This is a genomic window from Roseomonas gilardii subsp. gilardii, assembly GCF_023078375.1.
Taxonomy (GTDB): domain Bacteria; phylum Pseudomonadota; class Alphaproteobacteria; order Acetobacterales; family Acetobacteraceae; genus Roseomonas; species Roseomonas gilardii.
On sequence record NZ_CP095554.1, the window covers coordinates 1,774,671 to 1,890,013 of the forward strand.

Consider the following 115,343-nt stretch of genomic DNA (forward strand, 5'->3'; position numbering starts at 1 on the left):
GCGCTATGCGAGCTGGAAGCCGCTGGAGCGCGCCGCGGCCTGATGGCAGGAACGGGGAGGGGCGAGCCCCTCCCTGCCGTCAGAACAGATCCTCCAGGCGGCAATTGACCAGCAGTTCCGCCACCACCGCCTCATCCGGCAGCAGCAGGCAGGTCTCGATCAGCCGGGCGAGATCGGCCGGCTGCGTCATCTTCTCCCTCGGCCAGCTCGTCACATGGCCGGTCATGTCGGTATTGACGAAGGAAGGGCAGACGGCGGTGGCGCGGATGCCTTGATCCCAGCCCTCGCGCCGTACCTCGTGGGTCAGCGCCACCACGGCGAACTTGCTCATCGCATAGCCGAGATTGGCGTTCTTCACCCGCTTGCCGGACAGCGAGGCCAGGTTCACCACCCGCCCATGCCCGGCGGCCACGAGATGCGGCCAAGCGAGGCGGATGAGCCGCACCGGCCCCTTCACATTCACCCGCCAGAGCGAGTCCAGCGCCGTCTCGTCGGCATCGTGCAGGCTGGCCATGGGGTTGATCCCCGCCGCGTTCACCAGCCCATCCAGCCGCCCGTGCCGGGCCATGGTCCCGGCCACCCAGGCTTCCGCGCTGGCCAGATCCTCCGCGTCATAGCGGTGGCGGCTGAGGCCCGGATGCTCCGGCAGCGCCTCGGGGTTCCGCACCCCGGCAGAAACGGTGAAGCCACTGTCCAACAGCCGTTCCACCACCGCCCGCCCGATGCCGCGCGAGGCACCGGACACCATCACCACGCGTCCCTGGGGTTCCAGCATCAGATCCGCCCTCCTCTCATGGCAGGCTCGCCCCATCCAGCGTGGCGGGCGAGTAGAAGGTAAGCGGCCCCGGAAGATTGGCGAAGCCCTGCAGGGCCCTGGTCATGGCATAGCCCTGGGAGCGGTAGCAGAGGGCCAGGGTCGGCACATCCTCCACCACCAGATCCTGCACCTTCGCATAGATGGCCTTGCGCTTCGGCACGTCGCTCTCGGCCCTGCCTTCGGCCAGCAACCGGTTCAGCCCGGGCGTCTCGAACCCCGTGCTGCGCGTGTAGGAAGGCGGCAGGCTGTTGTCGATGATCGGGCTCATCCCGTCCGGATCGGCGATCTCCACCGCCGTGCCGTTCACCGCCAGGTCGTACTGGCCGCGATTGCCCAACTGGACCCGCGTGGCCCAGTCCGGCAGGTTCAGCTGCACCTGGATGCCCACGGTGGCGAGGTTCTGCTGCACCACCTCCCCCGTGTCCTTGTGCATGCCGTATTGCGCGGTGGAGAGCAGGTTGCAGGAGAAGCCATCCGGCAGGCCGGCCTTGGCCAGCAGCGCCTTGGCCTGTGCCGGGTCGTGTCGGAAGGCCTTGCCCGCGGTCTCGGAGAAATATGGGCTGTCCGGCGAGAGCGGCGCGCCATGGATGGGCGATCCGCGCCCGAAGAAGGCGCTCCTGACGATGTCCTGGCGGTTGATCGCGAAGCCGATCGCCTGCCGCACCAGCGGGTTGGCCAGCGGCCCGCTGCGCCCGTTGAAGTTCAGGTACATGAAGGGGCCGTTCTGCGTGTCCAGGCGCAGCTTGGGCTCGGATTCGATCCGGGCCATGGATTGCCAGGGCACATAGTCGATCATGTCCACATCGCCCGCGATCAGCGCCGCGACCCGGGCGTTCTCGTCGGGATAGGCGACGATGCGGACGCCCTTCAGCTTCGGCAGGCCGGGCTTGTAGAAACCCGGGAAGGCCTCCAGGTCGATGGAGGTGCCGCGCTCCGACGCCTTCAGCACGAAAGGCCCGGCCCCCACGCCGCTGCCGCCGCGCTCGACCGAGTTCTGCGCCACGATCGGCATGAAATAGGTGGCGAGCCATTCCGGGATGGTGGTCATCGGCTGCTTCATCACCAGCCGCACGGTGCGCGCATCCGGCGTCTCGACCTGGGCCACGTTCTGGAACTGTGGCCGCATATAGGCGGTGGACTTCTCGCCGCCCACCTGCTCGATCGACCATTTCACATCGGCCGGGGTCAGCTTCTTCCCGTTGTGGAAGGTCACGTCGCGCAGGTGGAAGACCCAGTCCTTGCCATCCGCCTCCCAGCGCTCCGCGATCTCCCCCTGGAGCTTCCCCTGTGCATCGAAGGACAGCAGCCCGCGATGCATCAACGTCATCACCGTCCCCGTGGCGGAGCCGGCATTGATCCAGGGCGTCAGGTTGGGTGGGTAGGAGGAAAGGCCCAGGCGCAGCACCCCGGAGGAACCCGCCGCCCGGGCGGAAAGGCCGAGCAGGGGCAGGGCCATGCCTGCCCCGAGCAGAGAGCGACGGGCAAGGCGTGGAAACATGTTCGTCAGTCCTTCCCAGGGCCAGCAGGAGATGCATTCAGGCCACGCCGTAGACCCGGCGCGCGGTTTCGGGGTCGATGCGGCGTTCCGCCACGTCGCGGGCGACCGCCTCCGCGCCGCGGCCGGAGGGTAGGCCGTAACCACCGGCGCCGGGGGTGACGATCTCCACCACCTGTCCGGGCCTGAGCACGCCGGAGCCATGGTCGAAGGGCGCCACTCCCTCGCCATAGACGAAGCCGCCCTTGCCGCCCGGCAGGCCGCCGGCCAGCCCCCAGGGCGCGGAGCGCAGGCGGGAGCCGTCCACGCGCAGCCGGCACTCGGCCTCGGCGCGATAGACCCGGCGCAGCCCCATGCCGCCGCGATGCGTGCCGCAGCCGCCGGAACCGTCCACTAGTTCATAGCGCAGCAGGGTGAGCGGATATTCCAGCTCCAGCGCCTCGGCCGGGAGGTTGGAGGTGTTGGTCATATGGACATGCACGCCGTCCAGCCCGTCCTTGTCGTGACGGGCGCCGGAACCGCCGCCGATGGTTTCCAGATAGACCCAGATCTCCCCCGTGCCTGGCTGCGTACCGACGAAGGTGGCGGAGGCGACGGAGCCGTTGCAGGCGGCGATCACCCGTTCCGGCACCACCTGGGCCAGGGCCCCGTGGATCAGGTCCACCACGCGCTGGCAGGCGGCGATGCGCCCGTTCACCGCGGCCGGGGCGGTGCAGTTGACGATACTGCTCTCCCGCGCCGTGACCGTCAGCGGCCGGGCGAGGCCGGCATTGGGCAGGATGGTCGGGTCCACCACCGTCTTCACCGCGTAATAGACGGTGGAAAGCAGTGCCGTGTAGACCATGTTCAGCCCGGCGCGGACCTGGTCCGGCGCCTCGAAATGCAGCCGCATCTCGTCGCCCGCCACGGTGATCTCGCAGGCCATCGGCAGGTCCTGGTCGATCTCAGGATTGTCGAACAGATCCTCGAAGCGGTAGGTGCCGTCGGGGATGGTGGCGATGCCCGCGCGCATCTTGCGCTCGGCATAGTCCAGCAGCGCGTCGCCCGCCGCCAGCACCGTGTCCGTGCCGTACTTTGCGCAGAGCGCCTGCATCCGCTCCACGCCTAGCCGGTTGGCCGCCATCTGCGCCCGCAGGTCCGACAGGCGCTCGCGCGGCACCTGGCAGTTCAGCAGCAGAAGCTCCTGCACGTCCTTCTGCAACTCGCCGGCGCGGTAGAGGCGGATCGGCGGGATGCGGATGCCTTCCTGGAAGATATGCGCATGGCCGCGATCGGCGAAATCAGCATGGTGGGCCGTGTTCACCGCCCAGGCGACGATACGGCTCCGCCCGCCATCCTCGACGAAGATCGGCTCGGCCAGCACGATGTCCGGCAGGTGCGTGCCGCCGCCCTCATAGGCGTCGTTGCCCATGAAGACATCGCCCGGCCGCATCTCCGCAACCGGATGGCGCTTGAGGATATGCGGGATGATGCCGATGAAGCTGCCCAGATGCATCGGGATGTGCTCGGCCTGGCACAGCGTCTCCCCCGCCGTGTTGAACAGGGCCGTGGAGCAGTCCCGCCGCTCCTTGATGTTGGTGGAATAGGAGGCGCGCACCAGCGCCTCGCCCATCTCCTCGGTGATCGAGGACAGGGCGGAGGAGATCACCTCGACGGTGATGGGATCGACCGCGACGCGGTCCTGCGCGGCGGCGCTCATGCGGCCTCCAGGATCAGGTTCAGATAGGGTTCGACACGGGCGGCCATGGCGGGCAGCACCACGGTGGTGGTGTCCATCTGCTCGATGATGGCCGGGCCCTGAACGATGTTGCCGGGCCGCAGCTTCGCGCGGTCGTAGATGGGACAGGGGGTCCAGCCGCCGGCCTCGGGCATCCAGACCTCGCGCTCGCCGGTCCGCGCGGCGGAGGCGTCCGGCCCTTCCTCCGGCTGCGGCTGGAAGGCGGCCTTGCGCACCAGCCCTGTGGCCTCGACGCGATAGGTGACGAGCTGCACCGTCTCGCCCTCCGCCACGAAGCCATAGCGCTGCCGGTGCGCGGCGGCGAAGCCCTCGGCCAGGGCGTCGAGCGTCGCCTGTCCGATCTCCCCTTCGGGAAGCGGGATGCTCAGCTCGTAGTTCTGCCCGGCATAGCGCATGTCCACCGTGCGCTTCAGGCGCCGCGCCTCCGGTGCGATGCCCTCCGCTTCGAACCAGCTCCCGGCCTGGGTTTCCAGCCCGGCGAAGGCCCCGCGCATCAGCGGCAGGGAGGCCTCGTCCAGCACCGCCAGCCGCGTGGAGGCGAAATCCGCCCGCAGGTCGGTCAGCAGCAGCCCGGTGGCGCAGAGGATGCCCGGCGTCAGCGGCACCAGGATGCGGGAGATGTCGAGCTCCTTCGCCAGACGCGCCGCATGCAGCGGCCCGGCGCCGCCGAAGGCAACCAGGGTGTAGTCGCGCGGGTCGTGGCCGCGCTGCACGGAGATGACGCGGATGGCGCGCGCCATGTTGGCTGTCACCACGCTGATGATGCCCTGCGCCGTGGCCATCACGTCCAGCCCCAGCCTCTCCGCCAGACGCCCGATCGCCTCCTTCGCCAGGTCCTGCCGCACCGGCATGCGGCCGGCCAGCAGATGCGTCGGGTTCAGCGTCTGCAGCACCACATTCGCGTCGGTGGTGGAGGGCTCGGTGCTGCCCTGATCGTAGCAGACCGGCCCGGGGAAGGCGCCGCAGGAGCGCGGTCCGACCTTCAGCAGCCCGCCGCTGTCCACATAGGCGATGGAGCCGCCGCCCGCGCCCACGGTGTGGATGTCGAGCATCGGCGCCTTGATCGGATAGCCATGCACTTCGGCCTCCGCGGTCAGGCGGCACTGGCTGTCCTTCAGCAGTGCGACATCGGTGGAGGTGCCGCCCATGTCGAAGGTGATCAGGTCGGGGATGCCGACCATCCGCCCGATCTCCTGCGCCGCCACCACGCCGGTGGAGGGGCCGGACAGCACGGTCCGGACGGGCAGCCGCGCCGCCGCCTCGAAGCCGATGACGCCGCCATTGCTCTGCGTGAGCTGCGGCGTGACGGCGAGGCCGAGGTCGCGCAGCCGGGCGGAGAGACGGCGGATATAGCCCTCCATCACCGGGCCCAGATAGGCGTTCACCGCCGTGGTGGAGAGCCGTTCGAACTCGCGGAACTCGGGGGCTACCTCGTGGCTGGCGCAGACGAAGGCTTCGGGAAACTCCTCCTCCACGATGCGCTTCGCGGCGGCCTCGTGCTCCGGCCGGACGAAGCCGTAGAGGAAGGAGATGGCCACGGATTTCACATCCGCCGCCTTCAGCGCCCGGGCGGCCTCGCGCACCGCCTGCTCGTCCAGCGCGGTCTCCACCCGGCCGTCATGGTGGACACGCTCCGGCACCTCCAGCCGCAGGTCGCGCGAGACCAGGATCTCGGGCTTGTCGGCCTGCAGGTCGTAGAGGTCCGGCCGCTTCTGCCGTCCGATCTCCAGCAGGTCGCGGAACCCGTCCGTGGTGATCAGCCCGGTCTTCACGCCGCGGTGCTGGATCAGCGCGTTGGTTGCCACCGTGGTGCCATGGCCCAGGAAGCCCACCTCGCCGGCCGCGACGCCGACCTGGCCGATGCCTTCCTCGAAGCCCTGCGCGATGCCGCGCGAGGGATCGTCCGGCGTGGAGGGCACCTTCCACACCGCCATCCGCCCGCTCTCCTCCTCGAAGAGGCAGACATCGGTGAAGGTGCCGCCGGAATCCACCCCGATACGCCAGACCATCCGATCGATCCCCTCATCCACTTTCGCGCCGGTCGCGTGCCCGGTTCTGTTCGTCGCCCCGATCCCGCCCCTGCCGGCGGTCCTCTTCCGGCCCGCCCGGCCGCCGCGTCCGGCACTCTCCACCCGCAATGGGATGGTGTCTTCATGCGCTGCGGCAAACCATCCGTCAGGGGTGGCTGCCCCGGCCGGAAGCAAGAGGTGGGCCAGGAACGTCCCGCCCCGGCCCGGGCCACAGGGGGCGGGACAGGCATTCCGGTACACCCGGCCGGCGGGGCATCGGCGGGAAGGCTGCTGTCCGGCTCTCCTGTATGCTGTTGGGGCTGCCCATCCGGCACGACCGTTTCCGCCGGCTGCGGCCTGATGGACCTTGACCAGATCATATCAGATGAGACATATTTGCCCCTGAAGCATACTGGAACGCCGGAAAGGCGTCCGTGGAAGGGAGGATCAAGGGGTTGCAGGAAGCCGTCTCGCCATCCGTGCCAGGTTCCGCTTCCCTGGTCACGGCCCCGGTGACCGATTACCAGGCGCTGCGCTTCGGCTACCGCCGCTCCGCCGACCAGGACGCCGCCCAGCCGGTCCGTCATCCGGTGGTGGTGGTCGGCGCCGGCCCGGTCGGGCTGGCCACCGCCATCGACCTCGCGCAATCCGGCACATCGGTGGTGGTGCTGGATGATGATGACCGCCTCGCCGGCGGCTCGCGCGCCATCTGCTTTGCCAAGCGCACGCTGGAGATCTTCGACCGCCTCGGCTGCGGGCAGCGCATGGTCGAGAAGGGCGTGGTCTGGAATCGCGGCAAGGTCTTCTTCCGCGACGAGCCCGTCTACAGCTTCGACCTGCTGCCCGAGACGGGCCATGCCCGCCCCGCCTTCATCAATCTGCAGCAATACTATGTCGAAGGCTTCCTGCTGGACCGCGCGCGGGAACTGCCGAATCTGGAGATCCGCTGGAAGAACAGCCTCGCGGGCCTGCAGGACGGCCCAGATGGCGTGCGGCTGGAGGTGGAGACGCCGGACGGGCCCTACAGCCTCCTGGCCGACTGGCTGGTTGCCGCCGATGGCGGCCGCAGCCCGACCCGCCGCCTGATGGGGCTGGAAAGCAGGGGACAGGTCTTCCGCGACCGCTTCCTGATCGCCGACGTGCGGATGGAGGCGGCCTTTCCCTCCGAGCGCTGGTTCTGGTTCGACCCGCCCTTCCACCCCAGCCAGTCCGTACTGCTGCACCGACAGCCGGACCATGTCTGGCGCATCGACTTCCAGCTCGGCTGGGATGCCGATCCGGAGGCGGAAAAGCGTCCGGAGAACGTCATCCCCCGCGTCAGGGCGCTGCTGGGCGAGGACCGTGCCTTCACCCTGGAATGGGTCAGCGTCTACAGCTTCGTCTGCCGCCGCATGGACCGCTTCCGCCACGGCCGTGTGCTGTTCACTGGAGACGCCGCGCATGGCGTCTCCCCCTTCGGCGCGCGCGGCGCCAACAGCGGCGTGCAGGATGCCGAGAACCTCGCCTGGAAGCTCGGCCTCGTGCTCCGCGGCGCGGCGCCGGAAAGCCTGCTCGACAGCTATGACAGCGAGCGTGTCTTCGCCGCCGACGAGAACATCCGCCACTCGACGCGCAGCACCGATTTCATCACGCCGAAGAACGAGGTCAGCCGCGCCTTCCGCGATGCCGTGCTGGATCTGGCGCGCGACTGCAACTTCGCCCGGCGCATGGTCAACAGCGGCCGCCTTTCCGTGCCGGCAGTGCTGCGCGACTCGCCGCTGAACACGCCGGATGGCGAGTCCTTCGCCGGCGCCATGGTGCCCGGCGCGGCGGCGGCGGATGCGCCCGTGTACCGGGACGGAGCGGCGGAATGGCTGCTGCCGCATCTGGGCGGCGGCTTCACCGGCCTGCTCTTCGCCGGGGCGCCGCCATCGCCCGACCTGATGGCCGGCCTGCGCGCGCTCGGCTCCGGTGCCGTGCCGATGCGCCTCGTGATCCTGCGCCCCGCCGGCTCCACGCCCTTCGCCGTGGAGGGGGCCACGGTGCTGGAGGATGCCGAGGGCCTGGCGCGGGAGCGCTACGATGGCGGGGAGGGGGGCTTCTACCTCATCCGCCCCGACCAGCATGTCTGCGCCCGCTGGCGCGCCGCCGATCCCGCAAGGGTCCGCGCCGCGCTCGCCCGTGCCAGCGGCAATGCCTGAAGGGATGCCCGCCATGCCGCACCAGGCCACCCTGAACACCGAGCCCCATATCGAGGCGCCGGACGATTTCTACGCCGCGCTGGTCGATGCCCAGCGCGGCCTCACCCCGGCGCAGAGCCAGCAGGTGAATGCGCGGCTGATCCTGCTTCTCGCCAACCATATCGGCGATACCCGGGTGCTGGAACAGGCCCTGGCTCGCGCCCGGGCGGGCATTGTCCCCGCCGGAGCCGACGAGACCCTGCGTGCCACGCGATGAAGCGTGGCACGAACCGAAGAGAGAGGACGACGCCATGTCATTCGCCAGCACCAAGGATCTCGCCGAGAAGAAGGTCTCCTTCGAGGAGCTCGGCCCCGGCCTCTATGGCTACACCGCCGAGGGCGACCCCAATTCCGGCGTGGTGATCGGCGACGATTCCGTGCTGGTGGTGGATGCCCAGGCGACGCCGCGCATGGCGCAGGACGTGATCGCCCGCATCCGCACCGTGACCGACAAGCCGGTGAAGCATGTGGTGCTCTCGCACTACCACGCCGTGCGCGTGCTTGGCGCTTCGGGCTACGAGGGCGCGGAGATCATCGCTTCCGATGTCACGCGCGACATGATCGTGGAGCGCGGCCAGCAGGACATGGACAGCGAGATCGGCCGCTTCCCGCGCCTGTTCCGGGGCAAGGAAAGCATTCCCGGCCTCACCTGGCCCGACATCACCTTCCAGAAGAAGATGACGCTCTGGCTCGGCAAGCGGGAGGTGCAGATCATCCATATCGGCCGTTCCCACACGGCGGGCGACACGGTGGTCTGGCTGCCGAAGGAGCGTGTGCTCTTCGCCGGCGACACGGTGGAATTCGGCGCCACCCCCTATTGCGGCGACGCGCATTTCACCGACTGGCCCGGCACGCTGGCGGCGCTGAAGGCGCTGGGGCCCAAGGCGATGGTGCCGGGCCGCGGCCGCTCGCTGGTCACGGAGGCCGATATCGCGGAGGGCATCGAGGGCACCGCCTCCTTCACCACCGACCTCTTCGCCATCGCGAAGGAAGGCGTGGCGGCCGGCAAGGAACTCGGCGAGATCTACGCGATCGCCATGGAGCGGATGCGCCCGAAATACGGCCACTGGGTGATCTTCGAGCACTGCATGCCCTTCGACGTCAGCCGCGCCTATGACGAGGCGCGCGGGCTGGACCGGCCGCAGATCTGGACCGCCGAGCGGGACGTGGAGATGTGGCGCGCCCTGGAGGGCAGCCGCCCTGTGAAATCCGCCGAGCTGGACGGCTGATTTCCGCTCAGCCCGCCTCCTCATGCCCCGCTTCCTCGCCCAGCATCTCGCGCGCCCGCGTGCCGATCTTCGCGAGGATGCCGCCGAGCTGCCGCTGCTCGGCCTCGGTCAGCGCCGAGGCCAGCGCCGCCTGCAGCGTCAGGGCCAGCGGCACGATCTGGCGATAGGTTGCCAGCCCCTGCCGCGTCAGGCTCAGGATCTGCGCCCGCTGGTCGCGCGGATGGGCGCGGCGGTCCAGCAGCCCCTTGTCGGCGAGGCGGATCACGGCGCGGCTGACCCGCACCCGGTCCATGCCGGTGCGCTCGATCACCTCCTGCGTGGTGGGCGAGCCCTGTTCGCCCACCACCGCGACCACGCGCCATTCCGGGATGCTGAGGCCGAAGCGTTCCTGGTAGCGGGTGGCGAAGAGGCTGCTCACCGCCTCCGTCACCACCGACAGGCGATAGGGAAGGAATTCCCCCAGCACCAGCGGCCGGGGGGCATCCATCTCGGCTTCCGCCGCCTTGGCCACGGATCGGGGGGCGCGGGTCACATTTCGTGCTTTCGATATCATATGAGACGATATAAAATCCTTCACCGAACCATCATAACCGGCTCTGACCCGGATCGGGAGCAAGACGCATGAACCAGACCGTGAAACCCGCGCTGGCTGTGGCACCGTCCAGCGCGGTGAACCAGGTGGCCTATCTCTCCGGCTTCGGCAACGGCTTCGAGACGGAGGCCCTGCCGGGCGCCCTGCCGGTCGGGCGCAACTCGCCGCAGCGCTGCGCCTACGGGCTTTATGCCGAGCAGCTTTCGGGCTCGCCCTTCACCGCGCCGCGCGCCACCAACGAGCGCTCCTGGCTCTACCGCATCCGTCCGACCGTGGCGCATTGGGGGCAGTTCCGGAAGGCCGATGCCGGGCTCTGGCGCACGGCACCCTGCGTGGAGACCGAGATGGCCCCCGCGCCGCTGCGTTGGGACCCGGTCCCCCTGCCCGAAGGGAAGGGCACGGATTTCCTGGAAGGCATCCGCACCATCACCACGGCCGGCGACGCGGCGGCCCAGGCAGGCATGGGCAGCCATGTCTATCTCGTCACCCGCTCCATGCGCGACGAATACTTCTACAACGCCGATGGCGAGATGCTCTTCGTGCCGCAGCAGGGCGACCTGCGGCTCTGGACCGAGTTCGGCATCATCGACATCGAGCCGGGCGAGATCGCGGTGATCCCGCGCGGCGTGAAGATCCGTGTCGAACTGCATGACGAGCAGCCGGCGCGCGGCTATCTCTGCGAGAATTACGGCGGCGCCTTCACCCTGCCGGACCGCGGCCCGATCGGCGCCAACTGCCTCGCCAACCCGCGCGACTTCCTCACTCCTGTGGCGGCCTATGAGGACCGCGACACCCCCTCGACCCTCACCATCAAATGGGGCGGCAATCTGTGGCGCGCGGAAATCCCGCACTCGCCGCTCGACGTGGTTGCCTGGCACGGCAACTACGCCCCCTACAAATACGACCTGCGCCGCTACTCGCCGGTCGGGCCGATCCTCTTCGACCATGCCGACCCGTCGATCTTCACCGTACTGACCTCGCCCTCCGAGACGCCCGGCACGGCCAATATCGACTTCGTGATCTTCTCCGATCGCTGGCTGGTGGCCGAGAACACCTTCCGTCCGCCCTGGTACCACATGAACGTGATGAGCGAGTTCATGGGCCTGATCTACGGCGTCTATGACGCCAAGACCGGCGGCGGTTTCGCGCCGGGCGGCTTCTCGCTGCACAACACCATGCTGCCGCACGGGCCGGACCAGTCTTCCTTCGAGAAGGCCAGCAGCGTCGAACTGCAGCCGCACAAGCTGGAGGGCACGCTGGCCTTCATGTTCGAGACCCGCTTCCCGCAGCGCGTGACCCGCTTCGCCGCCGAGGCACCGCAACTGCAGTCCGACTATGCCGGCTACGGCCTGGGCCTGCACAAGAACTTCGACCCGAGCCACCCGTGAGCCGCGCGAGAGACACCATGACCCAGACCGCCCTCGACGCCACCCACGACCCCGCGCGCCGCTCCTGGGTGCCGGGGGCGGACGGGCATGCGGATTTCCCGATCCAGAACCTGCCCCTCGGCATCTTCTCCCCGCCGGGCCAGGGCCCGCGCGGCGGCGTGGCGATCGGCGGCCATGTGCTCGACCTCTCCGCGGCGCTGGCCGCCGGGCTCTTCGCCGGAGAGGCCGCCCGGGCGGCCGAGGCTGCCTCCGCCGGCACGCTGAACGGGTTCCTCGCCCTGGGTGCCGCGCCGCGCCGCGCCCTGCGCACCCGCCTGTCGGAGATCCTGTCCCTGGGCAGCGACGACCGCGCCCGCGCCGAACCCTGCCTGCTGCCCCTGGCGGATTGCACCCTGCACCTGCCGGCGCGTGTGGGCGACTACACGGATTTCTACGTGGGCATCCACCACGCCACCAATATCGGCAAGGTCTTCCGCCCCGACAATCCGCTGCTGCCGAACTACAAATACGTGCCCATCGGCTATCACGGCCGCGCCTCCTCGCTCCGCGTCTCGGGCACGGATGTGCGGCGGCCGAAGGGGCAGCTGAAACCGCCGGAGGCCGAGGCGCCGCGCTTCGCGCCCTGCGAGCGGCTGGACTACGAGCTGGAGCTCGGCATCTGGGTCGGCCCCGGCAACGAACTGGGCGAGCCCGTCCCGGTGGGCGAGGCCGCCGCGCATGTCGCGGGCTACTGCCTGCTCAACGACTGGTCGGCGCGCGATATCCAGGCCTGGGAATACCAGCCGCTCGGCCCCTTCCTGTCCAAGAACTTCGCCAGCACGCTCTCGCCCTGGGTGGTGACGCCGGAGGCCCTGGCGCCCTTCCGCATCGCCCAGCCAGCCCGGCCCGAGGGCGACCCAGCCCCGCTGCCCTATCTGCTGGACGAGGCCGACCAGCGTTCCGGCGCCCTCGACCTGGAGCTGGAGGTGCTGCTCTCCACGGCGCGGATGCGCGAACAGGGGTTGCCGCCGCACCGCCTGTCCCTGTCCAACACGAAGCACATGTACTGGACCGTGGCGCAGATGCTCGCGCATCACACCAGCAATGGCTGCAACCTGCAGCCGGGCGACCTGCTGGGCTCCGGCACCATTTCCGCACCCGATCCCACGGGCTTCGGCTCACTGCTGGAAACGACGCGCGGCGGCAAGGAGCCGGTGATGCTGCCCTCCGGCGAGAGCCGGCGCTTCCTGGAGGATGGCGACGAGGTGATCCTGCGGGCCCGGGCCCGCCGCGACGGGGCCGCCCCCATCGGCTTCGGCGAGTGCCGCGCCATCATCCTCCCGGCCCGCTGACACGGCGAAAGGCGAAACGATGCGCCTGCATGGCTATTTCCGCTCCTCCGCCGCCTGGCGCGTGCGGATCGCCCTGAACCTGAAGGGCCTCCGCCCCGACCAGGCCTTCCACCACCTGCGCCATGGCGGGCAGCGGGCGCCGGACTATCTCCGCCTGAACCCGCAGGGTCTGGTGCCCGCCCTGGAGACGGACGAGGGCACGGTCCTCACCCAGTCCCTGGCCATCTGCGAATGGCTGGAGGAAGGCTGGCCCGAGCCACCGCTGCTGCCCTCAGGGCGCAACGACCGCGCCCGGGTCCGCGCCTTCACCCAGGCCATCGCCTGCGACATCCATCCGGTGCAGAACCTCAAGGTCCTGGCCCGGCTGCGCGGCCTGGGCCTGCCCGAGGAGGAGGTCACGGCCTGGGCGCGCTGGGCGATCGGCGATGGCCTCGCCGCCTGCGAGGCGCTGGTCCACGACCAGCCGGGTCCCTTCTGCTTCGGCACGGCGCCGACCCTGGCCGACATCGCGCTGGTGCCGCAGCTCGGCAATGCCCGCCGCTTCGGCTGCGACCTCGCCGCCCTGCCGCGCCTTCTGGCGGCGGAAGCGGCCTGCAACGCCCTCCCGGCCTTCGCCGAGGCCGCCCCGGCCCGCCAGCCGGACGCGGAATAGGGCGAGCCCTGGCAGGCACGGACGTCTCCCCTGGCCACCCCCGGGGGAGAGGCGCCGCCTCTCCCCCGGAACCCCCTCACCGCCAGGACGCTGCGCGCCCTGGACCCCGGGAGTTGGCACCCACGGCCACCCTCGGCCCGCCGGTCCCATCCCGCAGGGCTGGCGGAAACAGCAGGCGCCCGAAGAATCAAGCACACCTGTCCGCGCGCGTGGCACCGGCCATCGCCGGAGAGCATCGCTCTCCGGCGTGATCCAGCCGCGGCAGGTGCCAGCGAAGGGGAGGTCCAGGACCCTCAGGGTCCTGGCGGATGGGGGTACGGGGGCAAGGCGGAGCCTTCCCCCGGGCCATGTGTCCCGCCGCACGGATCGGAGCACAGCCCGCTGACACGCCTTGCTTCCTCGCTGGCGGCGCGATATAGGAATATAATCAAGACCCATCCCGCGCCATTCCCTCCACGGCGCCAACTGCCCCGGACCGGAAGGGTCGGCTTCGCCCCAAGGATCGAAGCCCTGCATCCGCCGGGACAGATAAAGGGCTAAAATCCTAAAACGCTAAAACCCTAAAGTGTCATGGATGGCGGCATGCCCCGGCCCGGCGCCAGGCCGACGCGCGCCCCGAACGGCGCGCAGGGCCGCCACCCACCCCGGGCGCGGCCCCTTCTGGCCCGGCCCCGTGACCAAGCGGGCAAACCGTACCATATAACGCCCTGAACCCTGTTTCCCCGACTTCCGGAGGGCCTCCGCATGTCCGCCACGACCACCCAGGATGCCAAGCCGCAGGAGCGCGAGCCCGTTCCCGTGACCGTGCTCACCGGCTATCTCGGCGCCGGCAAGACCACCCTGCTGAACCGCATCCTCACCGAGAACCACGGCCAGAAATTCGCGGTCGTGATCAACGAGTTCGGGGAGCTCGGGGTGGACAACGACCTTGTCGTCGATGCCGACGAGGAGGTCTTCGAGATGAACAACGGCTGCATCTGCTGCACCGTGCGCGGCGACCTGATCCGCATCCTGGGCGGGCTGATGAAGCGCCGCGACCGGTTCGATGGCATCATCGTGGAGACCACCGGCCTCGCCAACCCGGCGCCGGTGGCCCAGACCTTCTTCGTGGACGAGGATGTGAAGAAGGCCACCCGCCTGGATGCCATCGTGACGGTGGTGGACGCCAAGCACCTGCTGGAGCGCCTGGGCGACAGCCCGGAGGCGGAGGAGCAGGTGGCCTTCGCCGACCTGATCGTGCTGAACAAGATGGACCTCGTGACGCCGGAACAGGCCGACGAGGTCGAGCGCCGCATCCGCGCCATCAACCCCACCGTCGAGATCCGCCGCGCCACCAAGTCCGACATCCCGGTGGAAAGCGTGATCGGCCGCGACGCCTTCAACCTGGAGCGCATCCTGGAGCGCGAGCCGGAATTCCTCTCCGGCGAGGATGAGCACAGCCATGACAGCGAGGTGCTGAGCGTCTCCTTCGAGGTGGACAAGCCGATCGACGAGGCGAAGTTCAACGCCTGGATCAGCGAGGTGTTGGCCACCCAGGGGCAGGACCTCCTCCGCACCAAGGGCATCCTCTACTACAAGGGCCAGGAAGGCCGCCGCTTCGCCTTCCAGGCCGTGCACATGATCGCCGACGGCGACTACATCCCGCTCGCCGCCGCCGATGCCGAGGGGCCGCGCAAGTCTCGCATCGTCTTCATCGGGCGCAACATCAACCGCCCCCGCCTGCGCCGCGGCTTCGAATCCACGGTCGCCAGCTGATGTCGGAAACGCTCGGCAACGTCGATTTCGTGCTGGAAAGCCGCGGCGCCTCGCGCGACCTCGGCGCCTGGGTCGTGGGCGCTGCCTTCGGCCATGACGGAGGCTCCGCCGCCTTCGCCCTGGGCGACGGCACCCTGCACCTGGCCGACCTGCGCGACCTGTCCGGCGAATGGCGCCGGGTCGAGGCGCATGACGGCGCGGCGCAGTCCCTGGTGCCGGATTGCGCCGACGGCTACCTCTCCGGCGGCGATGACGGCCGCCTGCTGCGCACCAGCCCGGCGGGCGAGGTCACGGAACTGGCCAGCTTCGGCATGATGAAATGGGTGGAACACCTCGCCACCCATCCCTCCGGCGTGCGCGTCGCGGCGGTGGGCAAGACGCTGCATGTCCTGGACGGCAAGGGAAAGACGCTCAAGACGCTCGCCACCCCCTCCACCGCCGGCGGCGTCGCCCTCGATGCCAAGGGCAAGCGGATCGCGGCCAGCCACTACAACGGCGCCTCGATCTGGTTCGTCGCGGCGAAGGAGGACAATCCGCGCAAGCTGGACTGGAAGGGCAGCCACCACGCCATCGCCTTCTCGCCCGACGGCACGCATGTCGTCACGGCGATGCAGGAGAACGCGCTGCATGGCTGGCGCCTGACGGACGGGCAGCACATGCGCATGTCGGGCTACCCGTCCAAGACGCGCTTCCTCTCCTTCACGCCCAAGGGCCGCTGGCTCTGCACCTCGGGCTCCGAGGCGGTGATCTGCTGGCCCTTCTTCGGCGGCGGCCCGATGGGCAAGGCACCGGAGGAGATCGCGGGCGGCGATGGCGTGCTCTGCACCGCGGTCGCCTGCCATCCGAGCCAGGAGGTCTTCGCCGCCGGCTTCTCCGACGGGCTGGTGCTGATGGCGGAGATCGCCTCCGGCAAGATCGTGCCGCTGGCGGCACCGGGCCGGGGCCCGGTCTCGGCGCTGAGCTGGAACAGCACCGGAACGCATCTCGCCTTCGGCAGCGAAACGGGCTTCGCGGCGTTGATCGACCTGGCGCGGCGGTAAGGGGCGCCAGCAAGGACGCCCAGGGCCTCGCCGGCTGGCGGCACCTCCGCCGCCAGCGCCGCGAAGCAGCCCCGGGGAGCCCCGCTTGATCGACGATCTCTGGTACAAGAACGCCGTCATCTACTGCCTGTCGGTCGGCACCTACATGGATGCCAATGGCGACGGCGTCGGGGATTTCGAGGGGCTGACCCGGCGCCTCGACTACCTCCACGGCCTGGGCATCACGACCATCTGGCTGATGCCCTTCCAGCCCTCGCCGGGCCGCGACAACGGCTACGACATCAAGGACTATTACGGCGTCGATCCCCGCTACGGCACGCTGGGCGACTTCGTGGAATTCACCCATGCCTGCCGGCAGCGCGGAATGCGGGTGATCATCGACCTCGTGGTCAACCACACCTCGGACGAGCATCCCTGGTTCCAGTCGGCCCGCAAGGACCCGGCTTCGCCCTATCGCGACTGGTATGTCTGGGCCGACCGGAAGCCCGCCCATGCCGACCAGGGCGTCGTCTTCCCCGGCGTGCAGGACAGCACCTGGAGCCGCGATCCCGTCGCGAAAGCCTGGTACTTCCACCGCTTCTACGACTTCCAGCCCGATCTCGACACCGCCAACCCGCATGTGCAGGCGGAAATCCTCAAGATCATGGGCTTCTGGCTGCAGCTCGGCGTATCCGGCTTCCGGATGGACGCCGTGCCCTTCGTCATCGCGAAGAAGGGCCCTGGCGTCACGAGGCCCGTCGAGCAGTACGACATGCTGCGCAGCTTCCGCGAGTTCCTGCAATGGCGGCGCGGCGACGCCATCATCCTCGCCGAGGCCAATGTGCTGCCGAAGGCCGACCTCCAGTATTTCGGCGACGATGGCGACCGCATGCACATGATCTTCAACTTCCAGGTCAACCAGGCCCTGTTCTACGCTCTGGCCAGCGGCGACAGCCGGCTGTTGGTGAAGGCCATGGAGAAGACCAAGCCACGCCCGGCCACAGGGCAGTGGGGCCTGTTCCTGCGCAACCATGACGAGCTCGATCTCGGTCGGCTGACGGAAAAGCAGCGCCAGACCGTCTTCGCGGCCTTCGGTCCCGATCCCTCGATGCAGCTCTACGGGCGCGGTATCCGCCGGCGGCTCGCCCCCATGCTGCAAGGCGACCGGCGCCGGATCGAGCTGGCCTACAGCCTGATGATGACCCTGCCGGGCACGCCCGTCCTCCGCTATGGCGACGAGATCGGCATGGGTGACGACCTGAGCCTGCCGGAGCGCGAATGCGCCCGCACGCCGATGCAGTGGTCGAACGAGCCGCAGGCCGGCTTCACCAAGAGCCCCAACCCGGCGAAAGCGCCGATCTCGGGCGGCGTCTATGGTTTCGAGCACGTCAACGTGGCCGATCAGCGGCGCGACCCGGAATCCCTGCTGAACTGGACCGAACGCATCATCCGCATGCGCAAGGAGGTGCCGGAGATCGGCTGGGGCGATTTCGAGCCTGTCTCCACTGGTACGCCGGAGGTGCTGGCGCTGCGCTACGACTGGCGGCGGAACTCGGTGCTGGTGATCCACAACCTGAGCGCCGAGGCGCGGGAGATCATGATCGACCCGGGCGCCGAGGGTTCGCATGACAGCTTGCTGGTGAACCTGCTGTCCGGCGATCACAGCCGCCCCGACAAGCATGGCCGTCACCGCATCCTGATGGAGGCCTATGGCTATCACTGGTACCGCGTCGGCGGGCTCGACTACCTGCTCCGCCGCAGCGAGGTCTGATCGGACGCTCCATGTCATGTGAGCAGATTCGTGAAGAATTGACATTGCCGTCCGGGACCCGCCGCGCTTTCCTTGCTGTGTAAAGGCGAACTGTGAAGAACTTCACTGTGAAGCCTGTAAATATGTAAGGTCTGTAAAGAATGTCCCGGACCCTGATCGGTCCCACGATCCGGCGGCTGCGCCAGGAGCGCGGCGTCACGCAGCAGGCTCTCTCCACGAGGCTGGGCATTTCCGCGAGCTACCTGAACCTGATCGAGCACGACCAGCGGGCCGTCACCGCCTCGCTCCTGCTCAAGCTGGCCGATGCCTTCGGCGTCGATCTCGCCGCCCTGTCCGGCCAGCGCGAGAAGCAGGTGGAAACGGGGCTGCGGGAGGTGCTGCGCGATCCGCTGCTGGGGCTGGAGGCCGTGCCGGAGACCGAGTTCGCCACGCTGGTCCGGGGCTCGCCCAGCGCGGCCCGTGCCATGCTCGCCCTTTACCGCGCCCTGCGCGTGGCGCGGGAGGATGCCGGCGGCATCGCGCTGCCCTCGGGCCGCCGGCTGATCCTGCCGACCGAGGAGGCACGGGATTTCTTCCAGGACCGCGCCAACCACTTCCCCCCGCTGGAGGAAGCCGCCGAGGCGATCGGCCGGGAGATCGCCGATGGCGGCACGGAATGGGGGCATGCGATCGGCGAGCGGCTGCGCACCCGCCATGGCGTCTCGATCTTCGTCGGCCCCACCGAGGGGAATCTGCGCCACTACGACCCCGCCACCCGCAGGCTCGACCTGTCGGAGGACCTGACGCGCGAGAGCCGGGCCTTCCACCTCGCCTTCCAGCTCATGCTGCTGGAGGCGCGGGACGCGGTGGAGGCCTGCCTCGCGCCGCAGCCGCCCTCGACGCCGGAGGCCGCGAACCTGATCCGCATCGGCCTGCTGAACTACGCTGCCGCGGCGTTGCTGATGCCCTACGAACCCTATCGCGCCGCCGCCGCCGAACTGCGCCACGATCTCGACCGCCTCGCCACCCGCTTCGGCGTCAGCTTCGAGCAGGCATGCCAGCGCCTGACGACCTTGCAGCGGGAGGAGGCACGTGGCCTGCCCTTCTTCTTCCTGCGCGTCGATCCGGCCGGGAATGTCGGCAAGCGCTTCTCCGCCGCCGGCTTCCCCTTCGCCCGCTTCGGCGGCTCCTGCCCGCGCTGGATCGTCCACAATGCCTTCGCCACGCCGGGACGGCTGCGGGTGCAGGCGGTGGAACTGCCCGATGGCGCCGCCTTCCTCTGCATCGCCCGCACCGTGGAAGGCCGCGCGGCGCGCTGGGGCGAGCCGGTGCCGGTGCATGTGGTGGCGCTGGGCTGCGAGATCTCCCGCGCCGAGGAGGTGCTCTACGCCGATGGGCTGGACCTCGACCGCGCCCGTGTCGGCATCGGCCTGTCCTGCCGCCTCTGCGACCGGCCGGATTGTCGCTCCCGCGCCTTTCCGCCCCTGGCGCACCGGCTTGCCATGGACCCCAGCACCACCGGTTCCACCCCCTTCCGCTTCCGGCAGGAGGCGGAGCCCGCCTGACGGTCCTGTGGCGCTACTCCCCGGTGTCGTGGCGGCTGGGTGGTACCGGCCAGACCAGTTCCGGCAGGCGCAGGATGGTGAGGCGCGCCAGGGAAAGCCTGCGATCCTGGAGGGTGAGGGGCAGCTCGATCTGAGGCGGCTCGCCCTCTGCGCTGGGCCGGGCGAGAAGGACCGCCATGCGGCTCGCCATCTCGGCGGTGCGGGCGTCGATCACCCCGTTGGCGCCCAGCATCGACAGCGCCTCCTGCGCACCCACCAGGCGCACCGTGCCGGCGCCCATCGGCTGCAGCGCCTCGTCCAGCGCCAGCGTCGCCGCGGCGGAGGCCGCCGCAGGGCCCCAGCGCAGGGTCACGTCGCGCAGCTCCAGCACGCCGCCTGCATCCCGCCAGATCTCGGCCCGCCGGGTCGGGACGCGGCCGACGGGCAGGGGGCCGGTCATGGAGGCGGTCAGCCCCGCCGATTCGATCCGCGGCCCCAGGGGCCAGCTCCGCCCCTGCGGCAGGCTGGGCAGGGTGATGCCCTGGGCCTGGGCCGAAAGGGCGATGGCGCTCTCGCCCTCCGTGGCGCTGCTGCGCGTGTCCAGCGTGACATCCAGCCGGCGGATCTCCAGCCCGCCATCCGCGGCAGTGCCGGGCAGGCCCAGGCGCAGGCGTTCGGCCCGGAACTCGCCGCCCCGCGGCAGGACATCCGCCTGCAACGGCAGCACCCCGGTCAGCCGGTCCGCCGCGAAGGGCAGTTCCAGTCCCCCCAGGCGAAGCCGCTGTGGCCCCCTGGGCTCGATCCGCAACTCGTCCAGCCGTGGCAGCACGATCCGCAGGTCCAGTGCCGGCACGCGCCAGTCGATCCCGCCCGGCAGCGTGGCCGCGCCGCCGCTCAGCCGGAAATCCGGCAGGCGCAACGTGGCGGAGAAGGGCCATCCCCCCCGTTGCGGCGTTCCGTACTCGACCCGCCAGCCCTGCGTACGGCGGCTCTGTGCCCAGGCGGTGAAGCCTTCCTCCAGCCGTCCGCCCATCCAGTGCCAGAGCATGGCATGGGCGGCGGCCAGCCCGGCCAGCAGCACGGTCAGCCCCAGCAGGAACGGGGCGGGCCGCAGCCAGCGGCGCCGGATGGGGCGGGGTGCCGGAGGCGCCTGGGCGACCCCTTGGGCGACCCCTTGGGCGATCCGGTCGCCGGTGCGGCCGTCCCTGTCCCCGTTCGCCGGGGCGGTGTCGTCGGGGCGGGTCCGGGGAGCCTGCCATGTGCCTGGCGCGGGGGCGCCGTTCTTCTCGCTATCCACGCCAACCGCTATAGCGCGCCCCCCGGCCGATCGCATGACCCCTGACATCCCCGCAGCCCCCGCAAACACCCGGCATTCCCCGGACACGGAAGCGCCCCCCGTCCTGGACGAGGCGCTGCTGGACGCGGATGGCTCGCTCTACGTCTTCGCCTATGGCTCGCTCATCTGGAAACCGGGCTTCGCGGCGGACGGAACGCATCCGGCCCTGCTGCGCGGCTATCACCGCCGCTTCTGCATCCGCTCCACGCGCTATCGCGGCACGCCGGAGCGCCCGGGCCTGGTGCTGGGCCTCGACCGCGGCGGCGCCTGCCGGGGCGTGGCGCTGCGCGTCGCCCGCAACCGGGCGGCGGAGGTCCTGGACTACCTGCACGAGCGGGAGATGTCCGGCGGCTCCTACCACCAGATGCGCCTGAAGGTCCGGTTGCTGGACGAAGGGCGCGAGGTGCGGGCAGTGGCCTATGTGGTGGACCGCCGGTCGGACACCTATTGCGGCGGGCTGGAACCAGACGAGGCGGCACGCACCATCGGCCTCGGGATCGGGGCGATGGGCAGCAACCGTGACTATCTGCTCAACACCGTGTCGCAGCTCCGGGCCCTGGGGGTCAGGGATGCGGCGCTGGAAAGGCTGGCCGATCTGCTGCCGCCGGATGCCGGGGGCGACCGGGCTGGGGAAAAGCCGGACCGGGGCAGCCAGGGCGGAAAAAACCGAGCTTCCCCGTAGCTTTCCGCAGAGTTGTCCACAGGCTTGCCGGAGTCGTCCCCAAGGCCGGGCTGGTTTGCGCACTATTTCCCACAGGCGGCTGGGGATAGCGCGCATGCGCGCGTAAACTGCTGAAATCAAATGAAGAAGAACAAAGGGCGGTCAACCGCCGATGCATCAAAACCGTGGTTTGGCAAGCCCTTGACGCGTGGTGATGGCGCCGCGTGGCAGGATCGCCCCGCAGCTCTTCCACCAAATTATCCACAGACGCTTGTTGACATCCCCGATCAGGGCCCTGGGGGTGGGAAACCCTGTAGCATCGCGGCGGAAGCACTTTCCACCTCATCCTCCAGCCGGCGCATCAGCTCGGCGCGGGGCAGGCCAGGCGGAAGGGCAGGGAGGATCGCCAGGGTGATGGTCCCCGGCCGCTTGGCGAAGGAACGGCGGCCCCAGAAACACCCGCTATCCGTGGCCGCCGGCACCACCGGCAGGCCGGTGGCGGAGGCGAGCGCCGCCACGCCCGGTTGCCATGGCACGCGCTCGCCCGGCGCGGTCCGGGTTCCTTCCGGGAAGATCACCAGTTGCGCCCCGTCCCGCTCGGCAAATTCGCGCGACTGTCGCACCATGGACTTCAGCGCCGTGGCGCCGCCGGCACGGTCCACCCCCACCGAGCCGAAGCGGCGCGCCAGCGCGCCCCAGCCCGGCAGGCGGAGCAGCTCCTGCTTCATGATGTAGACGGGGTGAGGCAGCAGGGTCAGCCAGACGAAGGTGTCGAAGGCCGACTGGTGCTTGGAGGCAACGATGCAGGGGCCGGACGGGATGTTCTCCAGCCCCGTCACCCTCACCCGCATGCCGCAGATCACCTCCATCCAGCGCAGCACCCAGCGCGTCCAGCCGCGTACGAAGGGCCGCGTCATGCGCCGGGGCAGCATCAGGCCGACCCAGGGGAAGACGGCCATCGAGAACAGGAAGAGCGCGTTGAACAGCGCGGAGCGCAAGGCGATCAAGGGTCCGGCTCCGAGCGGCCATAGGCGGAAAGGCCGGCGAGGGCACCGGCGAATTTCAGGTACTCCCGCAGCATGGCCGGGGGCCGGGCACGGGCGGGAGCCACGGGATAAGGGATCAACCGGGCATCCGGCAACTCCCGCCGCATCTCCAGCAGGGCGCGGGGCATGTGGAAACCCGCCGTGACCACCGCCAGCGTCCCGATCCCATGCCCTCGTGCCCAGGCGGCGATCTCCCTTGCATTGCCGCGCGTGCTGCGGGCCGCGTGCCCCAGGGTGATCCGGTCCAGATAGGGCCAGGGCTCCACGCTGACCTCATGCGCGAGGGCCGTGATATCCGTGTTCCGGCCGACGCCCGAAATGATCAGCGGCGCGCTCGGGTCGGCGGCTGCCAGACGCAGCCCGGTCTCCACCCTGTCGGGGCCGCCGGTCAGGACCGCGATCCCCGCCCCCTCCGGCAGCCGGGGCGGCGGCGGCGTGGAGGCGGCGTCCAGGAACCAGGCATAGCCCGCACCGGCACCCAGTGAGACGGCGAGCAGCAGGGCGAAGACGCCGCGCCTCAGCAGCCGGCGCCCGGTGAAGGCCCGGCGCAGGGGCGGCGCGAGAGCCTTCAGGCGCGACGCCAGCCTCACGGCGCCTTCCATCCGGCCGGAGCCGTTCGGGAGAAGACATTCTCCTGCCTCTGCCACGGCAGGAACCGGCCCGGCCCGGACGCCCTGGTCATGGCAGGCGGCGCAACCACCGGCGCACAGTGGCCTGGGCGGTCAGCCATCCGATCAGTGCGGCGGCGAAGGGCAGCATCAGCAGCCCGGTCCAGGGCAGGCTGCCCCAGGGAAGCTCCCCCCAGGCCGGAGTGGTCGCCGGGGAGAGCCCGCTACGCAGGCCGCCAACGCCACCGCCGCCCATGAAGGGGGCGGCGAGCCGGGCCAGCGCCATCAGGGCCGGGGCGGCGAGGAATGTCCCCAGCAACGCCCCGCTCGCCGCCAGCCCCGCCACCCGTGCCGCGAAGCGCCCCGCGATGGCACCATGCGTGGCGCCCAGGTCATGCAGGATGCCGATCGCCTCCCGCCGTGCCGCCAGGCCCGCCCGCGTCGCCACCGCCACCACCGCCGCCGAGACCCCCGCCACCAGCGCCAGTACCGCGAAGGCCATGCCCTCCACGCTGCGGGCCAGGGCGGCGAGGCGGGCGACCCAGATGCCGTGCGATTCCATCTCGGCCCGGGGTACCTTCTGCGCCAGCAGCCCGGCCAGGGCCTCGGGATCGCCATCCCCATCGCCCCAGGGGTCCCGCAGATGCACCTCGATCACCCCCGGCAGGGCCAGAGGGAAGGAGGCGGCGGAGGACTGCCCCAGCCAGGGCCGCAGCAGCGCCGCCATCCGCTCCGGATCCACCGTTTCCGCCGAGGCGACCTCGGGCGAGGCGCGGAGCACGGAAAGCGCCGCCGCCATGCGTTCCGGTGTCGGGTCCGGTACCTGCGCGGTGACGGCTGCCGCAGCCCCGTACTGCCAGCGCTCGGCCAGGGCCGCCGCGCCATGCGCACCGGCCAAGGCCAGGGCGGCGAGCAGCGCCATGGCCGCGACCAGCCCGGGCAGCAGCTTGCTCGACAGGGCCCGGCGCAGGCCGAGCGGGTCGCGGGAGCGACGGCGCTCAGCCATGCGGCGCCTCCTCATCCTCGTCGAACCCGTCTTCCCCGGCATCCGGCTCCGGCTGCTCGGTCCAGGCGTCGTAGGCATCCAGTTCGCCCTGGTCGTGCCCGGTGAAATGCACCAGCCGCCCGCGCGAGAGGGTCATGACCGGCGCCGGGAAAGCCTCCACCAGCTCCTGGGAATGGGTCGCCACCACCACGGTGGTGCCCAGGCGGTTCATCTCGTTCAGCAGGGCCAGGGTGCGGTGCGCCTGGCGCGGGTCGAGATTGCCCGTCGGCTCGTCCGCCACCAGCAGTTCCGGCCGTGCCACCACGGCGCGGGCGATGGCCACGCGCTGCTGCTCGCCGCCGGAGAGTTGCTCCGGCAGCGAATCCGTCCGGTGGCCGAGGCCAACCCAGCGCAGGATCTCCGTCACATCGGCCCGCAACGAGGATTCGGAACGCCCGGCCAGGCGCAGCGGCAGGGCCACGTTGTCGAAGGCGCTCAGATAGGGGAGCAGACGGTAATCCTGGAAGACCGAGCCGATTCGGCGCCGTAGGGCGGGCAGGGCGGTGCGGCGCGCACGTGAAAGGCGCACGCCGAGGATCTCGACCTCGCCCGAACTGGGACGCAGCCCGCACTGCATGAGCCGGAGAAGGGTGGTCTTCCCCGCCCCCGATTCGCCGGTCAGCCAGGTGAAGGAACCCGCGGGCAGGAAAAAACGCAGGCCGTGCAGGGCCTCCTTTCCGGTTCCTCCATTCGGGTCCGGATAGCGGAGGGTCGCATCACTGAAGCGCACCATGGGGGCAGGGTGTGCCACGCGTGCCCGCATGAGGCTAGGATCGCTCCGAGGGGAGTTCACATGCGTATCGTTTGTCCCGGCTGCGAGGCGGCCTATGAGGTGCCGGAGGCGATGCTGTCGCCTGGACGGGCTGTGCGCTGTGCCCGTTGCGGCCGGGACTGGGTCCCCTCGCCGGAGGAAGAGCGGCCCGCCGCCACGGAGGAGCCTTCGCCGGAAGGCCCGCCCCCGGGGGATGGCCGGGCCGGGAAGCTCCAGGCAGCGGGAGATCCGGATGAAGTTCCGGAAGGGGCCTCGGACGGCGCCGTTCCGGCCAGGCACTCCGGGGACGTCCCGCAAGTTCCCCTGGAGGCTCCCCCGAAAGACGGCGACGGCCCCGTGGAGGAGCCGGCCGACGATGGCCGGCAGCAGGCCGCGCCGCCGGAGCCGGCTCGGCCCACCATGGAACTGGCGGCCGGTCCCGCCACTCTCCTGGACGAGCCCTTGCCTCCCGCGGCCGCGCGGGAGCGTCCGCTGCGCGAGGAGATTGTGGTGCCGCCCCGTAGGCTTCCTCCCGTCGCGCAACCGGAACGCGGTCCCAGCCTGATCCTGGCCTGGACGCTCTCGATCCTTCTGCTGCTCGCCGTGGTGGCGGCTCTTCTGGTGTGGCAGGAGGAGATCGGCGCCGCCTGGCCGCCGTCGCAATGGCTCTACCGTGCCCTCGGCCTCACCTGACACGCACCCTTGCGGGAGGGAGGCCGCCCCGTCGCCGGAGAACCCCCGCCCCGTGTTCCGGCGGCTCCCAGACAGGATATGCCACAGCCGGAACGCTTCCAGCGGAACGCGAAATGCGGTTCCATGAGGCCGCTCAGCAGGCCGGCCGGAACCATGTCGACTGAAGTGTCCACCGAAGCGCCTCCGGCTGGGCAGGGCCCGCGGATATCGCGCACGGCAGGGCGCCGGCTCTATGGCATGCGCCACCACCTGCTTCTGATGGCTGCCTGCACGGTGCTGCCCTTTGCGCTCTATGCCGTCTGGGCGATGGCCAGCCTGCACAGCCGGGACATGCGGCGCACGGCCTCCGACCTGGTCACCAGCGTCTGCGCGCTGTCCGTGGTGCCCGATCAGGTCTTCGCGCTGTCCGAGGCACGCCTGCGCGAACTGCTGGCCACCGCCCCGGCGTCGTCCCCGCCCACCCTCCAGAATGCCGTGGCGGCCCTGCGTGCCACCGCACCGGCCCGGACCCTGGCACGCATGGGCAGCCTGCGCTTCTACAATGCCCGGGGGCGCGACGTGGAGGCGATGTCCCCGGTCATCCCGGCCGATCCTGTCCCGGAAAGCTGGCGCCAGGCGCTGACCCGCGTGGCGCGCGACGGACGGGCCGAGGTCACCGATCTGCTGGATGGGCGGGTGGGCGTCCTGGTCCCGGCCCCGTCGGGCCAGCCCTTCGCCGTCACGGCGCTCTGGCTGGCGCCCGAGACGCTGAGCAGCGCGCTGGGGCGGCGCCTGATGCGGAACGACTGGACCGCCACCCTGATGGACCGGCACGGGGTCGTGGTCGCCCGCACCCAGGGCGGCGACGCGATGATCGGCCGCCCGGCCCCGCCGGAGATCGTAGCCGGCCTCGCCCGGGCGCCGGAGGGTGTCCTGCCCTATGTCCGGAACCAGGAAGGCGTGATGGCCATCATGGCCTGGTCACACCTTTCCACCGAGGGCTATTCGCTCGTCCTATCGATGCCGCGGGCCTACTTCTACCAGGCGATGCTGTGGGACTACCTGCCCGCCGCCGGGGTGGCGCTCCTGCTGCTGGCCGGAAGCCTGCTGCTGACCCTGCGGATCACGCGCCGTATCCGCGATGCGCTGGGCCTGCTGGCCGATCAGGGACGGTCCGGCACCGTGCTGGCCCTGCCCACCGGGATCCGGGAGATCGCCGAGGTTTCGGCCGCGCTCAGCGTCGCGGCGGTGGAGCGCGAGGCGGTGACCGCTGCCCTGCGGGCCCAGGAAGCCCGCTACCGTGCCCTGGTGGAGGCCAGCAGCGAACTGGTCTGGATCGCCGATCCCTCGGGCCGGCTCCTGCCGGAAGGGGCCGGGGCCTGGGCGCGCCTCACCGGCCTGCCGGTGGAGCGGCTGCGGCGGAGCGGCTGGTTCGAGGCCCTGCATCCGGACGACCGCAGTGTGGCGGACGCGCTCTGGCATGCCTCGCTGGCCAGCCGGCGTTCCTATGGGGGCGAATGGCGCATCCGGCGCGCCCTGCCGGCGGGCGGCGGGGAGGCGGAGGGGGAGGCGCGGCTCTATGGCTGGTTCTCGGTGCGGGCGGTGCCGCTCATCGAGGCCGGCGGTCGGGTGCGGGAATGGGTGGGGCTGCTGGAGGACGTGACCGAGGCGCGCGCCGCCTCCCGCTCCCTGACCGAGAGCGAAACCCGGCTGCGCCTCGCGGTGGAGGGCGACGGGCTCGGCACCTGGGATCTCGACCTGCGCAAGCAGGCAGGCACGCTGTCGCCCGTGGCGGCCCAGTTGCTCGGCGTCGTCCCCCAGGGCGGCAGGATCCTCGCCGCCGACTGGATGGCCGCGACGCATCCGGAGGACCGGGACCGGATCGGCGTGGCCTGGCAGGGCCTGTCGCGGGAGGGCGACACCTTCGCCGTGGATTTCCGCCCGCTGCGCCCGGCCGCCGATGGGGGCGAGGCCTGGCTGGAAGGCCGGGCCCGCGTACTGCGCAACGAGGATGGGCGGGCGGTGCGGCTGGTCGGGGTCCTGCGCGACGTCACCGACCGCATCCGGGCGGCGGAGGCGCTGCGGGCGAGCGAGGCCCGGTTCCGCACCATGGCGGAGGCCATGCCGCAGATCATCTGGACCTGCCGCCCGGATGGTGTTCCCGACTACCTGAATGCCCGCTGGTACGAGTTCACGGGGCAGGAGCGTGGCCGGTCCGGCGACGAGAACTGGCATCGGCGCCTGCATCCCGAGGATCGCGAGCGCTGCATGACCCTGTGGCGGCGCTGCCTGGAGAGTGGAGAGGATTACAGCATCGAGATCCGCTTCCTGGGGCGGGACGGTGCCTATCACTGGTTCCTGGTCCGGGCCTTGCCGCAACGCGACGTCTCCGGCCGCATCCTGCGCTGGCTCGGCTCCAGCACCGGGATCGACGAGATCGTGGCGGCACGCGAGGACCGTGCACGGCAGGCGGCGCGCCTGGAGCAGCTGGTCGCGGAACGCACCGCCGCCCTCACGGAGAGCGAGCGCCGGCTGGCGCAGGCGCAGAAGATGGAGGCGCTGGGCCGCCTCGCCGGCGGTGTCGCGCATGACGTGAACAACGTGCTGCAGGCGGTGCTGGGCGGCGCGCGGCTGATGGCGCTGCGGGCCGAGGAGCCGGCGGACGTCCGGCGCCTGGCCCGTCTGGTAGCGGAACAGGCGGAACGGGGCGGCGCGGTGACCCGTCGCCTGCTGAGCTTCGCGCGGCAGGGCGAGTTGCGGGCGGAAGCACAGGATATCGGCCTCCTGATGACCGAGTTGCGGGAGGTGCTGCTGCACACGCTGGGCGGCCGCGTCTCGATCGACCTGATGGCCGACCCGGCCCTGCCGCTGGTTCTCGCCGACCGCGCGCAGCTGGAGACGGTGCTGCTCAACCTCGCCGCCAATGCCCGGGATGCCATGCCGGATGGCGGCATGATCCAGCTCTCGGCCGAGGCGCTGGAACTGCCGGGCGCGATCACGGCCCCGCCCGCGCTGAAGCCGGGGCGCTATCTGCGCCTCCGTGTTTCCGACCATGGCATGGGCATGGCGCCGGAGGTGCTGAACCGTGTCACCGAGCCCTTCTTCACCACCAAGCCGGTGGGAAAGGGGACCGGGCTGGGCCTGGCCATGGCGCGCGGCTTCGCGGAACAGTCCGGTGGAGCGCTGGAGATCGACAGCCGGCTCGGGCAGGGCACCGTGGTTTCCCTCTGGCTGCCACAGACGGGGAACGGGGCGGAGCGGGCCGCCGAGACGCAGCCGGCTCCGCAGGGCGCGCCGTGCCGCATCCTGCTCGTGGATGATGAGCCGATGGTGCGGGATGTGCTGGCCGAGACCCTGGCCGATGCCGGACACAGCCTCCTCTGCGCCGAAGGGCCCGCCGAGGCCCTGCGATACCTGCGGGAGGGAGAGCGGCCGGATCTCCTGGTCACGGACTTCGCCATGCCGGGCGGCATGACGGGGCTCGACCTCCTGCGGGCCGTCCGCGACATCCTGCCGGGCCTGCCGGCGCTGCTGGTCACCGGTTATGCGGAAGGCGATACCGTGGCTGGCGTAGCCCAGGCCATGGAAGGCGGGCCGCTGCTGCTGCTCCACAAGCCGGTGTCCGGGGCCATGCTGCTGGAGGCCGTGGCCAGGACCGTGAGCGGGCCATGCATGGCGAACCCGACAGGTGTGGAACCCATCAGGGATTAGGCGCGGGGCGAACACCGCTTTCTGCCGGGGCGGAACCACCATACAGGCATGAAAACCCGCCAGGATTTCCTTCTTTGCGATCCATCCCCGCCGGTCGCGTACCGGTTATCAAAGGGACATGGCGGGGCGGACTCACCGGGTGGTGTGACGAAGCCCATAAACAACCAGATGGGGCATCTGCCGCGAATGCTCACGAGCCAAAGTTGCTATGGGACGGTTATCCGCAGTCCTGATCCCCGCAGGCCGCTGCGCACGGAAAATTAAGCACGCCCAGGCAGAGACTTGTGGCCTTGCGCGTGTGACATTCGCCTCCGCGCGCCATGACGGCCGTGCACGAGGAAGCGTCGTCGAAGGGAATCACCCATCCATGCCTCTACGGCCGCATGCAGGATCTCCGCTCGCGCGTCAGGCGATGGCCTATGTCCTGGCGGGCGGGCGAGGAAGTCGGCTGATGGAACTGACCGACCGGCGCGCCAAGCCGGCCGTCTATTTCGGCGCCAAGTCGCGCATCATCGATTTCGCCCTGTCGAATGCCATCAACTCCGGCATCCGGCGGATCGGCGTGGCGACGCAGTACAAGGCACACAGCCTGATCCGCCATCTTCAGCGCGGCTGGAACTTCATGCGGCCGGAACGCAACGAGAGCTTCGACATCCTGCCCGCCAGCCAGCGCGTCTCGGAGAACGCCTGGTACGCCGGCACCGCGGATGCGGTGTACCAGAACCTGGACATCATCGAGAGCTACGGCACGCGCTACATCGTCCTGCTCGCCGGCGACCATGTCTACAAGATGGACTACGAGAAGATGCTGCGGCAGCACTGCGAAAGCGGCGCCGACGTCACCGTGGGCTGCATCGAGGTGCCGCGGCTGGAGGCCACGGGTTTCGGCGTGATGCATGTGGACGAGAACGACCGCATCATCTCCTTCCTGGAGAAGCCCAAGGACCCGCCCGCCATGCCGGATAATCCGGAGATGGCGCTGGCCAGCATGGGCATCTATGTCTTCGAGACCGCTTTCCTCGCCGACCAGTTGCGGCGCGACGCGGCGGACCCGAATTCGGAGCATGACTTCGGGAAGGACATCATCCCCTATCTGGTCGGGCAGGGCACCGCCGTGGCCCACCGCTTCGCCGAATCCTGCGTCCGTTCCAGCGATCAGGCCGAGGCCTACTGGCGCGATGTCGGCACGGTGGATGCCTACTGGCAGGCGAATGTGGATCTGACCGATGTGGTGCCGGCGCTCGACCTCTACGACCATGAATGGCCGATCTGGACCTACAGCGAGCTGACGCCGCCGGCGAAGTTCGTCCATGACGACGATGACCGGCGTGGCCAGGCGATGGATTCCCTGATCTCGGGCGGTTGCATCGTGTCCGGCACGCTGGTGCGCAAGTCGCTGATCTTCCCCAACGTGCATGTGCATTCCTATGGCGAGATCGAGAGTTCCGTGATCCTTCCCCGCTGTGACATCGGCCGCCATGCACGCCTGCGCAACGTCGTCATCGACAGCGAGGTCCGCATCCCCGAAGGGCTGGTGGTCGGCGAGGACCCGGAACTCGACGCGCAACGCTTCCGCCGGACCGACAAGGGCATTTGCCTGATCACCCAGCCGATGATCGACCGGCTGTCCGACTGATGCCTTCCGTCCTGTCGGTGGCTTCGGAGGCCTATCCGCTGATCAAGACCGGCGGGCTGGCCGATGTCGCGGGCGCGCTGCCGGCGGCCCTGGCGCGGGAGGGCTTCGCCGCCCGCACGCTGCTGCCCGGCTATCCCGCCGTGCTGCGTCGGCTGGAGAGCGGGGAGGTCGCGGCGGAACTGCCGGACCTCTTCGGTGGCCCGGCCCGGCTGCTCTCCGGACGGGCGGGGGCGCTGGAACTGCTGGTGATCGAGGCACCGCACCTCTACGCGCGTGAGGGTGGCCCCTATGCCGGGCCGGAAGGCGACTGGCCCGACAATGCCCAGCGCTTCGCCGCGCTGGGCCGTGTGGCCGACCGGCTGGCGCGGGGGCTGCTGCCCGCCTTCGCGCCCGATATCGTCCATGCGCATGACTGGCAGGCCGGCCTCGCCCCGGCCTATCTGCATTACGGCGAGGGGCGCCGCCCCGGGACCGTGATGACGGTGCACAACCTCGCCTTCCAGGGACAGTTCCCGCCGCACCTCCTGGCGGAGCTGGATCTGCCGCCGGAAGCCTGGTCGATCGACGGGGTGGAGTATTACGGGGCCATCGGCTTCCTGAAGGCCGGGCTCTACTTCGCTGACCGGATCACCACGGTCTCACCCAGCTATGCCGCCGAGATCCGCACACCCGAGGGCGGCATGGGGCTCGATGGCCTGCTGCGCTCGCGCGGGGCGGATGTCTCCGGCATCCTGAACGGCATCGACGAGACGGTCTGGGACCCCACCACGGACCCCCTGCTGGCCGAGCCTTACGACCGGGAGCATCTGGCGCAGCGGGCCGCGAACAAGGCGGCCCTGCAGGCGGCGATGGGGCTGGAGGTGGATGCCTCGGTGCCATTGCTGGGCGTGGTCAGCCGGCTGACCTGGCAGAAGGGCATGGACCTCGTTCTCGCCGCCCTGCCGGCGCTGACCGAGGGCGGCATGCAGCTCGCCCTGCTCGGCGCGGGCGAGAAGGCGCTGGAGGAAGGCTTCCTGTCCGCCGCCGGGGCCTGGCCCGGGCGGGTGGGGACCGTGCTCGGCTATGATGAGGCCCTGGCGCACCGTATCCAGGCCGGCTGCGATGCGCTGCTGGTGCCCTCGCGCTTCGAACCCTGTGGCCTCACGCAGCTCTGCGCGCTGCGCTATGGCGCCCTGCCGCTGGTCTCACGGGTCGGGGGGCTGGCCGATACGGTGATCGATGCCAACGAGGCGGCGCTGGCGGCGGGCGTGGCGACCGGCCTGCAATTCGCACCGACGACGCGGGAGGCGTTGGAACTGGCCTTCGCCCGCCTCGGCACCCTGTGGCGCGACCGTACCGCCTGGGCGCGGATGCAGGGCAATGCCATGGCAGCGGATGTGGGGTGGTCCCGCCCGGCCCGCCAATACGCGGCGCTGTACCGCGACATCATGCGATAGCCGGGCCGGAGCCCCGCCTCACCGTGGCGGGGTGTCCCAGATGTCCTCGGCATATTCGCGGATCGTACGGTCGGAGGAGAACCAGGCGACATGGGCGGTGTTCAGCACCGCGCTGCGCCACCAGGCCTCCGGCTCGCGCCAGCGCAGCGCGACCTCGTGCTGCGCGGCGTCGTAGCTGTCGAAATCCGCCGTCACGAGGAACCGGTCGTCGTTCAGCAGCCCGTCCACCAGCCCCGCATAGCGATCCGGTTCCTCCGGCGAGAAGACGCCGCCGCGGATGGCGTCGAGGACCTGTGACAGGGCGGGAGAGGCCGCCACCGCCTCGCGGGCATCGTAGTCGATCTTCTTCCGCGCGACCTGATCGGCGGTCAGGCCGAAGATGAAGATGTTGTCGGCCCCCACATGCTCGCGGATCTCGACATTGGCGCCGTCCAGCGTGCCGATGGTCAGCGCGCCGTTCAGCGCCAGCTTCATGTTGCCGGTGCCCGAGGCTTCCAGCCCGGCGGTGGAGATCTGCTCCGACAGGTCGGCCGCGGGGATGATCGCCTCGGCCAGGGAAACATTGTAGTTCGGCAGGAAGGCGATCTTGAGCATGCCGTTCAGGGTGGGGTCGCTGTTGACCACCCGCGCCACGTCATGCGCCAGCCGGATGATCAGCTTCGCCTGCCAGTAGCTGGCCGCCGCCTTGCCGCCGAAGATCTTCACCCGCGGCACCCAGTTGTTCATCGGCCGCGCCCGCATGGCGTTGTAGAGCGCCACGGCCTGAAGGATGTTCAGGAGCTGCCGCTTGTACTCGTGGATGCGCTTGATCTGCACGTCGAACAGGGCCTCGGGATCGACGGCGAGGCCGATCCTGTCGCGGATGAGGCGCGTCAGCTTTTCCTTGGCGACACGGCGCTGCGCGGCGAAGCGGCGGCGGAACTCCATCTCCTCCGCATGCGGCACCAGCCCGGCGAGCTTCTCCGGATGGTCAAGCACTTCTTCGCCCAGCGTGTCCACCAGGAGCCGGGTCAGGCCGGGATTGGCGCGCAGCAGCCAGCGGCGGAAGGTGATACCGTTGGTCTTGTTGGTGATGCGGTCGGGGCAGACGCGGTTCAGGTCGGCGAAGACCGTGTCCTTCATCAACTGCGTGTGCAGGGCCGAGACGCCGTTGATCCGGTGCGATCCGATGAAGGCGAGATGGCCCATGCGCACGCGGCGGCCATGGCCCTCGTCGATGATGGAGACGGAGGCGAGCAGGCGGTCGTCCTCGCCCTGCTCCTTCCGCACCGCGTCGAGGTGGCGCGCGTTGATCATGTAGATGATCTGCATGTTGCGCGGCAGCAGGCGCTCCAGCAGCGAGACGGGCCAGGTCTCCAGCGCCTCCGGCATCAGCGTGTGGTTGGTGTAGGAGGTGACGGCGCGGGTGATGTCCCAGGCCAGGTCCCATTCCATGCGATGGACATCGACCAGCAGCCGCATCAGCTCCGACACGCCGATCGCCGGATGCGTGTCGTTCAGTTGCACCGCGACCTTGTCGGCGAGGTTGTCCAGCCTGTCGAACTCCGCCATGTGCCGGCGCAGAACGTCCTGCAGCGAGGCCGAGGCGAAGAAGTATTCCTGCCGCAGGCGCAGCTCCTGCCCGGCCGGGGTCTCGTCGCCGGGATAGAGCACGCGGGAGATGGATTCCGCCCGGATCCGTTCCGCCTGCGCCCCCAGATGGTCGCCGTGGTTGAAGGCGGCGAGGTGCAGCGGGTCGCTGGCCCGGGCCGACCAGAGGCGCAGCGTGTTGACGCGCTTGCCGCGCCAGCCGGTGACGGGCGTGTCATAGGGGATGGCGCGCACCGTTTCGCCGGGGTGCCAGGTGAGCCGCCCGCCATCCACCGCCACATGCCCGCCGAAGCCGACCATGTAGCGCAGGTTGGCGCGCTCGAACTCCCAGGGATTGCCGAGCGAGAGCCAGTCCTCCGGCAATTCGTGCTGGGTGCCGTCGGCGGGGATCACCTGCCGGAACAGCCCGTGCTCGTAGCGGATGCCGTAGCCGAAGGCCGGGATGCCCAGGCTCGCCAGGCTTTCCATGAAGCAGGCCGCCAGCCGGCCCAGGCCACCATTGCCCAGGGCCGCATCCATCTCCTGCCCTGCGATGGTGTCGAGGTCCACGCCGAGGCCGGACAGGGCCTCCTGCGCCATCCCGGCGATCCGCAGGTTGCCCAGCGTGTCCGCCAGGAGCCGGCCAATCAGGAATTCCATCGACAGGTAGCAGACCCGCTTGTCGCCCCGGGCCAGGGTCTCGGCATTCGAGGCACGCCAGTGGTCCATCACGAGGTCGCGCGTCGCCAGGGCGGTGGCCAGGAACCAGTCCCGGTCGCTCGCCCGTTCCGGTGATCCGCCGACCTGATACGTCAGCCTGTCGAGGATCCTCTGGCGGAAGGTCTCCGGTGAGACAGTGCCTTCGGTCGCCTCGCCGGCGGGGGCGAGCAGGTCGGTGTTGTTCACGCGGGCAGGTCCTCCTGAAAGGGTGGGCTGAAAGGGCGGCAGCGGGGAAAGCAGGGTCCATCCTCTCGCGCTCGGCGAGCGGTTCCAAGTGTTCTCGCCATGGTTGTGCGGATGGCTGCCTGCGGCGTCCAGGGAAAAAGCCGGCCGACCCCGGGGCCTTCCGCGCTCAACCAAGGGAGAGCAGCGCGACCGGGAGGCGTGCGAGCAGGGTGGAGGCGGGCAGGGTGCCGTCCGGAGCCGCCACCTCCCCGGCGTTCAGCACGTCGGTGAGCGCCCCCGGCATGTCCGGGGGCAGGAGGATGGCGGTGTCTTCCCAGCTCGTGGCGGGGACCAGGGGCTGCACCACTTCGCCCAGCAGGGCGGCCGGCAGGCGCGTGACCACGGTGATGGCCGCTTGCCCTCCCCGACGCCGGGCGAAGGCAAGGAGATGCGCCGCCTTCGTGCCCTGGACTTCCAGGGGCAGGTAGTCGCCCTCCGCGAAGAGTTCCGGGCAGCGGGCGCGCAGGGCCAGGGCGCGGGCGATCACGGCCTGCTTCGCCCGTCCGTCCTTCCAGTGGGACAGGAGATCGGCCGGGGTCCCGCCGGCCTCCAGCGCTGCCCGCCGGGCGGCGAAGTCCACCGGGCGGCGGTTGTCCGGGTCCACCAGGGAGAAGTCCCAGAACTCCGTGCCCTGGTACAGGTCCGGGATGCCAGGGGAGGTGCAGCGGATCAGCGTCTGCGCCAGGCCGTTCACCGCCCCGGCCGGGGCGAGGCGCAGGGCGAAGCCGGCGATCTCCTCCCGCATATGGCTGGCCCGGTCGGCGGCCAGGATGTTGCGGAGGAAATCCTGGCAGGCAGCTTCGTAGGCCTCGTTCGGCACGGCCCATTCGGAGCGGCGCTTGCCTTCGCGCAGGGCCTTTTCCTGCCAGGCGGCGACCCGCTGGATGAGGTCCTGCACGCCCTGTTCGTCCGTGGGGTCGAGGTCCAGCGGCCAAGCGCCGACCAGGGTCTGGTAGAGCATCAGCTCGTCCACCACGTCCGGGGCCGGGGTGCCGTCCACCTCCCGCTTCAGGCTGTTGTTCAGGCGGGTCCAGCGGGTCAGCGCCGTGGCCCATTCCTCCGGCCGTTCGGAAATGACCGCGAGGCGGATGCGGTTGTCCTCGCCGCGCTTGTGGTCGTGAGTGGCGGTGGCCAGCATCTCGCGCGGGAAATGCCGCGCCCGTTCCCGGCACATGGCGTGGAAGGAGCCGGGGCTCTCGGTGAGGTGGCCCGGCTCGGAGCCGACCTCGTTGCGGGAGATCAGGCGGCCGTAGCGGTAGAAGGCGGTGTCCTCCACCGATTTGGCCGCGACGGGGGCGGAGAGCTGCTGGAAGCGCACCGCGGCGCGCAGGCGCTGCCGCCGCTCGGCGATGGGCAGGCTGCGCGGCACCTCCCCGCCGAGCCAGTCGTCCAGCAGCTCGAGCAGCGGCCGCTCGGTGGCCCGGACGGTGCGGCGGGCACCGGCCAGGGCCCATTCCAGCGTGCGCTCGTCCTCCTCGTTGCGGCCGGCCATGGAGACATAGGTGCGGTAGACGGGGAAATGCGCCAGGACCTCGGAGAGGGCGCGGCGGATCGCGGTGAGGGTGAAGTCGCGCGTGGCGAGGTCGGTCTGGGCGATGCGGTGCAGGGCGGTGGCCGTGCCGTTCAGCTCGGAGGCGAGGTTCTCCCGCAGGATCTGGCGGCGGGCCTCTCGGGCCTCGTCCTCGAAACGGGGGGAGCGGGCGGTGAGGTCGGTCCAGAGCCTCGTCAGGCGCTCCTCGCCCGCCGGGTCGTGGAGCAGGCCCGCGACCTCGTCCATGAAGTTGTAGCCGGTGGTGCCATCCACCATCCAGTCCTGGCGCAGGCGCTCATGCGGGGCGAGGATCTTCTCCACCAGCAGCAGCGGCTCCCCTTCGGCGCCGTGGCGGGGCGGTGGCGGCCGGCGGCGCGCAGGCGGCGGCGCAGCTTGCGGCAATAGGCGCGCGGGTCGGCGAGGCCGTCCACATGGTCCACGCGCACGCCGTCGATCGAGCCTTCGGCATAGAGCTTCAGGATCAGCTCGTGGGTGGCCTCGAAGACCTCGGGGACTTCCTGGCGCAGGCCGCCCAGGCTGGTGACGTCGAAGAAGCGGCGCCAGTTGATCTCGTCGGTCGCGGCGCGCCACCAGGCGAGGCGGTAGTTCTGCGCCTCCAGCAGCCGGTGCAGGCGGGCGCGGCTGCCGGGCTGCTTCGGGTCGAAGGCGGCGAGGACGGCGTCGATCCGCGCCCGGCCCCCCGGCGCCTTCGCGAAGCGGGCGAGGACGTCGAGCGCCACGCCGGCGGCGGCGCGCATGGCCTCCGCGCTCCCCGGCTGGCCGATGCCGGCGAAGACCTGCGCGATGCCCTCCAGCGAGGCGTCGCCGGCGGCGCGGAGGATCATCGCATAGGTGGCGGGGGCGATGGGGAAGCGGTGCTCGAAATACTCGGCGTAGATCTTGCCGCTTTCCGGCTCGAAATGCAGGGCGAGGTCGCCGGATTCCAGCACGGTGCCGTAGGGGCCACCGAGGAAGGGGGCGAGGAGCTTGTCCTTCAGCGTCGGGTCGGCGGGGTTCCAGTCGATGTCGAAGAAGCTGGCGAAGGGCGAGCGGGGCCCCCATTCCAGCACGTCCAGCCACCAGCCGTTGTCGGCGCCGCCGACACCCATGTGGTTGGGCACGATGTCGAGGATGAGGCCCATATCGGCCGCGTGCAGGGCCTCCACGAGGCGTTTCAGCGCCTCCTCGCCCCCGACCTCCGGGTTGATGCGGGTCGGGTCCACGATGTCGTAGCCATGGGTGGAGCCGGGGCGCGCCTTGAGCAGCGGCGAGGCGTAGAGGTGGCTGATGCCGAGCGCCTTGTAATAGGGCACCAGCGGCACCGCGTCGTCGAGCGTGAAGTCCTTGTGGAACTGCAGACGCGCCGTCGCACGCGGGGTTTCGGGGATCACTGTTTCGGCTCTCCGTGCTGGTGGCCACGCCGAGGGCGCAAGGCTCGCTGCCGCGCACAACGCGCGAAAGGGCGGGTGGTGGCAGGCGGCCCAGCCGGAAATCCTGACTTCTCCCGCAGGGGCCACTCAGCCGTCGTCGATCATGGCCTTGATGCGCGTCGCCAGCGCTTCCATGGCGAATGGCTTGGTGAGCACCTCCATGCCGGCTTCGAGCAGGCCGTTCCCGATCACCGCATTCTCCGCATAGCCGGTGATGAACAGCACGCGGAGACCAGGCCGCAGGACCCGGGCCGCATCGGCCAACTGGCGCCCGTTCATGCCGCCGGGCAGCCCGACATCGGTCACGAGCAGATCGATCTTGAGATCGGATTGCAGCACCCTCAGCCCGGATGCGCCGTCGGTCGCCTCGATCGCGGCATAGCCCAGGTCCTCCAGCACCTCGGTGACCAGCATGCGGACGGTCGCCTCATCATCGACGATCAGCACAGCCTCGCCCTTCTCCGCACGCGGCGCGTCGGCCAGATCGGGGAAGCTTTCCGCCGTATCGGCGTTGCCCTGGTAGCGGGGCAAATAGAGGCACATCGTGGTGCCCCGGCCCGGCTCGGAACAGGCCCGCACCTGCCCGCCGGACTGGCGGACGAAGCCATGGATCATGGACAGGCCCAGCCCCGTGCCCTGGCCCAGCGGCTTCGTGGTGAAGAAGGGATCAAAGGCACGGGCCATCACCTCGGGCGTCATGCCGGTGCCCGTGTCGGTGACGCAAAGGCTGATGTAAGGCCCCGTCGGCAGATCGCGCTCGCGCGCCGTGTGCACGTCCAGCCACTTGTTGGCCGTCTCGATCGTGATGCGGCCGCCATCCGGCATCGCGTCCCGTGCATTGATGCACAGGTTCAACAGGGCGCTTTCCAGTTGCGGCGGGTCCACCAGGGTCGGCCAGAGGCCGGCCGCCGCCACGACCTCGATGGTGACCCCGGGCCCCACCGTGCGGCGGATCAGGTCCTCCATCCCCGCGACGAGCCGGTTCACGTTCGTGTGCTTGGGGGCGAGCGTCTGGCGACGGGAGAAGGCGAGCAGGCGGTGGGTGAGGGCGGCGGCCCGCTTCGCCGCCCCCGGGCCGCGTTGATGTAGCGGTCCACATCCTTGATCCGCCCCTGCGACACCCGTGTCGCCAGCAGTTCCAGACTGCCCGTGATGCCGGTCAGCAGATTGTTGAAGTCGTGCGCGATGCCACCCGTGAGCTGGCCCACGGCCTCCATCTTCTGGCTCTGCCGCAGGGCTTCCTCCGCCTGCCGCAGCGCCTCGGCCGCCGCCCTCTGTTCAGTGACGTCCCGGCCCGTGCCGTAGGTCAGGTTGCCCGCCGGCGCCGCGACCCAGGAGATGTGTCGGATGCTGCCGTCCTTGTGGCGATAGCGGTTCTCGATCCGGGGCTTCCCGCCCTCGGCGGCGAGTTCGTAGGCGTCCGTCGTCTCACCGTGATCTTCCTGGACGACGAACTCGTTGACGTGATGGCCGATCAGCTCCTCCTCGGCGTAGCCCAGCAAGGTCGTCCAGGCGGGGTTCACGCGCCGCAAGACACCGTGGAAGTCGATGACCACCAGGAGGTCCGGCGAGATTTCCCACAGGCGGTCGCGCTCGGCGGTGCGTTCGGCGACCTGGGCCTCCAGCGTCTCGTTGAGTGCCCGCAACTCGTCCTGGCTATGCGCGAGCGCCCGGTCGGCCAGCACGCGGGCCGTCGTCTCGTTGGTGAAGACGAAGAGGCCGGCGATCTCCCCGTCGGCGTCGAGGATGCGCGAGTAGGAGAAGGTGAACCAGGTCTCCGCCGCGCCGCGGTCGGTCGCCAGCTTCCAGGGCAGGTCGGTGAAGCGCTGGCTTCGGCCTTCGAAGGCCTGGTCGATGATGGGCCGGGCCTGGGCCCAGGCATCGGCCCAGACCTCCCGGAACGGAGCGCCCATCGCCCAGGAGACCCGCGGCCCGAGCAGAGGGATGTAGGTCTCGTTGAAGAAGAAGGTCAGCTCGTCGCGCCCCCAGGCGAGGAGCATGGATTCGGGCGAGTTGAGGAGGGTGCTGAGGGTCGCCTTGAGCGCCTCCGGCCAGCCCGACGGCTCGCCCAGGAGGTGGGAGGACCAGTCGCGCTCCAGGATGAGGCGTGTCGCCCGGCCGCCGCCGGCCAGGAAGCGCAATCCATCTGGCAGCGACTTCGGGTCATTCAGGTCGTCGGTCATGGTGTGTTCGACCGGGGAGCCGGATCAGGGGCAGGAGATGCTGCCCCGCAACCGGCGGTTCGCGGCGGCCGCCGGCGGCAGGAAGGGCGCATGGCGGAAGGTGGCCCGTCCGTGTCGGCCGGCCGCTGTCCCTGGCGAGGCTTCAAGGGACGAAAGGCCGGGCTTCCGCGAGGGCGGCGAGGCGGCGGATGCAAGCGGGGTCGTCGAGCACGCGGTCCGCCGGGGCGGGCAGGCGGCGGCGCCAGTTGGGGTGCTGGTCGGTGGTGCCGGGGAGGTTGGGCTGTTCCGGCAGGGCCAGGGCATCCTCGACGGGCAGCAGGGCCAGGACGCAGGCGGAGCGGCCGATCTGGGCGGCGGCGGCCTCGGCGACCGGGGTGCCATCCTCCGGCGGTGGGGGATCGCCCTGGGCGGCGCCGCTGTCGCGCATGGCCTGCCAGAGCGCGGCGCGGTCGCGGTCGCGCTCGGCCCGCTGGGCGGAGCCGTCCTCGCCTTCTCCCAGCAGGCCGAGGCGGACGCGCCAGTCGATGTCCAGGCCGCGCCACCAGCCAACGGCGGTGGGCAGGTCGTGGGTCGTGGTCATGGCGGCGGCGTTGCGGGACCATTCGCGCGGGGGGATGAAGGGGCCGCCTCCCTCACCTTGCTCGAACCAGAGGACGCGCATGCCGAGCATGCCGATCCGGTCCAGGCGCTCGCGGAAGCCGTGCGGGACGGTGCCGAGGTCCTCGCCGACCACGATGGCGCGGTGGCGCTGCGATTCCAGCGCGACGAGGCGGAACATGTCGTCGGCGGGGAATTGCAGGTAGGCACCGTCGCGCGGGTCGGCGCCTTCGGGGATGACCCAGAGGCGGGCCAGGCCCATGGCGTGGTCGATGCGCACGCCACCGGCGTGGCGCATGGCGGCGCGCAGCATTTCCAGGAAGGCGCCGTAGCCGCCCTGTTTCAGGCCGAGGGGGGAGAAGGCGGTGATACCCCAGCCCTGGCCGAGCGGGGAGAAGATGTCGGGCGGCGCGCCGATGGTGAGGTGGCGCAGGGTCTCGCGCTGGCGGCTCCAGCCATGGCTGCCGCCGCCATCGGTGCCGACGGCGAGGTCGGCGACCAGGCCGATGCCGGCGCCGGCCTCCCGGGCGGCCTGCTGCGCCGCGCCGAGGCCGCGGTCGGCGATCCATTGCAGGAAGGCATGGTAGGCGACCTCGCGCTCATGAGCCTGGGCGAATGCGGCCACGGCGGGGCTGGTGGGGTCGCGGAATTCCGCGGGCCACTGGCGCCAGTTCCAGAGCGCCGGGTCGCGGGTGAAGAGATGGGCGTGCAGGGCCTCGAAGCGGGCATGGCTTTCCAGGGCCTCGCCCTGTTCGGCGCGGAAGCGGTCGAAGGCCGGGTCTCCCGGAAAGGCGTCGAAGAGGGCGCGGAAGACGGCAAGGCGGGCGCGGGCCACGGCGGGCCAGTCCACGAGATCCAGGGCTTCCAGCCGGTCGAATTCCCCCGCTAGGCCGGTGCGGTCCAGGGCGGCGCGCAGCGGGGCCTCGCCCAGCACGGCCGGGTCGGCGTGCAGGACGTTCAGGAAGAGGCGGGAGGACGGCGAATAGGGGGAGAAGCGGTTGGGGTCGGCCGAGAACTGGGCGTGGACGGGGCTGATGGCCACGGCCTGGGCACCCTTGCGGGCGGCCGAGGCGACGAATTGCGACAGGGCGGTGAAGTCGCCCACGCCGCCGCCGCCCAGGCCGTCCCGGCCAGGGCGGCGCAGGCCGTAGAGCTGGACCGTCAGGCCCCAGGGGAGGGTGCTGTGGAGGGTGCTGTGGAGGGTGTTGTGGAGGGCGTCCGTGCCGCCTTCCGCGAGCGCGTCCTCGGGGCGATGGCAGCGGGGCGGGGCGACGGCGAGGATGGTGTCCGCCCCGCCGATGCGGAGGCGGTGATAGCCGGGCGGGGGCGCGACGGGCAGGCGGCAGAGGCCGTGTTCCTGGTGGGAGCGGCCCTCCAGCACGGCCCCGTCCTCCAGCTCCAGCCGGTATTCCGGCTCGCCCGGCAGGCCCAGCAGCACGGGATGCCCGGCGGTGGCGGTGCAGAGCGGGGGCAGCGCGGCCTCGGTGGCCAGCTTCTCCCGCGCCTCCCGCATCTGTTCCGGCGAGCCGGTGGGCAGGTCCAGCGCCGCGAGGACGGCGCGGACCGCCTCGGGGGCCACGGTCTGGTCGTGGCCCTGGGCGTCACGCCATTCCGTGGCGATGCCGGCGGCCCGGGCGAGGGCCTGGAGTTCGTCCCGATGCCCGTCCGGGCTCCCGTTCCGGTTCATGGCCCCGAATTCTCCGGCAGGTCGAGCATCACCACGGCGCAATCGGGCGGAAGGCTGCCGGCGGCCAGGGAATCGGCGGCGCCCGGCACGCTTTCGTGCAGCACCATGGTGCCGCCGGCCGTGACCTGGGCCTCGGCCTCATCGAGGTTCAGGGCGATGGTCAGGCGGGTGCCGTCGCCCAGGCGCCAGCGGGCCAGCACCGCCTTGGGGCCCACCGCCTCGGCGCCGATCGCCTTCGCGCCGGGCAGGCGCGGGATGATCTCGGTATGGCGGGTGGCGAGCAGGGTTTTGTGCAGGGCCAGCATCTCCGCGTGGAAACCGTGCCCGCTTTCCGCCGGGTCGGGGATGGAATCGGTGAAGGTCTTCCCGGCATTCGGGTCGGGGATGCGCTCGCGCTTCGCCGGGTCCTGGAAGGCGGCGAACTTGGCGAACTCCTTGCGCCGGCCCTCGCGCACCGCATCCGCCAGATCCTGTTGCGGGAAGGCGGTGAAGAAGAGGAAGGGGGCGCTGGCGGCCCATTCCTCGCCCATGAAGAGCAGGGGGATCTGGGGCGAGAGCAGGAGGAGGGCGGTGGCGGCCTTCAGCGCCGTGGGTCGGGCGAGGGCGGGCAGGCGCTCGCCGAAGGCGCGGTTGCCGATCTGGTCGTGGTTCTGGAGGAAGAGGACGAAGGCGGTGGGCGGGAGATGGGCGCTGGGCTCGCCGCGCGCATGGCCGAGATGGGGCATGGTCTCGCCCTGGAAGAGGAAGCCTTCCGCCAGGACCCGGGCGAGCTTTTCCGCGCCGTTGTCGGCGAAGTCCTCGTAATAGGCTTCGCGCTCGCCGGTCAGGAGGGGGTGGAGGACGTTGTGGCCGTCGTCGTTCCACTGGGCGTCGAAGCCCGGTGCCCCGGCATTGTCGAGAAGGGGGCCGGCGCGGAGATGGCCGGCGCCGTTGCGCTCGTTCTCCAGCACGAGGTGGACGTGGCGGCCGGGGGTCTCGGCCTGGATCTCCCGGCGGATGCGGGCGGCAAGGTGGTCGAGCCAATCCTGCTCGGCAATGGCGTGGACGGCGTCGAAGCGGAGGCCATCGAAGCGGTATTCCCGCAGCCAGTGGAGGGCGTTGGATTCGAAGAAGTCGCGGACCGGGGCCTTTCTGAAGTCGATCGCGGCGCCCCAGGGCGTGTGCACGCCCTCGTCGAAGAAGTCCTTCGCATAGGCGTGGAGATAGGCGCCGTCCGGGCCGAAATGGTTATAGACGACGTCGAGGAACATCATCAGCCCGAGGCCGTGCGCCTCGTCGATCAGGGCCTTGAGCTCCTCCGGCGTGCCGTAGGAAGCCTCCGGGGCATAGGGCAGGACGCCGTCATAGCCCCAGTTGCGCGGGCCGGGGAATTCGGCGATCGGCATCAGCTCGATGGCCGTGACGCCCAGGGATTTCAGGCGCGGCAACATGGCGCGGATGCCGTTGTAGCCGCCGCAGGCGCCGGCATGCAGCTCGTAGAGGATGGTCTCGTGCCAGGGGCGGCCCTTCCAGCCGGGGTTGCGCCAGGCATAGGCGCGGGGATCGACCACCTGGCTGAAGCCATGCACGTCGTCCGGCTGGTAGCGCGAGGCGGGGTCGGGCACCGGGAGGTCGGAGCCGTCCTCCAGCCGCGTCCGGAAGCGGTAGCGCGTGCCGGCGGGGGCGGCGGCTTCCAGGGAGAACCAGCCATCCGCCTCCGCCTGCATCGGCATGGGGGGCTGGCCCTCGATCTCGAGCCCGACCTGCCGGGCCGAGGGGGCCCAGAGGCGGAAGCGGGTGCGCCGGCCGTCCGGCAGGAGTTCGGCGCCCCAAAGCGGCATTGAGGCACTCATGACGGTTCCACCCGCGCGCCCAGCAGGAGCAGGGAATGCGCCCCCACCCTCATGCTGGTTTCCTCCGGCAGCAGGGAGCGCTCCTCGGCCTCCGGCAGCGCCGTGTCCAGCAGCAGGCGCCAGGGAAGCGCCGGTTCCGGCAGTTGGAAGCCCTGTTCCGCGCTGTCGGCATTCAACATCAGCATCACGACCTCGACCCAGCCATCCGCGGCCATGTCGGCGCGGCGCAGCGTCAACGTGCGGGCCTCGGGCTCGTTCCATGCCTCCGGCTGCATCGGCTGGCCGTGCTGGTCGAACCAGCCGGTGTCCTGCACCCCGGGGGCAGGCTCGGTGCGGCTGTGAGGGAAGTAGCGGGGGCGCAGCGGCGTCCAGCATTGCCGCAGCCAGGACAGGCGCGAGACGAACTCGGTCAGCGCCTGGGCGCGGGGGGTGGCCGCGTGCTCCCAGTCCAGCCAGGAGGTCTCGTTGTCCTGGCAATAGGCGTTGTTGTTGCCGCCCTGGGTGCGGTCCATCTCGTCCCCGGCCAGGAGCATGGGGGTGCCGGCGGAAAGGAAGACGGTGCCCAGCAGGGCGCGCTGCAGGCGGGCACGGGTTTCCAGCACCCAGGGTTGCGGTGTGTCGCCCTCCACGCCCCAGTTGGCGGAGAAGTTCTCGCCGTGGCCGTCCTGGTTGTTCTCGCCATTCGCCTCGTTGTGGCGGCGGGCGTAGGAGACGAGGTCGCGCAGGGTGAAGCCGTCATGCGCGGCGACGAAGTTCACCGAGGCCCAGGGTTGGCGGCGGCGGCGGTCGAAGAGCTCGCTGGAGCCGGTGAGGCGGCTGGCGAGGCCGGGGCGCAAGCCGGAATCGCCGCGCCAGAAGCGGCGCACGTCATCGCGGAAGCGGTCGTTCCATTCGGCGAAGCCCGGCGGGTGGTTGCCGAGCTGGTAGCCGCCGGGGCCGATGTCCCAGGGTTCCGAGATCAGCTTGACCTGGGAGAGCACCGGGTCCTGGCGGAGGACGTCGAAGAAGCCGGCGCCGGGGTCGAAGCCATTCGCCTCCCGCCCCAGGATGGTGCCGAGGTCGAAGCGGAAGCCGTCCACGCGATAGGTCTGCACCCAGTGGCGCAGGCTGTCGGTGACCATCTGGAGCACGCGCGGATGGGTGATGTTGACCGTGTTGCCGGTGCCGGTGTCGTTGATGTGGACACGCTCGTCCCCGGGCAGGAGGCGGTAGTAGCTGGCATTGTCCAGGCCGCGCCAGGAGAGGGTGGGGCCCATCTCGTTGCCCTCGGCGGTGTGGTTGTAGACCACGTCGAGGATGACCTCGATGCCGGCGGCGTGGAGCTGGCGGATGGCGACCTTGATCTCCTTCAGCGAGCCGGTGCTGAGATAGGCGGGTTCCGGCGAGAAGAAGTTCAGGGTGGAATAGCCCCAGTAGTTCCGCAGGCCCTTCTGCACGAGGAAGCGATCCTGCAGGAAGGCGTGCACGGGCAGGAGCTCCACCGCCGTGATGCCGAGGCGCAGCATGTGCTCGATCATCCGCGGATCGGACAGGCCGGCGAAGGTGCCGCGCAGGCGCGGGTGCAGCGCGCTGTTGCGCATGGTGAGGCCGCGCAGATGCGCCTCGTAGATCACCGTGTCCGTCCAGGGCGTGGCGGGGGCGGTCGTCGCCCCAGGTGAAGCTTTCGTCCACCACCAGGGCCTTGGGCATGGCGACGGCGCTGTCGCGGCGGTCGAAGGAGAGGTCCTCCCGCGCATGGCCGACGCGGTAGCCGAAGAGCGCGTCGGACCAGGTGACCTGCCCGACCAGCTTGCGGGCATAGGGGTCGAGCAGCAGCTTGTGCGGGTTGAAGCGGTGGCCGCGGCGCGGCTCGTAGGGGCCATGGGCGCGCAGCCCGTAGACGAGGCCGGGCTGCGCGCCGGGGAGATAGCCGTGCCAGACCTCGTCGGTGCATTCCGGCAGGGGATAGCGCGCCAGCTCCTTGCGGCCGGTGGCATTGAAGACACAGACCTCGATCTTCTCCGCATGGGCGGAGAAGACCGCGAAATTGACCCCGAGCCCGTCCCAGTAGGCCCCGAGCGGATAAGGCCGCCCGGGGGCGAGGCGGTCAGGGGGTATGGCCATGCGTGTTGAGTGCTCCGGGCGAGAGCACAATCGTAGCGAGCGGCGGCAGGATGAGCGAGAGCGATTGCGCCTGCCCGTGGCTGGGCAGGTCCTCCGCCATCACGCCGCCGGCATTGCCCAGGTTGCTGCCGCCGTAGTTGCCGGCATCGCTGTTCAGCAGCTCGTGCCACCAGCCGCCGGAGGGAACGCCGATGCGGTAGCCCTCGCGCGGCACCGGGGTGAGGTTGCAGACCACCAGCACCGGGGCGTCGCCATCGTGGCCGCGGCGGAGATAGGCGAAGACGCTCTGCGCGCTGTCGTCGCCGATCACCCATTCGAAGCCGGCGGGGTCCGCATCCAGGCGGTGCAGGGCGGGCAGTCCGCGGTAGAGGGCGTTCAGGTCACGGACAAGATCCTGCATGCCACGATGCCCGGGATCGTCCAGCAGGTGCCAGGGCAGGGCGGCATCGTGGTTCCATTCCGTCGGCTGGGCGAGCTCGATGCCCATGAAGATCAGCTTCTTGCCCGGATGCGTCCACATGAAGGAAAGGTAGGCGCGCAGGTTGGCACGCTTCTGCCAGGCGTCGCCGGGCATCTTGCCGAGCAGCGAGCCCTTGCCGTGCACCACCTCGTCATGGCTGAGCGGCAGGACGAACCTCTCGGAGAAGGCATAGACGAGGCCGAAGGTCATGCTGTCATGGTGCCAGCGGCGGTTGACCGGGTCCTCCTGCATGTAGTGGAGCGTGTCGTGCATCCACCCCATGTTCCATTTGTAGGAGAAGCCGAGGCCACCCTCGCTGACCGGCTTCGTCACGCCCGGCCAGGCGGTGGATTCCTCGGCGATCACCACGGCGCCGGGGCAGCGTTCCGCGACCACGGTGTTCAGCTCCCGCAGGAAGGACACGGCCTCCAGGTTCTCGCGGCCGCCATACTGGTTGGGCACCCATTCGCCCTGTTTGCGGGAGTAGTCGCGGTAGAGCATCGAGGCCACGGCGTCCACGCGCAGCCCGTCCACATGGTAGTGCTCCAGCCAGAACAGGCCGGAGGCGATCAGGAAGCCGCGCACCTCGTTGCGGCCGAGATTGTAGATCAGGGTGTTCCAGTCCTGATGGAACCCCTCGCGCGGGTCGGCATGCTCGTAGAGCGCGGTGCCGTCGAAATGGCCCATGCCGTGAGCGTCCGTCGGAAAATGCGCCGGCACCCAGTCGAGCAGCACGCCGATGCCCGCCTGGTGGCAGCGGTCCACGAAGCGGGCGAAGCCGTCCGGCGTACCGAAGCGGGCGGTGGGGGCGAAGAGGCCCAGCGGCTGGTAGCCCCAGGAGCCGCCGAAGGGATGCTCCATGACCGGCAGCAGTTCGACATGGCTGAAGCCCATTTCGGCCACATAGGGGATCAGGCGGTCGGCGAGGCCATCCCAGTCCGGCGCGTGGCCGTCCTCGGCCTTCCACCAGGAGGTCGGGTGGACCTCGTAGATGGCGATGGGGGCGTCCGGGGCCTGCTTCGCGCCGCGCCGTGCCATCCACTCCGCATCCCGCCATTCATGCGGCAGCGGGTCGGCCACCACGGAGGCGGTGGCAGGGGCCAGTTCCGAGGCGAGCGCCACCGGATCGGCCTTCAGCGGCAGCAGGGTGCCGCCGGGGCCACGGATCTCGTACTTGTAGGCGGTGCCGGGGGGAAGGCGGGGGATGAAGATCTCCCAGATCCCCGCCTCCCGCCGCAGGCGCATCGGGTGGCGGCGGCCGTCCCAGTTGTTGAAATCGCCGACCACGGAGACGCGCTCCGCATTCGGGGCCCAGACGGAGAAGCGCACGCCGGGCACGCCGCCGACCTCCATCGCCTGGGCGCCGAAGACCTTGCCCATCTCCCGGTGCCGGCCCTCGGCGAAGAGGTAGAGGTCCATGTCGCCGAGCAGCAGGCCGAAGCCGTAGGGGTCCTCGGTCTCCTGCACGTCGCCGGGCCATTCGATCCGGAAGCGGTAGCGGCGGCCCTCCGGCAGCGGCGCCTCGAAGACGCCGGCCGGATGGAGGCGTTCCATCGGCGCCAGCACCTCGCCGCTTTCCGCGTCGAGGAGTTCCACGCCTTGCGCGCCCGGCTGGAAGGTCAGCACCCTTCCGTCATGCGGGCCCAGCAGGGCGAAGGGGTCTCCGTGGCGGCCCTCGGTGAGGGCCTGGATGGCGGCGTCATTCCGCATCGGGGATCAGCCTCTCGACGATGGCGGCCAGGCCGCGCAGGGGGAGGGGGAGCCAGGCGGGCCGGTTGGCCGCCTCGTAGCGGATCTCGTAGGCCGCCTTCTCGATCAGGAAGAGGTCGAGCAGCGCCTGTTCGGACGCCTCGGGCACCCAGGGCTTCCCGGCCGCGTGCTCGGCGGCGCGGTAGGCTGCCAGGAAGGCGTCCGAGGCTTCCTGCCGGAAGCGCGCCAGCAGCGCCTCCCGGCGATCCTGCGGCACGGCGGAACTGCTGCCCGTGTCGTGGCTCTGGGCCGCGGCGGCGGCGGCGTAGTCGAAGGATCGCAGCAGCCCGGCCACGTCGCGCAGCGGCGAGCCCTTGGCGCGGCGTTCCTCCAGCGAGCGCGCGGGCTCGCCCTCGAAATCCACGATCACCGCATCGCCCTGGGAGACCAGGACCTGGCCCAGGTGGAAGTCGCCATGCAGGCGGGTCTTGAGTGCGCCATCGGCCGATTGCGCGAGTTCGTGGACCTTGCCGCGCAGGGCATCGGCCTTGCGCCGCAGGGACTTCGCCAGGGCCGCATCCGCCTCCGACAGGTCGGTGGCCTTCTCCAGCAGCTTCAGCGCTGGTTCGAGCTGTTCCAGTGCGCCCTCGGCCCAGGCCGTGCGGTCCGCCTCCCCGGCCGGTTCGGGCGTGAAGGCCGGGTCGTCGGAGGGGCCGGCGAGGACGGCATGCAACTCGCCCAGGCGGCGGCCCAGGGCGGTGGCGAAGGTCAGGTAGCCGGCGAAGGTGTCCTCATGCCCGTCATGGGCCAGCGCGGCCTCGTCCACCGAGCGTCGCAGCCAGTCCAGGGTCCAGCCCCAGCCGTCGCCCTGGTTGCGGACGAAGCCCTGCAGCAGCATCAGCGTGACGGGGGTGCCGTCGGGGGCGGTGCGGACCACCTCGCCCAGCAGCGGCGCGATGTTCTGGAAGCCCACCTCCGTGAGGTGGCGCGTCATCTCGGCCTCCGGATGGATGCCGGGGGCGAGCTTGCGCAGGATCTTCAGCACCACCTGATCGCCGACGATCATCGAGGAGTTGGACTGTTCCGCGGAAAGCCGGCGGATTTCCGGCCCCTCGGGCATCTCGATGTCCTGCAGCAGGGCACTGCCGATGAAGCGGATCTCGCCCTCGTCGCTCCGCGCGGTGCTGTTCTGGCGGAAGTTCACCAGGGCGGCGTGCACGAAGTCGTCGGAGGCGAAGGCGTCGGTCAGATAGCCGACGCGCCGTGTCTGCCGCACGCGGGAGAGGGCAAGCTGGTAGGCGAGCGGGCTGGCGCTGTCGTCGTCCTCCACCGCGGCGAGGGGCAGGCAATAGCGTTCCGTGCGGCCGTGCAGCTTCGCCTCGATCTCGGCGAAGCTGACATAGCGGGCATGCGGGAAGGGAGCCACGGCCTTCAGGCTGACGCCCTCCAGCCTTTCCCCCTTCGAGGCGAACCAGCGGCGCTTGGGCAGATAGGTGGGCAGCACCTCCCGCTCCAGCTCGCGCTTCTGCGCCTCGCCGAAGCTCGTGGAATTGGCGGGAAAGACCAGGGTGCGCAGATCGGGCAAGGGCTCGGGCGCCTTCACATGCCAGGGGGAGGGCCTGCTCCGTGGCCAGCACGAACCAGTAGAAGCCGAAGGGCTGCAGCGTGAGCAGGTAGGTGAGCTGGCCGATCTCCGGGAAGGCGGTGCCGCCCAGCATCTCCACCGGCACGCGGCCGACATAGGCGGAGAGGTCGAGCTCCACCGCCTGTGCCGTGCGGGACAGGTTGAAGACGCAGAGGATGCTCTCCTCCTCGTATTCCCGCACATAGGCCAGGACCTTGCGGTTGCCCGGGTAGAGCAGGCGCATGGAGCCGCGGCCGAAGGCGCGGGAGCGCTTGCGCGTGGCCAGCATGCGGCGCGTCCAGTTCAGCAGCGAATGCGCGTCGCGCGACTGCGCCTCGACATTCACCGCCTGGTAGCCGTAGAGCGGGTCCATGATGACCGGCAGGACGAGGCCCGCCGGGTCGGCCTTGCTGAAGCCGCCGTTGCGGTCGGGGGACCACTGCATCGGCGTGCGCACGCCGTCGCGGTCGCCGAGATAGATGTTGTCGCCCATGCCGATCTCGTCACCGTAGTAGATGACGGGTGTGCCGGGCATGGACATGAGCAGGCCGTTCATCAGCTCGATGCGGCGGCGGTCGTGTTCCAGCAGGGGGGCGAGGCGGCGGCGGATGCCGAGGTTGATGCGGGCGCGCTTGTCGGCGGCATAGGTGTTCCAGAGGTAGTCACGTTCCTTGTCCGTGACCATCTCCAGCGTCAGCTCGTCATGGTTGCGCAGGAAGATCGCCCACTGGCATCCATCGGGGATGTCCGGCGTCTGGCGCAGGATGTCGGTGATCGGGAAGCGGTCCTCCTGCGCGATCGCCATGTACATGCGCGGCATCAGCGGGAAGTGGAAGGCCATGTGGCATTCGTCGCCCTCGCCGAAATACTGCTGCGTGTCCTCCGGCCACATATTGGCCTCGGCCAGCAGCATCCGGTCGGGGTATTCCTCGTCCAGCTTGCGGCGGATCGTCTTGAGCACCGCATGCGTCTCGGGCAGGTTCTCGTTGGTGGTGCCGTCGCGTTCGATCAGGTAGGGCACGGCGTCGAGCCGCAGCCCGTCCACGCCCGCATCCAGCCAGAAGCGCATGATGTTCAGCACTTCCACCATGATGCGCGGATTGTCGAAGTTCAGGTCCGGCTGGTGGCTGAAGAAGCGGTGCCAGAAATAGGCTTTCGCCTCCTCGTCCCAGGTCCAGTTCGACTTTTCCGTGTCGAGGAAGATGATGCGGGTGCCGGAGTAAAGCTCGTCATTGTCCGACCAGACGTAGTAGTCGCGCGCCGGGTCGCCCGGGGGTGCCTTGCGGGCGGCCTGGAACCAGGGATGCTGGTCGCTGGTGTGGTTGATGACCAGCTCGGTGATGACGCGCAGGCCGCGCTTGTGGGCTTCCTCGATGAAGCGCTTGGCCTCGTCCAGCGTGCCGTAATCCGGACTGACATCACGGTATTCGGAGATGTCGTAGCCGTCGTCGCGGCGCGGGGAGGGGTAGAAGGGCAGCAGCCAGAGCGTGTCCACGCCCAGCTCGGAGAGGTAGTCGAGCTTCTCGATCAGCCCGGCGAAATCGCCGATGCCGTCATTGTTAGAATCGAAGAAGCTCTTGATGTGCAGCTGGTAGATGACCGCGTCGCGGTACCAGTGCGGGTCTTCGGTCATGGTCATCTCGATTCGTCAGGTCCCGACAGGGTTCAGGCGCCAGATGGCGAAGGGCAGGTCGGCGGGGTCGAGGCGCAGGTGCTGCGTCTTGCCGGTGAAGGTGAAGCGGTGGCCGCGCATCAGGTCCTCGGCCTCGATCGAGGCGTGGTCGGGCAGGCCCCATTCCCAGAGAGGCACCTCGAAATTCGCCTCCTGCGCGTTGAAGGGGTCCATGCTCACCGCGACCAGGAGGCAGTTCGAGCGGTCCGGCGTCGCCTTGCCGAAATAGAGGATGTTGTCGTTGAAGGCGTTGTAGAAGGTGACGCCCAGATGGCTGTGCAGCGCCGGGTTCTCCCGCCGGATCGCGTTCAGCCGCGTGACCTCCGCGACGATATTGCCGGGGCGGTTGTGGTCCCAGGCGCGGATCTCGTACTTCTCGCTGTCCAGGTATTCCTCCTTGCCCGGGGCCAGCGGCGTCGCCTCGCAGAGCTCGAAGCCGTTGTAGACGCCCCAGAGGCCGGACAGGGTAGCGGCGAGGGCGGCGCGGATCAGGTGGCCGGGGCGGCCGCCGGTCTGGAGGAATTTCGGGTTGATGTCGGGCGTGTTGACGAAGAAGTGCGGCCGGAAGAATTCCTTCGGCGCCGTCGTCGTCAGCTCCGTCAGGTATTCCTGCATCTCGGCCTTGGTATTGCGCCAGGTGAAGTAGGTGTAGCTCTGCGAGTAGCCCACCTTCGCCAGCCGGTACATCACCTTGGGGCGGGTGAAGGCCTCGGACAGGAAGATCGTGTCGGGGAAGCGGGCCTTCACCTCCGCGATCATCCATTCCCAGAAGGGCAGGGGCTTGGTGTGCGGGTTGTCCACGCGGAAGGTGCGGATGCCGCGCTCCGCCCAGAAGAGCACCGAATCCCGCAGTGCGACCCAGAGCGAGGGCATGGCGCCGGCGGCGTAGAAATCGACGTTGACGATGTCCTCGTACTTCTTGGGGGGGTTCTCGGCATATTTGATGGTGCCGTCTGGGCGCCAGTCGAACCATTCCGGATGCTCGCGCAGCCAGGGATGGTCGGGGGAACACTGGATGGCGAAGTCCATGGCCAGTTCCAGCCCGTGGCCGGCGGCGGCCTGGCGCAGCCGCTCGAAATCCTCCAGCGTGCCGAGTTCCGGATGCAGCGCCTCGTGGCCGCCTTCCTCGGAGCCGATGGCATAGGGGCTGCCGGGATCGTCGGGGCCGGGGGTGAGGGTGTTGTTGCGGCCCTTGCGGTTCTTCCTGCCGATCGGATGGATGGGCGGGAAATAGAGCACGTCGAAGCCCATGGCGCGGATGCGCGGGAGCTGGCCGATCACGTCGTCGAAGGTGCCATGACGATGCGGGTCGCCGCTCTGCGAGCGGGGGAAGATCTCGTACCAGCTCGCGAAGCGGGCGGCGGTGCGCTCGGCCTCCACCGGGATCGGCGCGGAGCGGAGGCGGTGCGGGCGGTCGTCGGCGCTGGCCATCATCGCCGCCGTATCGGGGGCGAGCAGCAGGGTGAGGCGCTCCGCATCCGCCGCGTCCAGGAGGCGGGCAGCGAGGGCGGCGAGGCCGGGCGTGTCGGAGCCGGCGTGGTCGGCGGCGGCGGCGACCAGGCGGCGGCCTTCCTCCAGCTCCAGATGCACCGGCACGCCGGCCGCGTGCTTCTTGCTCAGCTCGTCGCGGAAGGCGGCGAAGACGTCGATCCAGGCTTCCAACATGAAGACATGGCGGCCCAGCCGTTCCAGCGGGAAGGTGGCCGCCCAGCGGTCGTTGCTGAGCAGCGCCATGGGCACCTCGTGCCAGTCCGTCTCGTCGGCGGCGCGCCAGAGCAGGGCGGCACTCAGCTTGCCATGGCCGTCGGTGAAGATGTCCGCCTCCACCGGAACCGCCTCGCCCACGATGCGCTTCGCCGGGAAGCGCCCGCCATCCACGGTCGGGGTGATGGCCTCGATGGCGATGCGGGGGCTTTCCACCGCGTCCTCGGCGGGCAGGTCGGCGGCGTCGCGCAGGATGGGCCGGCCGCGCTTCGCTGTGGCGGCGAGCACCGCGCCGGGCTCCAGCCGCAGCGGCGTGCCGGGCACCAGCGCCTGGGCCGAGGGGCCGCCGGGCACGGAGAAGCCGCCCAGCAGGCCACCCAGTTCCGGCAGCACGGACTCGGGCATCAGCTCCCGGCCGTTCTGCGCATCCGGATTGGCCAGGATCAGCGCGGCGGCCTGTGCCGTCCGGGCATCGCGGCCGCTCAGGCGCAGGACCGCCGCCACCGGGGCGCCCGGCGCACTGACGGAGCGGGTCTCGCCACCGGCCATGGGCGCGAGGCCGCGGGCCAGGGCCGTCGCCTCGCGGATGGGGGCGGACAGGTCATAGGGGGCGTTGTCGCGGAGCCAGCTCCAGTCCCCGGGGCGCGCATGGGCCGGGTCGAGCGGCGTGCGGGCGCCGAACTCGAAGCCCATGGGCACGAGGAGCCCATCGCCGAAGCCGGCGGCGAAGGCCAGGGCGCGGCGGGCGATCCGGGTGCGCAGGGCGGGGTCGTGCTGCTCCGTGCCCAGGCGGGTTCCGAAAGGGGCTTCCGGAAAGGCCAGGGGCGGGGCGATGGCGGCGAGGGCGTCGCGCTCCTCGAAGAGCCAGGGGGAGCGGTAGTCCCACCAGGCGGCCGAACTGGCGGTGGCGGCGAAGCCCAGTCCCGCCAGCCGGGGCAGGGCCTCGCGCGGCAGGCCGGTCGTCCAGGCGATGAAGCGGCTGTTGGGAGAAGCAGCGATCAGGCGCCGCCAGGTCTCGGGCGGGATATCCCCAGGGTCCTCGCAGCGGAAGCCCGCCACGCCGGCCTGGCTCCAGTGGCGCAGCCGGTCCGCCCACCAGCCGGACAGGCCCTCGTTCCGCAGATTGCCGCGGACAGTGCCGCGCAGGGCGGGATCGGTGCGTGGATCGGGGCGTTGCCCGGCCGGATCGGCGAACCAGTCCGGATGCTGCGCGCGCAGGGTGCCGTCCTCCGCCACCCGTTCGGGGACGAGGTCCATGAACAGCGCCAGCCCCTCGGCGCGGCAGGCGGTGGCGATGCGGGACAGGGCTTCGGTGCCGTCCTCCCCGGCCTCCAGCAGCGGGTGCGGCCGGTCGTGGTCGGCCACGTGAAACAGGTTGCCGGAGGCACCCGTGGCGAAGACCGGCGGGATCACGACGCCACCGAAGCCCAGCCCGGCGATGCGGGCCAGTTCCGACCCCCAGTCGCGCAGGGGGCCGAGCATCAGGGGGTGGAGATAGTAGAGCGGCGGCATGGAGCGGCCGGCCAGGGCGACGTCATGCGAGGTCTCGGAGGAGGTCTCGTGGCTGTTCATGGTCCTGGGCGCGTTCCGTTCGCCGGTCCCCGGAGCGGTGAGCTCCGGCGGCCGGCTTGGCGAGAGAAAACGGTCATCGCAGCCCCCGGGAGGCCGGCCAAGCGAGCTGGCTCGCAACTGGTCGTGATGCCCCCCGGATGCCCCGATGGGAGTGCAACGCGAGGTGAGCGGATCGGTTGACCTTCATATCCATGCCCATTCGGGCATCCATATCCGTGCCCGTTCGGGCATCCATATCCGTGCCCGTTCGGGCAACGGTCCGGCGGGGGCGGCGTTCATCCGGACATGCGCATCCACACCCTCCATTGCGGCTGCATGCGTCCCTTCGGGGGCGGGTTATGGGATGGGTTGACGCCCGGTCTGGGACCGTCGCGCCTCACCTGCCGGTGCCTCCTTGCGGAGTCCGAGGACGGGTTGGTGCTGGTCGATACCGGCTTCGGCATGGGGGATGTCTTCGACGCAGAAGCGCGCCTGCCCCCCGCCGCCCGCCATGCCACGCGGGTCCGCGTCGCGCCGGAGGATACGGCGATCGTGCAGGTCCGGACCCTGGGCTTCGACCCGAAGGATGTGCGGCATATCGTGATGACGCATCTCGACTACGACCATGCGGGCGGCCTGACGGATTTTCCCTGGGCGACGGTGCATGTGTCGGGGCGGGAGGCGCGGGATGCCCGCGCGCAGCGGGGCCTGATGGGGCCGATGCGCTACCGGCCCGAACAGCTGCGGCGGGACATGCGGGAGCATGACCGGCTCGGCCAGAACTGGTTCGGCTTCGCGGCGCTGCGCGAGGGGTTGCCGCCGGGCTTCGTGCTGGTGCCGCTACCGGGGCATACGGCGGGGCATTGCGGCGTCGCGATCCGCACCGGGGCGGGCTGGCTGCTGCATGCGGGCGATGCGGTCTTCAACCTGCGCGAATTGCGGGCCGCGCCGCGCTGCCCGCCCTTCGCCCTGGCCTACGAGACGATGATGCAGCAGAGCGGGCGCACCGCCGCGGCGACGCAGGCGGCGCTGCGGGCGCTGTTGCGCGCGCATGCGGACGAGGTCCAGGTCACCTGCACGCATGACCCGGTGGCGGACCCGTTCCTGCCGGAGATGGCGACGCGCGCGGCCTGAGGGATCAGCCGCTGCGCCCGAGCCAGCGGGCCAGTCGCGCGGGGGCCTCCGCCATGTCGGCCTCCGGTCCGCAATAGGACAGGCGCAGGAAGCGGTGGCCCCGGTCGGGGTCGAAATCCACGCCCGGCGTGGCGGCGATGCCGGCCTCCGCCAGCATCCGGGCGCAGAAGGCCACGCTGTCGTTGGTCAGGTGGCCGATGTCGCACCAGAGGTAGAAGGCGCCGTCCGCCTGGGCGATGCGGTCGAAGCCGAGGCCGGGCAGGGCGCGCAGCAGGATGTCGCGGCTGCGGGCATAGGTGGCGCGCTTGGCCTCCAGCTCCTCCGCGCAGTCCAGCGCGGCCCGGGCGGCGATCTGTGCCACGTGCGGAGCGGAGATGAACATGTTCTGCGCCAGGCATTCCACCGGGCGGACCAGATCCTCCGGCAGCACCATCCAGCCGATGCGCCAGCCGGTCATGGAGAAGTACTTGCTGAAGCTGTTCACCACCACGGCGCTGGGGCTGAAGGCCGCCGCCGTGGCTTCCTCCACGCCGTAGCTGAGGCCGTGGTAGATCTCGTCCGAGATCAGCCGCACGCCGTTGGCGTGGCACCAGCGGGCGATGGTGGCAAGCTCCATGGGGGCGAGCATCGTGCCGGCGGGGTTGCAGGGCGAGGCGACGATCAGGCCGGCGGGGAGCGGGTCCAGCTTCTCCAGCATCGCCACGGTGGGCTGGAAGCGCGTCGTGGCGTCGCAGGGCAGGGTGAGCGGGCGCATCCCCAGCGCCGTGAGGATATTGGCATAGGGCGGGTAGTAGGGCGCCGCCATGGCCACCGTGTCGCCCGGGTCGAAGGCGGCGAGGAAGGCCAGCGGGAAGGCGCCGGAGGCGCCGACCGTGACGGCGATGCGGTCCACCGGCACGGGCTGGCCGTAATGGCGGGCGTAGCGGAGCGCAATGCCTTCGCGCAGGGGGCGGAGGCCGAAGGCTTCCGTGTAGCCCATCGGCTCACCGGCCAGCAGGGCCTTCGCCGCCGCCTCGGCCGCGCCGCGCGGGGCGCCGGTGCCGGGCTGGCCGACCTCCATGCGGATCACCCCCGGGGCGCCCGGGGGCAGCGCGGCGGCCCGGGCATTGGCCGCCGCGATCACGTCCATCACCAGGAAGGGCGGCGCCTCGGCGCCGCGTCCCACCTTGAGGCCGGGGCCCGGCGCGGGATGCCCTTCCGCCATCCGGGTCAGTTCCCCCGGCCCATGAGGGCCAGTCCGCCACCGTGCTGGTCCACCGCCGCCTGGCAGGTGGCGACATTGCCGGGCAGGTAGTCGGGGCAGCCCACCGCGGCGCCGCGCCCGGGCTCGGGCACCGCCGCCAGGGCCTCGGCCAGGCTGCCGCGCCGGGCGAGGGCCTGCGCCGCCGGGAGGGCGGCGGCCAGGGGCGCGCTGTCCTGCCCCGAGCCGGCGCCGGCATAGCGGAAGGCCTTGATGTTGACGTTGCTGATCAGCACCGGCGAGAGCAGGGGCGGCGTGATCCCGCCCGGCCTTGGCGCGGCGGCGAGCAGGAAGCCCATGCCCGGCACCATGCGGCCGGTGCCGAAGAGGTTGTTCATGGTGAAGTTGCAACTGACCGCGCCGCCGTCCCGGTCCAGGACCACGAGCGAGGAGGAGGCGGGCAGGGGCGGCGCGTTCCCGGCCGGGGGCGGCGGGTTGGCCAGCAGCGCGGCGGGGTCGGCGCCGCCACGCGCCGCGCTGGCGGCGGCGAGGCCGCGCGCCTGTGCCGTCGCGGGCGATTCGCCGTTGCGCAGGGCCTGGAAGGTGACGGCCGCCGCCACGCCGCCGGTGCTGGCGAGGGGGGCGAAGGCGGCGAGGTCGTTGCCGGCCCGGACGGTGAGCGGCTGTTGCAGGCGCGGGATGGCGTCGCGCAGGTCCTCCACCCGGAGGCCGCCGCCGGCGGGGCCGGAGCCCTCGGCAAGCTGCCGCGCCATGGCGCCCAGATACAGGTCCCCGACGCCGGTGGTGCGGAGGCGGGACAGGGTATTGGCCAGTTCCGGCTGCACGAGTTGCGAGCCCTCGGCGGTGACGCCGCCGAACACCGCCCCGGCGCGCGGGTCGGCGAGCAGCGGGGCGCCCACCGTGGCGAAATCCGCAGCCAGCGGGCGGGACACCTGGGCGCCGAAGCGGGCCAGCGTCTCGGCCGGGGCCACCAGCTCCTCGAAGGGGCGGCGCCCGGCGCGGGCCTGCAGCGCATAGAGGCCGCGTGCCATCAGCGGCACCGCCGCCGGCCGGTCCGCGCCCGGGCTGGAGTGGCTCGGCGCCTCGGCGGGGAAGGTGATGGCGTCGGTGGTGCCCCGGCGCGGGTCGAAGGACAGGCAGGCCCCGCCGCCGCCGAGACCGGCGCGGGAGGGCAGTGTGACGGTCATCACCAGCGCCGCCGCCGTGGCCGCGTCGGCGGCCGAGCCGCCACGGGACAGGACGTCGCGCGCCACCAGCACCGCGCGCGGGTCATCCGCCGCCGCGCCGCCAAGGAAGCCGGTGACATAGCCCGGCTGTCCGGGCTGCGCCCCGCCGGTCAGGCCCAGGCTCTGGCTGACGCGGTCGATGGTCGAGCAGCCGGACAGGGCCAGGCTGGCGGCCAAGCCCAGGCACAGCGCCCGGAGGGGGAGGCGGCGGGAGAGGAGGCCCGTGCCCCGATTCCCCGGGCTTCGTCGCCCCTGGCCCGGCCCGTAGCGGCCCCGTTCTGGGCCTCGTTCTGCACCGCCCTGACCATGCTGCTGTCCAATCTCCCTGACCGGTTCGGCACGCCGGCTCGACTGTGGCAGTGGCGAAGGCCCCCGGCCGGGGGCCTCCTCCGGATGGCCTGCCGGACGATGCCGGCATGGCCCCGGTGCCCTTGGGAGGCTGCCCTGCCCCTGGAACACGAATGGCGCCTTAAACGCCTTCCCAGCCAGCGGCAACCGGGCAGATCCCGTTGCGAAAGCGACATGTGGCGCCTGCGTGTGCTTGCCGTGGCCCGCGATTCCCCGGACGATGCTCGGCGAAGCCCATGGGGCTGCGTGACGGGCCGGCTTGCCTCGCAGGCCCCGGGAATGGCACCTGCCCGGATCGCAACCGCGCGACGCGCGTCTCGGAAGGACATGATTCATGCGGACACGGATCGCCGCCGGCCTGCTCCTGGCCTTCTCCGGCCTTGCCGCCGCGCCCCTGCCGCCCTTCGCGATAGGAAGCGCGCGGGCGCAGGAGGCGTCCTTCAGCTCGGCGCAGCGCGAGGAGATCGTGCGCATCCTGCGCGAGGCCCTGCGCACCGACCCGACCATCCTGCGCGACGCCGTGGCGGCCATGCAGCAGTCGCAGCAGGCCGAGCAGGAGCGCGGCCGCCGCGATGCCATCCAGACCCATGCCGAGGTGCTGCTGCGCGATCCGGCCGATCCGGTGAAGGGCAACCCGGCCGGCGATGTGACGGTGGTGGAGTTCTTCGATCCCCGCTGCGGCTATTGCAAGGCGCTGGCGCCGACCATGCAGGAGCTGCTGTCGAAGGACGGCAAGCTGCGCGTGGTGATGAAGGCGATCCCGATCCTGGGACCGAACAGCGTGCTCGCCTCCCGCGCCCTGCTGGCGGCGCAGCGGCAGGACAGGTTCGTGCCGCTCTATGACCGGCTGATGCAGTTGCGCGCCGAGCCGACCGAGGCGGTGCTGCAGGCGGAGGCGCAGAAGCTGGGCCTCGACTGGGCAAGGCTGCGCCGTGACATGGACGACCCGGCCATCGAGGCGCGGCTGCAACAGAATGTGCGGCTGGCCCAGGCCCTGTCGATCGAGGGCACGCCGGCACTGGTGATCGGCGACACGCTGGTGCCGGGGGCGGTGGATCTGGCGACGCTGCAGCGCCTTGTGACGCAGGCGCGCGGGCGGGGCTGAGGGAAGGATCAAGGGAAGGGCGGGGGAGAGGAGGATGCGGACCGGGCCGATACCGGGCCATGACGGGGGCCTTTGTCATGGCTCCCATCACGGCCCCGTATCGCGCGCGGTGCCGGCGGGGCGGCCGCATGCCAGGAAAGGCCCATGCCGCCTCGCGGAAGAAGCCGCCTTCTTCCGCGAGGCGGCATGAGAAGCCAGCTCCCGCGTTTTCCGGTGCGGCTGCCGGTGCCGGACCTCGCCCCGTTCCAGGCGGGCAACCTGCTGCCGGGGGTCTGGTCCTTCCAGGCGGCGCGGCCGGGGCCGCATGTGGTGGTCACCGCCCTGATCCATGGCAACGAGATCGCCGGGGCCATCGTGCTGGCGGACTGGCTGCGGCAGGGGCTGCGGCCCTGGGCCGGGCGGCTCAGCCTGGTCTTCGCCAACCTCGCTGCCTTTGCCCGCTTCGATCCGGACGACCCCACCATGTCGCGCTTCGTGGAGGAGGACCTGAACCGGCTCTGGGCACCGCATGTGCTGGATGGCCCGCGATCCTCGCTGGAACTCGCCAGGGCGCGGGAGCTGCGCCCGCTGGTGGAGGGCGCCGACGTGCTGCTCGACCTGCATTCGATGCTCTGGCCCTCCGACCCGCTGCTGCTGGTCGGGCGTTCCGTCCGGGCGCAGGAACTGGCGCTGTCGCTGGGCACGCCGCCGGTCGTGGTGGCCGATGACGGGCATGCGGACGGGTTGCGGCTGATCGACTATCCCCGGTTCCACGACCCGGCCTCCGGTGCCTGCGGGCTGCTGGTGGAGGGCGGCGCGCACTGGGAGCCGGAGACGCCGGAACTGCTCGACCGCTGCGGCCGCGCCCTGCTGCGCCGTCTCGGCCTGATGGAGCCGGGCCCGCCCGGGATGGCCTCATCCGGGATGGCCTCATCCGGGGCGGCGCCGGCCGCCGGGCTCTGGCGCGTGACCCGCACGGTGACGGCGCGGCGGCACGGCTTCGCCTTCACCGGGGATTTCCGCGGTGGCACGATCATCCCGCGCCGGAACACGCTGATCGCCCTGGATGGGGAAGAGGAGATCCGCACCCCCCATGACGACTGCCTGCTGGTGATGCCCAGCCCCCGGGTGCTGCTGGGGCATACCGCCGTCAGGCTCGCGGCGCGGTGCTGAGCTGAACGGCGAAGGGCGCCCCGCGATGGGGACGCCCTTCCGGACCGTCCGCTTGCCTCAGCGGCGGCGCTTCTTCTTCTGGTTCTGGTGCCGGGCCTGCTGCGGCGCGGCAGGAGCCGGAGCAGGGGCCAGAGTGGGGGTGGGGTTGGGGGTGGGAGCGGGCGGGGCGAGGGTCTCGGGCGCGAAGGTCGCCTGCATCCGCGTCACCGCCTTCTGCGCGGCGGCGAAATCCCGGCTCCGCAGCAGGATCTCCACCAGCCGCAGATGGGCGTTGGTGTCCTGCGGAGCCTGTTGCAGGACGCGCTCCATGTAGCCACGGGCGGCGGGCAGGTCGCTCCGGCGGATCGCGAGGTCGCAGAGCCGGCGCAGGACGTTCAGGTCCTCCGGCGCCAGGGCCAGGGCCGCCTCGACGCGCTGCTTCGCCCCCTCCAGGTCGTTCTGCGCCTGCAGGACCTGGGCGAGCTTCAGGAGCGAGCCGACATCCTCCGGTGCGGCCGCCACGGCGCGCTCCGCCCATTGCCGCGCCTCGGACCGGCGGGACTGGCGCAGCGCGAGGTCCGTGAGCTGGTGCAGGGCCGCCCGGTTGCCCGGGTCGCGGACGAGGATCTCCTCCAGCACCTGCTCGGCCTCGCCCGGGTCGTCCGCCTGGGTGGCGGCGCGGGCGAGGTTCAGGGCGGCGCCCAGATCCTGCGGGGCAAGGTCGCGGGCCTGGCGGGCCAGGCGATAGGCTTCCTCGACCCGGCCCTGTTGCATCAGCAGGCCGCTGAGGCGCTGGGCGGGGGCCGGATGCTTCGGATGATGTGGCAGAAGGGAGCGGAAGATCGCCTCGGCGGCCTCCAGCTCCTGCTGCCGGTGCATCACGGCGGCGAGGTGTAGCGCCGTGTTCAGGTCATGCGCGGGGGCGGCCGCGCGGGCCTGCTCCGCATACTGCCGCGCTTCCTCCAGCCGGCCCGCCACCAGGGCCTCCTGGCTCTGGCGGCGCAGGGCCTGCGGGTCGTGTGCGGGCTCCAGGCCGGTGGCGCCCGTGGTTCCGGCGGTGTGCTGCAGGACGGCTTCTTGCATCGCGGCTTATCCCCTTCTGGAAGCCATGCCCGCCCTGGGGGACAGGCTCCGGCCCCGTCGCGCATCCCGCGGGAGAGGCCGGTTCCGGCCGGTGCCCCGGTTCCGGATGGGCCGGCGGGTTCCCGTGTCAGCCAGGGGCCGCTCCTCGTGGGTTCCACACGCGCAGGGGCCAGTGTGGTGGTGGTGGCTGAGCATATGCAACGTGAAGTCGCCGAAACACAAGAAGTACTCTTATGGGTTGTTAATCTTCGCCTGAAAACAAGGCACTCGTCGGCCGTCCCTCAGCCCGGCTCTCCCTCGACAGGCAGCTTCCCGACCTCCCGGATCAGCGCCGCCATTTCCGCCGCCGCTGCCACGATCTCTGTCTCCTCCAGCCCCTTGGCCACCAGGGCAACGCCGCTCCGGTCCGGGCGGTAATAGGGGTAGGAGCCGATATCCAGCGTGGGATGGCGCGCCTGGATGGCGCCCAGCCCCTCCGCGATCTGCCCCTCGTAGAGCCCGTCCGCATGCACGCTGCGCGAAAGGACCGGGCGGCCGCCGGTCAGGCCGGGCGCCAGGGCCTCGAACATCGCCTGCATGATCCGGGGCACGCCGGCCATCACATGCACGTTGCCGATGGTGAAGCCCGGGGCCACGGAGACCGGGTTGGGGATCAAGGTGGCACCGCGCGGGATGGTCGCCATGCGCTGCCGGGCCGCGTTGAACTCGGTGCCCTGCTTCTCGTAGTGGGCGGTGAGCAGCGCCATGGCTTCCGGATGCTTTTCCCACGGCACGCCGAAGGCGCGGGCGATGCATTCGGCGGTGATGTCGTCATGGGTCGGCCCGATGCCGCCGGTGGTGAAGACATGGTCGAAGCGCGGGCGGACCGCGTTCACTGTCTCCACGATGACCTCCGGCACATCGGGGATCACCCGCGCCTCGCGCAGCGGGATGCCGATCTCTCCCAGCCGCGTGGCGAGGAATTGCAGGTTGGCGTCCCGGGTGCGGCCCGAGAGCACCTCGTTGCCGATGATCAGGAGGCAGGCGGTGGGGTTGGCGGACAAGGCGGGGCACTCCGGCCGGCGGTTCGGGGGACGCCAGAGTGCCAGCTTCCGCGCGGAGGGAAAGTGCCATGCCAGGGGACGTTGCGCGGGTGGCTGGCCCCCGGGGAGAGGCTCTGCCTCTCCCGCAGGCCCCCCACTTCGCCCATGACCTTGGGGGTGGGAGCGAAGCCGGTCCCCGGACCCCGGGCTTTCGTGGGTGCCAGTGGTGGCCGCCGGCCTGCGGGCTGTCCCGGGGAGCAGGTGGCTCAGCGGGGCGGCCCAGAAAAACAATGCTCCGTCCAACCGGTGGCGCCCGCAGCCACCGGAGAGCCAATGAACGGAAGGTCCAGGATCAGGCGTATAGTTTTGACCAGTTTCCTGGGGGATGAGGAGGGCGGGGCCTTTTCCCTCGGGACGCGGAACGGCGGACGGGCGCAGGCCGGGGTCAGAGGAAGTCGCGGAGCAGCGCGACCAGTGGCTTGTCCGCCGGGGGCATGGGGTAGTCGGCCAGTTTCTGCGGGCGCACCCAGGCCAGGGCCTGGCCCTCGCGGGATTCCGGCGTTCCCTCCCAGCGGCGGCACAGATAGAGCGGCATCAGCAGGTGGAAGCCGTCATAGGCGTGGCTGGCGAAGGCGAAGGGGGCGAGGCAGGTTTCCGCGACATCGATGCCCAGCTCCTCCCGCAACTCGCGGATCAGCGCCGCCTCCGGCGTTTCGCCGGGGTCCACCTTGCCGCCAGGGAACTCCCAGAGCCCGGCCAGGGCCTTGCCTTCCGGGCGCCGGGCCAGCAGTACCCGCCCGTCCGCGTCGATCAGCGCACAGGCGGAGACCAGCAGCAGGCGCGAGCCGCCGGGCGGGACGGGCTGTTCCGCCAGGACCGGGGCAGGGGCGGGTTCGGCCGGCGTCGAGAGTTCCGCCCGGCCGGCGCGGAAGAGGCGGACGGGCAGGCGGGCGTTGCGGGCGGAGAATTCCTGCTCCCCGGTGCCCGTCTCGACGAAGCCGATCCGCCGCAGCACGGCGGCGGAGCGTTCGTTCTCCACCAGCGCGCTGGCCTGCAGCGTGTCGAGCTCCAGGTTGGCCAGGGCCCAGCGGGCGAGGCGCCCCGCGGCTTCGTTGGCGATGCCCCGCCCCCAGTAGCGCCGCCCGACCCAGTAGCCGAGGGCGGCGGTGCGAGGGGCGGCGGCATCGGGGCGGGTCAGCGCGACGCAGCCGACGAGCTGCTCGCGCCCCTGGGCTTCCTCCACGATGGCGAGGTGCCATGCCTTTCCGGCCGCGATCTGCGAGCGGGTGGAGCCGATCCAGTCATCCGCCAGTTCGCGCGGATAGGGGAAGGGGACGCGCGCCAGCATGCGCGCCACCTCCCAGTCGTTCACCAGGCGATGCAGGTCGGCCGCATCCGTCGGACGCAGGGGCCGCAGCAGCAGCCTTTCCGTCCGCAGCGGCGGGAAGAGGGACGCATCCTCCTCCGCCACCGCGGCCGAACGCTCGGTCAACGCCGCCACCATCCCGCGCGGCGCGCCTGGGACGGTGAGGTTCCGTCGAGGACCACGGGCTTCACCGGCTCTCCCACGACGGGCCCGGCCGTGTCCGGCATGGCGCCTGTGGTGTCCGGCTCCGCCCCGGCCGGTTCGGTGGCCGGGGTTTCGGGGGTGGTTGCCGCAGGCGCCTCTGCCTCGGGGATGGCCACCTCGGAGGCCGGGGCTTCGGAGGCCGCCGCTTCAGGGGCAGGGGCCTCCACGACGGCTTCCGACAGGTTGGCGATGACCACGGTCTCCTCCACGCCGGCCACAGCCGGTGCCTCGAGGGCCTGTGGGGCCACATCCTCACCGCTCAGCACGGCCGGGGCTTCCGGCGGCGGCCCGGTGGTGATCGACACGGCCAGCGGCGGCAGTTCACCGGTGGTCAGGCGGCGGGCAGCGGCCTCGGCGGCGGCCTCGGCGGCGGCCAGGGCATCCATCACCGGGTCATAGGCCCCGCCGAAGGGGTCGGCCGGGGTCGGCCCGGTGTAGCGGCTGGCGGAACGCTCGCCACGGCGCGGCGCGGGTTCGGAGGACTGCTCCTCCGTCTGATCGGCGCCTTCCTCCTGGCGGCGCCGCCCGCCCCGACGGCCACGGCGGCGGCTACGGCTCTCCTCGCCACGCTCGTCCGGCTGGGCCTCCGGGGACTTCTCCCCGTCCGGCCCGGCGGCTTCCGCTCCGGCGGTGTCGGCGGCGGGCTGGGCCTCGCCGGAAGGCTGGTCGGGCGGGCCGGCCTCGTCCGCCGGGATCGCCTCATCCCCGGCCTCGCCTTCGCCCTCGGCCTCGGCATCCGGACGATCGCCGCCCTCGCGGCGGCCGCCACGGCGGCGGCGGCGGCGGCGGCGGCCGTTCTCGCCCTTCTCCTCCGCCTTGCCCTCGGGCCTGTCCTCCTCGGCCGTGACGGCCTCGGCTTCCAGCTCCTCGGTCTCCTCCGGCTCCTCGGCCACCGGCTCGGGCGCGTAGTCCATGCGCAGGGCGGGGGCGTGGTTCGCCGGCTGCGGCGCCGGCATGGTCTGGGCCTTCAGCCGCTCGATGCGGAACTGGGCCTCGGACATCTCATGCTCGCCCGCCAGCATGACATGCATGTTGAAGCGCGCCTCGATATTGGCGAGCCATTCGCGCTTGTTGTTCAGGATGTGCATGGCCACCGGCTCGGCCGCATGGACCAGGATCTCGGAGGCGCGGCGCTTGGCGCCTTCTTCCTCGATCCCGCGCAGGACGTGCAGCGCGCTGCTTTCCAGCGAGCGCACGATGCCCCGGCCCTGGCAGTGCGGGCAGGTCATGAAGGCGTGCTCGGTCAGGCTGGGGCGCAGCCGCTGCCGGCTCATCTCCAGCAGGCCGAAATGGCTGATGCGGCCGACCTGGATGCGGGCGCGGTCGGTGCGCAGCGATTCCTTGAGGCGGCGCTCGACCTGGGCGTCGTGCTTGCTCGACTCCATGTCGATGAAGTCGATGACGATGAGGCCGGCGAGGTCGCGCAGGCGGAGCTGGCGGGCGATCTCCTCCGCCGCCTCCATGTTGGTGCGCAGCGCCGTGTCCTCGATGTGCCGGTCGCGGGTGTTGCGGCCGGAGTTCACGTCGATGGCGACCAGCGCCTCGGTCTGGTTGATGACGATGTAGCCGCCGGAGCGGAGCTGGACCACCGGCGACATCATGGCGTCGAGCTGCTGCTCCACCCCCGCCTTGACGAAGAGCGGCACCACCGGGTCGCGGTAGAGGCGCACGCGCCGCTCATGCTGCGGCATGATCATGCGCATGAAGTCGCGGGCCTGCTTCCAGGCGGCCTCGCCCTCGACCTCCACATCGTCGATGTCGCGGCCGTAGCTGTCGCGCAGCGACCGCTTGATGAGGTCCGCCTCCTCGTAGATCAGGGCCGGGGCAGTGGAATGCATCGTCCGCTCGCGGATGTCGTCCCAGAGGCGCAGCAGGTATTCGCCGTCGCGCCGGATCTCCGGCTTGGGGCGCTGGGCGCCGGCGGTGCGGACGATGATGCTCATGCCCTTGGGCAGGTTCATCTCCTCCACCGCCTCGCGCAGGCGCTTGCGGTCGGCGACCTGGGTGATCTTGCGCGACACGCCGCCGCCGCGCGGCGAGTTCGGCATCAGCACGGAGAAGCGGCCGGCGAGGGAGATGTAGGTGGTCAGCGCCGCGCCCTTGTTGCCGCGCTCCTCCTTCACGACCTGCACCAGCATGATCTGCCGGCGGCGGATCACCTCCTGGATCTTGTAGTGGCGCAGGAAGCGGGGCGGGATGCGGCGCTCGCGGCCGCGCTCCTCCTCGCCATTGCCCTCGGCATCGCCGCCCAGGGTCTCGGGGGGGATCTCAGGCGCGTCGTCGAGCACCAGGGCATCGCCCGCCTCGCGCACCGGATCGCCCTCGGAGACCTGGTCCACATGCATGGACATGGGCTGGGCCCGGCCGGGGCGGGTGGTGTCGTCCGTGCCTTCCGGCGCGTCTTCCGCCCGTGCTTCTCCCTGCTCCCCATCGGGCCCGGGCGCCGCCTGCGCCGGCTCATGAGCGGTGGATTCGGAGGGCGCGGCCTCCGTGGTGGCCTGGGCGGGGGCGGTCTGGGCGGGGGCGGTCTGGGCGGGGGCGGTCTGGGCGGGGGCGGTCTGGGAAGGAGCGGCGGCGGGGAGGGGGGCGGTTTCCTCCCCCGCTTCGCGCGGCGCCTCGGGGATGGCTTCGCCGAAGACCTGGTGCGGGCCGGAATCCACGACGTCGGCGGCTGGCGTCAGGGCGGCGCCGGCCTGCTCCTCCGGTGCGGCTGTCTCCGTGCCGGCCGGTTCCGGGGAGGCCGGGCTGCCGGAACGCTGCCGGCCGGAGCGGGAGCCGGAACGGCCTTCCCGTGCATCGCGGCGGCGCAGGTCGCGGTCATCCTCGGGGGCCGGACGTTCGGCGGCGGTGTCGAGTTCCGCCTCGTCCTCATCCTCCTCCTCGGCCTCCATCGCCTGCATCTCCAGCAGGCGCTGCCGGTCGGCGACAGGGATCTGGTAGTAGTCGGGGTGGATCTCGCTGAAGGCCAGGAAGCCGTGGCGGTTGCCGCCATACTCGACGAAGGCCGCCTGGAGGCTCGGCTCCACGCGGACCACCTTCGCCAGGTAGATGTTGCCCTTGAGGGGGAGGCGGTCAGCCGCCTCGACGTCGAAGTCCTCGATCCGGTTGCCATCCATCACCACCAGCCGGGTCTCTTCCGGGTGGGAGGCGTCGATCAGCATGCGCTTGGTCATGGAAGCGTGTGCTCCGCGACAGCCGCCTGCCTCTGAGGGCGGCGGCGTCGGCTCGGTTGTGGGATGCGGAGCGGAAGCCGGCGCAGGGCATCGTGGCGATTCGCGATAGGCGCGTCGTCGCGGCCATGCCGGTCCCGTCCTCACTCTCGCAGGGCGCAGCCCGGGAAAGGGCCGGCCCGATGGTTGGGCGCACCGCGCGCAGGCCCCGCGCGCATCGCGGGATCGCGGCGCAAGCGGGCCGGTGGCAGGCGCGCGGAGGGCTGGCAGGATTCCAGGGTTGCCTGGCAAAGAGCGCCCATGCGCGCCGAGGGACGCACCGGCCGGGGGATCGGGAACCCGCGCTCTCCCGGAGGAACGGCCGCCTGTCGTGGCGGGCACGGTCTGCCAGCCACCGGCGCCAGTCCGGGCGCACGGATCGTCGCGTCAGGGCCGATCCATCCAGGCCGGCCGAGGCGCATCGTCCCCCCACCGGCGACTTGCCGCCGGGGCAAGCCACCATAGGCAGGGCTGGAGTCCACCACAAGGCTGCATTTCCGGGACATCCCTGGACATCGGCAAGGCGAGGCCCGGTTCGTTGCGCCGTTCGTTGCGTTGGGGGCGGGCAGGCTGTGGCGCCGGGTGCGGCAGGGCCGGAGGGCAGGCATGCGGCATGGCGCGGAAAAGGGCGGCCGGGCCGGGGTGACAGCCGGGGGCGGCGGGGACATGCTCAAAGGCATGGTAACCTTGACGAAGGGGACGGACAGCCGCCCCGCGTCGTCCTCCGCCGTGCTGGAGCCGGACGAGGCGATCCCAAGACCCCATCCCCCGCTCTGGCTGCTGGCCCTTGTCACCTTCTCCGGCACGCTGGCCATGCACATCTTCGTGCCGGCCCTGCCGAGCGCGGCCCGCAGCCTCGGGGTCACAGCCGGGGCCATGCAGGGGGCGATCACCTTCTACCTGATCGGGCTGGCCTGCGGGCAGCTCTTCTATGGCCCGCTCGCCGACCGCTTCGGGCGGCGGCCGGTGCTGATCTCGGGGCTGATGCTCTATACCTTCGCAGGGCTGGTGGCGCTCTTCGCCCCAGGCATCGGCAGCCTGTCCGTGGCCCGTTTCTTCCAGGCGCTGGGCGGCTGCGCCGGACTCGCCCTGGGGCGGGCCATGGTGCGCGACACGGCGGAGCCGCAGACCGCGGCCTCGCGGCTGGCGCTGCTGAACCTGATGGTCTCCGCCGGGCCGGGGCTGGCGCCGGCCGTGGGCGGGGCGCTGGTGGCGCTGTTCGACTGGCGGGCGATCTTCGGCCTGCTGGCGGCGGTGGGGCTGGGGCTGCTGCTGCTGTGCTGGCGGCGCCTGCCGGAGACGGGGCAGATGCGGGCCGGCATCCGGGCGGGCCATGTGATGCGCGACTATCTGCGCCTGCTGCGCTCGCCCGCCTTCCTGGGCTTCACCCTGGGCGGGGCCTGCACCACCACCAGCATGTACGGGTTCATCTCGGCCTCGCCCTTCATCTTCGTGAACGAGCTGCACCGGCCGGTGCAGGAGGTGGGGCTCTACCTCGCCGTCATGGTGCTGGGCCTCTCGGCGGGCAGCCTGGTCGCCAGCCGGCTGGTGCGGCATTCGGGGATCGACCGGGTGATGCTCGGCTCCAGCCTGGCGGGGCTGCTCGGCGCCTGCCTGTTCCTCGGCGTGGTGCTGTCGGGGCATATGAGCGTCGCGCTGATCATGCCGCCGCTGGTGCTCTTCACCTTCGGCAGCGGCATGGCCAGCCCCATGGCGCTGACCCGGGCCATCAGCGTGAACCCGACCGTGATCGGCTCGGCGGCCGGGCTCTATGGCTGCGCGCAGATGGCTTGGGGTGCGCTGTGTTCCGCCCTGGTCGCCATCGGCGGCGACCCGGCGGTGGGCGCGGGGCTGGTCCTGGTGGGCGGCTGCGCCATCGGCCAGTTCGGGTTCTGGATCGCCGGGCGTTCGCGACGGGCCGCCGCATCCCGGGGGGCGGAGGCGCGTTAAGCCGGTGCCTTCAGCAAAAGGAGCACGGGCCATGGCGGATGCGAGCGCGATCAAGGAGCACATGGAGATCATCGGCGCGGATGGGGGCCATATCGGCACGGTCGATCACGTCATCGGTGACCGTATCAAGCTCACCAAGACCGACCGCGGCTCGGGCGGGAAGCACCATTACCTGCCGCTCGGCCTGATCGAGGACGTGGATGGCGGCAAGGCCCGCGCCTCCTTCAAGGCGGAACTGGTGGAGGATTTCTGGGAAACCGAGGACGCCTGAGCGGGCCTGCTCCCCGTTGTCCCGCCCGTCTGATGTCCTGAATCCGATGTCCTGAACCTGGGTGGGTGTCCCCGGCTGGCATGTCATGGCCGGCCGGGGGATGTTCCGGTGTCGGCCATGGCGGATCTGTCACAGATTCCGACGCTGATGTGACTTTCCGGCCATGGGCTTTGCGGCCAAGAGTGAGGCTCGTGACGGACAGGGGAAAGCGGATTGCGGCGTTTGTGGCGGGTGATCAAGGAGAGCGTCTTCCTCTTCTTCGAGGATGACGCGATGACACGGGGCGCGGCCATCGCCTATTACGCTATCTTCTCCGTGGCCCCCATCCTGGTGATCGCCGTGGCGATCGCCGGCTATGTCTTCGGCGCCGAGGCTGCCCAGAAGGCCGTCGAGGTGCAGCTGAACGACATCGTGGGGCCGCAGGCAACGGATTTCGTGCTGTCCCTCCTGCGCAGCGCCAGCCATTTCGGCTCCGGCCTGACCGCCACGCTGATCAGCATCGTCGGCATCCTGGTCACCGCCAGCGGGCTCTTCAGCGCCGTCGAGGCCTCGCTGAACGCCATCCTGGACGTGCCGCCGCCCCGTTCCACGGTCTGGGCCCTGGTGCGCACCCGGCTGCTGGGAGTCGGGCTGGTGATCAGCGTCGGCTTCCTGCTGATCGTGCTGTTGCTGGCCAATGCGGTGGTGGCCGCGCTGCGGGTCTATGTGAACCTGCTGCCCTGGACGCAGATCCTGCTGCAACTGGTGAACACCGCCGTTTCCTTCCTGCTCCTGAGCCTGGCCATCGGCGTCCTGTACCGGGTTCTGCCGAACCGGTGGCTGAGCTGGCGGGAGGTGATGGTGGGGGCGGTGGTGACGGCCGTGCTGCTGCTGTTCGGCCGCTTCGGGATCAGCCTCTATCTGAGCCAGGCCAGCGTCGCCTCCACCTATGGGGCGGCGGGGACGCTCTTCGTGATGCTGCTCTGGATGTACTATTCCACGCTGATCTTCCTGTTCGGCGCGGAATGCGTGAAGTGCTATGCCCGCCATTATGGCAGCAGCCGTATCCGGCGGAAGGGGATGGCCGACGAGGCTTCGGTCGCCGCCCATCCCGCGGAGGGGGCCGGGATCTTCCCGGCCCGCCCCCTGGCACACCCCGGTGCGCCTCAGGCGAAGGCGAGGTCGTAGCTGACCGAGTGGTTCCAGGTGATGGCGGTCGCCGCCTCGGCATGGAAGGTGCCGTTCACCTCGATCCCCTGCAGGTAGAGGTTGCGGTCGGCGCTGGCGCTGCCCTCGTAGAGGTCGTTGATGAAGGCGATCTCGACCTTGTGGGTTCCGGAAGTGAAGTCCCCGGTGAGGGTGATGTCCTGCGTCTGGCCTTTGGCATGGGAAGCGGTCACGGTATAGGCGGCGTCGCCCACCTGCTGCCCATCGACCTTCACCACCATCTGCGCATCGCCCTTGTAGGCGTCCTCGGACACCCGCAGCGTGATCGTGTCGGTGTTGCCGGCGATGGAGGTGCTGACATTGCTGCTGGAGGAGCTGGCCGTCGAGCTGGTGCCGGAGGAGGCAGTGCTGGACGAGCTGGTGCTGGAGGCGCTGAAGTTCAGGTTGAAATCGGCCGTGTAGTTGTAGGTCATGTTGGCCTTGGCGCTGGAATACAGGGTGCCGTCCACCGTGATCCCGTTCAGGTAGAGGTTCCGGTCGCCGCCGCTGCCGTTGAGGTCGTTCAGATAGGTGACCGAGACCTTGTGCGTGCCGCTGCCGAAATCGCCGGTCACGGTGATGTCCTGGGTCTGGCCGGCGGCGTGGGAGGCCGTGGCGGTCAGGACGTCGCTCACCACCTTGTCGTCCACGCGGACGATGAACTGGGCATCGCCCTGGTAGGCGTCCTCGGAGACATGCAGGACGATCTTGTTCGTCGCGGCGGTGGTGCTCTCCTCGGCCACCGTGGCGGTCGCGGCGGTGCCGACCTCGACCACCAGCGGGTGGTCGGAGAGGGAGACCTGGACGCTCTTGGTGTTGGAGAAGCTGGCGATCGCCGTGCTGCCCAGCAGCGGGTCGTAGATCGTGCCGGACTGGGCGCTGTCGAAGGTGATGGTGACCGTCTGGCTGGCGATGGAATAGGCGCTGTGGGTGGACGTGTTCCAGATGGTCGGCTCGTTCCACAGGACGAGGTCGTAGTTGCCGGAGCTCTTCTGCAGCAGCATGTCCTGGCCCTCGGTCGGCATGCCCTGGAGGGTGTAGCCGAGATTGGTCAGGGAGACGCCCACCGTCTCCGCCGCCGGGTCGGACAGGATGCTGTTCAGGTTGTGCAGGGCGGTGGCGGCCTGCTTGGGCGTGCCGTCGGCGTTGAAGAGGCCGAAGCCGGTCTGCAGGTCGGTGGAGGAATAGGTGCCGGAGTTCACCAGCTCATAGATATAGGTGCGGTCCACCCCGTCCTTGTACTGGTCGAGCAGCATGTTGAGGGTCAGGATCGCCTGGGTCCGCTCGTTCACGCCATAGCCATCGCTGGAATAGGTGGCGGTGGACCAGCCGCCCTCGGTGGCGATGGTGTCCTTGCCCGGGGAGACGGTCTGGGCCTGCTCGATCCGCTCCATGACCTGGTCGGCCACGCTGCGGGTGAAGCCCCAGCCGAAATAGTAGCTGTGGATGTTCGAGTAGTCGGCGGAGCCGGACAGGTTGCCGAGCTGGCTGTAGGAGTCCCCGTCGCCCAGGCTGGTCTGGATGACCGGCGTGCCGCTCAGCGTGCTGTTGCTGTGCACCGCCGTGTACAGGGCGGCCTGGAAGGCACGGGTCGCGGCGAAGCCGGACAGGCCGTTATAGCTGATAGGGAAGTAGTCCGTTTCGTTAGGACCTTCGACGTAGTCGATAGCGTTGTAAAGGCTTTCCAGCTTCGCGATGGCCGAGATCTGGCTGCTGAGGCTGGTGCCGTTGCTGCCACTGGTCAACATCGAGAAGGTAATATCGTGGTTGGCCAGGACCTCGAAGAGGTCAGTGGACAAAGAACTGTTCAGCCCATCGCGGACATGCGTGACGCCGATATAGTCGAGCTCGGAAATAACCGTGCTGATGTTTCCGTAGCCGCCACTGCTGTCATTGATATGGGTATTGACCCCGATCGAATCGAGAAAGCTCTCCGTTGAACCAATGGGACGAGTGCTCACAGATCAACCCCTCGACTAAGATGCCATTCGGGTGGCACAGCCAAGGAACGTGAACAAGAACAACATCACAACCGCGATACTGATCGCAACATTCCGCAGTCGCGAGGGGGGAATTATAGGATTTTTAACCTAATTATTAACAAACCTTTCCGCGAGGAAGATTCAATCCCCTCGCGTAATGGGCGATTCCGTCAGGGTTTGGCGGCCAGGCTGTGCTGCTCGCGGACCTCGTGAAAGCGCAGCTCGGGGAAGTCCTCCGCCGCCCGGTTGCGGCGCCAGTCGCTGCTGAAGAAGGCCACCAGCGCGCCGTCGTGATCCTCGGCGATGTCGTGCGGGATGGTGCGCTTGAAGCGCTCCACCGCCGCCGGGTCCTCCGAGGTCACCCAGCGCATCAGGCTCCAGGGCGTGCCCTCGTAGCGGCTGGGGACGCCGTATTCAGCCTTCAGCCGCTCGGCCAGCACGTCGAGCTGCAGGGCACCGACCACCCCCACCACGGGCGGGGTGCCGTCCAGGGGGCGGAAGAGCTGGACCACGCCTTCCTCGGCGAGTTGCTCCAGCGCGGTGCGGAGCTTCTTGCCGACCATGGCGTCCTCGATCATCACCCGGCGCAGGATCTCGGGGGCGAAGCTGGGGACGCCGGAGAAGTTCAGGGCCTCCTTCTCGGTCAGCGTGTCACCGATTCGGAGGATGCCGTGATTGGCGATGCCGACCACGTCGCCGGGCCAGGCTTCCTCGGCCACCTGCCGGTCCTGGGCGAAGAAGAAGAGCGGGGCGTTGACGGGGACCTGCTTGCCGGTGCGGGTCTGGCGCAGGCGCATGCCCTTCTGCAGCCGGCCGGAGCAGATGCGCAGGAAGGCGACGCGGTCCCGGTGGTTGGGGTCCATGTTCGCCTGGATCTTGAAGACGAAGCCGGTCAGTTCGGGCTCGGAGGCCGTCACGGTGCGGCTGTCGGCGGCGCGGTCGCGGGGCGGGGGAGCGAAGCGGGCCAGCCCTTCCAGCAGGTGGCCGATGCCGAAGTCGCGCAGGGCGGAGCCGAAATAGACCGGCGTCATCGTGCCCTCCAGGAAGCGCGCCGGGTCGAAATCCGGATAGGCGCCAGCCAGTTCGGCGCCGTCGCGGAGCTCCTGGGCCAGGTCGGGCTTCACCAGCGTGTCCAGCTTCGGGTCGTCCAGGCCGGAAAGCTTCACCGGGCCGGAGCCCTCGGCCATCAGGTGCAGGGCGGGGTCGAGCAGGTCATAGGTGCCGACGAAGGAGCGGCCGGCGCCGACCGGCCAGGCGACCGGGGCGACATCGAGGGCCAGCGTCTTCTCGATCTCGTCCAGCAGCTCGAAGATGTCCTTCGATTCCCGGTCCATCTTGTTGATGAAGGTGATGATCGGGATGTCGCGCAGGCGGCAGACCTCGAAGAGCTTGCGGGTCTGGGCCTCGATACCCTTGGCGGCGTCGATCACCATCACCGCTGCGTCCACGGCGGTGAGGGTGCGGTAGGTGTCCTCGGAGAAGTCCTCGTGGCCCGGCGTGTCGAGCAGGTTGAAGACCACGCCGTCGCGCTCGAAGGTCATGACCGAGGTGGCCACGGAGATGCCGCGGTCCTGCTCGATCTTCATCCAGTCCGAGCGGGTGCGGCGGCGGTCGCCCTTGGCGCGGACCTGGCCGGCGAGCTGGATGGCGCCGCCGCGCAGCAGCAGCTTCTCCGTCAGGGTGGTCTTGCCGGCATCCGGGTGGGCGATGATGGCGAAGGCGCGCCGTCGCGCGGCCTCGCGCGCCACGGCATTGGGCGCGGCCTCGCGCGCCACGGCGGTGTCGGAGGCCCCGGTGGAGGCCCCAGTGGAGGTTCCGGTGGCGGCATGGGTTTCCGGACCAGACGGCCGGGAAAGGACGGGCTGGTCCATCGGCAGCTTTCCTGTCAGCGAGTTCATGAGGTTCGGCGAGGGTTCTAGCGCGCCCGCAGGCAAGATGGGGAGGGCAGGGGCCGCGTGCCAGCGCGGCGCTGTCGGCGGGGCGGTCAGGGGATACGGACGGGGAGGGCGGAGCATGGTTCATGCCGGGGCGTGGCGGCTGGGCCGCCGGTTCATGCCGGGGCGGCGGGCGGCCCTGCTGGCCCTGGCGCTGGCGGGCCTGCCCTGGCCGGGCGCGGGAGGGCGGGCGCTGTCCCTGGAGGTCCCGTTCACGTCCCGCGAGTACAAGCAGGGGCTGGATGTCGCCGCGCTCGGCCCCCAGGCGATGAGCGGGGCGCCGGCGCTGGTGGAGCGGCTGCGGGGCCTGCTGGCCCGGGGCGGCGAGGGGCGGGGGCTGGCGGGCCTGTCCTTCGGCCCGCCGCGGTGGCGGGCGGTCCGCTTCTTCGACACGGCGGATTGCCGGCTCCGGCGGGCCTCCCTGCTGCTCCGGCTGCGGGGCGAGGGGGCGGAGGGGGAGGTCACGCTCAAGGCACGCAGTCCGGACCTGTTCCGCATCGCGGGAATGCCGCTGCGTGCCAGGAAAGAGGGCCGGGAAGGCTGGCAGGATGATTTCCATCTGGCCCGGCAGGGAGAGGCGCTGGTGCCGGTGAGTGATTACGCCCTGTCCGTCACCGTTCCGGGGCCGGTGCCGGTTCGGCTGGGGGCATTGCGCGACAGAATCGCGCATCTGGAGGAGGGGTGGCCCGATGGGGGCGGCGGGCAGGGGGGCTGGGATGCGGAACTGCGGCCCGGTCCCGCCATCGCCGAACTGTCCATCCGCTCCCCGCATCTGGAGATCGCGGGGCGGAAGACCCGGCTGGAGCTTTCGCTCTGGTATGGGCGGGAGGATGGGCGGCTCCTGGCGGGCGACCTGTCCTTCACGCTGGATTTGCCCCTCGGCCCCGGGGAGGCGGGGCGGGCCATGGCGGCCCTGGCGGGGCTGCGAACCGCCCTGGGCGAGGCGGCCGGGGCGGAGGCGGAGAAATCGCTCCGCGCCCTGCCGGGACGTTGCGGGGAGGGCTGAGCCGCTCCCCGCCGGTCGGGTTAGCTAGGCCCACTCGCCCTGTCGCATCACCGGCTCGGCCTCGCCGGAGGCGGTGATGCCGTCCACGTCCACCGCGCCGGAGCCGATCATCCAGTCGATATGGATCAGGCTCTTGTTGCCGCCCTGGGCGGTGAAGGCCTCGTCGGTCAGGCTGCCGCTGTTATCGAAGCAGGTCTTGTAGGCCTGGCCGAGGGCGATGTGGCAGGCGGCGTTCTCGTCGAAGAGGGTGTTGAGGAAGAGCAGCCCGCTGGCCGAGATGGGGGAGGAATGGGGCACCAGCGCGACCTCGCCCAGGCGGCGGGCGCCCTCGTCGGTGTCGAGCACCTTTTGCAGCACCTCCAGCCCGGTGCTGGCCTGGGCCTCCACGATCCGGCCGCCCTCGAAGCGCACGGCGATGTCGCGGATCAGCGTGCCGCCATAGGAGAGGGGCTTGGTGGAGCGGACATGGCCTTCCACCCGCGCCGCATGGGGGGTGGTGAAGACCTCCTCGGAGGGGATGTTCGGGTTGCAGGTGATGCCGTTCTTGGCGACCTCGGCGCCGCCCAGCCAGGCATGGCCGTCGGCCAGCCCGACGGTGAGGTCGGTGCCGGGGCCGCGGAAGCGGAGCGCGCTGTAGCGCTTGCCGTTCAGCAGGCGGGTGCGGGCATGGAGGCTGGCATTGTGGGCCGCCCAGGCCGCCACCGGGTCCGCCGCATCGACGCGGGAGGCGGCGAAGATGGCGTCCCAGAGCTTCGCCACCCCGGCCTCCGGCGTCTCGTCCGGGAACATGGCCCTGGCCCAGGAGGGGGTGGCAAAGGAGGCGATGGTCCAGTTGATGTCGAAGTTCACGATCCGCTCCAGCGCCGGCAGATAGGCCCTGGAGCGGGCGCGGTTGGCGCGGGAGACCTTCTCAGGATCCTCGGCGGACAGCAGGTTCGGGTCTTCCCCGGTGATGGCGAGGCGGGCGGCATTGCCGGCGAAGGCCTTGCCCATGCCTTCGAAGAGCCAGCCGGGCGCGGTGTCGAAGGCGCTGTCCGGCGCGTGGCGGAAGCGGGCGAGGGTCATTTCCTCGTCGCTCAGCAGCGTGGTCACGAGCGAGGCGCCTGCCTTGTAGGCATGTTCGGTGATCCGCCGCACCAGGGGCAGGGCATCGAGCGGCGCGGTCATCACCAGCTCCTGCCCTTCCCGCAGGCCGAGACCCACGCGGACGGCGACCTCGGCGAGCCGGTCGATGCGCTGTTCGAGCGGAAGGGATGTCTGGGTCATCGGGAGCCTCCGGATAGGATGTGGCCCCGATCAAGAGGCCCGATCGCGCTGCCCATCAAGGCCCCCGCGGCCCGGAATCCCGCCTGGCTCCCATCGGGCATCCCATCGGGCATCCCAGCGGACCTCCGGCGCGCCGGCGGCGGCAAGCGAATTGCATGGGACGATTCCCAAGGACGGCGGGAGAGGTCCGATGATCACCGGATATCCAAAAAAAGAAGCGAATCCGCCGGTGGCATGGCATGCTGTCTCGGCGTTGCAACAGGATGCGAAAACCACAGTGCAACTCTCTTCCCACAATCCATGAGGAATGGAGTTGAAGCTATTGGCAGGACTGCCCTACGTTTCCATATCCAAGCAAGGTGAAGCCCGCGGGATTGTAACGTTCCGCCACGGGCCGGGGCAACCGAAGTTGATCCCGTGTGTCCGGCCCAGTCCAGAGGGCCGCATTTCTTTGAAACCGTTGTGTATCGCTCTCTTGCCGTTGTCCGCGCCGTGCCCAGAATTTTCCTATGGCATCGGCGTGCGGCGCGGAATTCAGGCCGCTGTTTCCTGTCGCAAGGACTGACCAGAGCACCGCCCGTCGCCAACATCTCTTTTTCCGGAGGGTTCCATGGCTCCGCTCGATGACATCTTCTCCCTGCACTCCTCGCTGCGCGAGCAGCGCCGCGAGGCCGAGATGAGCCTGCCCGAATACCTCGAAGCCTGCCGCGACGACCCGGGCTGCTACGCCTCCCCGGCGGAGCGCATGCTCCGGGCGATCGGCGAGCCCGAGACGATCGACACCGCCAAGGACCCAAGGCTGGGGCGGATCTTCCTGAACCGCACCATCCGGATCTATCCGGCCTTCGCCGAGTTCTATGGGATGGAGGAGACGATCGAGCGCATCGTCGCCTTCTTCCGCCACGCGGCGCAGGGGCTGGAGGAGCGCAAGCAGATCCTCTACCTGCTGGGCCCGGTCGGCGGCGGCAAGTCCTCGCTGGGCGAGCGGCTGAAGGCACTGATGGAGCAGGAGCCCATCTATGTGCTCAAGGCCGGGCGCGACCTCAGCCCGGTCTTCGAGAGCCCGCTCGGCCTGTTCGAGCCGGAGCGGATGGCGCCGGTCCTGGAGAAGCAGTTCGGCATCCCGCGCCGCTACCTGAATGGGCTGGCCAGCCCCTGGGCGCTGAAGCGTCTGGAGGAGTTCGGCGGCGACCTGCAGAAGTTCCGGGTGGTGAAGCTGCACCCCTCCCGCCTGAAGCAGATCGCCATCGCCAAGACCGAGCCGGGCGACGACAACAACCAGGATATCTCCGCCCTGGTCGGCAAGGTCGATATCCGCAAGCTGGAGATGTATTCGCAGAACGACCCGGACGCCTACGGCTTCTCGGGCGGGCTGAACCGCGCCAACCAGGGCCTCCTCGAATTCGTCGAGATGTTCAAGGCCCCGATCAAGATGCTGCACCCGCTGCTGACCGCGACGCAGGAGAGCAACTATCTCGGCACGGAGAATATCGGTGCCATCCCCTTCAACGGGATCATCCTGGCCCATTCCAACGAGGCGGAGTGGCAGAGCTTCCGCAACAACCGGACCAACGAGGCCTTCCTCGACCGCGTGAACGTGGTGAAGGTGCCCTACTGCCTGCGGGTCACCGAGGAGACGAAGATCTACGAGAAGCTGATCTCCTCCTCCGCTCTGGCCGAGGCGCCCTGCGCCCCGCACACGCTGGAGATGCTGGCCCGCTTCGCCGTGCTGTCGCGGCTGAAGCCGCATGCCAATTCCCGGCCCTTCACCAAGATGCGGGTCTATGACGGGGAGAACCTCCGCGAGACCGATCCCAAGGTGAAGACCATGCAGGAGTACAAGGACGCCGCCGGGGTGGACGAGGGTATGGAGGGGATCTCCACCCGCTTCGCCTACAAGGTGCTCTCGGCCACCTTCAACCACGACCCGACCGAGGTCGCGGCCGACCCGGTGCATCTGATGTATGTGCTGGAGAACACCGTGAAGCGGGAGCAGTTCCCCGCCGAGGTCGAGCAGAACTACCTGACCACCATCAAGTCGGAGCTTGCCTCCCGCTATGCCGAGTTCATCGGCAACGAGATCCAGAAGGCCTATCTGGAAAGCTACCACGACTACGGCCAGAACCTGTTCGACCGCTATCTCGACTACGCGGATGCCTGGATCGAGGACCAGGACTTCAAGGACCCCGATACCGGGCAGATGCTGAACCGGGAACTGCTGAACGCGGAGCTGACCAAGATCGAGAAGCCGGCGGGCATCGCCAACCCGAAGGATTTCCGCAACGAGGTCGTCAAGTTCGCGTTGAGGACTCGGGCCAACAATGGCGGGCGCAACCCGTCCTGGACCTCCTACGAGAAGATCCGCGACGTGATCGAGAAGCGGATGTTCAGCCAGGTCGAGGACCTGCTCCCCGTCATCAGCTTCGGCTCGAAGAAGGATGGCGACACGGAGAAGAAGCACAACGACTTCGTCGAGCGCATGGTGTCCCGCGGCTATACCGAGCGGCAGGTCCGCCGCCTGGTCGAGTGGTACATGCGCGTGAAGCAGTCGGCCTGAGGTAAGGGCCCCGGGGAGCGAGGCACACGGCTTGGACATTATCGACCGACGTCCGAACCCGCATGGGAAGAACCTGGAGAACCGCCGCCGCGTTCTCGCCCGCGCACGCTCGGCCGTGACGCGGGCGGTGCGGGAGGCGGTGGACAGCGGGACGCTGCGCGAGGTCGGCAAGGGTGGGGAAGCGGTCACCATCCCGGCCGACAGCCTGCACGAGCCGTTCTTCCACACCGTCTTCACCAGTGGCCAGCGGGATATCGTGCTGGGCGGGAACAAGGAGTTCTCGGTCGGCGACCGGATCAAGCGGCCGCCCGGGGGCGCGGGCGGCGATGGCGGCGGCGGCCAGGGCGCGGGCAATGCCCAGGGGCAGTCGGAGGATAATTTCCGCTTCGTGCTGACCCGGGACGAGTTCCTGGACCTGTTCTTCGAGGATCTGGAGCTGCCGGACCTGGTGAAGGCCCAGGTCATGGATGTGGAGAATGTCGCGCCCTCCCGCGCCGGGATCAGCACGGACGGGGCGCCCTCGCAGCTCGACATGGCGCGCACCATGCGCCAGTCCATGGCCCGCCGGATCGGGCTGCGGCGCCCCAAGACCGAGGAGATCCAGGCGCTGGAGGCGGAGATCGCGGGGCTGGAGGAGAGCGGCGAGGCGCCGGAGCGCCTGCCGCTGCTGCGCGAGGAACTGGCGAACGCGCTGCGGCGGCTGGGGCGGATCGCCTGGGTGGACCCGGTGGACCTGCGCTACCGCCGTTTCACCCCGACGCCGCGGCCGACGGCGCGGGCGGTGATGTTCTGCCTGATGGACGTCTCCGGCTCCATGACCGAGAGCATGAAGGACCTGGCCAAGCGGTTCTTCCTGCTGCTGCATGTCTTCCTGGAGCGGCGCTACAAGCGGGTGGACCTGGTCTTCATCCGCCATACCGAGGCGGCGGAGGAGGTGGACGAGAAGACCTTCTTCACCGATCCGCGCACCGGCGGCACGGTGGTCTCCTCGGCGCTGGAGGAACTGCTGCGTATCCAGAAGGAACGCTACCCGGCGGATTCCTGGAACATCTATGCCGCCCAGGCTTCGGATGGCGACAATTACAGCGGCGACACGCCCAGGGCCGTGTCCCTGCTGGAGAAGGACATCCTGCCGATCGTGCAGTACTTCGCCTATATCGAGGTTGGCGTGTCCGGGGCGGTGATCCGGGGGGAGAGCGACCTGTGGCGGGGCTATGCCCCGGTCGCCGGGCGGGCCGAGAACCTGGCGCTGCGGCGGGTCGGGGAGCGGAAGGACATCTTCCCCGTCTTCCGCGACCTGTTCAGCAAGCGTACGGCGCCGGCCGGCTGAGCCCAGGGGAGGACGGAAGAATGGGGGCCGAGCTTCTCTACACCGGCACGGACTGGGATTTCCCGACGTTGCGGCGTTCCTACAACGCGATCGAGGAGATCGCCGAGAAGGAGCTGGGGCTGGAGGTCTATCCCAACCGGATCGAGATCATCACGCCCGAGCAGATGCTCGACATCTACACCTCGCACGGCATGCCGCTGACCTACCGGCACTGGTCCTACGGCAAGCGCTTCCTGCAGCACGAGGTCAGCTACCGGAAGGGCTATACCAGCCTCGCCTACGAGGTGGTGATCAACTCCAACCCCTGCATCTCCTATCTGATGGAGGGGAACACGGCGACGATGCAGGCGCTGGTGATCGCCCATGCCGCCTTCGGTCACAACCATTTCTTCCGCAACAACTATCTCTTCCGGCAATGGACCGAGGCCGCCTCGATCCTCGACTATCTGGAATTCGCCCGCTCCTATGTGGCGCGCTGCGAGGACCGGTTCGGGGCGGCGGCGGTGGAGCGTGTGCTCGATGCCGCCCATGCGCTGTCGCATCACGGAGTGCACCGCCATGCCGGCACCCGGCAGCTCAACCTGCAGACCGAGGAGCGGCGGCAGCGCGAGCGGCGCGAGTATGACGAGAAGGTCTATAACGACCTGTGGCGGACGGTGCCCACCACCAAGCCCGCACCGGGGATGGACATGGTGGCGGAACGCCGCCGCCGCCTGGGCCTGCCGGAGGAGAACCTCCTCTATTTCCTGGAGAAGACCTCGCCGCGCCTGCAAAGCTGGGAGCGGGAGATCATCCGCATCGTCCGGCTGATCGCCCAGTATTTCTATCCGCAGCCCCAGGGCAAGGTGATGAACGAGGGCTGCGCCACCTGGGTGCACCAGCGCATCATGACGCGGCTGCACGAGAAGGGTCTGATCGACGACGCGGCCTTCCTGGAGGTGCTGCATTCGACCAGCAACGTCATCACCCAGCCCGGCTTCGACCATCCGGCGGGGGGGACTTCAATCCCTATGCCCTGGGCTATGCGATGATGTCGGATATCGAGCGCATCTGCCGCGAGCCGACCGCCGAGGACCGGCGCTGGTTCCCCGATTTCGCGGGCAATGGCGACCCGATGGGCACGCTGCGGGATGCCTGGGCGAACTACCGCGACGAGAGCTTCATCCAGCAGTTCCTGTCCCCGGCGGTGATGCGGAAGTTCCACATGTTCCGCCTGCATGACGATACGCGGGAGCCCTATCTGCTGGTGGACGCCATCCATGACGAGGATGGCTATCGCGAGATCCGCCGCTCCCTGGCCCGTACCTATGATCCGGGGGTGAACACCGCGGATGTGCAGGTGGTGGATGTGGACCTGGCGGGCGACCGCAGGCTGATGCTGCAGCACCGGACCCAGCCGGGGCGTCTGTTGCAGGCCAAGGACGCCGAGACCACGCTCCGCTACCTCGCCAGCCTCTGGGGCTATGAGGTGAAGCTGGTGGAGGTGGACGCCATGACGGATGCGGTCCTGGCGACCCACAGCGCGGGGCCCTTGCGGGTCTGAGGCCGGCGTGAGGCGGGGGCGGATGGCGGCCGGGTGCCGCCGCCCGTCTCAGCCCCCTCGGCGGCCTCGCGCAGCATTTCCAGCTCCAGCCATTCCTCCTCGGCCTTCGCCAGCTCCTCCTGCCGCTCCGCCAGCATGGTGCTGGCCTTGTCGAAGCGCGGCTTGTCGCGGGCATAGAGGCCGGGATCGGCCAGGATCTCGCCGAGCTTGCGGATCTCGGCCTGCAGCTTGTCCATGCGGGTGGGGAGGGTCTTCAGCGCCTCCCGCTCCCGCATGTTCAGCTTGCGGGGCCCCATGGGGGATTCTTCCGCCTGGGAGGGCGGGGCAGGGGCATTTCGCGGCGGGGAGGGGGGCGGGGCGGCGGCCTGCCCTCGCGCCTGCACGCCATGCCCACGCTGGGCGACCATGTCGGAATAGCCGCCAGCATATTCCTGCCAGCGGCCCTCCCCCTCATAGGCGATGACCGAGGTCGTGCAGCGGTCGAGGAAGTCGCGGTCATGGCTGACCAGGAGGACCGTGCCGGCATAGTCGGCGATCAGTTCCTGGAGCAGGTCCAGGGTTTCCAGGTCCAGGTCGTTGGTCGGCTCGTCCAGCACCAGGAGGTTGCTGGGGCGCGCCATGGCGCGGGCGAGCATGACGCGGCCACGCTCCCCACCCGACAGCACGCCCAGGGGGGTGCGCGCCTGTTCCGGGGGGAAGAGGAAGTCCTTCATGTAGCCGATGACGTGTCGGGTGCCGCCGCCGACATGGACAAGGTCGCTGTCGTCGCCGGTCAGCGCCTTCTGCAGCGTCATGGCGGGGTCGAGGCTGGCGCGGCGCTGGTCCAGGCTCACCATCTCCAGTCCGGTGCCGAGGCGGATCTCGCCGCTGTCCGGCGGCAGGCCGCCGGTGAGCATGTTGAGCAGCGTGGTCTTGCCGGCGCCGTTGGGGCCGACGATGCCCACCCGGTCGCCGCGCAGGACGCGGGTGGAGAAGGGGGCGACGACGGTGCGGCCGTCATAGCCCTTGCTGATCTCCTCGGCGGAGACGACCAGGGAGCCCGATCCGCCCGCCTCGGCGGCGGCCATGCTGACCTTGCCCAGGGCGCCCACCCGCTCGCGCCGCTTCTTGCGGAGGTCGTGCAGCTCGCCGAGGCGGCGGACATTGCGCTTGCGCCGGGCGGTGACGCCATAGCGGAGCCAGTCCTCTTCCCGCGCGATTTTGCGGGTCAGCTTGTGCGCCTCGCGCTCCTCATCCTCCAGCACCTGGTCGCGCCAGGACTCGAAATGGGCGAAGCCCTGGTCCAGCCGGCGGGTCACGCCGCGGTCCAGCCAGACCATGGCGCGGGACAGGTTCTCCAGGAAGCGGCGGTCATGCGAGATCAGCACCAGGGCCGAGCGCATGGAGCGCAACTCGCCTTCCAGCCATTCGATGGCGGGGAGGTCGAGGTGGTTGGTGGGCTCGTCCAGCAGCAGGATATCCGGCTGCGGCGCGAGGACGCGGGCCAGGGCGGCGCGCCGGGCCTCGCCGCCTGAGAGGACGGCGGGGGTTTCCTCGCCCGAGAGGCCGAGCTGTTCCAGCAGGTAGCGGGCGCGGTAGGGATCGTCCCCCGGGCCGAGCCCGGCCTCCACATAGGCCAGGGTGGTGGCGAAGCCGGACAGGTCGGGCTCCTGCGGCAGGTAGCGCACGGTGGCGCCGGGCTGCACGAAGCGGGTGCCGCCATCCGGCTCCACCAGCCCGGCCGCGATCTTCAGCAGCGTGGACTTTCCCGAGCCGTTGCGGCCGACGAGGGCCAGCCTTTCGCCCGCCCCGACGCCGAGGGAGGCGCCCGCCAGCAGGGGGGTGGTGCCGAAATTCTGCCGGATGTCGGTCAGGAGGAGCAGGGGAGGAGGAGCCATGTCGCCCCGCATGTAGAGCGGATCGGCCGGGAAGGGGAGATCAGGCGGCGGCCCGTGCCGAGGGGCTGGGATCTCAGCGATAGGGCAGGGCGGCATCCCACTGGCGGACCCGGTCGAGCAGTGCGGCCGGCGGCAGGGGCGGGGAGAGGTGGTAGCCCTGCACGATGGGGCATCCGAAGCGGTCGAGCATCTGCAGCGTCTCCTCGTTCTCGACGCCCTCGGCCACGACCTCGATCTCCAGGGAGCGGGCCAGGCTCAGCACCGCCTGCACCAGCACCTGGTCACTGCGCGCCCCGACCATGCCCGAGATGAAGCTGCGGTCGATCTTGATCCGGTCCACTTCCAGCTTCTGCAGGGAGCCGAGGGAGGCGAAGCCCACGCCGAAATCGTCGATGGCGATCCGCACCCCCGCACGGCCGAGCGTGTCCAGCCCGGCCTGGGCGATGCGCAGGTCCATCATCGCCTCCTCGGTCAGCTCGATCTCCAGCATCCCGGCCGGCACGCCGAACTCCGCCAGGGTGGACATGATCAGCCGGGCCACGCCGAACTGGGTCATCTCGCGCGGGGAGACATTCATGCTCACCACCGCCTCCGCATGCCCCATCCCGCGCAGCGTGGCGATCATGCGGCAGACATCCCGCAGGATGAAGCGCAGCAGCGGCTCCGCCTGTCCGGAATTGGCGGCGGCCAGGATGATGGCGGGCGGGTCGATCGGGCCGTGGCGGGGGTGGTTCCAGCGGATCAGCGCCTCCATCCCGGCCAGGGTGCCGCCCGGGCGGCGCAGCAGCGGCTGGTAGTGGACCTGCAGCCCTCCCTCCGCCAGGGCGCGGGGGAGGTCGCGCTCGATATCGCGCGTCATGTCGCGCTGCCGCCGGAGCGTGTCGTCGAACAGGCAGAAGCGGTTCCGCCCGCTCCGCTTGGCGGCGTAGAGGGCGGCGTCGGCGCAGGAGAGCATCTCCTCGCTCCCGGCGGCCATGCCCGAGGGGGAGCCGGGGGGGTGGTCGCAGAAGACGCCGATGCTCACCCCGACCCGGCCGGCCTCGCAGACCGTGAAGGGAATCGCCACCGCCGCCGTCAGCCGTGTCGCCAGTTCCGCCGCCTCGCGCTCCGGGTCCAGGGTGTTCGGGGAAAGGCGGCCGAGCACGGCGAACTCGTCGCCGCCGAGCCGGCCGAGCACGTAGCCCCTGGGCAGGGCCTGCCGCAGCCGCTGGGCGACCTCGGCGAGCAACAGGTCGCCCGCCTTGTGGCCGAAGAGGTCGTTGACAGACTTGAAGCCGTCGAGGTCGAGCAGCATCAGGCAATGCGGTCCATCCTCCATCCGCAGCGGCGCATGGCCGGGGCTGGCCTGGGCTAGGCTGTCGTCCAGGGCCTGCATGAAGCCGGCACGGTTCAGCACCTGGGTCAGCATGTCATGCGTGGCGCGGTGGCGCAGGTCCTCGGCGATGTCGAGGGTCTGCCGGTGGGACTCGTGCAGGGAGGTGGCCAGGGCCCGGGCCTCCTGCTTGCTGCGGCTGGCCTGGAGGAAGGCACGCTCGCCCTCCCAGGCGCTGCGGACCAGCGCCGCGGTATAGAGCGCGACCGTGGCGGCCAGCATCCGCTGCTCGAAGCTGCCGGCCCAGACGAGGCAGACGATCACCGAGAAGAGGGCCGGGGTGATGAAGCAGATGGGCACGCGGGCATAGGCGGTGCCATGCACCACTGCACCAGCGGTGATGCCGCAGACCACCACCAGGAAGAAGGGCGCCTGAGGGGTCGTGTAGCCGTCGCAGAGCACAGGCACGGCCGCCCAGATCATGCCCGAGCACCAGGCCAGGAGGCACATGGCCTGGAACCAGAGGCGGACGGCGCGGGATTCCCGGCCATCCAGCAGCATCGCGCGGGGTGGGAAGCCACAGAGCAGGCTGCGCAGCAGGTTGACCGTGATGCTGGCCCAGAACCAGATCAGGCCCGCCTCCCCATGGCTGCCGTAATTTGCCATCACCAGGTTGGAGAGGCTGAGCAGCATCGTGACGGGGAGGGAGATCAGCACGCTGCGACGCACGGCGCGGAGCTGATCGAGGCGGATCAGCCCTTCCAGAGGAGGCTGGCTGGCGTCCAGAGAGGCTGGTGTCTCGTTAGGGCGTGCGGACATTGTAACTAAGGCCAGTCTTGCTCTGGAGTTTCCCGAATCCAGCTCAAAATAGCCAGAAGTGCAATCAAAGGTTGTGTTTTGGGATGGATTTCGCCGCGAATTTGGCGCCGGGTCCGCCCTGCGCCAAATTCGCTGGACTTACAGGGGGCAATTCGGTAGTTGCCGACCTTCTGATCCCCTTTTCCGCGCGCGTCCCGACGCTTGGCCGGAGCCTGAAAGGCGGGGCAGCCTCCGGCGCGGCCGGGCCGTATCATCCGGCCAGCCCGCGGACGCAGCCCGCGCCCAGCCGTTTGCTCAGCGCCCCGGCGCGGTGCCCTGCGGTGGTCCTGTCGGGCCTGGTGAAAATTCGACCCCGACCGCATCGCCATCCGGCGCGCCGCGTTCAGCAAAGCACGACATGCCATTCCCTGCCGACCTTCCCTCCCCCTTCTCCTGGCCCTGGCCGAACGCGGCTATGCCGAGCCGACGCCGGTGCAGGCCGCCGTCCTCGCCTCTGACACGGCGGGGCGCGACCTGCTGGTCTCCGCCCAGACCGGCTCCGGCAAGACCGTGGCCTATGGCCTGGCCATGGCCAGCAACCTGCTCGGCACGGCCGAGCGCCTCCCCGCCGGTACGCCGCTCGCCCTGGTGATCGCCCCGACGCGTGAGCTGGCCTTGCAGGTGAAGACCGAGCTGGCCTGGCTCTACGGCAGCGCCGGTGGCCGGGTCGTCTCCTGCGTCGGCGGCATGGACCCGGTGGCCGAGCGGCGCGACCTGTCGCGCGGCGCCCATGTGGTGGTCGGCACGCCGGGCCGCCTGCGCGACCATCTGGACCGCGGCAACCTGCGTCCGGACACGCTGCAGGTCGTGGTGATGGACGAGGCGGACGAGATGCTCGACCTCGGCTTCCGCGAGGAGCTGGAGGCCATCCTCGACACCCTGCCGGACCCCCACCGCACGCTGCTCTTCTCGGCCACTGTGCCGCACGAGATCGCCACGCTGGCGCGTTCCTATCAGAAGGACGCGCAGCGCATCGAAGTGAAGAGCGACGGCGCCGGGCATGGCGACATCGAGCACCGCGCCATCACCATCGCCCCGCATGAGATCGAGCGGGCGGTGGTGAACATCCTGCGCTTCGAGGACCCGCGCCTCGCCATGGTGTTCTGCGCCACCCGCGCCATGGTGGCCCGTCTGCACGGCAACCTGACCGAGCGCGGCTTCTCCACCGTGGCGCTGTCCGGCGAGCTGTCGCAGGCGGAGCGCACCCGTGCCCTGCAATCGCTGCGTGACGGGCGGGCGCGGGTCTGCGTCGCCACCGACGTGGCGGCGCGCGGCATCGACCTGCCGGATCTCGGGCTGGTGATCCATGCCGAGCTGCCGCGCGACCCCGAGACCCTGACCCACCGCTCCGGCCGCACCGGCCGGGCCGGGCGGAAGGGCGTCAGCGTGCTGCTGGTGCCCTATAACCGCCGCCGCACCGGGGAGCAGCTGCTGGCCGCCGCCCGGGTGAATGCCCAGTGGGGGCCGCCGCCTTCCGCCGAGACGATCCGGGCGAAGGACAATGAGCGCTTGGTCGTCCAGGCCACCGAACTGGTGGCCGAGGAGGCGGCGGAGGATGATCTGGCGATGGCCCGCGGCCTGCTGGAGAAGAATTCGGCCGAGGCGGTCGCCGCCGCTCTGATCCGCACCCTGCGCGGCCCCCTGCCGGCGCCGGAGGAGCTGTCGGATACCAGGGACCGCACCCCGCGCGAGCGGCCGGAGCGACAGGGCGGGCCGGAAGGTGTCTGGTTCCGTGCCAGCGTCGGGCGCAACGAGAATGCCGATCCCCGCTGGCTGCTGCCCTTCCTGTGCCGGCGTGGCCATGTGACGCGCGGGGAGATCGGCCGCATCCGCATCCTGGGGCGCGAGACTCAGTTCGAGGTGGCCGCCGCCGCCGCCAGCCGCTTCGCCGCCGCCGCCCGGCGGGCGGAGGGCGAGGATGCCCATATCCAGGTCGAGCCGCTGGGGCACGGCAACCCGGTGCGCCCGCCCTTCTTCGACGGGCCACGCGAGGCCCATGGCCGGGACCGGCCCCGTGGGGGGCATGGAGGTGGGCACGGGCGCGGCTCGTCCTTCCGCCATGCCGGGCCGCCGCGGCATTCGCGGGGCTGAACCCGCCCGCCCGGTACGGGCGTAGCGCCTGATGGCGGGCCTCGCGGGAGAGGCGCCGCCTCTCCCACACCCTCTCCGCCGGGGACCGAAGCCGGTCCCCGGACCCCGGGCTTTCGTTGGCGCCGGTGGTGGCCATCAGCCTGATGCCTGATCCCCGGGCGCAGGTGGATGGCGAGCTCCCGAAAAGAAAAACAACACCCTGCCCGCGCGAGCGGCGCCCGCAGTCGCTGGAAGGCTTGGCTCTCCGGCGCAATCCGGCGCAGCAGGCGCCAACGAACCGGGTTCAGGGCCCGCAGGGGCCTGGCGGATAGGGGGGCTTGGGGCGAGGCACAGAGCCATGCCCCCGCGAGGCGCGGGCGGTGGGGCCTATGCCGCCCCGGGCAAGTAGCTATGTTTCTGAAAAGGAACAGTCTTTCGTCTGGTGGCGGGATGGGAAACCAACCCGCCGGCGCGGCGTTGGGGGCGCGTCATGCATATGTACCCGATCCGTCTCGCCCTGGTGGCCAGCATTCTCGGCACGCCGCTTCCCAGCCGGGCCGCGCCCGGTGCCGCCCAGGGCGGCACGACCCGGGAGGAGGCCACCGTCATGGCCGCGAATGGCGAACCGTCTTTGCAACGAAGCGGCGAGGCCCAGTCTTCCCGTGAGGCGAGACCCTGAGGACACATCTGTGTGCTGCGCGCGGGAGGGGCGCGTGCAGTTGCGTTGCCTATGGCTTGCGCACCGTCTCCTGGTGGTCTAGCGCATCCCTTCCTGAAGCAGTCTTGGGGCCAGAATGTCGTCGGCGGTGGATCGCAGCAGTGTGGGCCGGGACCATCCGCGCGCAGCGTTGGATGCTTCGTCGGTCAGGGATGCCTATCGGCGCTGGGCGGGTGTCTACGACGCGCTTTTCGGTGGTGTCTCGGCTTTCGGGCGCAAGCGCGCGGTGGCGGCGGTCAACCGCCTGCCCGGCGCGAGGGTCCTGGAAGTCGGCGTCGGCACCGGGCTGGCCCTGCCGCTCTACCGGCGCGACCTGCGCGTGACCGGCATCGACCTGTCGCGGGAGATGCTGGAGAAGGCCGCCGAGCGCGTGACCAACGAGCGCCTGCCCCATGTGGATGGGCTGCTGGAGATGGACGCGGAGGCGATGGCCTTCCAGGACGGCGCCTTCGACATCGCGGTGGCCATGTTCACCGCCTCCGTGGTGCCGAACGCGCGGCAACTCTATGCCGAGATGAGCCGGGTCGTCCGCCCCGGTGGCCGGCTGCTCTTCGTGAACCATTTCGCGGCCGAGGCCGGGCCCCGCTGGTGGGTCGAGCGGGCCATGGCACCGCTGTCGCGTGTCCTCGGCTGGCATCCGGATTTCGAGCTTTCCGCCCTGCTGGACCGCGAGACCGCGGAGATCGAGGCGATCGAGCCCTGCCCGCCGGCGGGGCTCTTCACGCTGGTCCAGGTTCGCAACGGCGAGGGCCTGCGGCACGCCCTGGCCGCCTGATCGCTCCCCGCCGGGGGAAGGATACCGCTTCAGGGAAAAGCCCCGCCGGCATCGCCGGCGGGGCTTTCCCGTTCGTGGGGGCCGGTCCGGGGATTCACCTCCACGGCGATCGGCGGGTAAGCTCGCAGGCTCGAATCAGGGGCGGCCACGCCGCCCGGGGCGAGGGGGCCGCATGCGCGCCAGTATCCGAGGGACCGAGATCTATTTCGACGTGGAAGGCATGGGGCTGGTGCCCGATGGCGACACGATGCGCGAGCGCCCTGTGGCGATGGTGATCCACGGCGGCCCGGGCGGGGACCACAGCGGCTTCAAGCCCGGCTACACGCCGCTCGCGGAGCGGATGCAACTGGTCTATTTCGACCATCGCGGCCAGGGCCGTTCCAGCAAGAAGGACCCGGAGAGCTGGAATCTCGACGAGAATGTCGAGGACATGGAGGCGCTGCGGCGGCATCTCGGCCTGGGGCCGATCGTCTCCATCGGCACCAGCTATGGCGGCATGGTCGCCCAGGCGCATGCGGCGCGCTATCCGGAGGCGGTGTCGCATCTGGTGCTGGTGGTCACCGCCGCCCATGGCGGCTTCGTCCCCCGGGCGCAGGCGATCATCGAGGAGCGGGGCACGCCGGAGCAGAAGCATGTCTGCGACATGCTGTGGAACGGCGCCTTCCGCACGGTGGAGGAGGTGCGGCACTACTACGAGGTGATGGGACCGCTCTATTCGCGCCGCTACGACCCCGCCGCCGGGGCCGCCAGCCGGATGCGGACCCTGCACGAGCCCGAGGCGCTAAACCGGGCCTTCCGGCCGGATGGCTTCCTGCGCAGCTTCGACCTGCGGCCGGAACTCGCCCGCATCACCGCGCCGACCCTGATCCTGGCCGGGCGGCATGACTGGATCTGCGCCCCGGAATTCTCGGAGGAGATCCACCGCCTCATCCCCGGTTCGGACCTGCGGATCTTCGAGAACAGCAGCCATTCGATCCGCGCCGACGAGCCCGAGGCGCTGGTGGATGCCATCCGTGGCTTCATCGTCCACAACCACGGCCGCCGCACCGGCTGAGCGGTTTTTCCCGGCTCCCGGATGCGGGAGTCAGCGGCCGCCGAAGAAGCGCTTCATCCGGCCCCACCATCCGGCCGTGCGGTCGATGGCAGTGGAGGGGCCGTTATGGGTGACATGGGGCCGCCGGGCGGGTGGCGGCAGGGCGGAGGCCAGGGTGTGGCGCCCGCTATCCTCGGCGGCGATCAGCCGCGTTTCCAGGGCCAGGACCTCGTCCGTGGTCTCGGTGGCCGCTGCGATGGCGAGGCGGCAGGCATGGGCGGCGTCCTGCCAGGCACCGGCGCGGCGCAGCGCATCCACCACGCGCACCGCCTGTTCCGGCGCCAGGGGCGGGCCGCTGCGCCAGAGTGCCACGGCCTCCAGTCGCCAGGCGCGGGAGAGGTCCGGCAGGCCCTCGTCATCCGCCACCCAGGCGGCCTGGAGCGTCGCCTCGGCGGCGGCGTGCAGGGCGCCGCTTTCCTCCAGCACATGCGCCCAGCCCAGGAAGCGGCGGGCAAGGGGGGGTGGGATGCCTCGTTCACCAGCGCGCGGAAGGGGGCGGCGGCCACGGCCTGCGCCACGGCCGGATGCGCGCGCGTGATGTCCGGCGCCGCATAGCCACAATGCGGGCACTGCTGCAGCCAGAAGCGCATGGTGGAGCGTAGTGGCTCCCCGGGCCGCAGGTCTAGGTCCGGTGCCTGTTCCGGCGGGGGCGCCATGGCGCGGGGCTGCCGGCTTTCCGTGCCGCAGACCGCACAGCGCACAGAGCCGGGCTTGCCGCCAGGCCGTCCCGCGCCGGGCTGGAGAGGGCCGTCCTTTCCCATGCGCCCGGCGTGGCGTTGCGGATCGCCGCCCGGTTCGCCGTCCGGATTGCCGCCTCGGGGGTCGCGCGTGGGGAATGAACTCGCCATGACGGTCCAAGTTAGGCGCAGGAACAGCGCGGGCGAAGGGGGCAGATGGCGGGAGCGCACCATCTTGTGCATGATAGGGCCCCCTTCCGCTTCCGGTGACCAAAGGCGCGATGCCCCGCGGCGATCTTTTTCCCGATATCTCCCCCTACGAGACCGGCCTGCTGCCGCTCTCCCCCACCGGCGGTGCGGCGGGCGGCGTCAACCACGTGATGTACTGGGAGCAGGTGGGCAATCCTCGCGGCCAGCCGGTGCTGTTCCTGCATGGCGGGCCGGGGGCGGGGGCGGGGGCGGTGCATCGCCGCTTCTTCGACCCTGGGCACTGGCGCGTGGTGATCTTCGACCAGCGCGGGGCGGGGCGGTCCCGGCCCCTGGGGGAACTGCGCGAGAACACCACGCCGCATCTGGTGCAGGACATCGAGACGCTGCGGCGCTTCCTCGGCATCGAGCGCTGGCTGCTCTTCGGCGGGTCCTGGGGCTCGACCCTGGCGCTCGCCTATGCCCAGGCGCATCCGGAGCGGGTACTGGGCTGCGTTCTGCGTGGGGTCTTCCTGGGGCGGCGAGAGGAGGTGGACTGGTTCCTCTATGGGCTGCGCCGGATCTTCCCGGACGCCTGGGCCGCCTTCGCCGAGCATGTCCCGCCCGAGGAGCGGGACGACCTGCTGTCCGCCTATCTGCGCCGGCTGACCGATCCGGACCCGGCCGTGCATCTTTCCGCCGCCCGGGCCTGGAGCAATTTCGAGGGGATGTGCAGCACGCTGCTGCCCTCGCCAGAACTGGTCGCCAGCTTCGCGCAGGACCGTTCCGCCCTGGGCCTGGCGCGGATCGAGGCGCATTACTTCGCCCATGACCTGTTCCTGCCGCCCGAGGGCCTGTTGGGGCGGATGGACCGCATCGCCTCGATCCCGGCCGAGATCGTGCAGGGCCGCTATGACATGGTCTGCCCGCCCGCCACCGCCTTCGCCCTGACGGAGGCCTGGCCCCGCGCGCGCCTGACCCTGGTGCCCGATGCGGGGCATTCCGCCCTGGAGCCGGGAGTGCGGACGGCGCTGGTCTCGGCGGTGGAGCGCTTTCGCCGGCGCTCCTGAGGGGGGAAATGCCACGAGGCGGTTTCCGCCTCGTGCGGGGCGTGCTAATCGGCCTGTGCGTCTCCGTAGCTCAGCAGGATAGAGCACCAGATTCCTAATCTGGGGGCCGTGGGTTCGAATCCCGCCGGGGACATTTTTCCCTTTTAAATCAGGTGATTGGCAGTAGATCCGAACTGTGGCGACAGTCGCTGGCCTGGCTATGTGGCGGGCTGTCGCGAATCTGCGCTGGCGATTGTGGAGTGCCAGGGCGAGGTTCAGGCCATGATGGTTCGGCAAGGGGTGACAGTCGGCGGACGAATATCTTGTTGCGATGTATCAACAAGAGTTATTGCAAAATATATTGCCCCTTATGGTTGCAGCATTGAGTCTTATTCTACAAAAATGATCAAAATAAGAGAATAATATATTTTTTTATACGACATATCCATAAATTTTGGTTGTGCTTATGAAATTAGCTCTCTATAAAACTCTTGCGACTGTGGCGGCGTGGAGAGCAGACACGCTAGGGGGCCGAAACCCTGAATGACGCTGCCCCCATGGTTCGGCATGGGGACATAAGACGGCGGATGAACCGTCCTCCGTCAGCCGGAGTAGCGCCCGGCCCACAGTCTCTTCATCCGCCAGCCGTGGTGGACCGACGGATCGCCACGATGACCCGGGATCAAACCTGGTGCCACCGGGCGATCTGCGTTTCCAGCGGTCGCGGAACAGGTTTGCCAGGGGGCAGGAGGCCCTCTATCTGCTCCGCAGGCCAGTTCCCTCTTCCGGATACACATGTCCCATCCCGGCCCCCGGGCCACTTCACCGGACCCAGCATCCCCAACCGATCCGGCGGCCGCGCTGGGAGGAAACGGGGTCAGCGTTCTCACCTTGGCGAAAGGGCGCCGGGGCCATCTGCTGAATCTGCTGGAAGGATTGTCGCGCGGCACCCGGCTGCCGGAAGAATGCATCCTCGTGGACATGGACGAGACACCGGCTCCCTTGCCGTCCTTGCCCTTCCCCCTGCACCATCTGCACCACCCGTCCTGCGGCCTGCCTTTGGCGGAGGCCCGCAACCGCGCCGCGCGCACGGCGCGCCAGCCGGTGCTGGTCTTCCTGGATGTGGACTGTATCCCGGCCACCGGGCTGGTGGAGGCACTGGCCCGCGACGCCCTGGCGCATGACGCGCTGATCTGCTGCGAGATCCGCTACCTGCCCGCCGGTGCGACCTCCGGCGATTCAGACTGGGAGGAGAGCGGGCTCCTCGCCCGGGGCCTCCGCCACACGGTCCGGCATTTTCCCGAAAGCGGCATCCGCCCCGAGCCGAATACCGGCCTCTTCTGGTCGCTCTGCTTCGCGATCCGGCGCGAGACCTTTCTGCGGCTGGGCGGCTTCGACGAGGGCTATGCGGGCTATGGGGCGGAGGACACGGATTTCGCCTTCCGGGCCCGGGATGCCGGGGTGGGGCTTCTCTTCACCGCCTCGACCCTGGCCTTCCACCAGCACCATACCGTCTATGATCCGCCGCTGCAGCATTTCGGCGACATCCTGCGCAATGCCGAACGGTTCCGGGAACGGCATGGCTTCTGGCCGATGGACGGGTGGCTGGCCGATTTCGCGCGGCTGGGGCTGATCGAGCCACCCGGCCCCGGGCCGTTGCGCGTTCTGCGCCATCCGACGGAGGAGGAGATCGCCCGGGCCGCCTGTGGACCCGAACGGGCCTACTGAGGCCCCATCCGCTCTTCGGGGCGATCCGGCTGGCGTCGATGGCCGCTATCCGCGTCAGCCAGGGACTTTCTTCAGATCCTTGAGGCTGACCGGGCCCTTCTGGCTGGAGAAGACCAGGGCATCGCTGCCACCCTGGCTCTGCGAGACGCCGTGGATCTCATGGTCCCCGCTGTCATAGAGGGTGACGGTGCCGTCCTTCTCCACAGCCAGGCGGTGCGCCTTCGGGAAACAGGCGTAGCGCAGCCCGTTCTGCCCGCCGCTGGAGGAGGGCTGGCCGAGCTTCTCCGGCCACCAGGGCTTCGTCGCCTCCATGGGCTTCATGGGTTCCATGGGCTTCATCGGTTCCACGCCGTCGCATCCTTGCCGTGCCGCGCCGGAATGGCGGCGGTCATTCCGCGTCAGAACCCGCCGGCCCGCGGCCGGTTTCGCCGGAATGGTTGCGGAAGCTGGCATTGCCGAGACCGGTGCCGATGGTGAGCACCCCCCAGCGCGAAACGCCCTGCATCGCCGGGGCCTCGCTCATCCCCTGTGCCACCGCGTCGTTGTGCATCAGGAAGCTGGCCTCGCCACCGCCGATCCGGGGCACCAGCTTCGCCAGGGCGGCGGGCAGGCTGAAGCCGCGGTCCTCCTCCCAGTCACCGCCGGGAAGGTTCTGGCCGCCGCGCTCGATATGCCCTTCCTCGTCGATCAGGCCGGGGCAGCTGATCCCCACCACCGGGGCGAGGCGCAGCCCGGCATGGATCGCCGCGTGGGACAGGTCATGCAGCATGGTGGCGAGGCCGCACACGGCGTCGTCGCGGTCCGGCTTGTCCTCGGCATGTTTCCACAGGCGGGAGGCCCAGACCTGGTCCCGGGCCGGGTCGCGGGGCGCGCATCCGGCCAGGCGCACCACGCCCGCCCGCAGGTTCGTCCCACCGATATCCACCGCCAGGAAGGCATCGCGTCCTTCCAGGACCTCGGCGGGCAGCATGTGGCGCCAGCCCAGCAGCCCGGCCTCGTCCGGATCGTGGTGGATCGGGTGCAGGGAGACGTTCTGCCCGGCCGCCAGCAGCCGCACCGCCGCGCGGCCGATGGCGAGGCGCCCCATCAGCCCGGCGCTGAAGCCGCCCCCGATCACCAGGGCTTCCGTGCCCTTCCAGGCTGGCAGGCCGAGGAAGCGGGTGATGACCTCCGCGAGCTCGGCCGAAAAATCCTCGATGGCGGCCAGCAGGATGCCCATCTCGATGGGACTGCCTTCCTCCAGGGCCTGTTGCAGCCGCTCCTTGCCCAGTTCGGCGAGGCTCTGGCCGGGCCAGGGGTCGGCCGCGCGCCGGCGCCAGTCCTCCAGCCGCTCCAGGAAGGCGTCGCGCCGGGCGCGGTCGCCGACGAAGCCGCCGCCATCCTTCAGCTCGGCATTGTAGTCCTCGACGGAGACCCCGGGCAGCTCGCGCGCGCCGTGGCGGAGGGCGGGAGTGGGCGGGCTGTCCGGCCGGTCCTCGGCCGCTCTGGAAGTGGCATGAAGCATCGTTCATCCGGCGGGCGTGTTCCCCGTAACGCCGCGGGCGGCACCGCTGTTGCCGTCTGGGAGAGGACCCGTGAGAGGCGTGTCATGGAACGGTCACGACGTCGCGGGCGCGCGTGGCGTGCGGGGGCGCGCAGGGAACCATTCCATGGCCCGCGCCGTTGATGCGATCGGGCCGCGATATTCCTGGCCTTCCGCGACGCCGCGGCAGATCGGAGCGTGTCCGGCCAGCGGCGCGACGGCTCTGTTTCCTGCCCAGGCACGCGGTGCCGAAGGCGGAAAGGGTGCCATATGAAGATTGCGATCATTTCGCATCTGAAGTTTCCCATCGCTGAACCATTCTCGGGCGGGCTGGAGATGCACACGCATCTCCTGGCCCGGCATCTGCAACGCCGCGGGCACGAGGTGACGCTGCTGGCGGCGGAGGGTTCCGACCCTGGCCTGGGGCTGGAGCCGGTCTGCCCGCCCACCGGCGTGCCGGGCTCCGGCCCGGCGGAGATCGAGCAGGTGGCGCTGGCCGAGCACACCGCCTATTGCCGGATCGTGGAGCGCCTGCGGGGGGGCGGCTTCGACCTCATCCACAACAATTCCCTGCACTACCTGCCGCTGACCATGTCGGGCCGCTTCGGCGCGCCGGTGGTGACCAGCCTGCACACGCCACCTTTCCTGGAGCTGGAGAACGGGGTGCTGGACCGGGAGGACCGGGACATGCCCTTCATCGCGGTCTCGGAGGCGGTGCGGGCGATGTGGGAGCCGGTGATGCCGGTGGCGGCGGTGATCGGAAACGGCATCGACCTGGATCTCTTCACCCCCGTCATGACCCCGGCCGAGCCGCCGCATGCCATCTGGTTCGGCCGGCTGGTGCCGGAGAAGGGGCCGCATCTGGCCATCCAGGCGGCGCGGCTGGCCGGCATGCCGCTGCGCTTCGCCGGCCCGCTCAGCGATGCCGACTACTGGCGGGACTGCATCGAGCCGCTGCTGGGGGAGGGGGTCACCTATCTGGGTCATCTGGACCACAAGCGGCTGGCGCAGGCCGTGGGGCAGGCGGCGGTGGCGCTCTGCACCCCGCGCTGGGAGGAGCCCTACGGCCTCGTGGTCGCGGAGGCGCTGGCCTGCGGCACGCCCGTGGCGGGCTTCGCGCGCGGTGCCCTGCCGGACATCACCGACCCGCGTTCCGGCCGGCTGGCCCCGGCGGACGATGTGGAGGCGCTGGCCCGCATCATCCCGGAGGCCGGGCGCCTGTCCCGCGCCGACTGCCGCCACCGTGCGGAGGTCTTCTGCGACGCGCGCGTCATGGTGGACCGCTACGAAGCCCTGTACCGGGATACGATCCGGCGCCACGGGCGCTCTGCCCTGGCGGGGCGTTCCACTTCGGACGACACCCGGCCGGGGGAGCGGATGCGGTTCCGCATGGGCAGCCGGGCGCGCCGCGACGGCTCGCCGGACGAAGGCATCGCACGCAGCCAAGCCACGTGATCCAGCTCCCGTGATCCCCTCCCCGGACCCTCTTTCCCTCGACCGCTGCGTCGTCTGTGTTCCCGCCCGCAACGAGGCGGTGGCGCTGCCCCGGCTGCTGGCCGCGCTGGCGCGGCAGGATCTCTGCCGCGACGGCGGGCGGCTGCGGCTCGTGGTGGCGGCCAACAACTGCACGGACGGGACGGTGCCGGTGCTGCGGGGGCTGGCGACGCGGCACCCGGCGCTGCGCCTGCATGTGCTGGAACTTTCCCTGCCGCCGGAACAGGCCAATGTCGGCGTGGCGCGGGCCCGCGCCATGGCCGAGGGCGCGGCCTGGCTGCGCGAGGAGGGCGTCGCGGATGGCATCCTGCTGGGCACCGATGCCGATACCCGGCCGCCGCCGCACTGGGTGGCGGCCAACCTGGCCGCGCTGGCCTCGGCGGATTGCGTCGGCGGCCGGATCGTCATCGAGGACAGCGAGGAGAACCCCGCGCCCGATTGGCTGCGGATGATGCGGGACCGGGTGGATGCCTATTGGTCAGCGGTGCGCGACCTGGCGCATGCGGTCGATCCCCTGCCGCATGATCCGCCGCCGCGCCATGGTGACCATACCGGGGCCAGCCTCGCCTTGCCGGTCCGGTGGTACGAGGCGGCGGGCGGGGTGCCCCCCTTGCCGGTGGGCGAGGACAATGCGCTGGTCGCGGCGGTGGAGCGCGCGGGTGGGCGGCTGCGCCACGCGCCGGATGTCTGGGTCGAGGTCTCCGCCCGGCAGGAGGGGCGGGCCAGCGGCGGCATGGCGGGCGAGATGCGCCGCTGGCACCTGCTGGCCGAAAGCGGCTCGCCGCATCTCCTGCCGGGGGCAGGGTTCTGGCGGCGCGCCTTCGGGCGCCGCCGCGTCCTGCGCGGGGCCTTCCACCGGGGCGGCGGGGCGGAGGATGCGGCGCGGCTCGGCCTGCCGGCGGAGACCCTGGCGCGGCTGGCGGTGGAAAGCCCCAACGACATCGCCTTCGTGGCCCGTGCCGAGCCGCTGTTGCCACCTCTGCCGGGCGAGGAGGCGGAGATTCGCGCCGCCACCGAAGCGCTGCGGGTCATGAGCCGGGCGCTTCCCGCGGCGGAGGCGGTTTGAGACCCATCGGATATTACGTGCATCACCATGGGCTGGGGCACTGGCAGCGTGCCACCGCCCTGGCCCGGCGCTTGCGGCATCCCTGCACCCTGATCGGCACGGTGCCGCCGGAGCGGGCGGCCAGCGCGCCCTGTCCTGTCCTGGCGCTGCCCGACGATGCGCCGGAGCCCGGCCAGCCCGCCGATCCAGGCGGCGTCGCGGCGCTGCACTACGCCCCGCGCGGCCATGCCGGGCTGCGCGCGCGTTCCGCCGCCATCGCCGGCTGGATCGCCACGCAGCGGCCGGCGCTGATGGTGGTGGATGTGTCCGTGGAGGCGGTGCTGCTCGCCCGGCTCTGCGCCACGCCGGTGCTGTCCTTCCGCCTCGCCGGGCGGCGCGACGACCTGCCGCACCGGATGGGTTTCGAGGCGAGCGAGGCGCTGATCGCCCCGTTCCCCGCCGCGCTGGAAGGGCCGGACACGCCGGGCTGGGTGCGGGAGAAGAGCTTCTATGCCGGCTTCCTCGCCGACCCGCCCGCAGCCCGGGCGGAGCCGGAGGACGGCTCGGTGCTGGTGGTCTTCGGGCGCGGCGGGGCGGGCGGCTGCCGCCGCGCGCTGGCCGCAGCCGCGCTGGCCGTGCCGGAGCGGCGCTGGCGGGTGCTGGGGCCGGTCTCCGGTGGGGATGAGGAGCCGCTGCCGCCGAATCTGGAGATCCTGGGCTGGTCCGACCGGCCCGCCACGCTGATGGCGCGGGCCTCGCTGGTGGTGGGCGGCGGCGGGGACGGGGTGCTGGCGGAGGTCGCGGCGCTGGGCCGGCGCTTCCTCTGCCTGCCGGAGCCCCGGCCCTTTGACGAGCAGGTGGTGAAGGCGCGGCGGCTCGCCGAACTCGGCGCGGCGGTGGTGCGGGAAGGCTGGCCGGAGGACGGCGCCTGGCCGGGGCTGTTGCGGGAGGCCATGGCACTGGACCCGTCGCGGCTGGGCGGGTTGTTCGACCCTTCCGCCCTGGACCGCACGGCGGGTTTCATCGACGAGCAGGCGGAGCGGGCGCTGCTCCTCTACGGCTGAGCCGGGGCCGGCGGCGTGCCCTGCTGTGCCGGTTCCTGCTGTTCGGAAGCCTGTTGCAGGCGCCCGACCGGTCCCCGCAGCAGCTCCACCTGCCGCACGATGCGCGCCAGCGGCTCCAGGGCGGGGCCTTCCGCGATCGCGGCGGGCCGGGGCGGCGGGCTGAGGCGGGATTCGGCGAGAGCGGTCAGGGAGGCGTGGATCCACTCCGCCCAGGCCTGCCAGGTGGCGTCGTCCAGTGCCTCGCGCAGGGTGGGGTCGTGGCGCAGGGCGGACAGGCGGCCGGCGATGCGGCGCAGTGTGGCATCCACCACCAGCCCGGCCTCGATGCGCGCCCGGTCCTGCCCAGGTTCCTGCATGGCGCGGGACAAGGAGGATTCGAGGTTGTTCGTGGACACGCCGGCGGCCCTGCGGCTGGCCTCGATGCGGGATTCCGGCTGGGTGCCGGAGAGCACGGCCCGGGCATAGTCGGCATGGGCGGCGAGGGCAGCCTGGACCTCCCGCCGCATGCGGTCAGGCTCCCAGCTCGGCCAGAGCAGCAGCCAGCCGGTCACCGCCAGCAGGCCGCCCGCCACGGTGAAGAGCGCGCGCAGGCCCGCCACCTCCCAGGAGGAATGGGTGGGGTGAAGAAGCTCCGTCAGCACCACGACGATGGTGGTGACCCCCGCCATCCAGGCGGAGAAGCTCACCTGCCGCCCGGCGAAGGCCAGGACGCAGAGCGGGAAGAGCAGGACGGCATGGGTCAGGCTGTCATTTACGCCCGAGGCGAGGGCGGCCCCCAGCAGCCCGCCCAGCACCGTGCCGCCCGCCCGCTCCAGCGCCCGCTGCCAAGTGGTGGCGTAGAAGGGCTGCAGCGTCACCACCACGGTGATCGGCAGCCAGTGGGCGAATTCGTTGCCGGCGAAGGCGAGCGTCACCGCCAGCGCCGGGGCGGCGATCACCGCCGTGCGCAGGGAGTGGCGCAGCACCGCCGAGTTCCAGGTCAGGTTGGCGCGCACGGGCAGGAGCATCTGCTCGCGCCAGGGCAGGGCGGGCGTCGTGCCGGAAGCGCCGCCGGGCTGGTAGCCGCCGGGTGTGCTGAGCTTGGCCGCGACGCGCAGGCGCTCGGCGATGCTGTGGGCGATGCGGTGCAGGGCCGGGTCGGCCTGCGTGGCGCGCAGGGCCGTGGCGAGGGCGCGCTCGATCCGTCCGGGCGGCAGGGTCGTGTCCTCCAGGATCGCCTGGGACAGCACCACCAGGATCGGCCGCAGCACCCGTAGCAGCACGCCCGCCGCCGCCCGCCGCTTCGGGTCGCGAGCCGTCTCGATCAGCTCCGACAGGGCGATCAGCGCGCCGAAGAGCTGCTCGCCGGCCTCCAGCCGCAGCAGGGCCTGGGCGCCGCGCAGCGACAGGCGGCCGCGCATGCCCACCAGGTCCATGACGATGCCGCGGGCGAACTCGATCTCCTCCCGCACCGCGCGGCGATGGGCGCGGGCATGGGCTTCCCAGTCCTCGCCGCTCGCATCCGGGCGGCCGGTCAGGTGGCGCAGATCCTCGGTCAGCTCCGCCAGCCGGTGCCAGACCTGCGACACCGCCGCCCGGGCGGGGCGATAGGGATGCAGCCGCCAGACCACCATGGTCAGCAGCGTCGCCCAGAGGCCGCCGAGCAGGAACAGCCCCGCGATCTCCCCCGCCGTGGCGAGGCCGAGCGGCTGGTCCAGGGACAGGATCAGCACCACCGAGAGCAGGTTGCCCACCGCCGTCGCCGCCGCGCCCCAGACGCGCACGAAGCTGGTGCACAGGATGCCGAGACAGGCCAGCGGAATCACCAGCGGCAGGTCGAGGTTCCGCAGCAGGCCGAAGCCGCTCCAGATCAGCGCACCGGCGATGGTGAAGGAGACCAGCGCCGGGACGCGCGTGCGGATCGGGCCGCCGATGTCGCAGAGGCAGGTGAAGAAGGCGGCCATGGCCATGTAGATCAGCGCCGGCTTTCCCAGCCATTCGCTGAGCAGGATCACCACGGCGCAGGCCAGGGCGGCGCGCACGCCCTCGGCCACCCGGATGGCGCGGATGTCGAAGCCCATCGGCAGCCGCGACAGGTCGGCGCCCGGATTCCGTTCCGTCGCGCGCCAGCGGGAATGGAGGCGGGAGATGTCGGCAATGCGCATCGCCTGCTTTCTGACGCAGCCCGGGGACGGGCAAAACCCCCGAGGCACCGTCTTTTCCGTGAGGGGGGGGGCTGGCGCTTCGCTGCGTGGCTGCCCCCGGGGGAGAGGCTCTGCCTCTCCCGCCGGACCCCCACACCGCCGGGGACCGAAGCCGGTCCCCGGACCCCGGTCTTTCGTGGGCTATGGTGGTGGCCCTCAGCCTGACGCCCGATCCCTGGGAACAGGTGGATCGGCGGGGTTCCCGAGAAAAAGAAAGACACGGTGTCCGCGCTGGTGGCACCGGCAGCCGCCGGAGAGCATGGCTCTCCGGCGCGATCCGGCCGCAGCAGGTGCCAAGGAACGGGAGGTCCAGGACCCTCAGGGTCCTGGCGGATGGGGGCCGGGGGAAGGCGGCGCCTTCCCCGGGGACAGGGCAGCGCCGGACCAGTGGGCCGGTATCAGCCCTGCAAGGTGTCGCGGACGGCTTCGGCGAGGGAGAGGGAGGCGGTGAGGCCCGGGCTTTCGATGCCGTAGAGGTTCACCAGTCCGGGGATGCCATGACGGGCGGGACCCTGGATCACGAAATCCTGCCCCGGCGCGCCCTGGGGCACGATCTTGGGACGGATGCCGGAATAGCCGGGTTGCAGCGCACCATCGGGCAAAGCGGGCCAGTAGCGGCGGATCGCCTCATAGAAGGAATCGCCGCGGCGGGGGTCCACCACGTAGTCGATATGGTCCACCCATTCGACATCGGGGCCGAAGCGCGCCTGGCCGCCAAGGTCGATGGTCAGGTGGGTGCCGAGACCGCCGGGGACAGGCACGGGGTAGATCAGCCGGGAGAAGGGCGAGCGGCCGGCAAGGGTGAAGTAGTTGCCTTTGGCGTAGTATTCCCGGGGCACGGTGTCGGGCGGCAGGCCGTCGATGGCGCGGCCCAGGGCGGGCGCTCCCAGGCCGGCGGCATTGACCAGGCTGCGGCAGAGCAGGGTCATCGGCTCGGCGCCCCCGACCTCCAGCACGATGCCGTCCGGCGTCACCCGCCCGGAAAGCACGGGGCTGTGGAAGGCCAGCACCGCCCCGGCATTCTCCGCATCGCCCTGCAGGGCCAGCATATAGGCGTGGCTGTCGATGATGCCGGTGGAGGGCGAGAGCAGGGCGCCGTGGCAGGACAAAGCGGGCTCCAGCGCCAGGGCCTCGTCGCGGGACAGGAGGCGCATGTCCTCCACCCCGTTGGCGGCGGCACGGGCCTGGATGCCGGCGAGGCGCGCGGCCTCCTCCTCCGCGGTCGCGACGATCAGCTTGCCGCAGCGGGCATGCGGCACGCCGCGTTCCACGCAATAGGCATAGAGCATCCGCCGCCCGGCCACGCAGTGCCGCGCCATGAGGCTGTCGGCGGGGTAGTAGATGCCGGCATGGATGACCTCGCTGTTGCGGGAGGAGGTGCCCGTGCCGATCGCCTCGGTGCCCTCCAGCAGCAGGACCTCCCGGCCGGCCAGGGCCAGGCTCCGGGCGGCGGCGAGGCCCACCACCCCGGCGCCGACCACCACGCAGTCCACTGACTCCAAATCCCGCCTCCTTCAGAAATCCCGGAATTTTACGCCGGGGGAACGCTTGTGGTTCTACCCTTGGTTGCGTTATTCATGTGATATATAAGCCTCAATCGGTGTTGCGTGCAGGCAACAGGCGAGTCGGGCCAGGAAAAGCCATGCTGACCATCGGAAGCATCGAGCGGATGTCGCCACGGCTGTTCAAGGCGGCCTATGCTGGCGTGTATCCACAGCGCGAGCCAGCCGTCGATGTGAACGGGCTGGAGTTCTTCTCGGATCACGAGGAGGCACGCCGCTGGATCATCGAGCAGATCGGCAGCGAGCCCGATCTGTGGGACCTGCATGACCTGGAAGCGGAGGCAGGCGCCGGGCGCCACCACGCATCCGCGCGGGGCGAGGCCCGCGACGCCCCCCATGGGGAGGGACGCCCGGCGGGCTGATCCGGCGGGTTGTACGGGGCCACGGCTTCCTTGACGCGTCATGCCGGGTCCTGGACCGGGGGCGCGGCAAGGGCCAGCGGCAGGTGGCGGTCCAGCAGCGCCTCCGGCAGCGGCATCACCACGCCGGACCAGGTCCAGACCAGCACGCATTCGATCCGCCGCCCCGGCCAGGCGGCGCGCAGCACGGCGCGGTAGGCCGCCATTTGCCGCAGATAGGCGGGGGAGACGGAATCGGCCTGCTCCGGCGGCGGGCGGTTGGTCTTGTAGTCCGCCACCACGATCCGGTCGCTTCCGATCCACAGCCGGTCCACCTGTCCCGCCACCGTCACGCCGCCGAGGCGGCCGGCGAGCGGCGCTTCCGGCAGGCTGCCGGGGCCGAAGGCATCCGCCAGGGCGGGGTGGCGGAGCACCCGCATCACCTCGGCGCAGGTCGCTTCCTGCTCCTCCGGCGAAAGCCCGTGCCCGGGCCGCGCGAGGTGCCGCCGCGCCACGGCCTCGCGCGCCGCCTCGGGATGGTCCGGCAGGTATTGCAGCAGGGCGTGGATCAGCGTGCCGCGCCGGAAGCGACGGCCGGACGGGTCGCTCTGCCCATGTGGCGCGGCGGCGGGCGGCTCGGTCTCCTCGCCCGCGAGGCGCGAGGGTGCCACCGGATCCTCCGAAGCCTCGGGCGGGGCGGGGTGGTGCGCCCAGGCCGGCAGCGCGGCGGGCAGCGACCTGCCGGCGCCGTCCCGGTCCGGGCGGGGCTCCGCGGTCTGGAGGGAGGAAAGCCGGTGGAGCGGGCCGGAGAAGCCCACCCCGGCCGGCCCGCCGAAGGCCGCGGGATCGAATTCCTCCTCCACCACGCCATCGCAGCGGGCGATGCCCTGGCGGACCAGCGTGTGCCAGCTCGTCTCCACCGCCTTCTTGGGCTCCAGCCCGCAGAGCAGCAGCCGGTCCTCCGCACGGGTCAGCGCCACGTAGAGCAGGCGGTTCTCCTCCTCGGCATCGGCCGCGGCGCGGCGGCGCTCGGCTTCCTGCCAGACGCGGGCCTGGAACTCCTTGCGCGGCGCCCAGAGGGGGAGGGAGAGGGACGCTTCCTCCTCCCAGCGCAGCGGCGAGTTGCGGCCGCCGCGCCCGACATCGGGGATGATGACCACGGGCGCCTGGAGGCCCTTGGCGCCATGGGCGGTGAGGATGCGCACGGCATCGCCCGCATTCTCGGCCTCGCGCTTCACCTCCGCGCCGCCGCGGCGCAGCCAGTGGGTGAAGCCCTGGAGGGAAGGCGGGTGGCGGTTCTCGTAGCGCAGCGCGGCGTTCAGCAGCTCGTCCAGCGCATCCGCCGCGTCGCCGCCCAGGCGTTCCAGCAGCTTCGCGCGGCCGCCATGCTCGCCCAGCACCTCGCTCAGCAGAGCATGCGGCGTGACGAGGTCGGCGCGGTCGGCCAGGGTGGCGATCCAGTCGGCGGCGCGGCCCTCCGGCGTCATGGCGCCGCGATGCCGGAGCAGGCGGTGCCAGAGCGGACCGTCGCGGTCATGGGCGAGGGCGAAGAGCGACTCCTCCTCCAGCCCGATCAGCGGCGATTTCAGCAGCGCGGCCAGTTGCAGGTCGTCTTCCGGCAGCAGCAGCACGTCGCAGAGCGCCAGCAGGTCCTGCACCGCGATCTGTTCCACCAGCGCGATGCGGTCCACGCCGCCCACCGCCACCCCGCGCCGCTTGAGCTGGCGCACCAGCAGTTCCGTCAGCCGGGTGCGGCGGCGGACCAGGATCATGATGTCGCCGGGGCGGATGGGGCGGTCGCCGCGCGCCGGCAGCGTCTCGTGCCGGACCATGTGGTCGATGCGAGCGGCCAGGGTCTCGGCCAGGAGGGCATCGGCATCCTGCGCCACCACCGGCTGGCTGGGCACGAACCAGGGTTCCGGGTCCTCGGTGGTGCCGCGCGCCAGCAGGGGCCAGACCTCGACGCTGCCGGCATGGCCGGCGCGGTCGGGGAAGTGGTGCAGCGGATCGCCATCCGGCCGCACCACGCCGGCCCGCGCGGCGCCGTCGTGGAAGACGGCATCGACGAGTTGCAGCACGGGCGCGCAGGAGCGGAAGCTCACATCCAGCGCCACCGGCTGGAAGTTGCCGCCGGCCTGCCGCACCTGCTGGGAGAAGCGCGCCTCCCAGGTGGCGAAGCCCTGCGCGTCGGCGCCCTGGAAGCCGTAGATCGACTGCTTCTCGTCGCCCACCACGAAGAGGGTGCGCTGCACCTTGGACTCGCGCGCGCCCTCGCCGGCGAAGAACTCCTCGGCCAGCGCCTCGGCGATGCCCCACTGCGCCGGGTTGGTGTCCTGCGCCTCGTCCAGCAGGATGTGGTCGAGGCCGCCATCGAGCTTGAACAGCACCCAGGCCGAGCCGGGGTCGCGCAGCAGGCGTTGCGCGTGGTGGATCAGGTCGTCGAAATCCAGCGCGCCCATGCGGCGCTTGCGCGCGGCATAGTCGGAGAGCACCGGCCCGGCGGCGACCAGCAGCGCGCTGGTGGCGGCCAGCAGGCGGTGCGCGTTGGCGCGTTCCTGGAAGGATTTCAACCGCGCGGATTCCGCCGCCAGCGCGTCGAAGGGTTCCAGTGCCTTGCGCAGCTCGCCCTTGCCCGTGTGCAGGCAGTCCCACCATTCCGCCTGCCGCGCCATGCGTTCCCCGGGTGCCAGGGCGAGGAAATCGAGCATCTTCTGCCCGAGGTCGCGCGCCGTCTTGGTCTTGTGGGCGAGCAGCGCCTTCGCCTGTTCCGCGACCGCCGGCGGGATGTCGCAGATCAGCGCCGCCAGGTCCTCCTCGCGCTCGCCCTCCGGCAGGCCGAGGCGCTGGACCAGCATCCGCCCCAGCGCCAGCGCGCCGCCGGGTGTCTCGAAGAGCGCGGCCAGCTTCTCCCGCCGCCCCACCATTTCGCGCAGCGCCTCGGCGATCCGGTCGGCGGTGACGAGGCGGGCCAGGGCGGCCAGGGTTTCCGGTGGCACGCGCCCGCCGGACAGCGCGGCCTCGCGCGCCTCGGCCAGCAGGGTGGCGGAATCCGCGTCCTCCAGCATGGCGAATTGCGGCGGCAGCTCGGCCTCCAGCGGGAAGGAGCGCAGCAGCGACTGGCAGAAGGCGTGGATCGTGGCGATGCGCATCCCGCCCGGCTGTTCCAGCACGCGGCAGAACAGCTTGCGCGCGGTGGCGAGCTGCGCGGGCGGCACGGGTTCGCCGGTCAGCGCCTCGATCTCCGTGCGCAGGTCGTCCTCGTCGGTGACGGCCCAGCGGCCCAGGCGCCGGTTGAGGCGGATCGCCATTTCCGCCGCAGCTGCCTTGGTGAAGGTGAGGCAGAGGATGCGGCCGGGCTCCGTGCCCTCCCGCAGCAGAAGGCGCAGCACACGGTCGGTGAGCACCTTGGTCTTGCCGGAGCCGGCCGAGGCGCCCACCCAGGCGGACAAACGCGGGTCCGAGGCGAGGCGCTGCGCCTGCTGCGCCCGCTCGCGCGCGGAAAGGGGGATGTTCACGCCGGTCTCGATTCCGGTTCGGGCGTTGCGCTGTCCCCGGGGGAAGGCGCCGCCTTCCCCCGGCCCCCATCCGCCAGGACCCTGAGGGTCCTGGACCTCCCGTTCCTTGGCACCTGCTGCGGCCGGATCGCGCCGGAGAGCCATGCTCTCCGGCGGCTGCCGGTGCCACCAGCGCGGACACCGTGTCTTTCTTTTTCTCGGGAACCCCGCCGATCCACCTGCTCCCAGGGATCGAGCCACAGGGTAACGGCAGCCACGGGAGCCCACGAAAGCCCGGGGTCCGGGGACCGGCTTCGGTCCCCGGCGGTGTGGGGGTCCGGCGGGAGAGGCAGAGCCTCTCCCCCGGGAGTGGACAAGGGCGCGACGCGGGCAAGGGGTTCATTCCGTGCCGGCTTCCTCGGCGCCGCCCCATTCGCGCTGGCGGGACAGGTGCTCGTAATCCGTGTTGCGGGGCGCGCGGCCCGGATGCGGGCGCGCCAGGAAGGGGCGGTCGCCCAGCAGGAATTCCCGCGCCAGCGCGTCCACCTGCCGCCATGCCGCCTCGGCCACTTCCGCCACCGTCACGTCGCCCTTCGGTTTGAAGACGAGTCGCTCGCCCTCCTCGATGGTACCTGAGAGCTTCCAGTGCTCCAGCGCCGAAACCGGGGCGGGCGCGATGCCGGGGAAGCCGCCCTTGAGCGCCATGGCGGCCTCCAGCGGCAATTGCGGCGCGCGGCCGTCCTGGATGGCGATCTGGGCCGGGGGGGCGCCGGTCTTGAAGTCGAGGATGGCGAGGCTGCCATCGGCCAGGATATCCAGCCGGTCGGCGCGGCCTTCCAGCCGCACGCCGCAGGGCAGCTCGATCTGGCCGGACTGTTCGGGGTGGCGTTCCCGTACCTCCGGGCGCTCCCGCTCGGTGGCCAGCAGGAACTCGCCGATGCGGCGCAGGCGGGGGCGCCAGAAGGCGGCGAGGCCGGGACGGGGGGCATGCTGGCGGATCGCTTCCTCCACCGCCTCCTCGAACCATTCCAGGGCCCTGGGGCCATAGGTGCCGGCGCAACGGCGCGTCCAGGCCGCCACCGCGTCATGCACCACCGAGCCGAAGGCGGCGCCATCGGCCTCGGCATCCAGCGGATCGAGCGGGCGCAGCCGCAGCACGCGCTTGGCGTACCAGGCATAGGGATCGGCCTTCAGGTCCCAGACATCGGTGACGGTGAGGCGGCGCGGGCGCAGCAGCATCGGCGGGGCCGGGGCCGGGCGGGGGCAGGGGAGGACGACCTCCGGCATGTCCAGCCGCGCCGCCCAGTCGGTGGCGGGCGAGGGCTTGATCCGCAGCCCCTTCTGGCCATGCAGGAAGATCTGCAACCGGGTCAGCCAGCGCGCCTGCACCGAGGGGCTGCCGCCGCGCTTGCGGGCATGGCTCAGCACCACGTCCGGGGCGGCGAGGGCGCTCATCATGAAATCGGCGGCGACGCGGCCGATGCGGGCCTCCGGGGCCGGCAGGCCGAATTCGCGGCGCATCGGGCGGCTCATCCAGGCGCCGGGATCGGTGGCGATCGGCCAGACGGTCTCCTCCAGCGCGCCCAGCACCACGCGGTCGAAGGATTGCAGCCGCGCTTCCAGCAGGCCGAGGACCTGCACCCGTGGATGGCTGCCGCCCTGGCGGCCGCGCATGTTGCGCACGCCCGGGGCCAGCGGCCCTTCCAGCAACGCGTCGAAGAGCGCGGGCCAGGCGGCGGCCGAGACGGGCGGCAGGCATTCCATGGCCGGGCCCAGCGAGGCGAGATGCGCGGCCAGGGGCTCGCCTTCCTCCCCGGCATAGAGGCGCAGGCCGCCCGGCTCGGTGTCGGTGGCGGCCAGGGCCTCGGCGGCACCGAGCAGCCCTTCCAGCATCGCGGCGGGCGGGCGGGCGATCTCGGGCAGGTCGGTGAAGCCGCCCCCGGGGCCGCCCAGGGCCCGTTCCAGCGCGTCGAGCAGGGCGGTGACGCGGGCGCGGCGTTCGAGCCGGGCCTGCTGCCGTGCCTCGCTCTCGGCGGGGGCTTCGGGATCAGGGTCGGCAAAGGCACGTGCCGCGGCGGTGCGGAGCCCGGTCAGGCCGGGGGCGGGGCGGGGGCCGCGCAGCGCGTGGCGCTCCAGGTCGTGCAGGGCGCGCAGCCAGTCGGCCCGGGCCATGCCGCCGGCGCAGGAGGGGTGCTTCAGGCAGGCGAGCAGGGCGACGGGGGAGAATTCCTCCGCCACCATGCGCGCGATCAGGCGCAGGAAGGCGCCGGTCGGGGTCTGGGCGAGGGGCTGGCCGGCGGAATCATCGGCCAGCACGCCGTGGCGCGCGAGTTCCACGCAGACGCGGCGGGCGAGGTCGCGGTCCGGCGTCACCAGGGCGGCGCGGCTGCCGGGGGTTTCCAGGGCCTCCCGCAGCAGCAGGGCGATGGCGGCTGCCTCGCCCGCCTCGTCCGGGGCGGTGAGGAGGGACATGTCCTTCAGCGCCGGGGCCCAGCGTTCCGGCGCCTTCTCCTGCCAGCAGGCGATGTCGCCGGGCGGGCGCAAGGCGCGGGCGAGCAGGGCGCCGCGCGCCTCCCCGGCCGGATCGGGCGGCAGGTCGTGTGGCCAGGGCCGCAGGTCGCCCGGCGTAGCGCCCATGGCCTGGAGCAGCCGCACCTGGCCACAGAGCGGGTGGGTGTGGCTGGCGCAGAGCTCGTCCCAGATGGGGGAGGGCCAGGGCTGGGGCGGCAGCGGCTCGCCGGAGCCGTGCAGGACCACATGCCCGTTGGGGCAGTGCGCCAGGACCTTCAGCAGCTCGGCGGCGGCGGGGATGGTGCCGCCCAGGCCGATGCCGGCGGCGATCACGAGATCCTCCGGCGGGTTCTGCCTCCACAGCGCGGTCTGGGCGCGGATGGTGGCGACGCGGCGGGTGCCGATGTCGGAGAGGCCCTGCTGCGCCAGCCAGGCCTGCCATTCCTGGATCACGCCGTTGAGGAAGACATGGGTGATCTGCCAGTGCCGGGCCAGCCGGTCCGGCACCAGGGAGGGCAGGCGGGAGGGGTCGCAATCCTCCAGCGCCATCTCGTCCAGCAGGGTCGCCAGTTCCTGCGCCAGCCGCCAGGCCTGGTCGGGATGCGAGGGGCCGCCGTAGTTCGGCGGCAGGCGCATCACCAGCGCCGTCAGCACGGCGAGCCGGCGCGCCGGGTCCACCGCCGGGGGCTGGTCCATTAGAGCAGGGAGGGAGAGTTCCTCCGCATCCTCCACCGAAAGCCCGGCCAGGGGGCGCAGGCGCGGCAGCAGCAGAGCCTGCCGGCCGCTCGCCTGCCCGGCGGCGCGCAGGAAGCTCTCGCGTAGGCTGCGGGCGGCGCGCCGGGTCGGCAGCAGGATCGTGGCGCGGGCCAGGAGGGTGGGGTCCGGGGCGGCCGGGCCCTTCGCTCCGGCGAGGCGCACCACCCCCTGGGCCAGGGCATCCAGAAAGGGGAGGTGGGCCGGGATCTCGTGAAGGTTCATGGATTCCCGACGGTTAGCCGATTTCCCTCCCATCCCGCCACCGCTGTCTGCCGCGATGGCCCGGTATCACCCCCGCTATCACTCCTGCAGCGTGCGGAAATAGGGCTCCACCGTGCCCTGGAGCTTGATGGTCATGGGGTTGCCCTTACGGTCGAGCGTGTTGCCCACGGTCAGGCGGACCCAGCCCTCGCTGACGCAGTATTCCTCGACATTGTTCCGGTCCACGCCCTTGAAGCGCACGCCGACGCCGCGTTCCAGCAGGGCCTTGTCGAAATGCGGGCTTTTCGGGTTGACGGAAAGGCGGTCGGGCGGCGTGTCGGTCATGCTTCGGTCCTCCGGAACCAGGAACGGGCGACCTGATAGAACAGGCGTGGCAGCGGAGCCACCCATCCCAGGGGGAAGCACGGCGGTGGGGCGGGAGGTTCCCAGATCGCGAAAAACAACCAATAGTTGTGTCCGTCCTGGTGGGTCGTATCGGCCCTCCACGCCCCGGAGCCCTGGCCCGGCAGGATGGCCCACCATGAGATCCCACTGGAGGTCGCCGCGATGCTTCCCCCCTTGATGCCGCTTTCCGAGGAAGACCGCCTCGCGGCCCTTCGGTCCTATGACGTGCTGGATACGGCCTGCGAGGCCAGTTTCGACAACATCGTCCGGCTCGCCGCGGATCTGACGGACAGTCCCATCTCGGTGGTCTCGCTGGTGGATGCCGAGCGCGCCTGGTTCAAGGCGCATCATGGGCTGGCGGCCTCGGAGGCGCCCCGGGAACATGCCTTCTGCGCGCATGCCATCCTGGAGCCCGGCACTCCGCTGGTGATCCCCGATGCCAGCCGCGACCCGCGCTTCGCCGCCAACCCGCTGGTGACGGGGGAGCCGGACATCCGCTTCTATGCCGGCGTGCCGCTGGTCAATCCGGAAGGGGCGGTGCTGGGCACCCTCTGCGTGCTGGACCGCAAGCCGCGGCGGATCAGCGCCGAGCGGCAGCGCATCCTGGTCCGGCTGGCCGAGACGGTGATGACCACGCTCGAACTCCGCCGTGCCATGAACCGGGTGCACCGGCTTTCGATGACCGACGCCCTGACCGGGCTGCTCAACCGGGCGGCCCTGATGGACGCGCTGGACAAGGCGATCGCCCGCCTGAACCGGCATGGCGAGGGCTTCGCCCTGCTCTATCTCGACCTGGACGGGTTCAAGCAGGTGAACGACCGCGAGGGCCATGCCACCGGTGACGAGGTGCTGCGGGAACTCGCGGTGGTGCTGTGGGATAACCTGCGGCGGGAGGACATGGCGGCGCGGCTGGGCGGAGACGAGTTCGCCGTGCTGCTGACGGGCCGCGAGCCGGATGCCGCCGTCGTGGCGGAACGCCTGCAGAGGATGCTGGAGGCGGCGATGCGGTCGAAGGGCTGGGCGGTGACGGCCTCCATCGGGGCGGTAAGCTTCCACAACGCGCCGGCGGATGTCGATGCCGCCCTGTCCCTGGCCGATTCACTGATGTACGGCGCCAAGGCCACCGGCAAGAACCGGGTCCTGCACCGCGACCACTGATGGCGGGATACCTTCAACAGGGAGGCGGACTGGGCTAGCGGAAGGCGTGACCCAGACCCAGCCCTCCTCCCGTGTCGTCCTGATCGGTGCCGGCGGCCATGCCGCAGCGCTGATCGAATGCATCCGCGCCGCCCATGCGGGGGCCGGCGGGATGGAGATCGCCGGCTGCCTCGACCGCAGCGCCCGGGAGCCGGTGCTGGGCGTGCCGGTTCTGGGAGACGAGACGCTGCTGGAGCGGTTGCGCGGCGAGGAGGTCGGGGCCGTGGTGGTGGCCATCGGCCACAACGCCACCCGCCTGCGCTGGCTGTGGCGGGCGCGCGAACTGGGCTTCGCCCTGCCGGTGGTCGCGCATCCTTCCGCCATCCTGTCCCCCAGCGCACGGACCGGCGCCGGCAGCGTGGTGTTGCCCCGCGTGGTGCTGGGCGCGCGGGCCGTGGTGGGGGAGGGGGTGATCCTGAACAGCGGTGCCATCGTCGAGCATGACTGCGTGCTGGGCGATGGTGTGCATGTCGCCTGCGGCGCGGCGCTCGGCGGCGGGGTGCGTGTCGGGGAAGGGGCGCTGATCGGTCTCAACGCGGCGCTGCGGCCCCTGCTGCGGGTGGGGGCCGGGGCGGTGGTGGGGGCCGGGGCCGCCGTGGTGGCGGATGTGCCGGACGGGGCCAGCGTTTCCGGCGTGCCGGCGCGGGAGATGGGGTAAGCCCAGGCGACGTGCCGGGGAAAAACTCACGCCGCCCTGCGGAAGACGGTCACGTCTCCCGCAGGGCGGCGTGGAACCTGGATCGGGGGCGATCCGGGTTCCACGATCGCGTCAGATCAGCGCCCAGTGCTGATGTGCCTCGGGCGACTCGGCGATGCTCTGGGTGACCTGGGCACGGTCCATGCTGCCGCTGTCGAGCAACTGCGACCAGAAGGCCAGGCCCGCGGCTTCCGCCTGCCGTCCGAGACCGCCCTGGTAGAGGGCCTCGACGAATTCGCCGTTGGACTGGTTCGCGTGCAGGGAAGCGAATTCGTCCGAGTTGGCGAAGGCCCGTGCAAGGTTGCTGCCGCCCTGTTCCATCTCCGACTGATAGAACTTGATCTCGCTGGCGCCGGGATCGCGCCCGAGAGCCGTGCCATAGAGGGCCCGGATCAGGCTGGCCTGCTCGGCCTGCGTGTCGGCATCGGTGCGGGACAGGGCCTGCCAGTGGTCCAGCGTTTCCGCCGCCCCGGCGAAGTTGTTCAGCACATCCGCCCGGCCGGCGCCATGCTGCAGGACGTCCAGCCAGAAGGCGATTTCCGTGTCGGCAGCCGTGCGGCCGAGCATGCTGCCGTACAGGCCCTCGATGAAGGCGGCGTCGGTCTGGCCGGCCTGGTGCGCGGTCGCCTCGTCGCTGGACAGCAGGGCCCGCGCCGTCTCCACCCGGCTCAGCCCGTTGGCCATGCCCTGCGTCCAGAAGGTGATGCCGTCGGCATCGGCCGCGCGGCCGAGATAGCCCTCGTAGAGGATCGCCAGATAGGTGGAGCCGGTGTGGCTCAGCTCGTAGCTGGCGCCGCTGGCATCGTTTGCCAGGGCATTGCCCGCGGCATCGGTGATGCCGCTGCCTTCGGCGCGGAGCTCCAGCGACAGGCTGCCGATGCCGAGCGGCGCGTCGACCGACACGACATAGGTGCTGCCATCCACCGGGGTGACCGACCTGATGGCGGCCTCGGGCAGGCCATTGCTCACCAGATGGAAGTCGGAGGCGTCCACGCCGGTGACGGCTTCCGAGAAATGGACCTCGTAGCGCAGGCTGTCGGCGGTGCCGTCGCCCGTGTCCATCTGCGTCAGGGTGGCCACCGGCGGGATGCCATCGACGCCCGGCGCGGTCTCCTGGTTCAGGACCAGGCCCGAGAGATCCGTGGCGACCTCGGATTCGGAAAGGATCGAGCCCCCATGCAGATCGATGCCCACCACGTCGAGATGCCCGGTCTGCTCCCCGGCGCCGACCGTGAAGCGGAAGACGAGATGGGTGCTGTCGGAGGCCGTGGGATCGTAGGTGGCGGTCGCCCCGGTGTTGAGGGACAGGGTGGGCGTGCCCGTGACCACCACATCGGCGGACAGGGCAACGGTCAGGGCCACCTCCTGGCCCAGATGCAGCGTGGCATCCGTCGTATCGAGCTGCACCGAGGAGACGGTGGGCGCCTGATTGGGGGCGAGGGAGCCAGAGACGAGCGTGTA

78 protein-coding genes, 1 tRNA gene and 5 pseudogenes (2 of these 84 cut by a window edge) are annotated in these 115,343 nt (G+C 70.7%); 42 read left to right on the plus strand and 42 right to left on the minus strand.

Annotation, left to right across the window (positions count from 1 at the left end):
• Positions 1–43, plus strand: partial view of a Gfo/Idh/MocA family protein gene (locus MVG78_RS07955; RefSeq protein WP_247559763.1) — the 3' portion only. The gene continues 1,046 nt to the left of window position 1, outside the view; only the last 43 of its 1,089 coding nucleotides appear in the window; its start codon lies beyond the left edge, outside the window; the stop codon is at positions 41–43.
• Between the two features lie 36 nt (positions 44–79).
• Here MVG78_RS07955 and MVG78_RS07960 read toward each other — a convergent pair whose 3' ends face one another.
• From MVG78_RS07960 to MVG78_RS07975, 4 genes are read right to left on the minus strand one after another with little or no spacing between them, the layout of a single operon-like run.
• Complete coding sequence (locus tag MVG78_RS07960) at positions 80–775, minus strand: SDR family NAD(P)-dependent oxidoreductase (protein WP_247559766.1); 696 nt, start codon at positions 773–775, stop codon at positions 80–82.
• Between the two features lie 16 nt (positions 776–791).
• Complete coding sequence (locus MVG78_RS07965; RefSeq protein ID WP_247559768.1) at positions 792–2,315, minus strand: ABC transporter substrate-binding protein; 1,524 nt, start codon at positions 2,313–2,315, stop codon at positions 792–794.
• A gap of 37 nt (positions 2,316–2,352) precedes the next feature.
• Positions 2,353–4,011 (minus strand): hydantoinase B/oxoprolinase family protein, encoded by a 1,659-nt coding sequence (locus tag MVG78_RS07970; protein ID WP_247559771.1) that lies wholly within the window; start codon positions 4,009–4,011, stop codon positions 2,353–2,355.
• Positions 4,008–6,059, minus strand: a complete 2,052-nt coding sequence (locus MVG78_RS07975) for a hydantoinase/oxoprolinase family protein (protein ID WP_247559773.1) — start codon at positions 6,057–6,059, stop codon at positions 4,008–4,010. The genes MVG78_RS07970 and MVG78_RS07975 overlap by 4 nt, the downstream gene beginning before the upstream one ends.
• 434 nt (positions 6,060–6,493) lie before the next feature.
• On the opposite strand from MVG78_RS07975, the gene MVG78_RS07980 reads away from it, so the two are divergent.
• The 3 genes from MVG78_RS07980 to MVG78_RS07990 are packed head-to-tail and all read left to right on the plus strand — an operon-like array spanning position 6,494 to position 9,507.
• The gene (locus MVG78_RS07980; RefSeq protein ID WP_247559775.1) at positions 6,494–8,239 is read left to right on the plus strand and encodes an FAD-dependent oxidoreductase; all 1,746 of its coding nucleotides are present in this window, start codon (positions 6,494–6,496) and stop codon (positions 8,237–8,239) included.
• 13 nt (positions 8,240–8,252) lie between these two features.
• Entirely contained in the window at positions 8,253–8,495 is a 243-nt protein-coding gene (locus MVG78_RS07985) for a DUF2783 domain-containing protein (protein ID WP_247559777.1), read from the plus strand.
• A 34-nt stretch (positions 8,496–8,529) separates the two neighbouring features.
• Positions 8,530–9,507: an MBL fold metallo-hydrolase gene (locus MVG78_RS07990; RefSeq protein WP_247559779.1), complete on the plus strand. Its 978-nt coding sequence runs from the start codon at positions 8,530–8,532 to the stop codon at positions 9,505–9,507.
• A gap of 7 nt (positions 9,508–9,514) precedes the next feature.
• Here MVG78_RS07990 and MVG78_RS07995 read toward each other — a convergent pair whose 3' ends face one another.
• Entirely contained in the window at positions 9,515–10,039 is a 525-nt protein-coding gene (locus tag MVG78_RS07995) for a MarR family winged helix-turn-helix transcriptional regulator (RefSeq protein ID WP_247559781.1), read from the minus strand.
• A gap of 89 nt (positions 10,040–10,128) precedes the next feature.
• On the opposite strand from MVG78_RS07995, the gene hmgA reads away from it, so the two are divergent.
• The 7 genes from hmgA (at position 10,129) to MVG78_RS08030 (ending at position 19,559) form a co-directional block, all read left to right on the plus strand.
• Positions 10,129–11,487, plus strand: a complete 1,359-nt coding sequence (hmgA, locus tag MVG78_RS08000) for a homogentisate 1,2-dioxygenase (protein ID WP_247559783.1) — start codon at positions 10,129–10,131, stop codon at positions 11,485–11,487.
• Between the two features lie 17 nt (positions 11,488–11,504).
• A complete protein-coding gene (gene fahA / locus MVG78_RS08005) occupies positions 11,505–12,818 on the plus strand; it encodes a fumarylacetoacetase (protein WP_247559785.1) in 1,314 nt (437 codons plus the stop codon).
• A gap of 19 nt (positions 12,819–12,837) precedes the next feature.
• Entirely contained in the window at positions 12,838–13,470 is a 633-nt protein-coding gene (gene maiA / locus MVG78_RS08010) for a maleylacetoacetate isomerase (protein ID WP_247559787.1), read from the plus strand.
• Between the two features lie 744 nt (positions 13,471–14,214).
• Positions 14,215–15,225, plus strand: a complete 1,011-nt coding sequence (locus tag MVG78_RS08015) for a CobW family GTP-binding protein (RefSeq protein ID WP_247559789.1) — start codon at positions 14,215–14,217, stop codon at positions 15,223–15,225.
• A complete protein-coding gene (locus tag MVG78_RS08020; protein ID WP_247559791.1) occupies positions 15,225–16,265 on the plus strand; it encodes a WD40 repeat domain-containing protein in 1,041 nt (346 codons plus the stop codon). Before MVG78_RS08015 ends, MVG78_RS08020 begins: the two co-directional genes overlap by 1 nt.
• Positions 16,266–16,350: 85 nt before the next feature.
• A complete protein-coding gene (locus MVG78_RS08025; RefSeq protein ID WP_247559793.1) occupies positions 16,351–18,015 on the plus strand; it encodes an alpha-amylase family protein in 1,665 nt (554 codons plus the stop codon).
• 140 nt (positions 18,016–18,155) lie between these two features.
• Positions 18,156–19,559, plus strand: coding sequence for a helix-turn-helix domain-containing protein (locus MVG78_RS08030; protein ID WP_247559795.1), 1,404 nt, complete (start codon positions 18,156–18,158; stop codon positions 19,557–19,559).
• Positions 19,560–19,572: 13 nt separating this feature from the next.
• Here the strand turns inward: MVG78_RS08030 and MVG78_RS08035 are convergent, their stop codons facing one another.
• The gene (locus tag MVG78_RS08035) at positions 19,573–20,835 is read right to left on the minus strand and encodes a DUF2125 domain-containing protein (RefSeq protein ID WP_247559797.1); all 1,263 of its coding nucleotides are present in this window, start codon (positions 20,833–20,835) and stop codon (positions 19,573–19,575) included.
• Between the two features lie 34 nt (positions 20,836–20,869).
• Between MVG78_RS08035 and MVG78_RS08040 the strand changes: the two genes are divergently transcribed.
• Positions 20,870–21,556, plus strand: a complete 687-nt coding sequence (locus tag MVG78_RS08040) for a gamma-glutamylcyclotransferase (protein WP_247559799.1) — start codon at positions 20,870–20,872, stop codon at positions 21,554–21,556.
• A gap of 266 nt (positions 21,557–21,822) precedes the next feature.
• On the opposite strand, the gene MVG78_RS08045 is transcribed toward MVG78_RS08040, so the two are convergent.
• The 4 genes from MVG78_RS08045 to MVG78_RS08060 form a co-directional block, all read right to left on the minus strand.
• Positions 21,823–22,542, minus strand: coding sequence for a lysophospholipid acyltransferase family protein (locus MVG78_RS08045; protein WP_247559801.1), 720 nt, complete (start codon positions 22,540–22,542; stop codon positions 21,823–21,825).
• Positions 22,539–23,171, minus strand: a complete 633-nt coding sequence (locus MVG78_RS08050) for a YdcF family protein (RefSeq protein WP_247559803.1) — start codon at positions 23,169–23,171, stop codon at positions 22,539–22,541. The genes MVG78_RS08045 and MVG78_RS08050 overlap by 4 nt, the downstream gene beginning before the upstream one ends.
• 88 nt (positions 23,172–23,259) lie before the next feature.
• Complete coding sequence (locus MVG78_RS08055) at positions 23,260–24,195, minus strand: cell division protein FtsX (RefSeq protein WP_247559806.1); 936 nt, start codon at positions 24,193–24,195, stop codon at positions 23,260–23,262.
• A complete protein-coding gene (locus MVG78_RS08060) occupies positions 24,188–24,967 on the minus strand; it encodes a cell division ATP-binding protein FtsE (RefSeq protein WP_247559808.1) in 780 nt (259 codons plus the stop codon). Before MVG78_RS08060 ends, MVG78_RS08055 begins: the two co-directional genes overlap by 8 nt.
• A 60-nt stretch (positions 24,968–25,027) precedes the next feature.
• On the opposite strand from MVG78_RS08060, the pseudogene MVG78_RS22005 reads away from it, so the two are divergent.
• From MVG78_RS22005 to glgA, 5 genes and pseudogenes are all read left to right on the plus strand, one after another.
• Positions 25,028–25,081: pseudogene (locus tag MVG78_RS22005) on the plus strand (hypothetical protein); the annotation flags it as partial.
• A 261-nt stretch (positions 25,082–25,342) separates the two neighbouring features.
• Complete coding sequence (locus tag MVG78_RS08065) at positions 25,343–25,678, plus strand: hypothetical protein (RefSeq protein WP_247559810.1); 336 nt, start codon at positions 25,343–25,345, stop codon at positions 25,676–25,678.
• A gap of 237 nt (positions 25,679–25,915) precedes the next feature.
• On the plus strand, positions 25,916–29,368 hold the full coding sequence (locus MVG78_RS08070; RefSeq protein WP_247559812.1) for a PAS domain-containing protein: 3,453 nt from the start codon (positions 25,916–25,918) through the stop codon (positions 29,366–29,368).
• Between the two features lie 451 nt (positions 29,369–29,819).
• The gene (gene glgC / locus MVG78_RS08075; protein WP_486969868.1) at positions 29,820–31,004 is read left to right on the plus strand and encodes a glucose-1-phosphate adenylyltransferase; all 1,185 of its coding nucleotides are present in this window, start codon (positions 29,820–29,822) and stop codon (positions 31,002–31,004) included.
• Entirely contained in the window at positions 31,004–32,440 is a 1,437-nt protein-coding gene (gene glgA / locus MVG78_RS08080; protein WP_247559816.1) for a glycogen synthase GlgA, read from the plus strand. Before glgC ends, glgA begins: the two co-directional genes overlap by 1 nt.
• Positions 32,441–32,458: 18 nt before the next feature.
• Here the strand turns inward: glgA and MVG78_RS08085 are convergent, their stop codons facing one another.
• The 12 genes and pseudogenes from MVG78_RS08085 to MVG78_RS08135 all read right to left on the minus strand — a co-directional run bounded on the left by MVG78_RS08085 (position 32,459) and on the right by MVG78_RS08135 (position 55,038).
• Entirely contained in the window at positions 32,459–34,915 is a 2,457-nt protein-coding gene (locus MVG78_RS08085; RefSeq protein WP_247559818.1) for a glycogen/starch/alpha-glucan phosphorylase, read from the minus strand.
• Between the two features lie 166 nt (positions 34,916–35,081).
• The gene (gene treY / locus MVG78_RS08090) at positions 35,082–37,547 is read right to left on the minus strand and encodes a malto-oligosyltrehalose synthase (protein WP_247559820.1); all 2,466 of its coding nucleotides are present in this window, start codon (positions 37,545–37,547) and stop codon (positions 35,082–35,084) included.
• 101 nt (positions 37,548–37,648) lie between these two features.
• Positions 37,649–38,002, minus strand: a pseudogene (locus tag MVG78_RS21720) (alpha-amylase family glycosyl hydrolase); the annotation flags it as partial.
• Positions 38,003–38,902 carry an ATP-binding protein gene (locus MVG78_RS08100; protein ID WP_247559823.1) on the minus strand — a complete coding sequence of 300 codons (900 nt, stop codon included), beginning with the start codon at positions 38,900–38,902 and terminating at the stop codon, positions 38,003–38,005.
• Positions 38,899–40,098, minus strand: a complete 1,200-nt coding sequence (locus tag MVG78_RS08105; protein WP_247559825.1) for a PAS domain-containing protein — start codon at positions 40,096–40,098, stop codon at positions 38,899–38,901. The genes MVG78_RS08100 and MVG78_RS08105 overlap by 4 nt, the downstream gene beginning before the upstream one ends.
• Positions 40,099–40,240: 142 nt before the next feature.
• Entirely contained in the window at positions 40,241–42,382 is a 2,142-nt protein-coding gene (malQ, locus tag MVG78_RS08110) for a 4-alpha-glucanotransferase (RefSeq protein ID WP_247559827.1), read from the minus strand.
• Positions 42,379–44,202: a malto-oligosyltrehalose trehalohydrolase gene (gene treZ, locus MVG78_RS08115; RefSeq protein WP_247559829.1), complete on the minus strand. Its 1,824-nt coding sequence runs from the start codon at positions 44,200–44,202 to the stop codon at positions 42,379–42,381. Before treZ ends, malQ begins: the two co-directional genes overlap by 4 nt.
• An 8-nt stretch (positions 44,203–44,210) precedes the next feature.
• Positions 44,211–46,317 (minus strand): annotated as a pseudogene (glgX, locus tag MVG78_RS08120) (glycogen debranching protein GlgX).
• Positions 46,301–48,487: a 1,4-alpha-glucan branching protein GlgB gene (gene glgB, locus MVG78_RS08125; RefSeq protein ID WP_247559831.1), complete on the minus strand. Its 2,187-nt coding sequence runs from the start codon at positions 48,485–48,487 to the stop codon at positions 46,301–46,303. The pseudogene glgX and the gene glgB overlap by 17 nt, the downstream one beginning before the upstream one ends.
• Positions 48,477–50,207: a putative maltokinase gene (locus MVG78_RS22010; protein ID WP_428480778.1), complete on the minus strand. Its 1,731-nt coding sequence runs from the start codon at positions 50,205–50,207 to the stop codon at positions 48,477–48,479. Before MVG78_RS22010 ends, glgB begins: the two co-directional genes overlap by 11 nt.
• Positions 50,158–51,729: pseudogene (treS, locus tag MVG78_RS22015) on the minus strand (maltose alpha-D-glucosyltransferase); the annotation flags it as partial. The gene MVG78_RS22010 and the pseudogene treS, both read right to left, overlap by 50 nt.
• Positions 51,730–51,738: 9 nt before the next feature.
• Positions 51,739–55,038 carry a maltotransferase domain-containing protein gene (locus MVG78_RS08135; protein ID WP_247559832.1) on the minus strand — a complete coding sequence of 1,100 codons (3,300 nt, stop codon included), beginning with the start codon at positions 55,036–55,038 and terminating at the stop codon, positions 51,739–51,741.
• 417 nt (positions 55,039–55,455) lie between these two features.
• Between MVG78_RS08135 and MVG78_RS08140 the strand changes: the two genes are divergently transcribed.
• A complete protein-coding gene (locus MVG78_RS08140) occupies positions 55,456–56,151 on the plus strand; it encodes an MBL fold metallo-hydrolase (RefSeq protein WP_247559834.1) in 696 nt (231 codons plus the stop codon).
• 4 nt (positions 56,152–56,155) lie between these two features.
• On the opposite strand, the gene MVG78_RS08145 is transcribed toward MVG78_RS08140, so the two are convergent.
• The gene (locus tag MVG78_RS08145) at positions 56,156–57,355 is read right to left on the minus strand and encodes a pyridoxal phosphate-dependent aminotransferase (protein ID WP_247559836.1); all 1,200 of its coding nucleotides are present in this window, start codon (positions 57,353–57,355) and stop codon (positions 56,156–56,158) included.
• A gap of 5 nt (positions 57,356–57,360) precedes the next feature.
• Positions 57,361–58,755: a gamma-glutamyltransferase gene (locus MVG78_RS08150; protein ID WP_247559838.1), complete on the minus strand. Its 1,395-nt coding sequence runs from the start codon at positions 58,753–58,755 to the stop codon at positions 57,361–57,363.
• Positions 58,756–59,260: 505 nt separating this feature from the next.
• Between MVG78_RS08150 and MVG78_RS08155 the strand changes: the two genes are divergently transcribed.
• Entirely contained in the window at positions 59,261–60,031 is a 771-nt protein-coding gene (locus tag MVG78_RS08155; RefSeq protein ID WP_247559840.1) for a DsbA family protein, read from the plus strand.
• Positions 60,032–60,217: 186 nt separating this feature from the next.
• Positions 60,218–61,183: a M14 family metallopeptidase gene (locus MVG78_RS08160; protein WP_247559842.1), complete on the plus strand. Its 966-nt coding sequence runs from the start codon at positions 60,218–60,220 to the stop codon at positions 61,181–61,183.
• Positions 61,184–61,240: 57 nt separating this feature from the next.
• On the opposite strand, the gene MVG78_RS08165 is transcribed toward MVG78_RS08160, so the two are convergent.
• The 4 genes from MVG78_RS08165 to MVG78_RS08185 form a co-directional block, all read right to left on the minus strand.
• Positions 61,241–62,245: a tetratricopeptide repeat protein gene (locus tag MVG78_RS08165; RefSeq protein WP_247559844.1), complete on the minus strand. Its 1,005-nt coding sequence runs from the start codon at positions 62,243–62,245 to the stop codon at positions 61,241–61,243.
• 281 nt (positions 62,246–62,526) lie between these two features.
• On the minus strand, positions 62,527–63,288 hold the full coding sequence (locus MVG78_RS08170) for a competence/damage-inducible protein A (protein ID WP_247559846.1): 762 nt from the start codon (positions 63,286–63,288) through the stop codon (positions 62,527–62,529).
• 424 nt (positions 63,289–63,712) lie between these two features.
• Positions 63,713–64,759, minus strand: coding sequence for a bifunctional GNAT family N-acetyltransferase/(deoxy)nucleoside triphosphate pyrophosphohydrolase (locus tag MVG78_RS21515; protein ID WP_282615062.1), 1,047 nt, complete (start codon positions 64,757–64,759; stop codon positions 63,713–63,715).
• Positions 64,756–68,010 carry an Rne/Rng family ribonuclease gene (locus MVG78_RS08185; RefSeq protein ID WP_247559848.1) on the minus strand — a complete coding sequence of 1,085 codons (3,255 nt, stop codon included), beginning with the start codon at positions 68,008–68,010 and terminating at the stop codon, positions 64,756–64,758. Before MVG78_RS08185 ends, MVG78_RS21515 begins: the two co-directional genes overlap by 4 nt.
• A 714-nt stretch (positions 68,011–68,724) precedes the next feature.
• On the opposite strand from MVG78_RS08185, the gene MVG78_RS08190 reads away from it, so the two are divergent.
• From MVG78_RS08190 to MVG78_RS08200, 3 genes are all read left to right on the plus strand, one after another.
• Positions 68,725–69,996: a multidrug effflux MFS transporter gene (locus MVG78_RS08190; RefSeq protein WP_247559850.1), complete on the plus strand. Its 1,272-nt coding sequence runs from the start codon at positions 68,725–68,727 to the stop codon at positions 69,994–69,996.
• 31 nt (positions 69,997–70,027) lie between these two features.
• Positions 70,028–70,267, plus strand: a complete 240-nt coding sequence (locus MVG78_RS08195; RefSeq protein ID WP_247559852.1) for a DUF2171 domain-containing protein — start codon at positions 70,028–70,030, stop codon at positions 70,265–70,267.
• Between the two features lie 213 nt (positions 70,268–70,480).
• The gene (locus tag MVG78_RS08200; RefSeq protein WP_247559854.1) at positions 70,481–71,434 is read left to right on the plus strand and encodes a YihY/virulence factor BrkB family protein; all 954 of its coding nucleotides are present in this window, start codon (positions 70,481–70,483) and stop codon (positions 71,432–71,434) included.
• Here MVG78_RS08200 and MVG78_RS08205 read toward each other — a convergent pair.
• Positions 71,413–73,413, minus strand: a complete 2,001-nt coding sequence (locus tag MVG78_RS08205) for a carbohydrate-binding domain-containing protein (RefSeq protein ID WP_247559856.1) — start codon at positions 73,411–73,413, stop codon at positions 71,413–71,415. The genes MVG78_RS08200 and MVG78_RS08205 overlap by 22 nt on opposite strands.
• A gap of 191 nt (positions 73,414–73,604) precedes the next feature.
• Positions 73,605–75,305, minus strand: coding sequence for a peptide chain release factor 3 (locus MVG78_RS08210; protein WP_247559858.1), 1,701 nt, complete (start codon positions 75,303–75,305; stop codon positions 73,605–73,607).
• Between the two features lie 142 nt (positions 75,306–75,447).
• Here MVG78_RS08210 and MVG78_RS08215 point away from each other — a divergent pair, with 142 nt between their 5' ends.
• A complete protein-coding gene (locus MVG78_RS08215; protein WP_247559860.1) occupies positions 75,448–76,374 on the plus strand; it encodes a hypothetical protein in 927 nt (308 codons plus the stop codon).
• Positions 76,375–76,398: 24 nt separating this feature from the next.
• Here MVG78_RS08215 and MVG78_RS08220 read toward each other — a convergent pair whose 3' ends face one another.
• Positions 76,399–77,640 carry an aminopeptidase gene (locus MVG78_RS08220; RefSeq protein ID WP_247559862.1) on the minus strand — a complete coding sequence of 414 codons (1,242 nt, stop codon included), beginning with the start codon at positions 77,638–77,640 and terminating at the stop codon, positions 76,399–76,401.
• 610 nt (positions 77,641–78,250) lie between these two features.
• Between MVG78_RS08220 and MVG78_RS08225 the strand changes: the two genes are divergently transcribed.
• From MVG78_RS08225 to MVG78_RS22025, 5 genes and pseudogenes are all read left to right on the plus strand, one after another.
• The gene (locus tag MVG78_RS08225; RefSeq protein ID WP_247559864.1) at positions 78,251–80,197 is read left to right on the plus strand and encodes a PrkA family serine protein kinase; all 1,947 of its coding nucleotides are present in this window, start codon (positions 78,251–78,253) and stop codon (positions 80,195–80,197) included.
• 31 nt (positions 80,198–80,228) lie between these two features.
• Positions 80,229–81,527 carry a YeaH/YhbH family protein gene (locus MVG78_RS08230; RefSeq protein WP_247559866.1) on the plus strand — a complete coding sequence of 433 codons (1,299 nt, stop codon included), beginning with the start codon at positions 80,229–80,231 and terminating at the stop codon, positions 81,525–81,527.
• 20 nt (positions 81,528–81,547) lie between these two features.
• A complete protein-coding gene (locus MVG78_RS08235; protein ID WP_428480779.1) occupies positions 81,548–82,558 on the plus strand; it encodes a SpoVR family protein in 1,011 nt (336 codons plus the stop codon).
• Positions 82,522–82,779: pseudogene (locus MVG78_RS22020) on the plus strand (SpoVR family protein); the annotation flags it as partial. The gene MVG78_RS08235 and the pseudogene MVG78_RS22020, both read left to right, overlap by 37 nt.
• A gap of 96 nt (positions 82,780–82,875) precedes the next feature.
• Positions 82,876–83,070, plus strand: a complete 195-nt coding sequence (locus MVG78_RS22025; RefSeq protein WP_428480805.1) for a hypothetical protein — start codon at positions 82,876–82,878, stop codon at positions 83,068–83,070.
• On the opposite strand, the gene MVG78_RS08240 is transcribed toward MVG78_RS22025, so the two are convergent.
• Positions 82,989–84,947 (minus strand): ABC-F family ATP-binding cassette domain-containing protein, encoded by a 1,959-nt coding sequence (locus MVG78_RS08240; RefSeq protein ID WP_247559868.1) that lies wholly within the window; start codon positions 84,945–84,947, stop codon positions 82,989–82,991. The two genes, MVG78_RS22025 and MVG78_RS08240, sit on opposite strands and share 82 nt — an antisense overlap.
• Before the next feature lie 73 nt (positions 84,948–85,020).
• Positions 85,021–87,078, minus strand: a complete 2,058-nt coding sequence (locus MVG78_RS08245; RefSeq protein ID WP_247559869.1) for a putative bifunctional diguanylate cyclase/phosphodiesterase — start codon at positions 87,076–87,078, stop codon at positions 85,021–85,023.
• A gap of 471 nt (positions 87,079–87,549) precedes the next feature.
• On the opposite strand from MVG78_RS08245, the gene MVG78_RS08250 reads away from it, so the two are divergent.
• The 4 genes from MVG78_RS08250 to MVG78_RS08265 all read left to right on the plus strand — a co-directional run bounded on the left by MVG78_RS08250 (position 87,550) and on the right by MVG78_RS08265 (position 91,734).
• Positions 87,550–89,208 carry a DEAD/DEAH box helicase gene (locus MVG78_RS08250; protein WP_247559871.1) on the plus strand — a complete coding sequence of 553 codons (1,659 nt, stop codon included), beginning with the start codon at positions 87,550–87,552 and terminating at the stop codon, positions 89,206–89,208.
• A 475-nt stretch (positions 89,209–89,683) separates the two neighbouring features.
• Positions 89,684–89,866, plus strand: a complete 183-nt coding sequence (locus tag MVG78_RS08255; protein ID WP_247559873.1) for a hypothetical protein — start codon at positions 89,684–89,686, stop codon at positions 89,864–89,866.
• Between the two features lie 115 nt (positions 89,867–89,981).
• Entirely contained in the window at positions 89,982–90,680 is a 699-nt protein-coding gene (locus MVG78_RS08260; protein WP_247559875.1) for a class I SAM-dependent methyltransferase, read from the plus strand.
• Positions 90,681–90,852: 172 nt separating this feature from the next.
• Positions 90,853–91,734, plus strand: coding sequence for an alpha/beta fold hydrolase (locus MVG78_RS08265; RefSeq protein WP_247559876.1), 882 nt, complete (start codon positions 90,853–90,855; stop codon positions 91,732–91,734).
• Positions 91,735–91,764: 30 nt separating this feature from the next.
• Here the strand turns inward: MVG78_RS08265 and MVG78_RS08270 are convergent, their stop codons facing one another.
• Positions 91,765–92,199, minus strand: coding sequence for a hypothetical protein (locus MVG78_RS08270; RefSeq protein ID WP_247559878.1), 435 nt, complete (start codon positions 92,197–92,199; stop codon positions 91,765–91,767).
• Positions 92,200–92,731: 532 nt separating this feature from the next.
• Between MVG78_RS08270 and pip the strand changes: the two genes are divergently transcribed.
• The 3 genes from pip to MVG78_RS08285 all read left to right on the plus strand — a co-directional run bounded on the left by pip (position 92,732) and on the right by MVG78_RS08285 (position 95,413).
• A complete protein-coding gene (pip, locus tag MVG78_RS08275) occupies positions 92,732–93,706 on the plus strand; it encodes a prolyl aminopeptidase (RefSeq protein WP_247559880.1) in 975 nt (324 codons plus the stop codon).
• Between the two features lie 59 nt (positions 93,707–93,765).
• A tRNA-Arg gene (locus tag MVG78_RS08280) sits at positions 93,766–93,839 on the plus strand.
• A gap of 737 nt (positions 93,840–94,576) precedes the next feature.
• Positions 94,577–95,413 (plus strand): glycosyltransferase, encoded by an 837-nt coding sequence (locus tag MVG78_RS08285; RefSeq protein WP_247559881.1) that lies wholly within the window; start codon positions 94,577–94,579, stop codon positions 95,411–95,413.
• Positions 95,414–95,467: 54 nt separating this feature from the next.
• Here MVG78_RS08285 and MVG78_RS08290 read toward each other — a convergent pair whose 3' ends face one another.
• Both MVG78_RS08290 and MVG78_RS08295 read right to left on the minus strand, forming a co-directional pair.
• On the minus strand, positions 95,468–95,743 hold the full coding sequence (locus MVG78_RS08290) for a hypothetical protein (protein WP_247559883.1): 276 nt from the start codon (positions 95,741–95,743) through the stop codon (positions 95,468–95,470).
• Positions 95,744–95,801: 58 nt separating this feature from the next.
• Positions 95,802–96,917, minus strand: a complete 1,116-nt coding sequence (locus MVG78_RS08295) for a hypothetical protein (protein ID WP_247559885.1) — start codon at positions 96,915–96,917, stop codon at positions 95,802–95,804.
• Between the two features lie 288 nt (positions 96,918–97,205).
• Between MVG78_RS08295 and MVG78_RS08300 the strand changes: the two genes are divergently transcribed.
• From MVG78_RS08300 to MVG78_RS08310, 3 genes are read left to right on the plus strand one after another with little or no spacing between them, the layout of a single operon-like run.
• Positions 97,206–98,390: a glycosyltransferase family 4 protein gene (locus MVG78_RS08300; RefSeq protein ID WP_247559887.1), complete on the plus strand. Its 1,185-nt coding sequence runs from the start codon at positions 97,206–97,208 to the stop codon at positions 98,388–98,390.
• 10 nt (positions 98,391–98,400) lie between these two features.
• Entirely contained in the window at positions 98,401–99,495 is a 1,095-nt protein-coding gene (locus tag MVG78_RS08305) for a glycosyltransferase family 2 protein (protein ID WP_247559889.1), read from the plus strand.
• Positions 99,492–100,538: a glycosyltransferase gene (locus MVG78_RS08310; protein WP_247559891.1), complete on the plus strand. Its 1,047-nt coding sequence runs from the start codon at positions 99,492–99,494 to the stop codon at positions 100,536–100,538. The genes MVG78_RS08305 and MVG78_RS08310 overlap by 4 nt, the downstream gene beginning before the upstream one ends.
• On the opposite strand, the gene MVG78_RS21520 is transcribed toward MVG78_RS08310, so the two are convergent.
• Complete coding sequence (locus MVG78_RS21520; RefSeq protein ID WP_282615063.1) at positions 100,529–102,682, minus strand: FUSC family protein; 2,154 nt, start codon at positions 102,680–102,682, stop codon at positions 100,529–100,531. The genes MVG78_RS08310 and MVG78_RS21520 overlap by 10 nt on opposite strands.
• A gap of 437 nt (positions 102,683–103,119) precedes the next feature.
• A complete protein-coding gene (locus MVG78_RS08330) occupies positions 103,120–104,214 on the minus strand; it encodes an NAD(P)/FAD-dependent oxidoreductase (RefSeq protein ID WP_428480806.1) in 1,095 nt (364 codons plus the stop codon).
• A 149-nt stretch (positions 104,215–104,363) separates the two neighbouring features.
• On the opposite strand from MVG78_RS08330, the gene MVG78_RS08335 reads away from it, so the two are divergent.
• Positions 104,364–104,645, plus strand: coding sequence for a hypothetical protein (locus MVG78_RS08335; protein ID WP_247559894.1), 282 nt, complete (start codon positions 104,364–104,366; stop codon positions 104,643–104,645).
• A 38-nt stretch (positions 104,646–104,683) separates the two neighbouring features.
• Here the strand turns inward: MVG78_RS08335 and addA are convergent, their stop codons facing one another.
• The 3 genes from addA to MVG78_RS08350 all read right to left on the minus strand — a co-directional run bounded on the left by addA (position 104,684) and on the right by MVG78_RS08350 (position 111,928).
• The gene (addA, locus tag MVG78_RS08340; protein WP_247559896.1) at positions 104,684–108,136 is read right to left on the minus strand and encodes a double-strand break repair helicase AddA; all 3,453 of its coding nucleotides are present in this window, start codon (positions 108,134–108,136) and stop codon (positions 104,684–104,686) included.
• A gap of 378 nt (positions 108,137–108,514) precedes the next feature.
• Positions 108,515–111,604 carry a double-strand break repair protein AddB gene (addB, locus tag MVG78_RS08345; protein WP_247559898.1) on the minus strand — a complete coding sequence of 1,030 codons (3,090 nt, stop codon included), beginning with the start codon at positions 111,602–111,604 and terminating at the stop codon, positions 108,515–108,517.
• A gap of 78 nt (positions 111,605–111,682) precedes the next feature.
• The gene (locus tag MVG78_RS08350; protein ID WP_247559900.1) at positions 111,683–111,928 is read right to left on the minus strand and encodes a DUF3297 family protein; all 246 of its coding nucleotides are present in this window, start codon (positions 111,926–111,928) and stop codon (positions 111,683–111,685) included.
• Positions 111,929–112,150: 222 nt separating this feature from the next.
• On the opposite strand from MVG78_RS08350, the gene MVG78_RS08355 reads away from it, so the two are divergent.
• Both MVG78_RS08355 and MVG78_RS08360 read left to right on the plus strand, forming a co-directional pair.
• A complete protein-coding gene (locus tag MVG78_RS08355; protein WP_247559902.1) occupies positions 112,151–113,146 on the plus strand; it encodes a GGDEF domain-containing protein in 996 nt (331 codons plus the stop codon).
• Positions 113,147–113,192: 46 nt separating this feature from the next.
• Positions 113,193–113,843 carry a NeuD/PglB/VioB family sugar acetyltransferase gene (locus MVG78_RS08360; RefSeq protein WP_247559904.1) on the plus strand — a complete coding sequence of 217 codons (651 nt, stop codon included), beginning with the start codon at positions 113,193–113,195 and terminating at the stop codon, positions 113,841–113,843.
• Between the two features lie 111 nt (positions 113,844–113,954).
• Here the strand turns inward: MVG78_RS08360 and MVG78_RS08365 are convergent, their stop codons facing one another.
• Positions 113,955–115,343, minus strand: partial view of a DUF4214 domain-containing protein gene (locus MVG78_RS08365; protein WP_247559906.1) — the 3' portion only. It continues 384 nt past the right edge of the window; only the last 1,389 of its 1,773 coding nucleotides appear in the window; its start codon lies off the right edge, out of view — the gene reads right to left on this strand; it ends in the stop codon at positions 113,955–113,957.

Excerpts from the sequence above, each read along its gene's own strand:
- MVG78_RS07960 (WP_247559766.1), bottom strand. The coding sequence starts at position 775 with ATGCTGGAACCCCAGGGACGCGTGGTGATGGTGTCCGGTGCCTCGCGC.
- MVG78_RS07965 (WP_247559768.1), bottom strand. The coding sequence starts at position 2,315 with ATGTTTCCACGCCTTGCCCGTCGCTCTCTGCTCGGGGCAGGCATGGCC.
- MVG78_RS07970 (WP_247559771.1), bottom strand. The coding sequence starts at position 4,011 with ATGAGCGCCGCCGCGCAGGACCGCGTCGCGGTCGATCCCATCACCGTC.
- MVG78_RS07975 (WP_247559773.1), bottom strand. The coding sequence starts at position 6,059 with ATGGTCTGGCGTATCGGGGTGGATTCCGGCGGCACCTTCACCGATGTC.
- MVG78_RS07985 (WP_247559777.1), top strand. The coding sequence starts at position 8,253 with ATGCCGCACCAGGCCACCCTGAACACCGAGCCCCATATCGAGGCGCCG.
- MVG78_RS07990 (WP_247559779.1), top strand. The coding sequence starts at position 8,530 with ATGTCATTCGCCAGCACCAAGGATCTCGCCGAGAAGAAGGTCTCCTTC.
- hmgA (WP_247559783.1), top strand. The coding sequence starts at position 10,129 with ATGAACCAGACCGTGAAACCCGCGCTGGCTGTGGCACCGTCCAGCGCG.
- fahA (WP_247559785.1), top strand. The coding sequence starts at position 11,505 with ATGACCCAGACCGCCCTCGACGCCACCCACGACCCCGCGCGCCGCTCC.
- maiA (WP_247559787.1), top strand. The coding sequence starts at position 12,838 with ATGCGCCTGCATGGCTATTTCCGCTCCTCCGCCGCCTGGCGCGTGCGG.
- MVG78_RS08015 (WP_247559789.1), top strand. The coding sequence starts at position 14,215 with ATGTCCGCCACGACCACCCAGGATGCCAAGCCGCAGGAGCGCGAGCCC.
- MVG78_RS08020 (WP_247559791.1), top strand. The coding sequence starts at position 15,225 with ATGTCGGAAACGCTCGGCAACGTCGATTTCGTGCTGGAAAGCCGCGGC.
- MVG78_RS08030 (WP_247559795.1), top strand. The coding sequence starts at position 18,156 with ATGTCCCGGACCCTGATCGGTCCCACGATCCGGCGGCTGCGCCAGGAG.
- MVG78_RS08040 (WP_247559799.1), top strand. The coding sequence starts at position 20,870 with ATGACCCCTGACATCCCCGCAGCCCCCGCAAACACCCGGCATTCCCCG.
- MVG78_RS08055 (WP_247559806.1), bottom strand. The coding sequence starts at position 24,195 with ATGGCTGAGCGCCGTCGCTCCCGCGACCCGCTCGGCCTGCGCCGGGCC.
- MVG78_RS08060 (WP_247559808.1), bottom strand. The coding sequence starts at position 24,967 with ATGGTGCGCTTCAGTGATGCGACCCTCCGCTATCCGGACCCGAATGGA.
- MVG78_RS08070 (WP_247559812.1), top strand. The coding sequence starts at position 25,916 with ATGCGCCACCACCTGCTTCTGATGGCTGCCTGCACGGTGCTGCCCTTT.
- glgC (WP_486969868.1), top strand. The coding sequence starts at position 29,820 with ATGGAACTGACCGACCGGCGCGCCAAGCCGGCCGTCTATTTCGGCGCC.
- glgA (WP_247559816.1), top strand. The coding sequence starts at position 31,004 with ATGCCTTCCGTCCTGTCGGTGGCTTCGGAGGCCTATCCGCTGATCAAG.
- treY (WP_247559820.1), bottom strand. The coding sequence starts at position 37,547 with ATGGGGGCCCCGCTCGCCCTTCGCCAGCTTCTTCGACATCGACTGGAA.
- MVG78_RS08105 (WP_247559825.1), bottom strand. The coding sequence starts at position 40,098 with ATGACCGACGACCTGAATGACCCGAAGTCGCTGCCAGATGGATTGCGC.
- malQ (WP_247559827.1), bottom strand. The coding sequence starts at position 42,382 with ATGAACCGGAACGGGAGCCCGGACGGGCATCGGGACGAACTCCAGGCC.
- treZ (WP_247559829.1), bottom strand. The coding sequence starts at position 44,202 with ATGCCGCTTTGGGGCGCCGAACTCCTGCCGGACGGCCGGCGCACCCGC.
- glgB (WP_247559831.1), bottom strand. The coding sequence starts at position 48,487 with ATGCGGAATGACGCCGCCATCCAGGCCCTCACCGAGGGCCGCCACGGA.
- MVG78_RS22010 (WP_428480778.1), bottom strand. The coding sequence starts at position 50,207 with ATGTCGGCCGCGTGCCGGTGGAGATGCTGGGCGGCACCGCCTTCCCGG.
- MVG78_RS08135 (WP_247559832.1), bottom strand. The coding sequence starts at position 55,038 with ATGAACAGCCACGAGACCTCCTCCGAGACCTCGCATGACGTCGCCCTG.
- MVG78_RS08145 (WP_247559836.1), bottom strand. The coding sequence starts at position 57,355 with ATGGCGGAAGGGCATCCCGCGCCGGGCCCCGGCCTCAAGGTGGGACGC.
- MVG78_RS08155 (WP_247559840.1), top strand. The coding sequence starts at position 59,261 with ATGCGGACACGGATCGCCGCCGGCCTGCTCCTGGCCTTCTCCGGCCTT.
- MVG78_RS08160 (WP_247559842.1), top strand. The coding sequence starts at position 60,218 with ATGAGAAGCCAGCTCCCGCGTTTTCCGGTGCGGCTGCCGGTGCCGGAC.
- MVG78_RS08165 (WP_247559844.1), bottom strand. The coding sequence starts at position 62,245 with ATGCAAGAAGCCGTCCTGCAGCACACCGCCGGAACCACGGGCGCCACC.
- MVG78_RS08185 (WP_247559848.1), bottom strand. The coding sequence starts at position 68,010 with ATGACCAAGCGCATGCTGATCGACGCCTCCCACCCGGAAGAGACCCGG.
- MVG78_RS08190 (WP_247559850.1), top strand. The coding sequence starts at position 68,725 with ATGGTAACCTTGACGAAGGGGACGGACAGCCGCCCCGCGTCGTCCTCC.
- MVG78_RS08195 (WP_247559852.1), top strand. The coding sequence starts at position 70,028 with ATGGCGGATGCGAGCGCGATCAAGGAGCACATGGAGATCATCGGCGCG.
- MVG78_RS08210 (WP_247559858.1), bottom strand. The coding sequence starts at position 75,305 with ATGGACCAGCCCGTCCTTTCCCGGCCGTCTGGTCCGGAAACCCATGCC.
- MVG78_RS08215 (WP_247559860.1), top strand. The coding sequence starts at position 75,448 with ATGGTTCATGCCGGGGCGTGGCGGCTGGGCCGCCGGTTCATGCCGGGG.
- MVG78_RS08220 (WP_247559862.1), bottom strand. The coding sequence starts at position 77,640 with ATGACCCAGACATCCCTTCCGCTCGAACAGCGCATCGACCGGCTCGCC.
- MVG78_RS08225 (WP_247559864.1), top strand. The coding sequence starts at position 78,251 with ATGGCTCCGCTCGATGACATCTTCTCCCTGCACTCCTCGCTGCGCGAG.
- MVG78_RS08235 (WP_428480779.1), top strand. The coding sequence starts at position 81,548 with ATGGGGGCCGAGCTTCTCTACACCGGCACGGACTGGGATTTCCCGACG.
- MVG78_RS08240 (WP_247559868.1), bottom strand. The coding sequence starts at position 84,947 with ATGGCTCCTCCTCCCCTGCTCCTCCTGACCGACATCCGGCAGAATTTC.
- MVG78_RS08245 (WP_247559869.1), bottom strand. The coding sequence starts at position 87,078 with ATGTCCGCACGCCCTAACGAGACACCAGCCTCTCTGGACGCCAGCCAG.
- MVG78_RS08255 (WP_247559873.1), top strand. The coding sequence starts at position 89,684 with ATGTACCCGATCCGTCTCGCCCTGGTGGCCAGCATTCTCGGCACGCCG.
- MVG78_RS08260 (WP_247559875.1), top strand. The coding sequence starts at position 89,982 with ATGTCGTCGGCGGTGGATCGCAGCAGTGTGGGCCGGGACCATCCGCGC.
- MVG78_RS08265 (WP_247559876.1), top strand. The coding sequence starts at position 90,853 with ATGCGCGCCAGTATCCGAGGGACCGAGATCTATTTCGACGTGGAAGGC.
- pip (WP_247559880.1), top strand. The coding sequence starts at position 92,732 with ATGCCCCGCGGCGATCTTTTTCCCGATATCTCCCCCTACGAGACCGGC.
- MVG78_RS08290 (WP_247559883.1), bottom strand. The coding sequence starts at position 95,743 with ATGGAACCCATGAAGCCCATGGAGGCGACGAAGCCCTGGTGGCCGGAG.
- MVG78_RS08295 (WP_247559885.1), bottom strand. The coding sequence starts at position 96,917 with ATGCTTCATGCCACTTCCAGAGCGGCCGAGGACCGGCCGGACAGCCCG.
- MVG78_RS08300 (WP_247559887.1), top strand. The coding sequence starts at position 97,206 with ATGAAGATTGCGATCATTTCGCATCTGAAGTTTCCCATCGCTGAACCA.
- MVG78_RS21520 (WP_282615063.1), bottom strand. The coding sequence starts at position 102,682 with ATGCGCATTGCCGACATCTCCCGCCTCCATTCCCGCTGGCGCGCGACG.
- MVG78_RS08335 (WP_247559894.1), top strand. The coding sequence starts at position 104,364 with ATGCTGACCATCGGAAGCATCGAGCGGATGTCGCCACGGCTGTTCAAG.
- addB (WP_247559898.1), bottom strand. The coding sequence starts at position 111,604 with ATGAACCTTCACGAGATCCCGGCCCACCTCCCCTTTCTGGATGCCCTG.
- MVG78_RS08350 (WP_247559900.1), bottom strand. The coding sequence starts at position 111,928 with ATGACCGACACGCCGCCCGACCGCCTTTCCGTCAACCCGAAAAGCCCG.
- MVG78_RS08355 (WP_247559902.1), top strand. The coding sequence starts at position 112,151 with ATGCTTCCCCCCTTGATGCCGCTTTCCGAGGAAGACCGCCTCGCGGCC.